108 protein-coding genes (2 of these 108 cut by a window edge) are annotated in these 113344 nt (G+C 72.3%); 31 read left to right on the top strand and 77 right to left on the bottom strand.

Features of this window, described 5'->3' with window-relative positions:
• The 4 genes from QRT05_RS05790 to QRT05_RS05775 all read right to left on the bottom strand — a co-directional run.
• Positions 1–1182, bottom strand: partial view of an ABC transporter permease gene (locus QRT05_RS05790; RefSeq protein WP_289445992.1) — the 5' portion only. It extends 111 nt beyond the left edge of the window; 1182 of the gene's 1293 nt are visible here — the first part of the coding sequence; the start codon lies at positions 1180–1182; its stop codon lies beyond the left edge, outside the window.
• Complete coding sequence (locus QRT05_RS05785) at positions 1179–2465, bottom strand: ABC transporter permease (protein ID WP_407650298.1); 1287 nt, start codon at positions 2463–2465, stop codon at positions 1179–1181. Before QRT05_RS05785 ends, QRT05_RS05790 begins: the two co-directional genes overlap by 4 nt.
• On the bottom strand, positions 2462–4171 hold the full coding sequence (locus tag QRT05_RS05780; protein ID WP_289445991.1) for an ABC transporter ATP-binding protein: 1710 nt from the start codon (positions 4169–4171) through the stop codon (positions 2462–2464). Before QRT05_RS05780 ends, QRT05_RS05785 begins: the two co-directional genes overlap by 4 nt.
• Before the next feature lie 141 nt (positions 4172–4312).
• Complete coding sequence (locus QRT05_RS05775) at positions 4313–5446, bottom strand: BMP family lipoprotein (protein WP_289445990.1); 1134 nt, start codon at positions 5444–5446, stop codon at positions 4313–4315.
• 393 nt (positions 5447–5839) lie between these two features.
• Here QRT05_RS05775 and QRT05_RS05770 point away from each other — a divergent pair, with 393 nt between their 5' ends.
• A complete protein-coding gene (locus QRT05_RS05770; RefSeq protein ID WP_289445989.1) occupies positions 5840–6394 on the top strand; it encodes a hypothetical protein in 555 nt (184 codons plus the stop codon).
• A gap of 54 nt (positions 6395–6448) precedes the next feature.
• A complete protein-coding gene (locus QRT05_RS05765) occupies positions 6449–6904 on the top strand; it encodes a hypothetical protein (protein ID WP_289445988.1) in 456 nt (151 codons plus the stop codon).
• A 19-nt stretch (positions 6905–6923) separates the two neighbouring features.
• Here QRT05_RS05765 and QRT05_RS05760 read toward each other — a convergent pair whose 3' ends face one another.
• Positions 6924–8201: an amidohydrolase gene (locus QRT05_RS05760; protein ID WP_407650297.1), complete on the bottom strand. Its 1278-nt coding sequence runs from the start codon at positions 8199–8201 to the stop codon at positions 6924–6926.
• 88 nt (positions 8202–8289) lie between these two features.
• Positions 8290–9408: a mannose-1-phosphate guanylyltransferase gene (locus QRT05_RS05755; RefSeq protein ID WP_289445987.1), complete on the bottom strand. Its 1119-nt coding sequence runs from the start codon at positions 9406–9408 to the stop codon at positions 8290–8292.
• Positions 9409–9672: 264 nt separating this feature from the next.
• Between QRT05_RS05755 and sdhC the strand changes: the two genes are divergently transcribed.
• The 6 genes from sdhC to QRT05_RS05725 all read left to right on the top strand — a co-directional run bounded on the left by sdhC (position 9673) and on the right by QRT05_RS05725 (position 14598).
• Positions 9673–10077 carry a succinate dehydrogenase, cytochrome b556 subunit gene (sdhC, locus tag QRT05_RS05750; protein ID WP_289445986.1) on the top strand — a complete coding sequence of 135 codons (405 nt, stop codon included), beginning with the start codon at positions 9673–9675 and terminating at the stop codon, positions 10075–10077.
• The gene (locus QRT05_RS05745; protein ID WP_289445985.1) at positions 10077–10535 is read left to right on the top strand and encodes a succinate dehydrogenase hydrophobic membrane anchor subunit; all 459 of its coding nucleotides are present in this window, start codon (positions 10077–10079) and stop codon (positions 10533–10535) included. The genes sdhC and QRT05_RS05745 overlap by 1 nt, the downstream gene beginning before the upstream one ends.
• A gap of 15 nt (positions 10536–10550) precedes the next feature.
• On the top strand, positions 10551–12398 hold the full coding sequence (gene sdhA / locus QRT05_RS05740) for a succinate dehydrogenase flavoprotein subunit (RefSeq protein ID WP_289445984.1): 1848 nt from the start codon (positions 10551–10553) through the stop codon (positions 12396–12398).
• The gene (locus QRT05_RS05735) at positions 12398–13159 is read left to right on the top strand and encodes a succinate dehydrogenase iron-sulfur subunit (RefSeq protein WP_289445983.1); all 762 of its coding nucleotides are present in this window, start codon (positions 12398–12400) and stop codon (positions 13157–13159) included. The genes sdhA and QRT05_RS05735 overlap by 1 nt, the downstream gene beginning before the upstream one ends.
• Positions 13160–13303: 144 nt before the next feature.
• Complete coding sequence (locus tag QRT05_RS05730) at positions 13304–13831, top strand: DinB family protein (protein WP_289445982.1); 528 nt, start codon at positions 13304–13306, stop codon at positions 13829–13831.
• Positions 13828–14598 (top strand): phosphotransferase, encoded by a 771-nt coding sequence (locus tag QRT05_RS05725; RefSeq protein WP_289445981.1) that lies wholly within the window; start codon positions 13828–13830, stop codon positions 14596–14598. Before QRT05_RS05730 ends, QRT05_RS05725 begins: the two co-directional genes overlap by 4 nt.
• Before the next feature lie 37 nt (positions 14599–14635).
• Here QRT05_RS05725 and QRT05_RS05720 read toward each other — a convergent pair whose 3' ends face one another.
• Genes QRT05_RS05720 through sigE form a run of 7 tightly spaced genes read right to left on the bottom strand, consistent with a single transcriptional unit; the run spans position 14636 to position 20891 of the window.
• Positions 14636–15652 (bottom strand): YihY/virulence factor BrkB family protein, encoded by a 1017-nt coding sequence (locus tag QRT05_RS05720; protein ID WP_289445980.1) that lies wholly within the window; start codon positions 15650–15652, stop codon positions 14636–14638.
• Between the two features lie 9 nt (positions 15653–15661).
• Positions 15662–16234 (bottom strand): 2'-5' RNA ligase family protein, encoded by a 573-nt coding sequence (locus tag QRT05_RS05715; protein WP_289445979.1) that lies wholly within the window; start codon positions 16232–16234, stop codon positions 15662–15664.
• Positions 16231–17271 (bottom strand): tryptophan--tRNA ligase, encoded by a 1041-nt coding sequence (trpS, locus tag QRT05_RS05710; protein ID WP_289445978.1) that lies wholly within the window; start codon positions 17269–17271, stop codon positions 16231–16233. Before trpS ends, QRT05_RS05715 begins: the two co-directional genes overlap by 4 nt.
• A 53-nt stretch (positions 17272–17324) precedes the next feature.
• Positions 17325–17666, bottom strand: a complete 342-nt coding sequence (locus QRT05_RS05705; RefSeq protein WP_326522633.1) for a Sec-independent protein translocase family protein — start codon at positions 17664–17666, stop codon at positions 17325–17327.
• 35 nt (positions 17667–17701) lie between these two features.
• Positions 17702–19297, bottom strand: a complete 1596-nt coding sequence (locus QRT05_RS05700) for a S1C family serine protease (RefSeq protein ID WP_289445977.1) — start codon at positions 19295–19297, stop codon at positions 17702–17704.
• Complete coding sequence (locus QRT05_RS05695) at positions 19294–20277, bottom strand: zf-HC2 domain-containing protein (protein ID WP_289445976.1); 984 nt, start codon at positions 20275–20277, stop codon at positions 19294–19296. The genes QRT05_RS05700 and QRT05_RS05695 overlap by 4 nt, the downstream gene beginning before the upstream one ends.
• Complete coding sequence (gene sigE / locus QRT05_RS05690; protein ID WP_289445975.1) at positions 20274–20891, bottom strand: RNA polymerase sigma factor SigE; 618 nt, start codon at positions 20889–20891, stop codon at positions 20274–20276. Before sigE ends, QRT05_RS05695 begins: the two co-directional genes overlap by 4 nt.
• 178 nt (positions 20892–21069) lie before the next feature.
• Here sigE and QRT05_RS05685 point away from each other — a divergent pair, with 178 nt between their 5' ends.
• Positions 21070–21702 carry an O-methyltransferase gene (locus QRT05_RS05685; RefSeq protein ID WP_289446121.1) on the top strand — a complete coding sequence of 211 codons (633 nt, stop codon included), beginning with the start codon at positions 21070–21072 and terminating at the stop codon, positions 21700–21702.
• A 45-nt stretch (positions 21703–21747) separates the two neighbouring features.
• Here QRT05_RS05685 and QRT05_RS05680 read toward each other — a convergent pair whose 3' ends face one another.
• From QRT05_RS05680 to dapE, 6 genes are all read right to left on the bottom strand, one after another.
• The gene (locus QRT05_RS05680; RefSeq protein ID WP_289445974.1) at positions 21748–23382 is read right to left on the bottom strand and encodes a leucyl aminopeptidase family protein; all 1635 of its coding nucleotides are present in this window, start codon (positions 23380–23382) and stop codon (positions 21748–21750) included.
• Positions 23383–23390: 8 nt separating this feature from the next.
• Positions 23391–23558: a DUF3117 domain-containing protein gene (locus tag QRT05_RS05675; protein WP_013772033.1), complete on the bottom strand. Its 168-nt coding sequence runs from the start codon at positions 23556–23558 to the stop codon at positions 23391–23393.
• Between the two features lie 144 nt (positions 23559–23702).
• A complete protein-coding gene (locus QRT05_RS05670; RefSeq protein ID WP_289445973.1) occupies positions 23703–24974 on the bottom strand; it encodes a hypothetical protein in 1272 nt (423 codons plus the stop codon).
• On the bottom strand, positions 24971–25885 hold the full coding sequence (gene folP / locus QRT05_RS05665) for a dihydropteroate synthase (RefSeq protein WP_289445972.1): 915 nt from the start codon (positions 25883–25885) through the stop codon (positions 24971–24973). The genes QRT05_RS05670 and folP overlap by 4 nt, the downstream gene beginning before the upstream one ends.
• A complete protein-coding gene (locus QRT05_RS05660) occupies positions 25882–26703 on the bottom strand; it encodes an LOG family protein (protein ID WP_289445971.1) in 822 nt (273 codons plus the stop codon). The genes folP and QRT05_RS05660 overlap by 4 nt, the downstream gene beginning before the upstream one ends.
• A 37-nt stretch (positions 26704–26740) precedes the next feature.
• Positions 26741–27814 carry a succinyl-diaminopimelate desuccinylase gene (dapE, locus tag QRT05_RS05655; RefSeq protein ID WP_289445970.1) on the bottom strand — a complete coding sequence of 358 codons (1074 nt, stop codon included), beginning with the start codon at positions 27812–27814 and terminating at the stop codon, positions 26741–26743.
• Positions 27815–28495: 681 nt separating this feature from the next.
• Here dapE and dapD point away from each other — a divergent pair.
• Both dapD and QRT05_RS05645 read left to right on the top strand, forming a co-directional pair.
• The gene (dapD, locus tag QRT05_RS05650) at positions 28496–29446 is read left to right on the top strand and encodes a 2,3,4,5-tetrahydropyridine-2,6-dicarboxylate N-succinyltransferase (protein WP_289445969.1); all 951 of its coding nucleotides are present in this window, start codon (positions 28496–28498) and stop codon (positions 29444–29446) included.
• Between the two features lie 2 nt (positions 29447–29448).
• The gene (locus tag QRT05_RS05645; RefSeq protein WP_289445968.1) at positions 29449–30351 is read left to right on the top strand and encodes a hypothetical protein; all 903 of its coding nucleotides are present in this window, start codon (positions 29449–29451) and stop codon (positions 30349–30351) included.
• 3 nt (positions 30352–30354) lie between these two features.
• On the opposite strand, the gene QRT05_RS05640 is transcribed toward QRT05_RS05645, so the two are convergent.
• The 3 genes from QRT05_RS05640 to fdxA form a co-directional block, all read right to left on the bottom strand.
• The gene (locus QRT05_RS05640; protein WP_289445967.1) at positions 30355–31662 is read right to left on the bottom strand and encodes a citrate synthase; all 1308 of its coding nucleotides are present in this window, start codon (positions 31660–31662) and stop codon (positions 30355–30357) included.
• Positions 31663–31851: 189 nt separating this feature from the next.
• Positions 31852–32991, bottom strand: coding sequence for a succinyldiaminopimelate transaminase (gene dapC / locus QRT05_RS05635; protein ID WP_289445966.1), 1140 nt, complete (start codon positions 32989–32991; stop codon positions 31852–31854).
• A gap of 10 nt (positions 32992–33001) precedes the next feature.
• Positions 33002–33328, bottom strand: coding sequence for a ferredoxin (gene fdxA, locus QRT05_RS05630; protein ID WP_289445965.1), 327 nt, complete (start codon positions 33326–33328; stop codon positions 33002–33004).
• An 83-nt stretch (positions 33329–33411) separates the two neighbouring features.
• Between fdxA and QRT05_RS05625 the strand changes: the two genes are divergently transcribed.
• Positions 33412–33651: a putative acetyltransferase gene (locus QRT05_RS05625; RefSeq protein ID WP_456064481.1), complete on the top strand. Its 240-nt coding sequence runs from the start codon at positions 33412–33414 to the stop codon at positions 33649–33651.
• 9 nt (positions 33652–33660) lie between these two features.
• Here the strand turns inward: QRT05_RS05625 and QRT05_RS05620 are convergent, their stop codons facing one another.
• From QRT05_RS05620 to QRT05_RS05595, 6 genes are all read right to left on the bottom strand, one after another.
• The gene (locus tag QRT05_RS05620; protein WP_289445963.1) at positions 33661–36492 is read right to left on the bottom strand and encodes a VanW family protein; all 2832 of its coding nucleotides are present in this window, start codon (positions 36490–36492) and stop codon (positions 33661–33663) included.
• A gap of 97 nt (positions 36493–36589) precedes the next feature.
• Positions 36590–37087 carry a flavin reductase family protein gene (locus QRT05_RS05615; protein ID WP_289445962.1) on the bottom strand — a complete coding sequence of 166 codons (498 nt, stop codon included), beginning with the start codon at positions 37085–37087 and terminating at the stop codon, positions 36590–36592.
• Complete coding sequence (locus QRT05_RS05610) at positions 37084–37491, bottom strand: hypothetical protein (protein ID WP_289445961.1); 408 nt, start codon at positions 37489–37491, stop codon at positions 37084–37086. The genes QRT05_RS05615 and QRT05_RS05610 overlap by 4 nt, the downstream gene beginning before the upstream one ends.
• A 31-nt stretch (positions 37492–37522) precedes the next feature.
• The gene (locus QRT05_RS05605) at positions 37523–38440 is read right to left on the bottom strand and encodes a PIG-L family deacetylase (protein WP_289445960.1); all 918 of its coding nucleotides are present in this window, start codon (positions 38438–38440) and stop codon (positions 37523–37525) included.
• An 11-nt stretch (positions 38441–38451) separates the two neighbouring features.
• Positions 38452–40389, bottom strand: coding sequence for a translational GTPase TypA (gene typA, locus QRT05_RS05600; protein WP_289445959.1), 1938 nt, complete (start codon positions 40387–40389; stop codon positions 38452–38454).
• A 146-nt stretch (positions 40390–40535) separates the two neighbouring features.
• Positions 40536–42338, bottom strand: coding sequence for an ABC transporter ATP-binding protein (locus tag QRT05_RS05595; protein ID WP_289445958.1), 1803 nt, complete (start codon positions 42336–42338; stop codon positions 40536–40538).
• A 26-nt stretch (positions 42339–42364) separates the two neighbouring features.
• Between QRT05_RS05595 and QRT05_RS05590 the strand changes: the two genes are divergently transcribed.
• Positions 42365–42985 carry a PH domain-containing protein gene (locus QRT05_RS05590; protein WP_289445957.1) on the top strand — a complete coding sequence of 207 codons (621 nt, stop codon included), beginning with the start codon at positions 42365–42367 and terminating at the stop codon, positions 42983–42985.
• A 14-nt stretch (positions 42986–42999) separates the two neighbouring features.
• On the opposite strand, the gene QRT05_RS05585 is transcribed toward QRT05_RS05590, so the two are convergent.
• The 3 genes from QRT05_RS05585 to QRT05_RS05575 all read right to left on the bottom strand — a co-directional run bounded on the left by QRT05_RS05585 (position 43000) and on the right by QRT05_RS05575 (position 47658).
• Positions 43000–44127: an ABC transporter permease gene (locus tag QRT05_RS05585; protein WP_289445956.1), complete on the bottom strand. Its 1128-nt coding sequence runs from the start codon at positions 44125–44127 to the stop codon at positions 43000–43002.
• Positions 44124–45665 carry an ABC transporter permease gene (locus tag QRT05_RS05580; protein ID WP_289445955.1) on the bottom strand — a complete coding sequence of 514 codons (1542 nt, stop codon included), beginning with the start codon at positions 45663–45665 and terminating at the stop codon, positions 44124–44126. Before QRT05_RS05580 ends, QRT05_RS05585 begins: the two co-directional genes overlap by 4 nt.
• 196 nt (positions 45666–45861) lie before the next feature.
• A complete protein-coding gene (locus tag QRT05_RS05575; protein ID WP_289445954.1) occupies positions 45862–47658 on the bottom strand; it encodes an ABC transporter family substrate-binding protein in 1797 nt (598 codons plus the stop codon).
• A 339-nt stretch (positions 47659–47997) separates the two neighbouring features.
• Here QRT05_RS05575 and QRT05_RS05570 point away from each other — a divergent pair, with 339 nt between their 5' ends.
• Positions 47998–48471 (top strand): nitroreductase/quinone reductase family protein, encoded by a 474-nt coding sequence (locus QRT05_RS05570; protein ID WP_289445953.1) that lies wholly within the window; start codon positions 47998–48000, stop codon positions 48469–48471.
• Here the strand turns inward: QRT05_RS05570 and QRT05_RS05565 are convergent.
• Positions 48468–48962 carry a CGNR zinc finger domain-containing protein gene (locus tag QRT05_RS05565; RefSeq protein WP_289445952.1) on the bottom strand — a complete coding sequence of 165 codons (495 nt, stop codon included), beginning with the start codon at positions 48960–48962 and terminating at the stop codon, positions 48468–48470. The two genes, QRT05_RS05570 and QRT05_RS05565, sit on opposite strands and share 4 nt — an antisense overlap.
• A gap of 58 nt (positions 48963–49020) precedes the next feature.
• Between QRT05_RS05565 and QRT05_RS05560 the strand changes: the two genes are divergently transcribed.
• Both QRT05_RS05560 and QRT05_RS05555 read left to right on the top strand, forming a co-directional pair.
• On the top strand, positions 49021–49686 hold the full coding sequence (locus QRT05_RS05560; RefSeq protein WP_289445951.1) for a hemerythrin domain-containing protein: 666 nt from the start codon (positions 49021–49023) through the stop codon (positions 49684–49686).
• Positions 49687–49773: 87 nt separating this feature from the next.
• Positions 49774–50034: a DUF1272 domain-containing protein gene (locus QRT05_RS05555; protein ID WP_289445950.1), complete on the top strand. Its 261-nt coding sequence runs from the start codon at positions 49774–49776 to the stop codon at positions 50032–50034.
• A 21-nt stretch (positions 50035–50055) separates the two neighbouring features.
• Here the strand turns inward: QRT05_RS05555 and QRT05_RS05550 are convergent, their stop codons facing one another.
• Positions 50056–50778, bottom strand: coding sequence for a class I SAM-dependent methyltransferase (locus tag QRT05_RS05550; protein ID WP_289445949.1), 723 nt, complete (start codon positions 50776–50778; stop codon positions 50056–50058).
• A gap of 265 nt (positions 50779–51043) precedes the next feature.
• On the opposite strand from QRT05_RS05550, the gene QRT05_RS05545 reads away from it, so the two are divergent.
• On the top strand, positions 51044–53698 hold the full coding sequence (locus QRT05_RS05545; RefSeq protein ID WP_289445948.1) for a LuxR C-terminal-related transcriptional regulator: 2655 nt from the start codon (positions 51044–51046) through the stop codon (positions 53696–53698).
• Here QRT05_RS05545 and QRT05_RS05540 read toward each other — a convergent pair.
• From QRT05_RS05540 to QRT05_RS05520, 5 genes are all read right to left on the bottom strand, one after another.
• Complete coding sequence (locus QRT05_RS05540; RefSeq protein WP_289445947.1) at positions 53671–54252, bottom strand: hypothetical protein; 582 nt, start codon at positions 54250–54252, stop codon at positions 53671–53673. The two genes, QRT05_RS05545 and QRT05_RS05540, sit on opposite strands and share 28 nt — an antisense overlap.
• 106 nt (positions 54253–54358) lie before the next feature.
• Complete coding sequence (locus QRT05_RS05535) at positions 54359–54859, bottom strand: hypothetical protein (RefSeq protein WP_289445946.1); 501 nt, start codon at positions 54857–54859, stop codon at positions 54359–54361.
• The gene (locus tag QRT05_RS05530) at positions 54852–55340 is read right to left on the bottom strand and encodes a DUF1269 domain-containing protein (protein ID WP_289445945.1); all 489 of its coding nucleotides are present in this window, start codon (positions 55338–55340) and stop codon (positions 54852–54854) included. Before QRT05_RS05530 ends, QRT05_RS05535 begins: the two co-directional genes overlap by 8 nt.
• Positions 55341–55344: 4 nt before the next feature.
• The gene (locus tag QRT05_RS05525) at positions 55345–56109 is read right to left on the bottom strand and encodes a hypothetical protein (protein WP_289445944.1); all 765 of its coding nucleotides are present in this window, start codon (positions 56107–56109) and stop codon (positions 55345–55347) included.
• Positions 56106–58844, bottom strand: a complete 2739-nt coding sequence (locus QRT05_RS05520; RefSeq protein WP_289445943.1) for a cation-translocating P-type ATPase — start codon at positions 58842–58844, stop codon at positions 56106–56108. The genes QRT05_RS05525 and QRT05_RS05520 overlap by 4 nt, the downstream gene beginning before the upstream one ends.
• A 163-nt stretch (positions 58845–59007) precedes the next feature.
• On the opposite strand from QRT05_RS05520, the gene QRT05_RS05515 reads away from it, so the two are divergent.
• Positions 59008–59457 carry a DUF6325 family protein gene (locus QRT05_RS05515; protein WP_289445942.1) on the top strand — a complete coding sequence of 150 codons (450 nt, stop codon included), beginning with the start codon at positions 59008–59010 and terminating at the stop codon, positions 59455–59457.
• Between the two features lie 17 nt (positions 59458–59474).
• A complete protein-coding gene (locus QRT05_RS05510; RefSeq protein WP_289445941.1) occupies positions 59475–59822 on the top strand; it encodes an SHOCT domain-containing protein in 348 nt (115 codons plus the stop codon).
• 66 nt (positions 59823–59888) lie between these two features.
• Here QRT05_RS05510 and QRT05_RS05505 read toward each other — a convergent pair whose 3' ends face one another.
• From QRT05_RS05505 to QRT05_RS05465, 9 genes are all read right to left on the bottom strand, one after another.
• Positions 59889–60284 carry an SHOCT domain-containing protein gene (locus QRT05_RS05505; protein ID WP_289445940.1) on the bottom strand — a complete coding sequence of 132 codons (396 nt, stop codon included), beginning with the start codon at positions 60282–60284 and terminating at the stop codon, positions 59889–59891.
• Between the two features lie 11 nt (positions 60285–60295).
• On the bottom strand, positions 60296–60706 hold the full coding sequence (locus tag QRT05_RS05500; RefSeq protein WP_289445939.1) for a DUF7144 family membrane protein: 411 nt from the start codon (positions 60704–60706) through the stop codon (positions 60296–60298).
• A 106-nt stretch (positions 60707–60812) separates the two neighbouring features.
• Positions 60813–62627, bottom strand: coding sequence for a phospholipase D-like domain-containing protein (locus QRT05_RS05495; RefSeq protein WP_289445938.1), 1815 nt, complete (start codon positions 62625–62627; stop codon positions 60813–60815).
• A 95-nt stretch (positions 62628–62722) separates the two neighbouring features.
• Positions 62723–64231, bottom strand: a complete 1509-nt coding sequence (locus QRT05_RS05490) for an MFS transporter (protein ID WP_289445937.1) — start codon at positions 64229–64231, stop codon at positions 62723–62725.
• Entirely contained in the window at positions 64228–65583 is a 1356-nt protein-coding gene (locus QRT05_RS05485; RefSeq protein WP_289445936.1) for a M20/M25/M40 family metallo-hydrolase, read from the bottom strand. The genes QRT05_RS05490 and QRT05_RS05485 overlap by 4 nt, the downstream gene beginning before the upstream one ends.
• 40 nt (positions 65584–65623) lie before the next feature.
• Positions 65624–67108 carry an anaerobic C4-dicarboxylate transporter family protein gene (locus QRT05_RS05480; protein WP_289445935.1) on the bottom strand — a complete coding sequence of 495 codons (1485 nt, stop codon included), beginning with the start codon at positions 67106–67108 and terminating at the stop codon, positions 65624–65626.
• 210 nt (positions 67109–67318) lie between these two features.
• Positions 67319–68272 (bottom strand): sugar phosphate isomerase/epimerase family protein, encoded by a 954-nt coding sequence (locus tag QRT05_RS05475; protein WP_289445934.1) that lies wholly within the window; start codon positions 68270–68272, stop codon positions 67319–67321.
• Positions 68273–68401: 129 nt separating this feature from the next.
• Complete coding sequence (locus QRT05_RS05470; protein WP_289445933.1) at positions 68402–70300, bottom strand: choice-of-anchor Q domain-containing protein; 1899 nt, start codon at positions 70298–70300, stop codon at positions 68402–68404.
• Positions 70301–70437: 137 nt separating this feature from the next.
• Positions 70438–71373, bottom strand: a complete 936-nt coding sequence (locus tag QRT05_RS05465; RefSeq protein ID WP_289445932.1) for a helix-turn-helix transcriptional regulator — start codon at positions 71371–71373, stop codon at positions 70438–70440.
• Positions 71374–71454: 81 nt separating this feature from the next.
• Here QRT05_RS05465 and QRT05_RS05460 point away from each other — a divergent pair, with 81 nt between their 5' ends.
• Entirely contained in the window at positions 71455–72477 is a 1023-nt protein-coding gene (locus tag QRT05_RS05460) for an alpha/beta fold hydrolase (RefSeq protein WP_289445931.1), read from the top strand.
• Here QRT05_RS05460 and QRT05_RS05455 read toward each other — a convergent pair.
• Positions 72421–73020 (bottom strand): hypothetical protein, encoded by a 600-nt coding sequence (locus tag QRT05_RS05455; protein WP_289445930.1) that lies wholly within the window; start codon positions 73018–73020, stop codon positions 72421–72423. The two genes, QRT05_RS05460 and QRT05_RS05455, sit on opposite strands and share 57 nt — an antisense overlap.
• Positions 73021–73349: 329 nt before the next feature.
• Here QRT05_RS05455 and QRT05_RS05450 point away from each other — a divergent pair, with 329 nt between their 5' ends.
• Both QRT05_RS05450 and QRT05_RS05445 read left to right on the top strand, forming a co-directional pair.
• Entirely contained in the window at positions 73350–73991 is a 642-nt protein-coding gene (locus QRT05_RS05450) for a DUF5343 domain-containing protein (RefSeq protein WP_289445929.1), read from the top strand.
• Positions 73991–74578, top strand: coding sequence for a Swt1 family HEPN domain-containing protein (locus QRT05_RS05445; protein ID WP_289445928.1), 588 nt, complete (start codon positions 73991–73993; stop codon positions 74576–74578). The genes QRT05_RS05450 and QRT05_RS05445 overlap by 1 nt, the downstream gene beginning before the upstream one ends.
• A 128-nt stretch (positions 74579–74706) precedes the next feature.
• Here QRT05_RS05445 and ychF read toward each other — a convergent pair whose 3' ends face one another.
• The 3 genes from ychF to QRT05_RS05430 are packed head-to-tail and all read right to left on the bottom strand — an operon-like array spanning position 74707 to position 78126.
• A complete protein-coding gene (ychF, locus tag QRT05_RS05440; protein ID WP_289445927.1) occupies positions 74707–75786 on the bottom strand; it encodes a redox-regulated ATPase YchF in 1080 nt (359 codons plus the stop codon).
• A gap of 28 nt (positions 75787–75814) precedes the next feature.
• Positions 75815–77374: a hypothetical protein gene (locus QRT05_RS05435; RefSeq protein ID WP_289445926.1), complete on the bottom strand. Its 1560-nt coding sequence runs from the start codon at positions 77372–77374 to the stop codon at positions 75815–75817.
• Positions 77350–78126 carry an ABC transporter ATP-binding protein gene (locus tag QRT05_RS05430; RefSeq protein ID WP_289445925.1) on the bottom strand — a complete coding sequence of 259 codons (777 nt, stop codon included), beginning with the start codon at positions 78124–78126 and terminating at the stop codon, positions 77350–77352. Before QRT05_RS05430 ends, QRT05_RS05435 begins: the two co-directional genes overlap by 25 nt.
• A gap of 77 nt (positions 78127–78203) precedes the next feature.
• Between QRT05_RS05430 and rmuC the strand changes: the two genes are divergently transcribed.
• Positions 78204–79598, top strand: a complete 1395-nt coding sequence (gene rmuC, locus QRT05_RS05425) for a DNA recombination protein RmuC (RefSeq protein ID WP_289445924.1) — start codon at positions 78204–78206, stop codon at positions 79596–79598.
• 41 nt (positions 79599–79639) lie between these two features.
• On the opposite strand, the gene QRT05_RS05420 is transcribed toward rmuC, so the two are convergent.
• A complete protein-coding gene (locus tag QRT05_RS05420) occupies positions 79640–80710 on the bottom strand; it encodes a 4-hydroxy-3-methylbut-2-enyl diphosphate reductase (RefSeq protein ID WP_289445923.1) in 1071 nt (356 codons plus the stop codon).
• A 135-nt stretch (positions 80711–80845) separates the two neighbouring features.
• On the opposite strand from QRT05_RS05420, the gene xseA reads away from it, so the two are divergent.
• Together xseA and QRT05_RS05410 are read left to right on the top strand one after the other, a co-directional pair.
• Positions 80846–82120, top strand: a complete 1275-nt coding sequence (xseA, locus tag QRT05_RS05415) for an exodeoxyribonuclease VII large subunit (RefSeq protein ID WP_289445922.1) — start codon at positions 80846–80848, stop codon at positions 82118–82120.
• Between the two features lie 91 nt (positions 82121–82211).
• On the top strand, positions 82212–82463 hold the full coding sequence (locus QRT05_RS05410) for an exodeoxyribonuclease VII small subunit (RefSeq protein WP_289445921.1): 252 nt from the start codon (positions 82212–82214) through the stop codon (positions 82461–82463).
• Positions 82464–82518: 55 nt separating this feature from the next.
• Here the strand turns inward: QRT05_RS05410 and QRT05_RS05405 are convergent, their stop codons facing one another.
• The 4 genes from QRT05_RS05405 to QRT05_RS05390 are packed head-to-tail and all read right to left on the bottom strand — an operon-like array spanning position 82519 to position 86900.
• Positions 82519–83778, bottom strand: a complete 1260-nt coding sequence (locus tag QRT05_RS05405) for an ABC transporter ATP-binding protein (RefSeq protein ID WP_289445920.1) — start codon at positions 83776–83778, stop codon at positions 82519–82521.
• Positions 83779–83797: 19 nt separating this feature from the next.
• A complete protein-coding gene (locus QRT05_RS05400; protein ID WP_407650312.1) occupies positions 83798–84631 on the bottom strand; it encodes a carbohydrate ABC transporter permease in 834 nt (277 codons plus the stop codon).
• 8 nt (positions 84632–84639) lie between these two features.
• On the bottom strand, positions 84640–85608 hold the full coding sequence (locus tag QRT05_RS05395) for a carbohydrate ABC transporter permease (RefSeq protein ID WP_289445918.1): 969 nt from the start codon (positions 85606–85608) through the stop codon (positions 84640–84642).
• Complete coding sequence (locus QRT05_RS05390) at positions 85605–86900, bottom strand: extracellular solute-binding protein (RefSeq protein ID WP_289445917.1); 1296 nt, start codon at positions 86898–86900, stop codon at positions 85605–85607. Before QRT05_RS05390 ends, QRT05_RS05395 begins: the two co-directional genes overlap by 4 nt.
• A 137-nt stretch (positions 86901–87037) precedes the next feature.
• Between QRT05_RS05390 and QRT05_RS05385 the strand changes: the two genes are divergently transcribed.
• Positions 87038–87664, top strand: a complete 627-nt coding sequence (locus QRT05_RS05385; RefSeq protein WP_289445916.1) for a carbonic anhydrase — start codon at positions 87038–87040, stop codon at positions 87662–87664.
• A 40-nt stretch (positions 87665–87704) separates the two neighbouring features.
• On the opposite strand, the gene QRT05_RS05380 is transcribed toward QRT05_RS05385, so the two are convergent.
• Positions 87705–88028, bottom strand: a complete 324-nt coding sequence (locus tag QRT05_RS05380; RefSeq protein ID WP_289445915.1) for a DUF2087 domain-containing protein — start codon at positions 88026–88028, stop codon at positions 87705–87707.
• Positions 88029–88154: 126 nt separating this feature from the next.
• Between QRT05_RS05380 and QRT05_RS05375 the strand changes: the two genes are divergently transcribed.
• On the top strand, positions 88155–89573 hold the full coding sequence (locus QRT05_RS05375; protein WP_289445914.1) for a class II fumarate hydratase: 1419 nt from the start codon (positions 88155–88157) through the stop codon (positions 89571–89573).
• Between the two features lie 114 nt (positions 89574–89687).
• Here QRT05_RS05375 and QRT05_RS05370 read toward each other — a convergent pair whose 3' ends face one another.
• The 5 genes from QRT05_RS05370 to QRT05_RS05350 form a co-directional block, all read right to left on the bottom strand.
• Positions 89688–91295, bottom strand: coding sequence for a DHA2 family efflux MFS transporter permease subunit (locus QRT05_RS05370; RefSeq protein WP_289445913.1), 1608 nt, complete (start codon positions 91293–91295; stop codon positions 89688–89690).
• Positions 91292–91936, bottom strand: a complete 645-nt coding sequence (locus tag QRT05_RS05365; protein WP_289445912.1) for a PadR family transcriptional regulator — start codon at positions 91934–91936, stop codon at positions 91292–91294. Before QRT05_RS05365 ends, QRT05_RS05370 begins: the two co-directional genes overlap by 4 nt.
• 167 nt (positions 91937–92103) lie before the next feature.
• A complete protein-coding gene (locus QRT05_RS05360; protein WP_289445911.1) occupies positions 92104–92379 on the bottom strand; it encodes a TM2 domain-containing protein in 276 nt (91 codons plus the stop codon).
• Between the two features lie 96 nt (positions 92380–92475).
• Positions 92476–93849 (bottom strand): PhoH family protein, encoded by a 1374-nt coding sequence (locus QRT05_RS05355; RefSeq protein WP_289445910.1) that lies wholly within the window; start codon positions 93847–93849, stop codon positions 92476–92478.
• 287 nt (positions 93850–94136) lie between these two features.
• A complete protein-coding gene (locus QRT05_RS05350; protein WP_289445909.1) occupies positions 94137–94898 on the bottom strand; it encodes an isoprenyl transferase in 762 nt (253 codons plus the stop codon).
• A gap of 138 nt (positions 94899–95036) precedes the next feature.
• On the opposite strand from QRT05_RS05350, the gene trhA reads away from it, so the two are divergent.
• The gene (gene trhA, locus QRT05_RS05345) at positions 95037–95741 is read left to right on the top strand and encodes a PAQR family membrane homeostasis protein TrhA (RefSeq protein WP_289445908.1); all 705 of its coding nucleotides are present in this window, start codon (positions 95037–95039) and stop codon (positions 95739–95741) included.
• A 19-nt stretch (positions 95742–95760) separates the two neighbouring features.
• Here the strand turns inward: trhA and QRT05_RS05340 are convergent, their stop codons facing one another.
• From QRT05_RS05340 to mca, 3 genes are read right to left on the bottom strand one after another with little or no spacing between them, the layout of a single operon-like run.
• Positions 95761–96585, bottom strand: coding sequence for a carbon-nitrogen hydrolase family protein (locus tag QRT05_RS05340; protein ID WP_289445907.1), 825 nt, complete (start codon positions 96583–96585; stop codon positions 95761–95763).
• A complete protein-coding gene (locus tag QRT05_RS05335; RefSeq protein WP_289445906.1) occupies positions 96582–96866 on the bottom strand; it encodes a hypothetical protein in 285 nt (94 codons plus the stop codon). Before QRT05_RS05335 ends, QRT05_RS05340 begins: the two co-directional genes overlap by 4 nt.
• Positions 96866–97720 (bottom strand): mycothiol conjugate amidase Mca, encoded by an 855-nt coding sequence (gene mca, locus QRT05_RS05330; protein WP_407650311.1) that lies wholly within the window; start codon positions 97718–97720, stop codon positions 96866–96868. Before mca ends, QRT05_RS05335 begins: the two co-directional genes overlap by 1 nt.
• A 147-nt stretch (positions 97721–97867) precedes the next feature.
• Between mca and QRT05_RS05325 the strand changes: the two genes are divergently transcribed.
• Positions 97868–98266 carry a DUF4307 domain-containing protein gene (locus QRT05_RS05325; protein WP_289445904.1) on the top strand — a complete coding sequence of 133 codons (399 nt, stop codon included), beginning with the start codon at positions 97868–97870 and terminating at the stop codon, positions 98264–98266.
• A 253-nt stretch (positions 98267–98519) separates the two neighbouring features.
• The gene (gene greA, locus QRT05_RS05320; protein ID WP_289445903.1) at positions 98520–99008 is read left to right on the top strand and encodes a transcription elongation factor GreA; all 489 of its coding nucleotides are present in this window, start codon (positions 98520–98522) and stop codon (positions 99006–99008) included.
• A gap of 73 nt (positions 99009–99081) precedes the next feature.
• Here the strand turns inward: greA and ilvA are convergent, their stop codons facing one another.
• Genes ilvA through QRT05_RS05305 form a run of 3 tightly spaced genes read right to left on the bottom strand, consistent with a single transcriptional unit; the run spans position 99082 to position 102766 of the window.
• Positions 99082–100284, bottom strand: coding sequence for a threonine ammonia-lyase (gene ilvA, locus QRT05_RS05315; RefSeq protein WP_289445902.1), 1203 nt, complete (start codon positions 100282–100284; stop codon positions 99082–99084).
• Positions 100281–101555 (bottom strand): AI-2E family transporter, encoded by a 1275-nt coding sequence (locus QRT05_RS05310; protein ID WP_289445901.1) that lies wholly within the window; start codon positions 101553–101555, stop codon positions 100281–100283. The genes ilvA and QRT05_RS05310 overlap by 4 nt, the downstream gene beginning before the upstream one ends.
• Positions 101552–102766: a cystathionine gamma-synthase gene (locus QRT05_RS05305; protein WP_289445900.1), complete on the bottom strand. Its 1215-nt coding sequence runs from the start codon at positions 102764–102766 to the stop codon at positions 101552–101554. Before QRT05_RS05305 ends, QRT05_RS05310 begins: the two co-directional genes overlap by 4 nt.
• 103 nt (positions 102767–102869) lie before the next feature.
• Here QRT05_RS05305 and msrA point away from each other — a divergent pair, with 103 nt between their 5' ends.
• On the top strand, positions 102870–103538 hold the full coding sequence (msrA, locus tag QRT05_RS05300; protein WP_289445899.1) for a peptide-methionine (S)-S-oxide reductase MsrA: 669 nt from the start codon (positions 102870–102872) through the stop codon (positions 103536–103538).
• Between the two features lie 20 nt (positions 103539–103558).
• Here msrA and QRT05_RS05295 read toward each other — a convergent pair whose 3' ends face one another.
• From QRT05_RS05295 to QRT05_RS05255, 9 genes are all read right to left on the bottom strand, one after another.
• The gene (locus QRT05_RS05295; RefSeq protein WP_289445898.1) at positions 103559–104488 is read right to left on the bottom strand and encodes a transglutaminase-like domain-containing protein; all 930 of its coding nucleotides are present in this window, start codon (positions 104486–104488) and stop codon (positions 103559–103561) included.
• 325 nt (positions 104489–104813) lie between these two features.
• Positions 104814–105098, bottom strand: coding sequence for a SelT/SelW/SelH family protein (locus QRT05_RS05290; RefSeq protein ID WP_289445897.1), 285 nt, complete (start codon positions 105096–105098; stop codon positions 104814–104816).
• A gap of 110 nt (positions 105099–105208) precedes the next feature.
• On the bottom strand, positions 105209–106192 hold the full coding sequence (locus tag QRT05_RS05285; RefSeq protein ID WP_289445896.1) for an HAD family hydrolase: 984 nt from the start codon (positions 106190–106192) through the stop codon (positions 105209–105211).
• A complete protein-coding gene (locus tag QRT05_RS05280; protein WP_289445895.1) occupies positions 106189–108705 on the bottom strand; it encodes a phosphoribosyltransferase in 2517 nt (838 codons plus the stop codon). Before QRT05_RS05280 ends, QRT05_RS05285 begins: the two co-directional genes overlap by 4 nt.
• The gene (locus QRT05_RS05275) at positions 108702–109853 is read right to left on the bottom strand and encodes an HpcH/HpaI aldolase/citrate lyase family protein (RefSeq protein WP_289445894.1); all 1152 of its coding nucleotides are present in this window, start codon (positions 109851–109853) and stop codon (positions 108702–108704) included. The genes QRT05_RS05280 and QRT05_RS05275 overlap by 4 nt, the downstream gene beginning before the upstream one ends.
• A 104-nt stretch (positions 109854–109957) precedes the next feature.
• On the bottom strand, positions 109958–111067 hold the full coding sequence (locus QRT05_RS05270) for a hypothetical protein (protein ID WP_289445893.1): 1110 nt from the start codon (positions 111065–111067) through the stop codon (positions 109958–109960).
• A complete protein-coding gene (locus QRT05_RS05265) occupies positions 111064–111630 on the bottom strand; it encodes a TerD family protein (RefSeq protein ID WP_289445892.1) in 567 nt (188 codons plus the stop codon). Before QRT05_RS05265 ends, QRT05_RS05270 begins: the two co-directional genes overlap by 4 nt.
• A gap of 47 nt (positions 111631–111677) precedes the next feature.
• Positions 111678–112172, bottom strand: coding sequence for a hypothetical protein (locus tag QRT05_RS05260; RefSeq protein WP_289445891.1), 495 nt, complete (start codon positions 112170–112172; stop codon positions 111678–111680).
• A gap of 25 nt (positions 112173–112197) precedes the next feature.
• Positions 112198–113344, bottom strand: partial view of a toxic anion resistance protein gene (locus QRT05_RS05255; RefSeq protein WP_289445890.1) — the 3' portion only. 80 nt of this gene lie beyond the right edge of the window; only the last 1147 of its 1227 coding nucleotides appear in the window; the start codon falls outside the window, past its right edge; its stop codon occupies positions 112198–112200.

Genomic DNA, 113344 nt, shown 5'->3' with positions numbered 1-113344 from the left:
GATCGGCGTGCCGATGATGCCCAGCACCACCTGCAGGTTGTCGGAGAACCCGAACAGCAGCGCCGCCGCCAGGGCGCCCACGGGGTTCCAGCGGCCCAGGATCATGGCGGCCAGGGCGATGAAGCCCTTGCCACCCGTCATCTCCTTGCCGAAGGCGAGCCCGGCGGCGACGGTGAAGAACGCGCCACCGAGGCCGGCCACGGCACCACCGAGCAGCGTGGCGCGCACGCGCGTGCGGTTCACCTTGATGCCCACCGTGTCGGCGGCCTTGGGGTGCTCCCCCACCGCCCGCAGGCGCAGCCCCCACCGGCTGCGGAAGACGAAGATCTGCAGCAGCGCGACGACGACGTACATGATGTAGACGAGGACCGTCTGGCGGAACAGCACGGGCCCGACGATGGGGATCTGGCTGAGCACCGGGATGTCGATGCTCGGCAGCTTGGGCGGCGAGTTGAACGTCGACGCGTCCGTCTTCAGCACGGTGGAGAACAGATAGCTCGTCACGCCGATCACGAGCACGTTGAGCACCACGCCGACGATGATCTGGTTGACGACGTACCTGATCGAGAACAGCACGAGCAGCGCGCCCACGAGCATCCCCGCGACGGGTGCCGCGATGAGCCCCACGTACGCCGAGCTGGTGATGGACGCGACGACCGCCGCGAGGAACGCCCCCGCCAGCAGCTGGCCCTCGATCGCGACGTTGATGATGCCGGAGCGCTCGCACAGCAGGCCCGCGAGCGATCCGAACACGAGCGGGATCGCGAGGAACAGCGAGCCCTGCAGCAGACCCGTGAGCGGCAGCGGCGAGTCCTTGCCCGCGTCGGCCCACGTGAGGAACGCCAGCACCACGACGATGCCGAAGACGATCGGCAGCCAGGCCCCGACCTTGCGGCGGTTGCGCGTCGCCTGCCAGGAGATGACGGCCAGCACCAGCGCGACGACGGACAGCACGATGGCGGTCGCCTTGGCCGGGACGGTGATGGGGTCGATCTGGAAGTAGTCCTTGCCGGTGGACAGGACGAACGTCGAGTCCTTGCCGGAGTCGGGCAGCAGGCCGAACAGCACCAGGCTGATCAAGCCGACGACGCCGTAGCCGATCGGCGCCTTCCAGCTGATCGGGGCGAGCGGCTTGGCCTTGTCGGGGGCGGTCGCCGCGGGCGTCACCGTCGTGGCGGTCATGCTGCCACCTCCTTCGTCGACGAGCGGGGCGTTCGCGGCCGGCGTGCGCCGGGAGCGGGCAGGCGGAACACGGCACGCACCAGGGGCGGCGCCGCGATGAACAGGACGACGAGCGACTGCACGACCAGCACGATGTCGATCGGCGTGCCGGTGCGCGCCTGCATCGCGAAGCCGCCGGCGCGCAGCGCGCCGAACAGGATGCCGGCCATGAACGTGCCCAGCGGCTTGGAGCGCCCGAGCAGGGCCACCGTGATGGCGTCGAACCCGAAGCTGGCGGCCACGTCGGCCGTCAGCACCTTGTCGGTGCCCAGCACCTGCGCCGAGCCGGCCAGGCCGGCGAGCGCACCGGCCGTGACCATGACCCAGATGTACGCCGAGTTCACCGAGATGCCGGCCGTCCGCGCCGCGTGCGGGTTGGAGCCCACGGCGCGCCACTTGAAGCCGATGGTCGAGCGGCCCATGAGCCACCACACGAAGACGGCGGCCAGGATCGCGACGATGAAGCCCGCGTGCAGCCGGAACTGGTCGCCCAGCAGCAGCGGGTACTGCGCGGACTCCGGGATGGGCGGCGAGATGGGGTTGGAGCTCCCCGGGTTCTGGAACGGCGTGGTGGTCAGCAGGTAGGCGATCAGGTAGACCGCGATGCTGTTGAGCATGATCGTGACGATCACCTCGTGAGCACCCGTGCGCGCCTTGAGCACGCCGGCGATCCCGGCCCACATGCCGCCGCCGATCGCTGCGCCGATCACGGCCAGCAGCAGGTGCAGCGGGAAGGGCAGGTCGAACGTGAAGCCGATGTACCCCGCAAACACCGCACCGAGGATGATCTGGCCCTGGGCGCCGATGTTGAACAGGCCGGCGCGGAAGCCGATGCCCAGGCCGAGGCCGGCCAGGATGAGCGGCGTGGAGACCGTCAGTGTCTCCGTGAGCGGCTTGATCGCCTTGGCGAAGGTGGCGGCCGTCGGGTCGAACACCGCTCCCTGGAACAGCGCGACGTAGGCGCTGGACACCGCGTCCCACGCCGCGCTGAAGAAGTCGGCCGGCCGGGCGAAGAAGTAGACCGCGGCGTCCTGGACCTCCTGGTCGGCGGCCGCGATGAGCACGCCGCTGATGACCAGCGCGAGCACGATCGCGAGCGTGGTGACCACCCAGCTGCTCGACATGATCTCGCGCAGGATGCCCTGGCCGCGGTTCTCGTCGGGGCCGGTGGCGAGCGGCGCGGTGCCGGTGTCGGCGGGCGGCGGGACCGCCGCGTCGGGCAGGGGGGGCGTGGTGGGGCTCACCGGCCGGCCTCCTCGTCGGGCTGGGTGGTGGGCGTCGGGGTGGGTGCGGCCGGGGCAGGGGCCGCGGCGCTCGCCGGGGCGTCCGGTGCCGTCGCGCTCGCCGGGGCGTCCGGTGCCGTCGCGCTCGCCGGGGCGTCCGGTGCCGTGGCCTCGAGGTCCAGCTCCCCGAGCACCGTGTGGTGCTCGGCGGCCTGGGCCTGCGCGTCCTCGAGCGGGACCCCGGCCATCATCAGGCCGAGAACGTCGCGGTCGGTGTCGCCGGGCACGATCCCGACGATCCGGCCGCGGTACATCACCAGGATGCGGTCGGCCAGCGCCAGGACCTCGTCGAGCTCGGTCGAGACGATGATCACCGGGGTGCCGTTGTCCCGCTCGCGCACGATCCGCGAGTGCACGAACTCGATGGACCCCACGTCGAGGCCGCGCGTGGGCTGCGACGCGATGAGCAGCCGCAGCGGCCGGCTCATCTCGCGCGCGAGCACCACCTTCTGCTGGTTGCCGCCCGAGAGCGTGCCGGCCGGCGCGTGCACAGACGGCGTCCGGACGTCGAACTCGACCGTGCGCTGCTCGGCGTTGGCCAGCACCTTGGCGGGGTTGAGGGAGACGCCGCGCGCGAAGGGCGCCTGGTCGTGCAGGTCGAGCACCAGGTTCTCGGCCACGGAGAACTCCGCCACGATGCCGTCGACCGTGCGGTCCTCGGGCACGAAGCCCACGCCGGCCCGGAGCACCTGCGAGACGGACCGGCCGATCAGCTCGGTGCCGTCCAGCCGGAACGAGCCCGCGACCGGCGACTCGAGCCCGAGCATGACCTCGGTGAGCTCGGTCTGCCCGTTGCCCTGCACACCGGCGATCGCCAGGATCTCGCCGCGCGAGACGTCGAAGCTCACGGCGTCCAGCTGGCGCACGCCGGCGGCATCGATGACGCTCAGCTCGCGCACCTGGACGGTCGCCTCGCCGGGCTGCGCGACCGCCTTGGTCACGCCCAGCTCCACGGAGCGGCCGACCATGAGCGACGCGAGCTCCGTCTCGGACTCGGTGGGCTCGGCGGTGCCGACCACCTTGCCGCGCCGGATGACCGTGATGCGGTCCGCGACGGCGCGGACCTCACGCAGCTTGTGCGTGATGAAGACGATGGACGTGCCCGACTCCTTGAGCTGGCGCATGATCGCGATCAGCTCGTCGGTCTCCTGCGGCGTGAGCACGGCGGTCGGCTCGTCCAGGATGAGCACCTTCGCGCTGCGCGACAGGGCCTTGATGATCTCGACACGCTGCTGCGCGCCCACCGGGAGGTCCTCGACGAGGGCGTCGGGGTTGACGTCGAACCCGAACCGGTCCGAGATCTCCTTGACCCGGCGGCGGGCCTCCGCCACGTCGATCAGGCCGCCGCCCTTGGTGGGCTCGTGCCCCAGCGCGACGTTCTCCGCGACCGTGAACACGGGCACGAGCATGAAGTGCTGGTGCACCATGCCGATCCCCGCGGCCATCGCGTCGCCCGGGCCGACGAACGTCCGAGCGGTGTCGTCGACGCGGATCTCGCCCTCGTCCGGGTCGTACAGCCCGTACAGCACGTTCATGAGCGTGCTCTTGCCGGCGCCGTTCTCGCCCAGCAGCGCATGGATCTCACCGGGCTCGACCACCAGGTCGATGTGGTCGTTGGCCACCAGCGTGCCGAACCGCTTGGTGATGCCGCGCAGCTCCAGCTTCACGAGGTCACGCCCCTTCGCGTCGATGTCTGCACCCTATCGGCGCGGGGGTCCCGCGGCGGTGCGACGTGGTGTGCCGGCGCGACGTGCTGCGCCGGGCATGACGGTGGCCCGGGCCGTCGGGCCCGGGCCACCCCCATCAGGTCAGTTCTGGCTTGGCGACTCGACCTTCAGCTCACCGCTGATGATCTGCTGCTTGAGCTCCTCGACCTTGGTCTTCACCTCGGCCGGGACCTTGGAGTCGAGGTCGTGGAACGGCGCGATGTCGATGCCCTTGTTCTCGAGCGTGCCGACGTACGGCTCGGACGAGAAGCTGCCCTTCGAGGCCTGGTCGACCGTGTCGAACACGGACTGGCCGATCTCCTTGATGACCGAGGTGAGGACGATCGACTTGTAGTCCGGCGCGGTGTTGTACCAGTCGGCGTCGACGCCGACGATCATCACGTCGCCCGCGTCCTTCGCGGCCGCGGCGGCACCCAGGCCGACGGGGCCGGCAACGGGCATGATCACGTCAGCGCCCTGGTCGATGAAGCCCTTGGCGATGTTCTGGCCCTTGGACTGGTCCTCGAAGTCGCCCGTGAACGAGCCCTTCTGCTGGTCCTTGTTCCAGCCGAGCACCTTCACGGTCTTGGAGAAGTCCTTGTTGTACTGCGCCACGCCGTCGGCGAAACCGTCCATGAAGATCGAGACGGACGGGATCTGGATGCCGCCGAACGTCGCCACCGTGCCCGTGGCGCTGGTGCCCGCCGCGACGTAGCCGGCGAGGAAGGCAGCCTCCTGCGTGTTGAAGAGCAGCGGCTTGCCGTTCTCCAGCGTGACGGGGACCGGGGGGTCGTTCTTCGTGGCGCCCGGGTCCGAGAAGGACGAGTCGACCAGACCGAAGTCGACGTCCGGGTTGGCGACCGCAGCAGCCTGGATCGGGTCCTCCAGGAGGAACCCGACGCCGATGATGAGGTTGCACTTGTCGGCGAGCAGCTGCTCGATGTTCGGCGTGAAGTCCGTCGCAGCGGTCGACTCGACCTTGTTGACGGTGACCCCGAGCTCCGAGCCGGCACGGTCCAGGCCCTCGGCGCCGGACTGGTTGAACGACTTGTCCTCGAAGCCGCCCGAGTCCGAGACCATGCAGGCCTTGTAGTCGACGGCGCCGGCCGAGGCGCTGGTGCTGGGCTCTGCGCTCGAGCTGGGCGTGGTCGCCTCGTCCTCGGGGGCGCTGCCACATGCGGCGAGCGCGAGGGCGACGGCCCCGCTGAGCGCGGCCACACGGATGATCTTGTTCACGCGGAACTCCTGGGTCTCGTGAGCAGGCCGGCGTCGTGAGGTCCACGCGGCGTCGCGGTGGGCGGTGGCCGGTCGCGAGCGCGCGGACGACCCGTCCGGCGTTGATATCCCGGACTCTAACCAGCGCCACGTGACGTGCTTGTTACCGGGGGGTAGCGGCCGTTGTTCGTTACAGATTTGGTATCGACGGCCAGAGTGCGGACGCAGCCGTCCCGTCATGCGGGACCACCCACCTCGATCGCGGCAGGCGACGGCGGCGACGGGTTCGACCGCCCGCCTCCCCTCGCACGGGTGCGGCTAGGCCGGTCGGGTGACGTCAGGGCAAACCGGACCAACCGGCACAGGCCGCGTGATTGACTCCACAGGCCCATCACTTGACAAAGGGGAATCAACATGGCAATTGCAACACGCGCACGCGCCGGCCTCGCCGCCGCTGCCGTCCTCGCCGGCCTCGCCGTTCCGGTCGCGCTGGCGGCTCCCGCCTCCGCATCGTCCTGTGCAGCGATCTCGTACAGCGTCAGCGCGTGCTCGACGGTCACGGCCGTCAACGCGACGAGCTTCAAGGTCGCCTACCGCGACTCCGCCATGAACGGGCTCTCGTCCACCGCCACACTGGAGTGCAAGGCGGAGAGCACGACCTCGTCGACCTACTCGGTGAGCGCCACGGTCGAGGCCAAGGTCAAGGCAGCGATCTTCGCCGAGTTCACCGCCTCCGTGACGGGCGGCGTCTCCCAGAGCATGACGTCGACGTACGGCTCCACCGTGAAGATCGACGTGCCGGCCAACTCGACGCGCTACTGCACGTACGGGATCTACGTGCCGAAGATCACCGGCTACACCTCCTACGACGCGTACAGCGCCGGCAAGTACACGCACGTCAAGACGGTCAACTGGACCTCCACCGCACCGCAGCGGTTGGGCTGGAAGCTCACGAGCACGCCGATCTGATCTCCCATGCCCGTCCTGCCAGCACACAGGCGACGCGCCTGGGTCGCCGCCGCGATGGCGTCAGTCATCGCGGCGGCGGCCGCCGCGTGCAGCCACGGCCCAGCGACCGAGGCCGCGCCCCGCCCGACCACGCGCAGCTCCCACAGCGCCGCTCCGTCCGAGCAGCCCGTCCCCATCGCCCCGTTCGCAGAGTCGGTGGGTGGCCGGACACGGCTCGTCCTGGACGAGCACGAGAAGCTCGCGGCCTCCCTGGGCGGTGACGACTCCTCCGTCGTGCTGCCGAGCGGCGGCTTCACGCTCTACGGCCTGTGCCAGGGGCCCACGCCCGTCACTCTCACGTTCGTGGACGAGACCGATCCGTTCTGGATCGTCCCGTGCGACGGACTGCCGTCCCGTCTGCGGGGGTCCGGGGCGGTGGAGCGTCGTGCCGCGGTGTCCGGCCAGGCGGACGCCGAGTGGGAGGTGCTCGTCGCCGTGCCGGACATCGCCCCCTCCTCCTCGGAGGACTGACAGCGCCCTCGACCGGGCGTCAGGGCTGTGCGTGCGCGGGCCCGCCGGCAAGCACGGCGGTCCGGGCCAGCAGCAGCGCCCCGGCCTCGATCGCGCGCTCGTCCACCCGGAGGTCGCCCTGGTGGATGTCGTACGTGACCCCGCCGGGCGTGCGGGTGCCCAGCCTGGCCATCGCCCCGGGCACCTTGGTCAGGTACCAGGCGAAGTCCTCGCCGCCCAGCGACTGCTCGGTGAGCAGCACCGACTCGGCGCCCAGGACGTCGCGCGCGGCCGCCTCGAGGATCCCGGTCGAGCGCTCGTCGTTCTCCACGGGCGGCACGCCGCGGTGGTGGACGATCTCCGCCTCGACGCCCAGCGGTCCCACCACCTGCTCCACCGCGGAGTGGAACACCTCGGACGCCTTCTGCCACGCCCGCACGTCCAGGCAGCGCAGCGTCCCCTTCACCGTGCCGGTGGACGGGATGGCGTTGTGGGCCGTCCCCGCGGCGACGGCGCCCCAGGTGAGGTTGACGCCCGAGCGCGGGTCGAGCCTGCGGCCGAGGATCGCGGGCACCTGCGTGATGACCTGACCGAGGGCGAACACCACGTCCCCCGTGAGGTGCGGGCGGGACGTGTGCCCGCCCGCGCCGGTCAGCGTGACCTGCACCTCGTCGCTCGCGGACGTGATGGGCCCGATGCGCGTGCCCACCTGCCCGACGTCCACCTTGGGGTCGCAGTGCACCCCGAAGATCCGCGCCACGCCGTCGAGGCCTCCCTGGGCGATCACGTCCAGCGAGCCGCCCGGCTGCACCTCCTCGGCCGGCTGGAAGATCAGGCGCACGCCGGTCGCGAGCCCACCGGCCTCGGCGAGCTCGGCGAGCGCGAGCCCGGCGCCGAGCACCACGGCGGTGTGCACGTCGTGCCCGCACGCGTGCGCGATGCCGCGATGGGTCGACGACCACGGCAGCCCGCACGTGTCGTTCACCGGCAGCGCGTCGATGTCGGCCCGCAGGCCGATCCGTCGGCCGCTCACGGGACCGATGTCGCACAGCACGCCCGAGCCGGGCAGCAGCCGGGGGCTCAGGCCCGCCTGCCGCAGCCGGTCGGCGACGACGCGCGAGGTCCGCTCCTCGGTGCGGGCCAGCTCCGGGTGGGCGTGGATGTCACGCCGGATCGCGACGAGCTCGTCGCGCAGCGACGCGAGCGTGGCGGTCAGCCGAGCCGTGCCGGGCGTCGCGGGCGCGGGACGCAGGTCGGCGAGCGCGGGCGTGCTCGGCGCGGGCTCGACGGGGTCGGAGGGCGTGGGCTCAGCAGACACGCCTTCGAGGTTATCCCTCCGCGCCTCGCCGTCGAGCGGCGTCCCAGCACGGGGACCGCCCCGGGCGCGCGGGGCGGCGCGACGAGCGTCAGAGCAGGTCGTCGCGGCCGCCGGCCCGCCAGGCGTCGACCGCGGACTTCACGTCCTGCGCGCACGAGCGGGTGGTCACCAGCACGGCGTCCGGGGTGTCGACGACGACGGCCTCGGGGAGCCCGATCACCGTGACCGATCGCCCGCCCGCCGGCGCCACGAACGACCCGCTCGCCGCCAGGCGCACCACGTCGTCGGCGTCGCCGAGGGTCACGCCGTCCGGCCCGGCGGGCACCAGCCGGGCGAGGGAGGCGAAGTCGCCCACGTCGTCCCACGCGAACTCCCCGGGCACCACCGCGACGCCGCCCGCCGCGGCGACGGGCTCCGCGATCGCGTGGTCGATGGCGATCTTGGTAAGTCCCGGCCAGAGCCGACCGAGCACCTCGCCGCGAGCGGCGGTGTCCCACGCGGCGGCGATCTCGCGCAGGCCGGACGCGAGAGCGGGCAGCTGGGCGGCGAGGTGGTCGAGCAGCACGCCCACGCGCACGATGAACATGCCGGCGTTCCAGCGGTACTCCCCCGTCGCGAGGTAGGCCGCGGCCGTCTCCTCGTCGGGCTTCTCCGTGAAGCCCTGGACGTGCTGCGCGCTCGGTGCGTCGTCGACGCCGAGCGGCGCGCCCGCCCGGATGTAGCCGAACGCGGTGGACGGGCCCGACGCAGTGATGCCGATCGTGGCCACGAACCCCGCACGCGCGGCGGCCACGCCCTCGCGGACCGCCCCCTCGAACGCCTCGGTCCCGCTGATCACGTGGTCGGCCGCGAACGAGCCGAGCACGACGTCGTCGCCGTGCCGCTGCTGCAGCACCGCGGCGGCCAGCCCGACGGCCGCCATGGAGTCTCGGGGGGACGGCTCGGCGAGCAGCCGTCCGGCCTCGCCGTCGAGCCCGGGCACCTGCGCGGCGACGGCGGCTGCGTGGCGCTCGCCCGTCACCACCAGCACCCCGTCCGCACCCGTGAGCGGGACCAGCCGGTCGACGGTCGCCTGCAGCAGGGTGCGACCCGAGCCGGTGAGGTCCAGCAGGAACTTCGGCCGGGCCGCGCGGGACAGCGGCCACAGACGGGTGCCCGCACCGCCTGCGGGGACGACGGCATGGAACCCAGGGATCGGCGTGGACATGCGGGCCAGGCTAGCGATCCGCGCGCGCCGGGTGCTGCGACCCGCACCGGACGCCGCTATGTGCGACCCGGCGCGGGCGGTGCCTCGACCTCGGTATCGGCAACCCCGTCTCGCCGTGTGGACTTCCTCACAGCGGAGGACCAAAGGCCCATGCGGAGGCGGCGCGTCAACCAGGTGTCTATACAGTGAGAGCGACAGACACGAGCTCCGACGAGGCCGTCGGCGACCGTGGCTCTACCTCTCACTCGCCAGGAGGCCCCCCAAGTGCCCGCAGCGCCCCCCGCGCCGCCGCGCAAAGCGCCGGCCGGAACCCTCTACCGAGGACGTGAAGGCATGTGGTCGTGGGTCGCGCACCGCGTGACCGGTGTCGCGATCTTCTTCTTCCTCCTCGTGCACGTCCTCGACACGTCGCTGGTGCGCGTCTCCCCCGAGTCCTACAACGACGTGATCGGCACGTACAAGAACCCGATCATGGGCCTCGGCGAGGCCGGCCTCGTGGCCGCCATCGTGTTCCACGCCTTCAACGGCATCCGGATCATCCTGGTCGACTTCTGGGCCAAGGGGCCCCGCTACCAGCGCACGATGCTCTGGATCGTGGTCGGCCTGTTCGTCCTGACCATGGCCGGCTTCCTGCCGCGCCACCTCATGCACGTGTTCGGGGGCGAGTGATGACCGCGATCGCCGACCCGAAGGCGCCGCGCCCGCCGCGCGCCAGGCCCAGCCGGCTGACCACGCGCGGCAACACCGAGCTGTACGGCTGGGTGTTCATGCGCGCCTCGGGCGTCGTGCTGCTGGTGCTGATCTTCGGCCACCTGTTCGTCAACCTCTGGGCGGGCGACGGGGTCAAGGCCATCGACTTCGGCTTCGTCGCCGGCAAGTGGGCCGACCCGATCTGGCAGGTCTGGGACCTGCTGATGCTCTGGCTCGCCATGATCCACGGCACCAACGGCGTGCGGACGATCATCAACGACTACGCGGAGCGCGACGGCACGCGGCTGGTCCTCAAGAGCCTGCTCTACCTCGCCTTCCTGGTGACCGTCGTGCTGGGCACGCTCGTGATCTTCACGTTCAACCCGTGCCCCGACGCCGCGCCCGACCTCCTGCCGTCGTTCTGCACGGCCAGGTAACGACTAAGGACAACGATGCAGATCCATCAGTACGACGTCGTCATCGTCGGCGCGGGCGGTGCGGGCATGCGCGCGGCGCTCGAGTCGTCGACCCGCGTCCGCACGGCCGTCATCTCCAAGCTGTACCCCACCCGGTCCCACACCGGCGCGGCGCAGGGTGGCATGTGCGCCGCCCTGGCCAACGTCGAGGAGGACAACTGGGAGTGGCACACGTTCGACACTGTCAAGGGCGGTGACTACCTGGTGGACCAGGACGCCGCCGAGGTGATGGCCAAGGAGGCCATCGACGCGGTGCTCGACCTGGAGAAGATGGGGCTGCCGTTCAACCGCACGCCCGAGGGCCGGATCGACCAGCGCCGCTTCGGCGGGCACACGCGCAACCACGGCGAGGCCGCCGTGCGCCGGTCCTGCTACGCGGCGGACCGCACGGGTCACATGATCCTGCAGACCCTGTACCAGCAGTGCGTGAAGAACGAGGTCGAGTTCTTCAACGAGTTCTACGTCCTCGACCTGCTGGTCGACCACGACCTCGCCGCGGGCCACGTGCCCGAGGGCGAGGAGGTCACCGTGAGTGGCGTCGTCGCGTACGAGCTGGCGACGGGCGAGATCCACGTGTTCCGGGCCAAGTCCGTGGTCCTGGCCACGGGCGGCGCGGGCAAGATCTTCAAGACGACCTCCAACGCGCACACCCTCACGGGCGACGGCATGGCGCTCGCCTACCGCCGCGGCATCCCGCTCGAGGACATGGAGTTCTTCCAGTTCCACCCGACCGGTCTCGCGGGCCTGGGCATCCTGCTCTCGGAGGCCGCTCGCGGCGAGGGCGCGATCCTGCGCAACTCCGAGGGCGAGCGCTTCATGGAGCGCTACGCACCGACGATCAAGGACCTGGCCCCGCGCGACATCGTCGCCCGGTCGATGGCCAACGAGGTGCGCGAGGGCCGCGGCGCGGGGCCCAACAAGGACTACGTCTTGCTGGACCTCACGCACCTCGAGCCAGCGCACATCGACGCCAAGCTGCCCGACATCACGGAGTTCGCGCGTACCTACCTGGGCGTCGAGCCGTACACCGAGCCGGTGCCCGTGTACCCGACGGCGCACTACGCGATGGGCGGCGTGCCCACCAACATCGAGGCGCAGGTGCTGCGCAACGAGACCGACGTGATCCGCGGCCTGTTCGCCGCGGGCGAGGTCGCGTGCGTGAGCGTGCACGGCTCCAACCGCCTGGGCACCAACTCGCTCCTCGACATCAACGTGTTCGGCAAGCGGGCGGGCATCTCCGCGGCGGCCTACGCCGTCGACGCCGAGTTCGTCGAGCTCCCGGAGGACCCCGCCGCGACCGTGACGGCGGGCCTGGAGCTGATCCGCACCCGCCCCGACGGCGAGCGCGTGGCGGACATCCGCAAGGCCCTGCAGGAGTCGATGGACCTCAACGCGCAGGTGTTCCGCACCAAGGAGTCGCTCACGCAGGCGCTCGAGGACATCAAGGCGCTGCGCAAGCGGTACCTGTCCGTGTCCGTGCAGGACAAGAGCCGGACGTTCAACACCGACCTCCTCGAGGCCGTTGAGCTGGGCTTCCTCATCGACATCGCCGAGACCGTCGTCGTCGGCGCGCTCAACCGCGAGGAGTCGCGCGGCGGGCACTTCCGCGAGGACTTCCCCAAGCGCGACGACGAGGGCTTCATGAAGCACACGATGGCCTACCGCCGTCCCCTGCCGACCGACGGGCACCGCCAGTGGGGCGGCGGCGACGGCGACACCGAGGGCCGCTTCGCCTACTCCGAGGTCTTCGACGACTACCAGCTGGTGCTGGGGTCGAAGCCCGTCACCATGACCCGCTACCAGCCGATGGAGCGTAAGTACTGATGACCGCCGTTCTCGACGCCCCCGCAGAGGTCGGCGCCATCCCGTCGTTCACCGTGACGCTGCGCGTGATGCGCTACCTGCCGGGCGATGACGGCCTCACGCCCGTCGCCCACTGGGACGAGTTCCAGGTGCTGTGCCACGGCACCGACCGCGTGCTCGACGCGCTGCACAAGGTCAAGTGGGAGCAGGACGGCTCGCTCACGTTCCGCCGCTCGTGCGCGCACGGCGTGTGCGGCTCGGACGCGATGCGCATCAACGGCCGCAACCGCCTGGCGTGCAAGACGCTGCTCAAGGACCTCGACCCGTCCAAGCCGATCACGGTCGAGCCCATCAAGGGCCTCCCCGTGATCAAGGACCTCGTGGTCGACATGGAGCCGTTCTTCGCCAGCTACCGCGAGATCATGCCGTTCCTCATCACCACGGGGAACGAGCCGACCAAGGAGCGCCTGCAGTCGGCCGAGCAGCGCGAGCGGTTCGACGACACCACCAAGTGCATCCTGTGCGCGGCGTGCACGTCGTCGTGCCCGGTCTTCTGGACCGACGGCCAGTACTTCGGGCCCGCCGCGATCGTCAACGCGCATCGGTTCATCTTCGACAGCCGCGACGAGGGAGGCGCCCAGCGCCTCGAGATCCTCAACGACAAGGAGGGCGTGTGGCGCTGCCGCACGACCTTCAACTGCACCGAGGCCTGCCCCCGCGGCATCGAGGTCACCAAGGCGATCCAGGAGGTCAAGCGCGCGATGATCACCCGCGCGTTCTGAGTCTCCGCACGACGAGGGCCCCGTTCCGGCGGGGCCTTCGTCATACCCGGGCTCGTCGTTCCCGTTCTTGGTCGCATCCGGGCTCGTGGTGCCGGGTCCTGGTCGCACCCGGGCTCTGTCGGACCGAGGCTCTAGGGTCGCTGCATGGATCGCGCGGTGCTGCCCCTGATCTTCGCCGGGTACGACGACGCCTGGAACCGCCTCGACGCGCGGCTCACCGGGCTCACGGACGACGAGTACCTGTGGGAGCCCGTCGACGGCGCGTGGTCGGTGCGACCCGTCGGGGACGGCTGGGAGGCGGAGCGGGAGATCCCGGACCCGGAGCCCGCTCCGGTCACGACCATCGCGTGGCGGCTGTGGCACCTGGCCAGCGACTGCCTCGCCGACTACCTGCACGCCTCGCCCGTGCCCCGGCCGGTCGCCGTACTCGGACGAGCCTGGCACGGTACGTCCGCCCCGGCCGTCGCGGACCTGCGGCTCGCGGCCGCCGCCTTCCGGGACACCATGGAGGGCCTCGGCGAGGACGGCATCTGGGAGCCGATGGGACCGCGGTGGGGACCGTTCGCCGAGTCGCCGTGGGCGGCGCTCGTGGTGCACGCGACGGACGAGCTCGCGCACCACGGTGCGGAGATCGCGCTCCTCCGCGACCTCTACCGATGGCGTGCCCGATGAACCGCGACGCCGAGCTCGCGCCTGCGGAGGTCCCCCTGCCGGGCGGCAACGTCGGCGGCGCGGTGCTCGTCGGCGACACGGTCCGCCGTCCCACCGGGCCCTGGACGCCGGCCGTGCACGAGCTCCTGGACTACCTGGACGCCCAGGGCCTGCCCCACATTCCCCGCGTGCTGGGGATCGACGAGCAGGGGCGCGAGATCCTCACGTACCTGCCCGGCGAGGTGGTGCCCATCGGTGAGCGCGCGCTGACCGACGCCCAGCTCGCTTCAGCCGCCCGGTGGCTGCGCCAGTACCACCGCGCGGTCGCGGGGTTCCCGCGCGGTGAGCGACGCTGGCGGTTCGTCCGATCGGCGCTCGCGCCGGGGCAGATCGTCTGCCACCACGACAGCGCGATGTACAACATGGCATTCGACGGCGACGACCTGGCCGGCGTCTTCGACTGGGACGTGGCCGGGCCGGGCGTGCCGCTCGACGACCTGGCGATGCTCGCGTGGAACTCGCCCCTGCTCGACCTCGGAACGGACCCCGCGGCGGCCGCGCACGGCCTCGTCCTCATCGCCGACGCGTACGGCGGTCCGGCACCCGCGACCATCCTCGACCACGTCTTCGTCCGCATGACCGACGCGTGCGACCGGATCGAGGGCGGCCAGCGTGCGGGCGACCCGGGCATGCTGCGGCTGGGCGAGAGGGACGAGCCGGCCAGCACCCGGCAACGGCTCGCGACGCTGCTCGGCAACCGGGACGGCGTCGCCGCGCTGCTCCGCTAGGCCCAGCCCCTCACGTCGCCCGACGGTCGGCGCCGCCTCAGGCCGGCTCGGGCTCCTCAGGGCCCTCGGCCTCCTCGGACTCCTCGGCCTGCGGCGGGTCGGCGACCCAGGCGGCCGCGAGCAGCACGATGCGCGCGATGAGGTTGACCCAGACCAGCAGCGTCACGATCACAGTCGCCGACGCGAACAACGGGTTCTTGTTCACGCTGCCGGCCACCACGGAGGTGCCCAAGAACCGCACGACGCCGATCCCCGTGGCCGCGATCACCGCACCGAGCAGCAGGTCCCGCCGCGGCGGGTCCTCCCCCGCCAGCAACGTCACGAGCAGCAGGAACATCGCGGCGTCGACGGCGAACGCCACGACGACGCCCACCACCCGCAGCGTCACGCCGCCCGCGTCGTCCCAGCCGAGGGCGCCGAGCACCCACTGGGCCGCGGCGCCGACCGTGGTGGTGAGGATCGCCGAGAGCAGCACGGCGAACGCGATCCCGGCGAGCCCGCCGAGCTGGCGCAGCTTGCCCTCCAGCATGTTGACCTTGCTCTGCTCGGCGAACATCGCGCGCACGCCGGTGCGCAGCGCCGCGGTGGCGGACAGCGCCGAGAGCACGAGCACCACGACCGCGACGATCCCCGCGACCGTCAGTCCGCCGCTGAGCTGGAAGGTCGTCTCCGGGTCGAAGCCCTTGCCGGTGCCCTCGGTGTCGATCAGGCCGGGCAGGTTGTCGTTGAGCGAGTCGAGCACCTTCTGGCGGAGCTCGTCGTTGCCGCCCAGCACCGCCATGAAGACCGTGTAGCCGATGGTGAGCCCGGCGAAGACGGAGAAGAGCGCGGCGTAGGCGATGCCGCCGGTCATCACGCCGCCGCCCGCCTCCATGAAGCGTGCGTTCGCCCGGCCGGGCCGGCTCTCCTGCCACCACGCGAGGAGTGCCTTCACGCGGGCGACGACACCGCCGATCCCCGTCGCCCGGTCGGCGGGCGCCTCCTGCGCGGGGGCCGTGGAGTCGTCGGGAGGCGCGGCGAGGTGCGCCCGGCCGGCGCCCACGGGTTCACTCATGCGCCGACCCTAGGCGCGGCGTTGCGCCTCGGCATCCGCACCGCTGCCGGTCAGCGCGTGGCTGCGGACCACGCGCCACACGCCGTCGGCGCCGTGCTCGTAGCAGTCCAGCGACTGCACCACGAACGTGGCGTCGAAGGAGGTCAGCTCGTCGATCGCTTCGTCGAGGGCGGCATCCTCCAGCTCGTGCGCCACAGTCACGTGCGGGTGGTAGTGGAACCGCAGCTCCTGCGCGAGCGGACCGCTGCGCGCCGCGCGCTCCAGCTGCTCGCACGCCGAGATGCCGTCGGCCACCTGGACGAACGCCACCTGGGACACGGGCCGGAACGTCCCCGTGCCGCGCAGGCGCACCTGGAACGGCGCGTGGCTCGCGGCCACCTCGGTGAGGTGCGCGGCCACGAGCGGCACGTCCTCGGGCGACACCGCCGTGGGGCCGATGATCGTGATGTGCGGCGGGATGAACGCCGCCATCGGGTCGCCGAAGCGGCCCCGGGCCGCCTGCAGCACCGACCCGTGCGGTTCCGGGACCGTGATGGCGATCCCGAGGAGCAGCTGGTCGCCGGATCGCTCCGGCAGCCTCATGCGCCGACCCGCACGCGTGGGCGCCGGGCGAGAAGGCCGGAGCGCTCGTACAGCCGGTCCAGGGTCACGGCGGCGATGTCCCGCGCCCTGTCGGCACCGTCGGCCAGGATCCCGTCGAGGGCGGCCGGGTCGTCGAGGTAGGCGTGGACCCGCTCCTGGTACGGCGTGACCCAGTCCACGACCACCTCGGCGAGCTCGACCTTGAGGTCGCCGTACCCGCGACCCTCGTAGGCGGTCTCGAGCTCCGCGACGGACCGGCCCGTGAGGGCGGAGTAGATGGTGAGCAGGTTCGAGATCCCGGGCTTGTTCACGGGGTCGAACCGGATCTCACGCTCGGTGTCGGTCACCGCGGAGCGGATGCGCTTGGCGATCACCTTGGGGTTGTCCAGCAGCTCGATCAGCCCGTTGGGCGACGCCGCCGACTTGCTCATCTTGGCCGTCGGGTCCTGCAGGTCGTAGATCTTGGCCGTCGCCTTCACGATGTGCGGTTCGGGCACCACGACGGTGCCGGCACCGAAGCGCGCGTTGAGCCGCTGCGCGAGGTCGCGCGTGAGCTCGAGGTGCTGGCGCTGGTCCTCACCCACGGGAACCAGGTGCGTGTCGTAGAGCAGGATGTCCGCGGCCATCAGCACGGGGTAGGTGAACAGGCCGACCGTGGTGCCCTCGGCCCCCTGCTTGCCGGACTTGTCCTTGAACTGCGTCATGCGGCCGGCCTCGCCGAACCCCGTGTGGCACGAGAGCAACCAGGCCAGCTCGGCGTGCTCGGGCACCTGTGACTGCACGAACAGCAGGCTGCGCTCCGGGTCGACGCCCGCCGCGAGGTACTGGGCAGCGGTGCGGCGCGTGCGCTCGCGCAGCACGGCCGGGTCCGGCCCGACGGTCAGGGCGTGCAGGTCCACCACGCAGTAGATGGCCTGGTTGCCCTCCTGCAGCGCGACCCACTGGGTCAGTGCGCCCAGGTAGTTCCCGAGCTGAAGGGAGTCCGACGTGGGCTGCATCCCGGAGAAGATGCGCGACGAGGAGGGGCTCACAGCCATTCGACCATTCTGTCAGTACGCGGGTGGGTGTTCAGCACCATTCCGACGCGCGGTCAGGTGGCCTCGTCGTCGAACGGCGCCGCTCCAGCGACGGTGGCCAGCGGCGTGGCCTTCGCCGCGGCGGGCACCTGCCGCACGTCCGGCTCGAGCAGCGCGTCGCGCACGATCCGGCGCGGGTCGTACCGCCGCGGGTCCAGCGTCGTCCAGTCGACGTCGAGGGCGTCGTCGCCCATCTCGGTGTCGATCCGGCCCTTGGCGTCCTTCATCCACACACGAGCCTTGCGCACCAGCGCGCCCAGCTGCTCGGCGTAGCCGGGCAGCCGCTGGGGGCCGATGACGATGGCCGCGACGACGAGGAGGACCAGCAGCTCCCCGCCGTTGATGTCGAACAACACCGGCTCAGGCTACCTCTCGCGCCTGCCCGGCACGGTCAGTCCCCCGCCTCGTCGAGCGTGACCCGGACGGTCCGCTCGGAGTCGCCGGTGCGCACCGACAGCTCGACGACGTCGCCCGGCGTGTGCGCCCGGATCGCCACGATGAGCTCGTTCGGGTCGGTGACCGGGCGACCGTCGATCGTCAGGACCACGTCACCCGGCCGGATGCCGGCCCGGTCGGCGGGCCCGTCGGGCGTGACCGGGCTGGTGCCGCCCTGCGGCTCCGTGGCGACCTTGACGCCCTCGCCCACGTAGCTGCGGTCGAGCGAGACGCCGATGATCGGGTAGGTGGCGCGGCCGGACTCGATGAGCTGCTCCGCCGTGCGGCGCGCCTGGTTCGACGGGATGGCGAAGCCCAGGCCGATGCTGCCGCCCACGCCCCCGACGCCGCCGGGCGGCTGGGCGATGGCCGAGTTGATGCCGATGACCTCGCCCGCCGCGTCGACCAGCGGCCCTCCCGAGTTGCCCGGGTTGATCGCCGCATCGGTCTGGATCGCGTTGATGAACGCGATGTCCGCCGCGTCGCCCGCCGACACCGGACGGTTGAGGGCGCTCACGATGCCCGTCGTGACGGTCCCCGCGAGACCCAGCGGAGCGCCGACGGCCACCACGGGGTCACCCACCGCGACGTCGCCCGAGTCCCCCAGGACGAGCGGCGTGAGCCCCTTCTCGTCGACCTTGATCACGGCGAGGTCGTAGTCGGGCGTGCGGCCCACGATCCGCGCGTCGCGCTCCCGGCCGTCGGGGAACGTCACGGTGAGCGTCCCGCCCGCGCCCGCGGCGCCCGCCACGACGTGGTTGTTGGTCAGCAGGTACCCGTCCTCGCGCAGCACGAAGCCCGTGCCCGTCGCGGCGCCGCCGTCGCCCGAGGTCGCCTCGATCGAGACGACGCTGGGCAGCACGCTCTGGGCGATGCCCGCCACGGAGTCGGGCGCGCGCTGCGGCCCGGTCGCCGGCGAGCCCGCGGCGTGCGTCGGAAGGTCGGCGGACGTGAGATGGTCGTCGTGCGACAGGTTGGCTCCCACGAGCCCACCGACCAGCCCCGCGAGCATGGCGAGCACCAGGAGCGGGACCACCCAGGCGACGGACAGGGTCCGGCGCTTGCGGATGCGGACCACCGCAGGCTGCCCAGCGTGCACGGGGGCGCCCGGCGGCCAGCCCTGCGGCTGCTCGGGTGCCTGGGCGGCGCCGAACGGTGTGCCGTCGTAGCCGGGAACCGACGGCGCCGCGGCGACGGGCTCCTGGTGGGCCGACGCCGACGCCTGCTGCGCCTCGAGCGACCACGGCGCGTGCTCGACGGGCGGCAGAGGTGCGGTGTCGTCGGGCGCGCTCGCGCCTGACGGGGCGACCGGTGCGGACGCGGCCGCGGCGTGCCCGGGCGCTGCGGGCTGGGACGGTGCCGACGCGGGCGCTGCGGGTTCCGGCGTTGCCGGTACGGGCCCTGCGGGCTCCCCCGCCCCGGGCGCGCTCGACGCCGGGTCTGCGGGCGCGGGCCCGGGCCCGGGCGGGATCGGCCGGGTGCCACCAGGCGACGCGAACCAGGGCGGCGTCGGCTCCGGGGAAGGGCCGGGCCGCTCGTCGGGCGTCGTCATGACTGGTCGAACACTCCTGTCACCGTGGTCCACCCGCGCTGGATCCGTGCGGGGACGCCGTCGTCGAACCGGCCGCCCGGAAAGCCTGCCACGAGATCGGCGGCCGCGTCGGACTCGTGCGCCGCGACCACCTGCACCACGGTGGCGCCCGACTGCCACACCACGTGCCACGGCTCGCGGGACAGGAGGGCCACCTCGCGTCCGCCGAGGGTCAGCTGCTCGGCGCCGTCCAGACGCTCCGAGTCGAGCCGGCCGGCCTGCTCGGTCACCACGACGGGCCCGTCGGGACCCGCGACGTCGATCTCGACCCCGCCGTCCGCGGCGGGCCGCACGTCGGTCACGACCCAACCCGCGGGCAGGTCGGCCGGGAAGGGCCAGCCGTGCTCGGCGAGCCACTCGTCGGACTCGTCGCCGTCCTCGAGGTCCCGAGCCACTGCGGCGCGCACGCCGCTCCCGGACGCCCCGGTGGTCGCCTGGCCCAGCAGCTCCAGGTCGGCGCTCAGCGCCCCCTCGGGCGCCATCGTCGGACGCTCCCCGAGCACGAACAGCATCGCGGCGACCGCGCCCACCCCCGCCAGCGAGCCCACCACCAGGCGGGTCGAGACCCTGCGCAGCGGGACCTCTCCGCAGAGGGCACCGCCCGTGCGCGCGGCCCAGACGCGACGGGCCGGCCCGCGGTGCAGGCCGTACGAGGCGACGTCGTGGGCCGTGCGGCGCGAGGGCGGCGCGAACGGGTCGGCCGCACGCGGCGGACCTGCCGGTGGCTCCGACGGTGCGAGCGACAGCAGCCGCGCGGCGAGGTCGGGCGCGGGGTCGACGGGGTCGGCCGCCGAGGAGAGTGCCGCACGTGCGGCGCGCGCGGCGGCGAGCTCGGCGGCGCACTCGGCGCACGCCGCTACGTGCGCCATGGCGCGCTCGGCCGCAGCGGGCGCGAGCTGGCCGTCGGCGAGCGCGCTGAGCCGCGAACCGAGGTGGCTCACGCCCGGACCTCGCCGGGGGCGTCGGCCAGCAGCTCCGCAGCGTCGGCGAGAGCCGTCCCCCGCGCAGCGCCATGGATAGCCGCAGGCGCGCGGTGCTCCAACGAGACCCGCAGCCGCGCGCGGGCGCGGTGGATGCGCGAGCGGACCGTGCCGAGCTTGATGCCGAGGGTGACGGCGATCTCCTCGTACGACAGCCCCTCGATGTCGCACAGGACGACGGCCGCGCGGTACTCCGGCGGCAGGTCGTCGAGCGCGCGCTGGATGTCGTAGTCGAGGTTGTCGTGCTCGAAGGCCCGCTCGGGAGCGGCCAGCTGGTCGGCCGTGGGGTAGCGGTCCGCCTCCTCGCCCATCGCGTCCATGCGGATGCGCTGGCGGCGGCGCGCCTGGTCGAGGAACAGGTTGGTCGTGATGCGGTGCATCCAGCCCTCGAACGTGCCCGGCTGGAAGGTGTGCAGCGACCGGAAGACGCGGACGAACGTCTCCTGCGTGAGGTCCTCGGCGTCGTGCCGGTTGCCCGTGAGCCGGTAGGCGAGCCGGTAGACGCGGGCAGAGTGATCGCGCACGATCTGCTCCCACGACGGCGGCTGCCAGCCGGGCTGGGGGGTGGACGGCACAGGACTCCTCGGGTGGTACGGGGCACCAGCATCCCAGGCGGGAGCGGATGCGTCGCATCGGGTGCAACGCGGCACGCGCGCGGAAAGTTCCGCGTCCGCTACCGGGCTCCACGCCGGGACTACGCTGGGCCCGCCTGCGACCGCGGGTTCATGTCCCTCATCGGCACGGGAGGCCGCCATCTCCACCGACAAGGCCAGCAGCTGGGTCTACTGCGAGGAGTTCGTCCCTGAGGACGAGGTCCTGCTCGGCGCGCGCGAGCGCGCGGGCCAGCTGGGCTGCACCCCCGTCCCCCCGGGCACGGGGGCCGCGCTGGCGGTGCTCGCCGCTGCGGCGGGGGCCAGGGCCGTCGTCGAGATCGGGACCGGCGCCGGCGTCTCGTCGGTCTACCTGCTCCGCGGCATGCCGGAGGACGGCGTCCTGACCACCATCGACCTCGAGGTCGAGCACCAGCGCGCGGCCAAGGAGGCGTTTGCCGACGCGGGCGTGCGCGCCGCCCGTACGCGGACCATCTCGGGCCGGGCGCTCGACGTGCTGCCGCGCCTGACCGACGGCGCCTACGACCTGGTGCTCGTCGACGCCGACAAGGAGAACGCGTCGGCCTACGTGGAGCAGGCCGTCCGGCTGCTGCGCCCGGGCGGCGTGCTGGCCGTGGCGGGTGCGCTCTGGCACGACCGGGTGGCCGACCCCGCGCGGCGCGACGAGACCACGACGGCGATCCGGGAGCTGGGGCGCACGGTCCGCACCGACGACCGTCTGCTGCCCGCGCTGCTGCCGACGGGCGACGGGCTGCTGGTCGCCGTCAGACGCTGAGCCGACTCACCGGCGAGTGGGACGGGCCCGCCCAGCGACCCGGCGTCAGTGCAGGTCGGCGAGGTACCGCAGGAGCAGGCGCGCACCGAACCCGGTGGGCCCCTCGTTGACCTCGTGCTTGGCGGAGGACGAGCGGGCCGGACCGGCGATGTCGAGGTGCGCCCACGCGCGGTCGCCCACGAAGTGCCGGAGGAACAGCGCCGCGGTGATGGACCCGCCGCCGATGTGCCGGTCGCTCGGCACGTGCCGCAGGTCGGCGACGTCGGAGTGCACCGCGTCCTCGTACTCCTCCACCAGCGGCATGCGCCAGGCGAGCTCGCCCGAGGCGTCGCCCGCCGAGGCGAGGGCCGCCACCAGGCGCTCGTCGGTGCCGTACAGGGCGGCATGCTGCCTGCCCAGGCCCAGCGTGGCGGCGCCGGTCAGGGTGGCGACGTCGATCAGCACGTCCGGGTCCAGCTCCGCGTCGGCCCAGGCGAGGGCGTCGGCGAGCACGATGCGGCCCTCGGCGTCGGTGTTGGCGATCTCGACGGTCGTCCCGCCGTACACGCGCAGCACGTCGCCGGGTCGGTACGAGGCGGCCCCGACGTGGTTCTCGGCCAGCGGCAGCACCGCGGTCACCCGGTGCAGGACGCCCGCCTCGGCGGCTCCGAGCACCGCCGCGAGCGCAACCGCCGCACCCGTCATGTCGGACTTCATGGGCACCATCGCCTCGCGCGGCTTGATGCTCAGGCCGCCCGTGTCGTAGGTGATGCCCTTGCCGACGAGCGCGACGTGCTTGCCGGCGGTCGCACCGGCCGGGGTGTAGGTGACGGCGACGAGCCTGGGCGGGGACGTGGACGCGGAGCCGACCGCGAGGATGCCACCGAAACCCTGGGCGGCCAGCTCGCGAGGCCCCAGCACCCGTGCCTCGAGACCGCCGCGCGAGGCCAGGCGCTTGGCCTGGTCCGCGAACCAGGCGGGGGTCTTGGTGCTCGAGGGCGTGATGGCCAGGTCGCGCACGAGCCACGTGGCGCGGGCGGCGGTGCGGGCGGCGTCGACCGCGGCGCTGACGCGCGTGCCGTCGCGGCCCAGCAGGACCAGCTCGGCGGGCTGCTCGGGCTTGGCGGCGGCAGCGGTGGGTGGCGCGTACGCCGCGAGCAGGTAGCCCTCGACGAACGCGCGGGCCGCCTCGGCGACCTGCGACGCCGACCAGCCGGGCTGGACGCCGGCGGTGGTCAGCACGCGCCCGAGCCCGGCGCTGGCGCGAGCCAGGGCCGCCCCGGCTCGACGCAGGTCCGTGCCGGAGTGCGCACCGAGCCCGATCAGGATGATCCGGAGCGGCAGACCGGTCCACGGGAGCGCGACGGCAGAGCCGACCGCCCTGGGCAGCTGCAGCACGTAGGACTCGCCTGCCGCGCCGGTCAGCTGGGTGCGGTCGGCGATCTCCGCCAGGTCGATCCCGTAGAGGGCCGCCGCGGCGGCAGCACCCTCGCCGGGTTGCGCGCCGACGTCCCCCTCGACGCCGGTCAGCAGGGGGATGGCGACGGCGTCGATGCTGCCGTCGGCCAGCGTCGTGCCGTCCGCGAGGGCGCCGTCACCGAGCTGGCCGCCGACGAGGGTGACCTCCGGAGGTGTCCTGCCGATGCTCCAGCGGGCGACGCTCGTCCGCCCGGATCCGGTCCCGCCGTCCGTGCGTGCCATCCGACTCGTCAGGAGACGACGGAGGTGAGCGCCTCACCCAGCTCGGCGGCCTCGGTCGCGTTGAGCTCGACCACCAGACGTCCACCGCCCTCGAGCGGGACGCGCATCACGATGCCACGGCCCTCCTTGGTCACCTCGAGCGGTCCGTCACCGGTCCTCGGCTTCATCGCGGCCATGCGGGGCCTCTCCTTCGCCTCGTGCTTCCCGACCGGGCCGTCCTGGCCGCGTTCTCACGCGCGCCACCTGCGGCCCAGCTGCCGGTTGTCCGTCGACCATCCTAGTTCACGAGGCGGACACACGACTTCCGCACGGGTCACCGGTCACGGCGGCCACCCGGTCGGCCCAGCCAGCCGCCACATGTCCCACACCCACACCGCCTGCAGGTACAGCATCGCCAGGAGCACGAGCGCGAGCCACAGCCGCCGCGCCCTTGCCGGTCGCGTCACCACGCCCGCGGTGACCGCCCCGAGCGGGAACGCGAGCAGCAGGAAGCGCGCGAGGCTGCTGCTCGGCTCGACGGCACCGGCGATGTAGAGCAGGTAGGCGGCGGGCCACGCGTGCAGCTCGGGGCCCAGCCGCCACGCCGCCGGCACCACGAGCACGGCGACCACGAGCGCGAACGAGGCCAGCAGCACCCAGGGCGCCAGGTTGCCGAACCAGAAGCGGCTGACGTACCCCCACGAGCTGAAGGGCGTCACGTCGGCCACGCCGCGCCAGGTGGCCTGAGTCTGGAGGTAGGCGTCGGGCTCGCCCGTCACCCAGCCGCAGATGAGCGGCCACGCGACCCCGGAGACGGCGGCCGCCACGGTCAGCCCCCCGAGGGCGCCGACGTCACGCCGGGTCAGGGTGTCGCTCCCGGCCCTGCTGCGCCGCCACCGCACCAGCGCGTGCACGACGATCACCACGGCCATCGGCAGGGCCACGGCGCGCGTGAAACCGAGCGCGACGACGACCGCCGCCGTCTCGAGGTAGCGCCGCTGCACCAGCATGAGCAGCGCGAGCGCGACCAGCAGCAGCGCGAGCGACTCGGTGTAGCCGATCTGCAGCACCACCGCGGTGGGGAACGCGCTGACCAGGGCCACCGTCGCGAGGGGCAGGCCGGGCCGGGCCGCGACCGCCCGCGGAGCGCCGACCGTGATCAGCCGGTGGATCACCACCATCGCGACGCCGCCGAGCACCACGGCCAGCAGCGGTGCGACCTGGTGGAACGGCGCACCCGTGAGCGACATCAGGGCGCGGACGACCATCGGGAACAGCGGGTAGAAGGCCCAGGCGTTCTGCACGACCTGGCCGTCGTCGCCGCGGGGCAGCTGGGCCGGGTAGCCATCCTCCGCCACCTGGCGGTACCAGTCCGCGTCCCAGAAGCGTCCGGTGAACTCGAGGTACGAGGGCTTCGCCTCAGCCCAGTAGCTCGCCTCCTGGTGCTGTGCGGTGAGCACCAGGACCACGGCGCTGAGCACGCGTGCCGCGGCGTAGACCGAGAGCGCCCGGACCCACCAGGGCCACGCGCGCGGGTGCCACGCGGGCAGCGCGCGCACCTGGCCCTCGCGGGCGTGCTGCTCGGGCTCCGTCGTCGTCGGCTGCTCGCTCACACGAGCCCTCGCACCGCGCGGGCGGGGGCGCGCTCGCCGCGGATCGAGGCCACCATGTCGAGCGTGCGACGGGTGGAGCGGACGTCGTGCACCCGGAACACGCGCGCGCCGAGCCACGCGGCCACCGACGTCGCGGCGAGCGTCCCCTCGAGGCGGTCGTCGGCCGCCAGGTCGAGCGTCTCGCCCACGAAGTCCTTGCGCGACAGCGCCATGAGCACCGGGTGCCCGAGTGCGACCAGGGCCTGCGTGCGACGCACGAGGTGGAGCGAGTGCCACGTGTTCTTGCCGAAGTCGTGGGTGGGGTCGACGAGGACGCTCGCGGGGTCGATGCCGAGCGACACGGCCCGGGCGGCACCGGCCGAGACCGTCGAGACGACGTCCTCCACCACGCCGTCGAGCGGGTCGACCGCGTCGGTGGGATACTGCACCCGGAACGGGTCGGTGCGCGGGCGCACCCCACCGGTGTGCGAGCAGACGACGCCCATGCCGAGCTCGGCGGCCACCTCGACCAGCTCCGGGTCGTGGCCGGCCCACGTGTCGTTGACGAGGTCGGCTCCCGCCTCGCCGGCCGCCCGCGCCACCGGAGACCGCCAGGTGTCGACGCTCACGAGCAGGTCGGGGTGCCGGGCCCGCACGCGCGCCACCAACGGCACCACGCGCGCGATCTCCTCCTCGACGCTCACCACGGGCCCGCGCCCTGCGCGCACGCCACCGAGGTCGACGATGTCGGCGCCCTCGCCGGCGGCGCGCGCGACGGCCTCGTCGGCCGCGGCGTCGTCGCCGTACCGCGCCGGCGCGTAGAACGAGTCGGGCGTGCGGTTGACGACGGCCATGACCACGAGGCGGCCGGCGTCGAAGGTGCGGTCACGCAGCCGCAGGGGGGCGCCGGGCGCTGGGACGCCCGGGATCACGACGAGGCGTCCTGCGCCGCCTGCTGCGCGGCCGCCGTGTCTGCCACCGCCTCCGCCTCGGCGGCGCGCAGCTCGGCCCCGCGAGCGAGGACGATCTCGACGGCCTCGTCGGCCGAGTCGACGAGCTGGATGAGGTCGTGGTCGGCCGGCCCGATCAGGCCGCGCTCCATGACGGGCCCGCTGACCCAGTCCAGGAGGCCTTGCCAGTAGTCGCGCCCGATGAGCACGATGGGGAACTCCATGACCTTGTGCGTCTGGACGAGGGTGAGCGCCTCGAAGAGCTCGTCGAAGGTGCCGAAACCACCGGGCAGGACGACGAAGCCCTGCGAGTACTTGACGAACATCGTCTTGCGGGCGAAGAAGTACCGGAAGTTGACGCCGAGGTCGACGTAGTCGTTCATGCCCTGCTCGAAGGGAAGCTCGATGCCGAGGCCGACGGAGACCCCGCCCCCCTCCTTGGCCCCCTTGTTGGCCGCCTCCATGATGCCCGGGCCGCCGCCGGTGATGACCGCGTAGCCGGCGCGGACGAGCCCGGCCCCGACCGCCACGCCGTGCGCGTAGTCAGGGTGGTCGGGCTTGGTCCGGGCGGAGCCGAACACGCTGACCGCGGGGCCCACGTCCGCCAGGGCACCGAAGCCCTCCACGAACTCGCTCTGGATGCGCATGACCCGCCACGGGTCGCCGCTCAGCCACGTCGTGTCACCGGCGCCGCTGAGCAGACGCTGGTCCGAGGTGGTGGCCGGTATCTGCCCGCCGCGCAGCAGCACCGGACCCTTGCGATAGCCGTGCCCGGGGGCCGGCTGACCGTCGTCGCTCATGCCACCGACTCTAGGGCCGTCGCAGGGTTCAGGGCGCTCAGGCCGTGAGCCACGCCAGCTGTGCCCGGAACGCCATGTGGATCTGGTCCACCGGACACCGCTCGTCCACCTTGTGGGCCAGCAGCGGGTCGCCGGGACCGAAGTTGACCGCGGGGATGCCGAGCGCGGAGAACCGGGCGACGTCCGTCCAGCCGAACTTCGGTGCGGGCGCGCCGCCCGTGATGCCCAACACCGCCGCGGCGAACTCCTGCGCGGCGGGCGCGTCGAGGCCGGGGCGTGCGCCGGGGGCGGAGTCCGTGACGACCACGTCGTACCCGTCGAAGAGCGCGCGCACGTGGTCGGCCGCCTGCTCGGGGCTCGAGGACGGCGCGAACCGGTAGTTCACCGTCACGACGCAGGCGTCGGGGATGACGTTCGCCGCCGTGCCGCCCGAGACGAGCACCGCGTTGAGGCTCTCCCGGTAGTCGAGCCCGTCGACGTGCACGGTGCGCGGCTCGTAGGCCTCCAGGCGCCGCAGCACCTCCCCCGCGGAGTGGATCGCGTTGACGCCCATCCACGCGCGCGCCGAGTGCGCCGCCACGCCGGTGAGCCGGACCTCGGCGCGCAGCGTGCCGTTGCAGCCGCCCTCGAGCCCGCCCGCGGTCGGCTCGCCCAGCACCGCGAAGTCGCACGCCAGCCACTCGGGGTGGGTCCGGACCAGGCGCCCCAGGCCGTTGAGGTCGGCCGCGACCTCCTCGTGGTCGTAGAACACCCACGTCACGTCCCGCGTCGGGGCGTCGAGCACCGCCGCGAGCGCCAGCTGCACCGCGACGCCGGCCTTCATGTCCACCGCGCCGCGGCCCCACAGCTCGCCGTCGACCAGCCTCGTCGGGAGGTTGCCCGCGATCGGGACGGTGTCGATGTGGCCCGCGATGACCACCCGTGACGGCAGGCCGAGCGACGTGCGCGCGACCACGGCGTCGCCGTCGCGCAGCACCTCCAGATGGGGGTACGCGCGCAGCGCCTGCTCGATGGCATCGGCGATCGCGCGCTCGTCGCCGCTCACCGAAGGGAGGTCGCACAGCGCGCGCGTGAGCTCCACGAGGTCGCCGGTGAGGTCCAGTCGAGTCACACGGGCGACCCTAGCGCCCACCCCCCTCCTGCCCGGCCGCGGGGCCAGCCGGTCCGCGTGCGCCGAGCCTCATGTTGCGGCCGCATCGACCCGTCGGACCGCCCGCAACTTGAGGCTCGCGGCCACCTCCGGCCGGCCGGCTGCCGAACCGGTGGTTATCCACGCGTCCGGCTGCCGAACCGGTGGTCGTCCGCGCTTCCGGCCGCTGAACCGGTCGTTTTCCGCGCTTGCAGCCGTTGAACCGTGGACAACCACCGGCTCGACCCCGTGGCGGGGGTGGTCGACGTGGCGAGGCCGGTCGGCACCGTCGCCCGATCGTCCGCGTACCGGCCGATCAGCGCACACCAGCTGGTCCTCTGGCGTCAACCCCAAGGTGTGGCCGCATCGACCCGTCAGGTCGCCCCCAACTTGAGGCTCGCGGCCACCTCCTGGCCGGCCGGCTGCCGAACCGGTGGTTGTCCACGCGTCCGGCCCCCGAACCGGTGGTTGTCCACGCTTCCGGCTGGTGAACCGTGGACAACCACCGGTTCGACCGGCCATCGGGCCGGCGGCCGACGGGCGGGCCGCTGGCGGTCGTTGCGGATCAGGGGGGCCCGGCCGCGGGAGCGGCGGGCGGCGACGGGTATCCGGTACCCGGCCGAGGATCGTGGTGAGGGCGGGCCGTCGCCTAGGGTTGCGCCCATGACCTCACGTCCCGCCTGGGGGTTCGGCCTGTCCACGGTCACCCTCGACGGCGTCACCCTGGATACCTGGTACCCCGCTCCCGCGCTCGGCACCCCGGACGACGACGCCGTCGTCCCCGCCGAGCTCGCGGCCGCCGAGCGGACCGACGACGCGCGCAGGGTCCGCGTGGTCGTCGTTCGCACCGTCGTGGACCTCGACGCCGCCCCGGCGGACACCGCGGACGCCTATCTGCGGCTGCACCTGCTCTCGCACCGCCTGGTCCAACCGCACGGGCAGAATCTCGACGGCCTGTTCGCCGTCCTGCCCAACGTCGTGTGGACCGACCGCGGTCCGTGCGCGGTCGAGGGCTTCGAGGCCACCCGCCTGCGCCTGCGCACGGCGCACGGCGTCGCCCCCACCGTGCTGGGCGTCGACAAGTTCCCCCGCATGGTCGACTACGTGCTGCCCACGGGGGTGCGGATCGCCGACGCCGACCGCGTGCGCCTCGGCGCGCACCTCGCACCGGGCACCACCGTGATGCACGAGGGGTTCGTCAACTACAACGCCGGCACGCTCGGCACGTCGATGGTCGAGGGCCGCATCTCGGCGGGCGTCGTGGTCGGCGACGGCTCGGACATCGGTGGCGGCGCCTCGATCATGGGCACCCTCTCGGGCGGTGGCCGCCTGGTCGTCTCGGTGGGGCGTCGCTCGCTCCTGGGCGCCAACGCCGGCCTGGGCATCCCGCTCGGAGACGACTGCGTGGTCGAGGCCGGGCTCTACGTGACGGCGGGCACCAAGGTGACGCTGGTCGGGTTCGCGGGCGACGACGACGGCAGGGTCGCGAAGGCGCGCGAGCTCGCGGGAGCCGACGGCGTGCTGTTCCGGCGCAACTCGCTCACCGGAGGCGTCGAGGCCGTGGCCCGCACCGGCGTCGGCGTCGAGCTCAACAGCGCCCTGCACGCCAACTGAGCGTGGCTCGACGGCCGCGACGTCGCCGACGCAGCGCCGTCGGCGCGCTGATCGCGGTGCTCGTAGTCCTGGTGCTGCTCACGGGTGCCGTTCTGGGCGTCGTGGCCGTGCTCGACAGCCAGAGCCCGCCCCGGCCACAGGCGGAGGTCTGCTTCGCGGGCAAGGACTCCGAGCAGGTGGCGCTGTCGACCACGCAGGCGCAGAACGCCGCGCTGGTCGCGGCGGTCACCCTCCGCCGCGGCCTGCCCGCGCGCGCCGCGACCATCGGGCTGGCCACCGCGCTGCAGGAGTCGCGGCTGGTCAACATCGACTACGGCGACAGAGACTCGATCGGGCTCTTCCAGCAGCGCCCCTCGCAGGGATGGGGCACCGTGGACCAGATCATGAACCCGGTGTACGCGACGGGGAAGTTCCTCGACCACCTGGTCAAGGTCGACGGGTTCGCGACGATGCCCGTCACGCAGGCCGCCCAGGCGGTCCAGCGCTCGGGCTTCCCCGACGCCTACGCCCAGCACGAGCCCCGCGCCCGCGCGTTCGCCTCGGCGCTCACGGGATTCTCGCCGGCCTCCCTGCGCTGCGACCTGAACGCGGCGGAGCCGGGATCGGGCGACGCGAAGGCGGTGCGGGAGCGGCTCCGGCGGGACTTCGGCAGGCTGCCGGCCCGGACGGGCGTCGACGACGAGGGGGCGACCACCGTCACGGTCGACGCGCGCGCGTTGGGCGACGACCGGCGGCGGCTCGGCTGGGCCGTCGGCCAGTGGGCCGTCGCGACGGCCGCGTCGCTGGGCACGGTCGCGGTCGAGGTCGCCGACCAGCGGTGGGACCGCGCGTCCGGCGAGTGGTCACCATCCTCGGACGAGCTGAGGGACGGCTTGGTCCGCCTCACGCTCGTCGAGGGCGCGTGAGCCTTAGCGCAGGTCGAGGCCCACGTAATCGCGCTCGACCGCTCCGGTGTAGATCTGCCGGGGACGGCCGATCTTGGTCTGCGGGTCGAGCATCATCTCGCGCCACTGGGCGATCCAGCCGGGCATGCGGCCCAGCGCGAACAGCGGCGTGAACATCGACGGGTCGAAGCCCATGGCCTTGTAGATGAGGCCCGTGTAGAAGTCGACGTTCGGGTAGAGCTTGCGCGACACGAAGTAGTCGTCGGACAGCGCGATCTCCTCGAGGCCCATCGCCAGGTCGAGCAGCTCGTCGTCCTTGCCCAGCGCCGCGAGCACCGCGTGGGCGCTCTTCTTCACGATCGCCGCGCGCGGGTCGTAGTTCTTGTAGACCCGGTGGCCGAAGCCCATGAGCCGGACGCCGTCCTCCTTGTTCTTGACGCGCGTCATGAACTCAGTGGCGTCGCCGCCGTTGGCCTTGATCTCGCTGAGCATCTTCAGCACGGCCTCGTTGGCGCCGCCGTGCAGCGGCCCCGAGAGCGCGTTGATGCCGGCCGCGACCGACGCGTACAGGTTCGCGTGCGACGAGCCGACGATGCGCACCGTCGACGTCGAGCAGTTCTGCTCGTGGTCGGCGTGCAGGATCAGCAGCTGGTCGAGCGCGTCGACCACCACGGGGTCCGGCTCGTACTGCTGGTAGGGCACGGCGAACGTCATGCGCAGGAAGTCCTCGACGTAGCCGCGGCTGTAGTCGGGGTACAGCAGCGGCTCGCCCTTGGAGGTGCGGTGGACGTACGACGTGATCGTCCGCGTCTTGGCAAGGATCAGCACCGTGGCGAGCTCGACGGTCTCCTCGTCGAACGGGTCCAGCGACTCGGGGTAGAACGTGGACAGCGCGTTGATGGCCGACGACATGATGGCCATCGGGTGCCCTCCGCGCGGGAAGGTACCCATGAACGTGCGGAAGTCCTCGTGCACCAGGGTGTGCCGGTTCACGCGCTCCTCGAACGCGGACAGCTCGGCCGGGGTGGGCAGCTCGCCCTTGATGAGCAGGTAGGCCACCTCGAGGAACGTCGCCTTGCCGGCGAGCTGCTCGATCGGGTAGCCGCGGTAGCGCAGGATGCCCGCGTCGCCGTCGATGTAGGTGATCTGCGACTCGCACGACGCGGTGTTCATGAAGCCCGGGTCCACCGTGACCATGCCCGTGTCGCGCAGCAGGGTCGAGACGACGACGCCGTCGTTGCCCTCCGTCGCCGGCACGACGGGCAGGTCGCGCGAGGTCCCGTCGACCACGAGCTCGACCTTCTTGCCGACGGTCGTCTCGGTTCCAGCCATGCGTTGCCTCCCAGGTGCCCGGGCGGGGTGGGGTGCGCCTCGCCGGGTTTCGAATCGCTGCGCCACGACCGATCGGGCCGCACGTGCCGGCTGCGCTCTGGGCGTCGTCGGCAGAGGCCTGACGCTACCTGCGCCTACGCCCGGTTGCCCAATCTCGCACGGGCCCATCCCGACGTGATCCGTGTCACATCAGGCGCCGGAGAGCCGTGCGGCGGCCTCGTCGATCCGCTCGTCCGTCGCCGTGAGCGCGATGCGCACGTGCGTGCGGTCGCCGTAGAACGCCCCCGGGGCCGTGAGGATGCCGAGCGTGGCGAGGTCGCCCACCGTCGCCCACGAGTCCTGGTCGCCGTACGCCGGTCGCGTCCACAGGTACAGCCCGGCCGCCGAGGCGTCGACCGTGTACCCCGCACCCTCGAGCGCGGCGCGCAGCACCGTCCGCCGGCGCCGGTACCGCTCGCGCTGCTCGGCGACGTGCGCGTCGTCCTCGAGCGCGACCGCCATCGCCGCCTGCACGGGCGCCGGGACGATCATGCCCGCGTGCTTGCGCACCTCGAGCAGCCGCGCCACGAGTGCGGGATCACCCGCGACGAACGCCGCGCGGTAGCCCGCGAGGTTCGACTGCTTGGACAGCGAGTAGACGCTGAGCAGCCCCGTGTGGTCGCCTCCGGTCACCCGAGGGTCGAGGATGCTCGGCACGCCGGTGGACGCCCACGGCTCGGCCCAGGCCAGCTCCGCGTAGCACTCGTCCGACGCGACGACGACCGGGACGCCGTCGCGCGCCTGCGCGGCGCGCGCGGCCTCGACGACCTCGCGCAGCTGCTCGGTCGACAGGACCGACCCGTCGGGGTTGCCGGGCGAGTTGAGCCACACCAGCCGCACCCCGCCCTGCGCGAGCCTGCCGGCGGGGTCGTCGGTCGACTCAGGCGTCGCGCCCGCGAGCCGCGCGCCGACGTCGTAGGTGGGATACGCGGCGCGCGGGTGCAGGACCACGTCGCCGTGCCCCAGGCCCAGCAGCGCCGGGAGGAACGCGACCAGCTCCTTGGAGCCGACCGTCGGAAGCACCGCGCTCGCGTCGAGACCGCGCACTCCTCGCCGCCTGGCGAACCAGCGCACCACCGCCTCTCGCAGCTCCGGCGTGCCGTGGGTGGTCGGGTAGCCGTGCGCGTCCGAGGCGGCCGCGAGGGCGTCGCGCAGCAACGGCGGCGTGGGGTCGACGGGCGTGCCGACCGACAGGTCGACGATGCCGCCGGCGTGCTCGCGCGCGCGCTGCGCGTACGGCGCCAGGGTGTCCCACGGGAAGTCCGGCAGCGCGCCGGTCAGCAGACCCACGGGCCGCGCGTCAGTCTTCGTGCACGCGCAGCGGCAGGGTCGCGATGATGGGGTGGTCCTTGTCGATCTCGCCCATCTTCGCGGCGCCACCCGGGGAGCCCAGGTCGTCGAAGAACTCGACGTTCGCCTTGTAGTACTGGCTCCACTGCTCGGGGACGTCGTCCTCGTAGTAGATGGCCTCGACCGGGCACACCGGCTCGCAGGCGCCGCAGTCGACGCACTCGTCCGGGTGGATGTACAGCGACCGCTTGCCCTCGTAGATGCAGTCCACGGGACATTCCTCGATGCACGCCTTGTCCTTGACGTCCACACAAGGTTCGGCGATCACATACGTCACAGTCGATCCTCCACTAGCCGGGGTGTCCCTAGTATTCCGCACATGAACGCCCGCGCCATGCGCTGTCCACGCCTGGGCCTCGCGTGACTCCCGCCACGTGGCGCGACCTCCCCGTGGGGGGCCGAGTGGTGGTGCGCCGTGTCCGGGACGACGATCCTGCACCTGGCGAGCCGCCGCTCACCGACGTGCTGGGTGAGCTGCTGGCGGTCGACGCGTCCGGGGTGGTGGTCCGCACCCGACAGGACGACGTGCGGGTGCCCGCGGCCGACATCGTGCTGGCGAAGCAGGTGCCGCCCGCTCCGCCCCGCCGCGACCGGCCCTGACGGCGGCCGCTACTTCCCGTCGTCCTTCGAGCTGGGCGGCTCACCGCACACCACCTTGTTCTGCGGCTTGTACCGCCACGAGTTCGACTCGGTGTGCTTGAGCACGTCGTCGAGGTACGTCTTGCGGGTGACGGTCACCGAGAAGCCGGGGTTGCCCGCGAGCGAGGGCTCGCAGGTCGGCGACTGAGAGTAGACGGTCGTCGGCGCGACGACGCCCGAGCGAGGGCTCGTCGTCGTCTTGACGGTCCAGTACTTGGTGCCCCAGATCCGCACGTACGTGCGGCCGTCCGCGACCCAGCCCTGCACGAGCGCGCCGTACGGCGTGTTGTTCTTCCACTTCATGTCGATGACACCCGTGAAGATCGTGGACTCCCGACCCTCCGGGTACCGGGAGAACCACTCGCTGTGGGGCGTGTGCGTGACGTCCTCCATGCCCGCGAAGAAGGCCGCGTTGTACGTGGTCGTCGACACCTGCGACAGGCCGCCGCCGATGGCGTCCACGTGCTCGCCGCTCACGATCGCGCCCGCGTCGATGAAGCCGTGCTTGGCGTCCACCGGCCCGAGTGCGTCCGTGAGGCTGAACGTCTCGCCGGGCCGGATGAGCGTGCCCGTGATGTGCGCCAGGCCGGTCGCGATGTTCTGCGTGCGTCGCGGCTCGAACGGCATGGGCGTGGAGAACTCCGAGACGATCTCCTTGATGCCGAGCTTCTTCAGCTCGTCCGTCGACTCCTTGGGATCCGTCTCCACGAGCGCTACGTCGGCGTTGCGCTGCTCGGCGACCGCGGCCGCCCCCACGGCCTTCGCCAGGGCGTCGGGGTCGATCGTCGTGCCGGGCTTGCCCGGCACGAGCACCGGCTTGTCGTTCTTGAACTTGAACGACGCGTCGGCTGCCTTGGTGAGCAGCTTCGGGAGCTGGTCGAGCACCTCGCGGCTCAGCTTCTTGCCGTCGGCCTGGAGCACCAGGTCGCCGTCCACCGGCACCATCGACGCGGCGGCGGCGACGTCCTCGGGCGTCAGCACGGCGAGCTGGTCGCCGATCGTGACCGAGACGGGGCCCGAGACGGCCTGGCTCGCGACGGCGAGTGCGGCGTCGGTCTCCTCCTGCGTGATGTCGGGCTCGACGGCCTCGGTGGGCAGGTCCAGCGGGCGGGCGCCGGTGAGCCACCCGTCCTCGATCGCCTGCTGCGCGCCCTCGGCGTCGAGCTGCCAGCCGTCCTTGGCGTCGGTGGCCTCCGCGGAACCGTCCACGAACACGATCGAGCCGTCGACGGGCGCCTTCGACAGATCGCCCTCAAGACCCTCGACCGCCTGGCCGAGAGCCTTCTCGTCGACCGCCGTGACGGGCTCGGCCTCGCCGACGCCCACCGCGTGCTGCCACAGGCGCATCGGGTCGAGCAGGTCGACCCCCGTCAGCTCGTCGACCGTCGCCTTCGCGTCGAAGGACAGACCGGCCTCCTGCGGGTCGACGCTGGACGTGACGTCGTTGGCGACGACGTCGATGGGCGCCGTGGTCGCGTCGTGCAGCTCGTCGTCCAGCCGGGCGACGGCGTCGTCCGCGGACAGCCCCCCGATGTCCACGCCCGCCACCGTGGCTCCGCGCGGCACGTCGTCGCCCAGGGCGTACGACGCAGCGGCGTACCCGCCCACCAGCAGCAGGACGATGCCGGCGACGATCGCGAGCCGCTTCGGCCACCGGCGCGTGCGGGTCTCCGGCTCGAAGACGTCCAGCGGCGACTCCTTGCGCGCCGACGGCGTCACGGGGCCCGCCGTGACGCGCATCGGACCGGGCGCGTCGGGGCCCGCGGCGGGTGCGGGGCCCGCGGCGGGTGCGGCGCTCGCGGCGGGCGCGGGGCTCGCGATCGGGTCGGGCGCGGGTGCGGATGCCGACGCGGCAGCTGCTGCCGCCCCGCCCACGGCGGCTGCCCGTGCCGCGGCACCGGCCGTGGTGCCGTCCGCGGACGGGGTCGCAGCGGGCGCCGTCGAGGGCGTGGTTGTCGAGTCGGTGGCCATCGAGTCGGTAATCGTCGAGCCGGTCGTCGAGTCCGCGGACGAGGCGGGCGGCTGCGGCGTGGCTGCCGCTGCCGGCGGGCGCGTCGAGGTCCGGACGGGAACCGAGGCGGCGACGACCGGAGCCAAGAGCTCCGTCTCGGCGTCGGGCTGCTGCGCTGCCGTCGTCTGGGGCGCGCGCTCGGCCGGCACGGGATCGGAGGCCGGGGCCAGGACGGCGGTCGCGGCGGTGGCGGCCACGGGCTCGACGGGCTCGTCGGAGACAGGCTTGTCCGCCTCGACCTTGTCGGTAGCGGACTCGTCCACCTCAGTCTCGTCGGCAACAGGCTCGTCCGCGTCAACGGGTGTGCCGACCACAGCCTCCGCCCCATCGGCGGGCCCCTCGGCCGGCGACTCATCCGCGTCGGACGGGTCGGAGGCCGACGGGTCCTCGGCCGGCCCGTCGGGGGCGTGCTCGGCCGCAGCCGGTTCGTGCGCGGCGGGCTCGCCCGAGTCGGCCTCCGACTCGGCGACGACCGCGGCGGCCTCGTCGACCACGGCCTCGTCGTCCGCGGCCTCGTCGGACTCGCCATCGTCGGGGCCCACCCCTGCGGGCGCAACCGACTCCGCCTCGGTGGCCCCGTCGACGTCTGCCTCAGGGGACGCGACCGCATCAGACGCGCCAGGCGCTCGCCCGTCGTCGGCCGGCCGCACCGTGGAGACACCGAGCACGCCGCCGCCGCCCCACACCGGCCAGATGTCGTCGGCCGAGGAGTCGTCGTCGACCTCGGGCACGTCCGGCGTGGCGGTGTCGTCCGTCGGCTCGACGCCGTCGCGGTCGGTTCCGTCGCTCATCTACTCCCCCACGATTGCCTGCGCCACCTGCGCCCGCGCGATTCTACGTGGCGCGCCTGAGCGACCCCGCCGGTCGCGGGGCGTGGCGCGGAGGGGCTCAGCCGCGCACCGGGTGAACCCGCCCCCGCAGGTGGACGAGCCCGCCGGCATCGGCGGGACCCTGCCGGGCGGCCAGCACCGCGCCGACGACGATGTCGTGGTCGCCCGCGGCATGGATCGCCTCGGTGCGGCAGTCGAACCAGGCGGAGGCGCCGTCCAGCCAGGCGCCGCCCGACACCGGGGCCGCGTGGTGCGGCACACGGTCGAGCTGGCCGAAGGCCGGGCGGCCCGGGGACGACAACCAGTCCGCCGTCGGCCCCTGCTGGTCGGACAGGATGCTCACGGCCCACGTGTTCACGTCGTCGAGCGCGTCCCGCACCCGCGCATCGGCGTGCACGCAGAACAGCAGCAGCGGCGGGTCCAGCGACACCGAGGCGACCGCGGAGGCGGTCATGGCGTGCTGCGTCCCCCGCCACGTCAGCGCCACCACGGCGACACCGGCGGGCAGCCGGCCCACGGCCGAGCGAAAGACGTCGGGATCGACGAGCCCGGTCACGCGGCGCCCGCGTCGTGGTCCACGCCCTCCCGCGGCGCCTCGGCGAACCAGCGGCGCGGCACCACGGCCGCGACCACCAGCAGGACGATCGAGCCGTACGCCCACAGGTACCCGAGCCAGGGGGCGCGCACGCCGTCGCCCGACGGGACCAGGACGTCGCCGCCCGGGCCGGTCTGGGACAGCACCTGCACCGACACCAGCACGCCCAGCGCCAGCCCGACGAGCGCGAGCAGGCCGCCCCACGCGCGCGCCATGATCCCGGTGCTGAGCACCAGCACCAGGGCGAGCACGGCTCCCCACGGCGGCACGCTGCGATGCATCACGGTGCCGAACGCGCCGACCCCCAGGCCGAGCGCGAGGGCGGCCACGGACTTGGCGACGATCGCGGGAGACAGGTGCTGCACGCGCGTCAGGCTACCCGCCGCGCCCGTGCGCTCAGGCGCGGGTGCGCACGCCCGCGGGCCAGTCGACGAGCGAGCCGGCGACGACGCGGTATCCCTCGCTCGGCAGCACGGGCGCCAGCACCGCGTTGCTCAGCGCGTACTGCGCGACGGCCGCCTCGGCGCCGAGCCGGGAGACGGCCTGGATCTGGGTGGCGTGCGCCCGCATCGCCCCGAGCACGCGGTCCAGCACGGGCGTCACGTCGACGGTCACGTCCACGTCGTCGTCGGGCACGGCGACCGACGCCAGCGGCCCGTCCGGGTCGGGCAGGGCGAGGCCGTCCACCGCCTCGAGCGCGCGCATGCCGCGGCGGAGCGCTGACTCCCCGGCAGCGGCCCAGAGCACCACCGGCTCCAGGCCGGACAGCCCGATCGCCCGCATCGTGACGTCGTGCACGCGCACGTGGTCGGGGTGCCCGTACCCGCCGGCCGGCTCGTACGTCACGACCACCGCGGGGCGGCGGTCGGCCAGCACCCGGGCGAGCCGCCCGGCCGCCTCGTCGACCGGGACGCCGACGAACGCACGGGGCGGCACCGAGGACGCGGAGCCCGCGACCCCCGACGACACCCAGGCCATCCCGGAGTCCTCGTAGGTCGCATCCCCGTCGCCGTCCAGGAAGACGTGGTCGTCGACGCCCAGCGCGACCAGCGCGGCCGCGAGCTCGCCGCGGCGGTGCGCGGCCAGCGCGGGCCCTTCACCCTCGAGGTGCGCGAGCTCCGCCCCGATCACCTCGCCGCGCTCCCCACGGGTCGCCGTCACGACCGTGACGGGCAGGCCGGCCGCCGCCCAGGTGGCCAGCAGCGCACCGGTCGCGAGCGTCTCGTCGTCGGGGTGGGCGTGCACCGCGAGCAGCCCGGGAACGACGGAGCCGACGGCCCCCGCGGGGGTCGTCGGCTCCGTCGGCACGGGCATGGCGCGGAAGGTCAGGACTTCTTGTTGCGCGCCGTGATGCGGGCGCGCTCGGTCTGGTCGAGCACCACCTTGCGGATGCGCACGATCTCCGGGGTCACCTCGACGCACTCGTCCTCGCGTGCGAACTCCAGCGACTCCTCGAGCGTCAGCTTGCGCGGAGGGGTGAGGTTCTCGAACGTGTCGCTGCTGGCAGCGCGCATGTTCGTGAGCTTCTTCTCCTTGGTGATGTTGACGTCCATGTCCTCGTTGCGCGCGTTCTCGCCAACGATCTGGCCCTCGTAGACCTCCTGCGTGGGGTCGACGAAGAACGAGCCGCGCTCCTGCAGGTTGATCATGGCGAACGGCGTGACCACACCGGCGCGGTCGGCGACGAGCGAGCCGTTGATCCGCGTCTCGATCGCGCCGGCCCACGGCTCGTAGCCCTCGGCGATCGAGGACGCGATGCCGGTGCCGCGCGTGTCCGTGAGGAACCGCGTGCGGAAGCCGATGAGGCCACGGGCGGGGACCAGGAACTCCATGCGGACCCAGCCGGTGCCGTGGTTGGACATGGTCTCCATGCGGCCCTTGCGCTGCGCGAGCAGCTGCGTCACCGCGCCCAGGTACTCCTCCGGGACGTCGATCGTCATGCGCTCGACGGGCTCGTGGATCTTGCCGTCGACCTTGCGCGTGACCACCTGCGGCTTGCCGACGGTGAGCTCGAAGCCCTCGCGGCGCATCTGCTCGACGAGGATCGCCAGCGCCAGCTCGCCGCGGCCCTGCACCTCCCACGCGTCGGGGCGCTCGGTGGGCAGGACGCGGAGCGAGACGTTGCCGATGAGCTCCTTGTCGAGGCGGTCCTTGACCTGGCGCGCGGTGACCTTGTGGCCCTTGCCGCCCTTGCCCGCCAGCGGCGAGGTGTTGATGCCGATGGTCATCGAGATGGCCGGGTCGTCGACCGTGATGAGCGGCAGCGGACGCGGGTCCTCGGGGTCGGTGAGCGTCTCACCGATCGTGATGTTCTCGATGCCGGCAACGGCCACGATGTCGCCGGGGCCCGCCGACTCGGTCGGGATGCGCTCGAGGCCCTTGGTCTCCAGCAGCTCCGTGATCTTGACGTTCTGCATCGTGCCGTCGGCGCGCGCCCACGCGACCTGCTGGCCCTTGCGGATGTTGCCGTTGAAGATGCGCAGCAGCGCGAGACGACCGAGGAAGGGCGAGGCGTCGAGGTTCGTGACGTGCGCCTGCAGCGGGTGGCCCTCGGTGTACGTGGGGGCCGGGATCTTCTCGAGGATCGTCTTGAACAGCGGCTCGAGCGTCTCGGAGTCCGGCAGGCCGCCGTTCTCGGGCAGGTTGACCGACGCGCGGCCGGCCTTCGCGGCCGCGTAGACCACGGGGACGTCGAGGATCGCGTCCAGGTCCAGGTCGGGGACGTCGTCGTGCAGGTCGGACGCGAGGCCCAGCAGCAGGTCGGTCGCCTCGTGCACGACCTCCTCGATGCGGGCGTCGGGGCGGTCGACCTTGTTGACCACGAGGATCACCGGGAGCTTGGCGATGAGCGCCTTGCGCAGCACGAAGCGCGTCTGGGGCAGGGGGCCCTCGGACGCGTCGACGAGCAGCACGACGCCGTCGACCATCGACAGCCCACGCTCGACCTCGCCACCGAAGTCGGCGTGGCCCGGGGTGTCGATGACGTTGATCGTGATGCCGTCGGGCTGGCCGATCTCCGCCGCCGCGGGGCCCGAGTAGTGCACCGCGGTGTTCTTGGCGAGGATCGTGATGCCCTTCTCGCGCTCGAGGTCACCGGAGTCCATCGCGCGGTCGTCGACGTGGGCGTGAGCGCCGAACACGCCCGACTGCCACAGCATCGCGTCGACCAAGGTCGTCTTGCCGTGGTCGACGTGCGCGACGATGGCGACGTTGCGCACGTCGGCGCGAACGCTGGTCGGCGCGGAGATCGCGTCGGTAGGCATGGCGGAACTCATCTCAGCAGAAGGTTTGGGGAGCGCCGCGTCGTGGGGCGCCGATCCATCCTACCGGTCGGCAGCACGTCGCGGACGTCGGCCGGATGAGCGATTGCTCACGCCGGCCGACGCCTGACGACGAGGTGCGGGTCGGATCAGCTCCGGTCCGCGAGCAGCATGCGCAGCTCACGACGCTCGCGCTGCTTGTCCGGGTCCGGGAGCGGGACGGCCGCGATGAGGCGCTGCGTGTACGGGTCCTGCGGGTTGCGCAGGATCGCGTCGCGCGTGCCCTCCTCGACGATCCGGCCGCGGCGCATCACGACGATGCGGTCGGCCAGGACGTCGACGACGGCGAGGTCGTGCGTGACGAACAGGCACGCGAACTTCAGCTGCGCCTGCAGCTCCTGCAGCAGCTCGAGCACGTGGGCCTGGACTGAGACGTCCAGCGCGGACGTCGGCTCGTCGGCGACCAGCAGCTCGGGCGAGAGGGACAGCGCACGGGCGATGCCGACACGCTGCTTCTGCCCGCCGGACAGCTCGTGCGGGTACCGGTTGCGGTAGGCCCGAGGCAGCTCGACCTGGTCGAGCAGCTCCTCGATGCGCTTCTGCAGCGCGCTCCCCTTGGCCACGCCGGCCAGCAGCATCGGCTCGCCGATGCTCTCGCCGATCGGCAGACGCGGGTTGAGCGACGACGACGGGTCCTGGAAGACCATGCCGACCCGGCGACGCAGCGTCGCGAGCACCTTGCGGTCGCGCTTGCTGATGTCCACGCCGCCGACGGTCAGCGTGCCCTCGACCACGGGCAGGAGGCCGACCGCCGCACGACCGATGGTGGTCTTGCCCGAGCCCGACTCACCGACGAGGCCGACGACCTCGCCGGGCCGGATCACCAGGTTGGCGCCCTCCACGGCGCGGAAGGCCGGCATCCGACCCTGCTTCGGGTACTCGATCGCCACGTCCGTGAGCTTGAGGATCGGCTCGGCGAGCTCGTGCTCCGCGGCGCGCGACCGGCGCCGGGCGTCGTCGAGGGCACGCGCGTTGGCCGCCTCGCGCCGCTCGAGCTCGGCAGCGTCCACGACCGTGAGCGCGTCCTCGGCGTGCGCCGCGGACGCGAGCGCGGCCGTGAGGTCGATCTCGTCGCCCGAGTCGTTGGAGCCCAGGTGCGGCACGGCCGCGAGCAGCTCCTGCGTGTACGGGTGCTGCGGGTTGGCGAAGATGTCGCGCGCGTCGCCCGTCTCGACGATGAGGCCCCGGCGCATGACGGCGATGCGGTCCGAGAGGTCCGCCACGACGCCCATGTCGTGCGTGATGAGGATGACCGCCGAGTTCAGGTGGTCGCGCAGGTTGCGCATGAGGTCGAGGATCTCGGCCTGCACGGTCACGTCGAGGGCTGTGGTGGGCTCGTCGGCGATGAGCAGCAGCGGGTCGAGCGCGAGCGACTGCGCGATCATGGCGCGCTGGCGCTGGCCGCCCGAGAGCTGGTGCGGATAGGACTTGAACGCCTTCTCCGGGTCGGGCAGCTCGACGAGCGTCAGCAGCTCGATCGCGCGCTCGCGCGCCTCGGCCGGGGACATCTGGCTGTGCAGCCGCAGCGTCTCCACGATCTGGTTCCCGATCGTGTACACCGGGTTCAGGGCCGTCATCGGCTCCTGGAAGATCATCGCGATGTCGTTGCCGCGGATCTCGCGCATCTTGGCGGGCGCCAGGCCGCGCAGCTCCTGGCCGCCCAGCTTGATGCTGCCGCGGATGCGGGCGTTCTTGGGCAGCAGGTCGAGAATCGCCATGGAGCTGACCGACTTGCCGGAGCCCGACTCACCGACGATCGCGAGCACCTCGCCGGCTGCCACCGAGTAGGTGAGCCCGATGGCCGCGGGAACCCAGACCTTGTCGACCGCGAAGTCGACCGACAGGTCGGTGACCTCGAGGACGGGGGCGTCGTCGGGCAGGGTGGGGGTCATCGTGTGGCTCCTGAGATCATGCGGGGGTGAGCATCGCGAGCGACGGCTGGACCTTCCGGCCGCGAAGCAGGTTCCTGTCGACTGCAATGGCCTGGGCGTTGATCGCCGGCCTGGTGGCGTCCCGCTGGGTGCAGGGCGGACCCGAGGCGGCCGCGCGCACGCTGCCGGCCGCCGTCGGCCTGGCACTGGCGGCGTGGGCCGTGTTCTTCCACCCGCGCGTGGACGTCACGGACGAGGGTGTGCGCCTGGTCAACCCGCTGCGCACCATCGCCGTGCCGTGGGCCGCACTGGTCCATGTCGAGACGCAGTACGCGCTGACGCTCGTCACGCCCGTCGGCCGCTTCCGCGCGTGGGCCGCTCCCGGCCCGGGCCGCCACCAGGTGGTGAACAGTGCCAACGGTGACCTCACGGGCCTGCCACGCACGTCGTTCGACACCCGCGGCGCGGTGCCCATCGGCGACCTGCCCAGCGCGCCCTCCGGTCAGGTGGCCGCGCAGATCCGGCGCCGCTGGGAGGACCTCGTCGAGAACGAGGTGCTCGAGCTCGGGGTCGCGGAGCAGACGCACGTGGAGCGCACCTGGAACGTCCCGCTGCTGGTGCTGCTCGCCATCACGGCCGTGTTCACGCTGGTCGTGATCGTGATCTGACGCCGGGCGCCAGCTCACCGGTGGGTCTCCTCGTTGCCCTCGCCGCCGTCAGCCGGCTGGTCCAGGTTCTGGTAGAGGCCGCTGGTGAGCGCCGACGACGGTCCCGAGGGAGCGTTGTTGACGAGCGCGGGCACGCCCTGGGCGTCGGGACGGTCCGGGGACTCCTTGACCCGCCGCACGTTGAGCTTCTTCTGCCGCGGGTCGAACGCGTCGCGCAGACCGTCACCGATGAAGTTGATGGTGAGGCAGATGACCACGATGAACAGACCCGGCCACCAGAACAGCCACGGGCGCGTGGAGAAAGCCGCCTGGTTGTCGCTGATGAGCTTGCCCAGCGACGTGTCGGGCGCCTGGATGCCGAGACCCACGTAGCTGAGGGCCGTCTCGGTCAGGATCGCCGCCGACATGAGCAGCGTCGTGTTGACCGTGATGACACCGACCGCGTTGGGCAGGATGTGCTTGAAGATGATCCGGCTGTTGGACGCACCCGCGAGGCGCGCCGCGTCGACGAACTCCCGCTCGCGCAGCGACAGGAAGTCACCGCGGACCAGCCGGGCCATTCCCGTCCAGGAGACCAGGCCGAGGAAGATGGCCAGCAGCACCGGCCCCTTCGCGGCCTGGGCCACGACCGCCGCGGCGATGAGCGCCGGGATGATGATGACCATGTCGGTGAACCGCATGAGGATCGCCTCGGTCTTGCCGCGGAAGAACCCCGCGGACGCGCCGATCAGCACGCCGACGAGCGCCGCGATGGCGCCCACGACGATCATGACGAACAGCGAGATCTGAGCCCCGCGCAGGGTCATGGCGAACATGTCACGGCCCACGCGGTCCTGCCCGAACGGGTGCTCCCCCAGCGAGAACGGGAAGAGCTGGAGCGTCGGGTGCCCGCCGTTCATCAGCGCCGGCGTCTCGGTGTAGCCGTACTTCCACCACCCCGGGATGGGGCCGAGCCCGATCGCGGAGATCGAGAGCACGAGCACGGCGGCCAGCACGAAGATGCTGACGACGGCGCCCGTGTGGCCGAAGAACCGCTTGCGGACGATCTGGCCCTGGCTCAGCCCGCGGGTCTCCTCGGGCTTCTCCGGGAGGACCGGCTTGCCGCCGGGGACGTCTGCGGTGTTTTCGAGGATCGTGGTCATGCCTTCACCCTTACGCGGGGGTCGAGCGCCGAGTACGCGAGGTCGGCGATCAGGTTGAACACCACCGCGGTGATGCCGGTGACGAGGAAGACGCCCATCACGGGGTTCGGCGAGTGGTCGCGGACACCGTTCAGGAACAGCACGCCCATGCCCTTGAAGGAGAACACGGACTCGGTGATGACGGCGCCGCCGATGAGCGCGCCGATGTCGATCGCGACGATGGTCGCGAGCGGGATCAGCGCGTTGCGGAACGCGTGCCGGGTCACCACGACGCGCTCAGACAGGCCCTTGGCGCGGCCGGTGCGGACGTAGTCCTGGCCCATCACCTCGAGCATCGAGGCCCGCGAGTACCGGGTGTACGACGCGAGCGAGATGAGGATCAGCGCGATCGTCGGGAGCACCAGGTGCGTGTACTTGTCGATGCCCGTGAGCCAGAAGTCGCCGTTGAGCCCGGGAGTCTCGGCGCCGATCGTCGCGATCGGGCGCTGGCGGATGTGCGGGTCGCTCGCGTAGCGGCTCCAGTTCTTCATGAACTGGTCGAGCAGCACCAGGCCCGAGACGCCGAAGCTGGTGAGCATCGCGGCGCGGCTCGACTGCTGGTGGTCGTACCCGCCCATGAAGCGCCCGACGAGCCAGCCGGCGACGATCGCGAGGATGCCGAGGCCGATGACCAGCCACAGCGTCGCGCGGTCCCACAGCGGCTGCAGCGCGTAGTACGCGACGCCGCCGAGCCCGACCATGATCAGCGAGGAGTACAGCGCGCGACGGTTCCGCAGGCCCGCGAACAGCACGGTGGACCCGAACGCGATCGCGACGCCCGTCACCAGGATCACGACGATGCCGAGCGACGGCTCGGAGAACCACCGGGTCACCGACAGGAAGTACAGGACGCCGGCGGTCACGGCGAACGCCGAGACGAAGGTGATCCCGCGCCGCTTCCACGACCCCGACAGCAGCACGGCCCAGAGCAGCCCCATGACGAGGGAGATCAGCAGGATCGTGGAGTTCTTGATGTACGGGTCGTACAGGAAGGTGTTGAACTTGATGGCCCCGAACTCCTTGAGGAGCACGGCGACCCAGAAGATCGGCAGCGAGAAGAAAAGGAAGGTCACGAACGTGACGCCGTAGTCGAGCGTGCTGTACTGCCGCAGCGCCGTCACGATGCCGATCGAGATGCCGATCGTGATCGCCAGGACGGCGGCGGTGGTGACCAGCTGCAGCGTGGTGGGGATCGCGGTGCTGAGCGCCACGGTCACCGGCTGGTTCTGCAGGGTCACGCCGAGGTCGCACTGGCCGACGAACGGCACGACGCACTTGACGGCGCCGCCGAGCCAGATGAAGTACCGCAGAGCCGGGGGCACGTCGAGGTGCAGCGCCTCGGTGCGCTGCGCGATGCGCGCTTCCTTGCTCGGCGAGTTGCTCGACTTGATCTCGGCGAGGGGGTCGCCCGAGTAGGCGACGAGCATGTAGACGATGAACGACGCGCCGAGCAGGATGAGCAGCGACGCGAGTACTCGCCGTGTGATGTAGGTGAGCATCGGTTCTTCGGTGTGTGTGGGGGGCACCACGGCCGGCGGCCGGGTGGCAATCGAGTGAGTCTACGACAGGGCTCGCAGCGGGGACGCACCCCGGCTGCCTGCCCCGGACCGACAGGTGCCGGGCCTCCGCTCGGGAGGCCCGGCACCGTCGGGCTAGGTGGCCGCGATCATGCGGCGCACCGGTGACAGCGCCTCATCAGGAGGCGTCGTCGACCGTCCACTCCCACGTGTTCCACCAGACACCGTTCTGGTTGGGGTTGTACGTGTCGATGCCCTTGACGCGGTCGGCGACGGCGTCGACGCCCACGCTCTGGAAGAACGGCAGCGTCGTGAACGTCGCGCCGATCTTCTGCTCGATCTGGACCTGCAGGTCCTCCTGAGCGGCGGGGTCGATCGTCTGGATGAGCTCGCTCATCTGCGCGTCGGCAGCCTTGTCGGACATCTTGTTGAAGTTCGACGACTGGCCCGTGCCGTAGATCTGCGGGACGCCGGAGACGCCGACACCCGAGTTGATCCAGCCGAAGATCGACGCGTCGTACGAGCCGTCGCCGAGGCGCGAGCCCCAGTCCACGTCGCCCTCGTCGACGATCTTGAAGCCGGCCTCCTTCGCCGACTTCGCGATCAGGGTGTACGCGTCGACGCGGTTCGGGTTGTTGATGTTGTACAGCAGCTTCACGGTCGGGGTCTTGCCGCCCAAGAGCTCCTTGGCACCCGCGATGTCGGGCTCCACGAAGTCCTTGAAGCCGTTGGTCTCGATCGTCTTGGCGTAGCCGGGCTGAGCAGGCACGAAGAGCACCGAGTTCAGGACCGTGGCCTTGGGGTCGAGCGGCGTGATGATCGCGTCGAGGATGGCCTGGCGCGGGATCGTCTTGAGGAACGCCTCACGGACGTTCTTGTCCTTGAAGACGCCCGTGCTGTTCAGGTCGATGTGGTCGAACGCGAGCTGCAGGCCCTGGTGGACCTGGACGCCCGGGACGCCCTCGAGGGCGGCGAGGGTGTCGGCGTTGGCCTGCGGCGAGACGACGTCGACCTCACCGTTCTTGAGCGCGGTGATGGCGGCCGACGGGTCGGCGATCGTGCGCATGACGATGGAGTCGAGCTTCGGCGTCTGGTCGCCGTCGTACGTCTTGTTCGGGACCAGGGTGACCGACTGGCCCTCCTGGACGTCCGAGACGATGTACGGGCCGCTGGAGAGGTAGAGCTCCGGGTCCGACGGCAGCGTCTTGGAGTCGAAGCCCGTGTTGTAGAAGTCGGCGACCTTCTTCAGGGCGTCGTTCTTGGCGGGCTTGTCCGGGTTGCCGCGAGGCGTGTTCTTCAGCAGGTCGGTCAGCGCGGCGGCGTCGGCGAGGCCGGCGTTCTTCGCGACGACGTGGGCCGGCCGGTCGAGGTCGAGCGCGACCTCCCAGTCGGAGAACGGCTTCGAGTACTTCAGCGTGATGCTGCGGCCGTCGTCACCGATCTCCGGGAAGTCCGTCAGGCCCAGGCCCAGCGTCGAGCCGGCGTACGAGAAGTACGAGGCGCCGGAGACGACCTCACCCGAGTCGTCGGTCTTCGCGTCGTCGTAGTAGCCCGAGAACACGGCCCACGCGAGCACCAGGTCGTTGGCGTCGATGGGCTCGCCATCGCTCCACTTCTTGCCCTCGTTGATCGTGTACTTGACGGTCAGCGGGTCGTCGCTCAGCTTCTCGGTCTTGGCGAACGAGTCGTCGTGCTGAACCTTCAGCTGGTCGTCGATGTAGTACAGGTGCGAGTTGGTCGCGAGGGAGATCTTGGAGTTGATGTCCGTGTTGCCGTTGGCGGTCGAGGGGTTGAACGAGAAGAACTCGTTCGTCTCCGACACCGTCACCGTGCCACCGGTCGTCGAGGCCGCACCGCTCGACGACGCCGAGGGCGAGGCCGAAGCGTTGTCCGAGGGCTCGTTGGAGCACGCGGTGAGCACCAGGGCGCCGGCCGCAATGACTGCGACGCCCGCGCTGAGTCGCCTGATCTTCAATGTTCCTCCTGAGAAGGGGTGGACGGTCGAGCACCCTCCCGGGGGCCCCGGGGTGACGCACGACATACTCGTCCGCCGTGAGTTGGCGTAACGCTAGTCAACACCGATCCGACAAATCGGACAGGCGATGACACCGCAGCCGGATCGTTACCTGATTGATACTGGGCAGTAGTTCCCGCATGCTGAGACGTCGTCAGGCGGAAACGTGCTCGTAACACGCCGCGCATCGGCGACCGGCGCTCCGGATCGGGCAATTCTGGTGCCGCTGCCCAGCGACATGTGCTAGGCGACGGTACGCCGTGACGCCCGTCACACTTCGCTGGCCTGCACAATCGTCGTATGGACTTCGCCTCCACCACCCGCCGGCTGGGCCGCACGCGATGGTTCGCACGCCTCGGCCGAGCCGTCTCAGGATTCGACCGCCGGCTGCAGAAGCGGACGGGCGGCCGGTGGAGCGTGCTGGGCCGGCCCACCCTCCCGCAGCTGATCCTCACCACCACGGGTCGCCGCTCCGGGCAGCCTCGCGAGGCCGTCCTGCTCTACGCCGCCGTCGGCGCCGACTGGGTGGTGATCGGGTCCAACTGGGGCCAGGAGCACCATCCGGCCTGGTCGCTCAACCTCCTGGAGCACCCGGCCGCCACCGTGACGCTCGCGGGCGTCGCCACGCCGGTGACCGCGCACCTGGCCGACACCGACGAGCGCGCGCGGCTCATGCCCATCCTGCTCGAGGTCTGGCCGGGCTACGACGACTACGCCGCGCGCTCCGGACGGGACCTGCGGGTCTTCGTCCTGCGCCCGGTCGAGCGCACCTAGGACCGGCGCGAGCGTTCGCGGTACGCCCGGGCCTTCATCACGCCGCCGCACTCCCCCATCGAGCACCATCGACCCGACCGGTTGCGCGACGCGTCGAAGTAGATCCACTGGCAGTCCGGGTTGGCGCAGGCCTTCAGCCGCGCCCACGCGCCCGAGCGCTGCGCCTCGTAGACCTCGGCGAGGATGCCGCCCACCAGGTCGTCGCCCGCCTCGAGGCGTGCACCTGCAGCCTCGAACTCGACGGCGAGGGGGTGTTGCTGCGCCACCCGCCGCAGCTCGGCGAGGTCGCCGCCGAGCAGGTAGGAGCGCAGCGCGTCGCGGACGAGCCGCAGCTCGTCGGGCGCGTCCGCGGCGAGGCGCTCCACCTTGTGGAACCGGTCGTCCGTGTTGAGCAGCGCGCGCACGCGCTCGATCTCGTCGGGCGCGACGCCCGGTTCGGTGCCCGTGCTCACCCAGGCGAGCAGGGGGTCGGGGTTCTTGACGGCTGGCACGCCACCCAGGATAGTCGTCACCATCGTTCTTATTTGACTGGTGACGAAGGAGAAGCGGATGACCGCCCTGGACGAGCAGCTCGGCTGCGACACGTCGGACATGCTCACGATCCACGCCCTGTTCCGGCGGGCGTACACGGACGCCCCGGTGCTCGTGCGCGGCGTCGCGGGGGGCGACGTCGCAAGGGCACGGGCCGTCGCTGCTCACGTGCGCGAGGTCTCCCAGGCTCTGCACCACCACCACCAGGGCGAGGACACGCTGCTGTGGGAGCGGCTCGAGCAGCGCGCTCCGGCGTGCGCGCTGCACGTCGGGCTCATGCGGGCGCAGCACGCGGCCACCGCGGCACAGCTCGGGGCGCTGCTGGAGGCTCTCCCCCGGTGGGAGTCGGCGGCGGACGTGGCGGAGCGCGAGTCGGTGGCCGGGGCGCTCGACGCCATCCGGGACACGCTGCTCGAGCACCTGGGTCAGGAGGAGACGGCGATCCTGCCGACCGCGGCCACCGTCATGACCCAGCGGGAGTGGGGGGCGCTGCACGAGCACGGCATGGCGGCCGTCCCGCGCGATCGCCTCCTGCTGCAGCTCGGCTGGATCCTCGAGGTGGTCCCTGCCGACGAGCGAGCGGGGTGGCTCCGTGCCAACCTGCCCGCGCCGGCCCGGCTGGCGTGGCACCTCGTGGGCCGGCGGCGGTTCGCGGAGCACCGCGCGCACGTGTACGGCGTGTAGCGCCGGCCCGCCCTGGCCCCGTGCGGCAGAGGAACGGCAGGATCTCGTCGCCACCGGGCAGGAACTCGCGCGCCGCCCGCACGGTCGATGCCGAATCATGTGACCGTGCTGGAGCTGCGACCCAACTGCGAGTGCTGCGACAAGGATCTGCCGCCGACGGCGCCCGACGCCATGATCTGCACCTTCGAGTGCACCTTCTGCCGGCGGTGCGTCGAGACGACCCTGCGCGGGATCTGTCCCAACTGCGGCGGTGACTTCGCCCCTCGCCCGATCCGACCCTCCGGGGCCCTCGCCCGGCACCCTGCCTCCACGGTCCGCGTCCTCGCGCCCGACTGCGCCGGCCGGTAGCGAGGCCGCGGCGCCGGCCGCTCAGACCCGTCGCGCCACGAACACGTGCTCGGCGCCCGGCCGGTCCGGGGCGTCGCGCACGGAGTCGACCGCGAAGCCCGCTTCCCGGAGGTCGGCGTCGACCTCCGCACGCTCGCGGAAGCGCAGGGTCGAGTCGGAGGTCACGACGTCCCCCGTCGGGAGCACGTTGGTCCACCGGAACGTCACGAGCGGCGGCGCCACGTCCAGGAGATCGCACCAGGTCTCGACGACCCCCACGCCGAGCACCTCCTTGCGCTCGAGCGTGTGCTCACGCGTCCAGCGCTCCCAGGCCCGCCGCGCCGGCACTCGGGTCTCGAGCACGAGGTGACCTCCCGGGCGCAGTGCGGCACGGACCGCCTGCAGCGTCGCGCGCCACTCCTCGTCCGTGACGAACACCTGGGCCACGTTGGCGGTCATGATCGCCGCGTCCACCTGGAGCGGCGGGAGCGCGGTGGCGTCGCCGAGCAGCCACCGCACCGCAGCGGCGCCCGGCTTCGCGCGCGCGACGTCCAGGGAGGCGCCCGCGGGGTCGACCCCGATCACGTCGAGGCCGCGGGCGGCGAGCAGGCACGCGAAGGTCCCGGTGCCGCAGCCGACGTCGAGAACGCTCCCCGCACCGAGCTCGTCGATCAGGGCCAGGTACGCGTCCAGGTCGTCGCGCGGGCCCTCGAACGTGTCGTACAGGACCGCCAGACGAGGGTCGTCGAAGATCGCGTCAACCACCGGCCGGTCCCGCCGCCGTCCCGCGTCCCGACGACGAGGTCGCCGCTCCGCCACCGCCCGCGTCTGCTCGCACGCGGACGAGCATGCTCACCCCGGCGCCGACCGGTCGAGCACATTTCCGGCCGGGGCCGGGTGAGTTCACCGGGAAACCGTCGAACGTGCGCCCGAGATTCCTGGTCAGGGGACTTCGTCCGTGCCAGGGTGTCAGTGGCCGGAATGTCGGGATTGGGGGAGGTCGGGTCCGCTGTCCATCGACGTCACCCGCGTGCGACGCTCGCGCGACGAGCCGGATCGGCGCGCCCCCGCAGCACGCCCGGCGCGCTCGACCGTCGTCCAGGCCAAGCTGCGGCCCGCGGCGAACCCGGCCTACCTGCTGCACCGGCCTCGCCTGCACGCGCTGCTCGACGCGTCGACGGTCGCGCCCCTGACGGTGGTCGTCGCACCCGCGGGCTCCGGCAAGACGTCCCTGCTGCGCAGCTGGGCCACCGAGACCTCCACACCCCTCGCCTGGCTCTCGCTCGACGAAGAGGACTGCGACCCCGCCCAGCTGTGGCGCGGCGTGGCAGCGGCGCTCGACGGCATCGCCCCAGGAGTGGCCGCGGCGGTCGCCGACCCGCTCCAGCGACCGGGCGGCCTCCTCGAAGCGGTCGGTGTGCTGCTGGACGACCTCGAGGCGCGGGACTACGACGCGAGGGCGCTCGTCATCGACGACCTCCACCTCGTGGGCGAGGCCGAGGGGATCGCGGCGTCCCTGGCCGTGTTCGTCCAGCACCTGCCGGCCTGGCTGCACGTGGTCATCGCGAGCCGGCGGACGCCAATGCTGCCGCTCAACCGGCTGCGCGCGCGCGGCCAGCTCGGCGAGGTGCACTTCCCCGAGCTGCGGTTCTCGTTCGATGAGGCCGCCGCCATGCTCGCTCGTCTGACCCCCAGCCTCGAGCCGGACGTCGTCGTCGAGGTCGCCGCACGCGCCGGAGGCTGGGCCGCGAGCATCCAGCTGGCGGCCATCGAGGCCCGGTCCGCCCAGGCGCAGGGCCGCGGCTACCTGCCCAGCCGCGACGGCGGGCGGACCCACCTCGAGGACTACGTGTGGCACGAGATGCTCGAGCGCGAGCGCGAGGACGTCGTCGACGTGCTGCTGGCGACCGCCGTGGTCAAGCGCATCGACGTCGGCCTGGCGCAGGTGCTCTCGGGCCGGGAGGACGCCGCCGAGCTGCTGGCCCTGGCGGAGGAGCGCGGACTGTTCGTCTCCCGCACGGAGCCCGCCGGGTTCGAGATGCACGCCCTGGTGCGCGAGGTGCTGCTGGGGGTGCTCACGGAGCGCAGCCCGGAGCGGCTGGCTCAGCTGCACGGCTGGGCAGCGGGATGGCACGAGGCGCACGGGCAGACGGTGCCCGCGCTCGAGCACTACCTGCGCGCCGACCGACCGCGCGACGCGCTGCGGCTCCTGGCCGCGCAGTCCTCGACGCTCTACGACAGCGGTCACGAGAGCACCATCGTGCGGATCCTGCGCTCGCTGCCCGACGCGGTCGTCGCCGGCGACGTCACCGCGATGATGGAGTACGCGATGTGCCACCTGCTGGTGGACCGTCGACGGTTCGTCAGCCTGGTCGGCGGCCTGCAGCGGATCGACCCCGAGGACCTGGCTGACCCCACCGTGCGCGCCCGGCTCGAGGTGCTCGAGTCCTTCGCGGCGACGCTGCGCGGCGACTGGGCCACGGGGTCGGCGCACTCGCGCGCGGCGCTGCACCGCCTGGGAGACACCTGGTGGCTCGACCCGCTGGGCCAGTTCGCGTGGAGCCAGGTCGCCCGCGACATCGCGCTCGCGGAACGGTGGGACGACTCGGGCAAGGAGTCCCGCGCAGTCGGCCGCGCCCTCGGCGTGGTCCCCGAGCGACGCCTCGCGCTCGAAGGCGGGCTCGCCCTCGCCCAGGCCCTGGCCGGACGTCCGGTCGACGCGCTGCGCGTGGTCGCGGGCGTGCGGCACGCCTCCGAGCACACCCACATGAACATCCTGCGCACCGAGTCGCTCACCGCGGCCGCGGTCGCTCACCGGGAGCTGGGCGACACGTCCATCGCTCTGCCGCTCCTGCTCGAGGTGTCCGAGGGCCGGGTGGAGCCGGGACCGCACTGCCAGCTGCTCGCCCTGCTCGAGCTCATGCATACCCGGCTCGGCGAGGGGAGCCTCGAAGCGGCGGAACGCGCGTTCGGCCGTGCGGCGGAGCTCGTGGACACCGAGATGCCCGGGCCGGGCGCGCGTGGCTGGCTCGGCCGCGCCGGCGTGACGCTCAGCCTGGTGGCCGGCGACCTGGACGGTGCGCGGGGCTGGGCGACCCAGGTGGTCGACCCGTTCTGGACGGGCGCCGTGGCCGCGCGCATCCACCTCGCGGCCGGTGAGCCAGGGCTGGCCGGGGACGCCGTGAAGGGGGCCGAGCCGCGCTGCCCGCGGCACGAGGTGATCGCCGCACTGCTTCGGTTCCGGTCCAGCGACACGGCGGAGCACGCCGAGCAGCACCTGCTCGAGGCGGTCGAGGTCGCTGCGGCGCACGGGCTCGTCCAGACGGTGGCCGACGAGGGGCCGGCCGTCATCGAGGGCATCGAGCACCTGGCGTGGCGCGCGCCGGTGGCCTGGCTCGACCGGCTGCGCCGGATCGGCCCCACCAGCGCGCCCGCGAGCGCACCGCTGGGCACCGTCGGGGAGCTCACCGAGCGCGAGCTCGAGGTGCTGCGCATCCTGCCCAGCCGGCTGACGCTGCGCGAGATCGCCGACGAGCTGTTCATCTCGATCAACACCCTGAAGTTCCATCTCAAGGTGATCTACCGGAAGCTGGACTGCTCCTCCCGGGCCGAGGCCGCCGAGGTCGCGCGCTCGCTGACGAGCCTGCGCCGCGCGAGTCAGGTGCCCAGCACCCGCCGCCGCTGAACGTCGTAGCGGTCGAGCGAGAGCAGCCCCCGCTCGACCAGGTGCGCGAGCTCGCGCACCTGCGCGACCTGGTCGGTCAGCGGCGCCGCCCCCGGGCCGCGCACGATGAGGTCGGTCGTGCCGGCCTGGGTCAGGGACGCGAGCGCGCGGTCCGGGGCGATCCGCTCCCCCGCGGTGAGCCGCGCTCCGCCCACCCGTGCGGCGTCCGACAAGACCCCGGCCCAGCGGTCCTCGACGAGCAGGAGCAGAGCCATCTCGTCGGGGCCCAGGCTCACCGAGGCGAGCTCGACGTCGTGGCCGCTCAGCAGCACGCCGCCCTCCGACGCCTCTTCGAGCGCCGCCACCAGTCCCGGGTCGGTCGGCGCGTGGGAGGTCACCAGGGTGGTGCCGCCGTCCCGCACCAGCACCACGGCGTCCAGCAGCCTGATCGAGCCGACCCGCACCAGCTCCACCACGGCCGCGACGACGGGGGCGAGGCCGTCGGCGTCGCGCGCCGTGACCAGGACGTACTCGAGCAGGTCCAGGTCCGGCCCCCCGGCCGGCACGTTCGCCACGCTCCTCACCTCCTCCCCGATGCGTCCCGCCGGTGTGGCGCGAGCGTGGCAGCCCGGCGGGTGGCCGCGCACCACCCTGCGCCGAGTGGGCGGACCCCTCCTCGCCTCAGTGCAGACCGACCTTGAGCAGCACCACGAGAAGTCCCACGCCGGCCCCGGCCAGGGCGCTGAAGATGCTCCCCTTGAGGTCGAGGCCGCCACGCTTGCCGGCCAGGTAGCTGTACGTGGTGAGCAGGGCGATCGTCGCCCAGAGGGCGATCCACGCCGCCGTGCGCAGCTCGGCACCCCCGAGGTGGGCCAGTAGCAGCACGCCGAGCGGCACGATGGAGGCGCCCGCGATGGGCAGCGTCTCCATCAGGGCATGCTGCAACGCCCTCATCGGGTGGTGCCGATGCGTGAGCGCGCTGCCCAGCGTCACGGCGTGCAGGTGCGCGATCCAGTAGACCGCCACCGTCCCGCCGATGATCAAGCAGAGTCGGCCGATGGTCTCGGCGTGGTCGGCGCCGACCGCGATCGCCGCCGCGCACACCACCGTGCCCGTGATGGCACCCTCCCCACCGCGCACCAGCCCCAGCGGGTCGCGGGCGGTCGAGAGCCACTCACTCACCGCCGAACGTCTCCAGCAGGGTCGACCGCTCGGCGGGCGTGAGGTTGGTGGAGATGAGCCGGCTGTCGCGCCCGCGGAACCTCTCGCCGAGCCTGTCGAGGTCGGCGTCCTCGGTGACGAGGAACAGTGCCGAGGTACCCGGCGTGACCTCGGTCCGGATGCGCTCGAGGTCGCTCTTCGTGATCCCGGTTCCCTCGGTGGCCTTGGCGAGGGCGCCGAGTCCGGCGCCCAGCGCCGCGCCGACCACGGGGATCGCGAACAGGGCGCCGCCGAGCACGCCCCACAGCGCGCCCCACGCGGCACCGCGCTTCGGGCTGTCGTGGTTGTGGTCCAGCGAGGGCTTGTCGGCGTCGGCGGGCCAGGTGACCACGGCGTGGTCGACGATCGTCAGGAGGCCGTCCCGGACCGCATCCTTGAGAACACGCTCGGCGTGCTCGGCCCCGTCGGCGTCGTCGAACTTCCACACGGTGAACGTCGTCATGCGACTACTCCTTCTCGATGGATGCCGCGAGCGCGGCCAGGGTGGTGCGGGTCTTCGCCTCCTGCGGGGCGCCCAGGTCGACGCCGTGCAGGGCCAGGAACGCCTTGGTCTCGGCCGCCGCCTGGAACGCCTCCTTCGGCGTGCACTTGGTGGACAGCTCCAGCAGCCGCGTGCCGTCCGGCAGGAACCACAGCTCGGCCACCATGCGGCGCGGGTAGTCCCGGTGCACGAACTTCGTCTTGAGCAGCGTGACCGGTCCGAGCACCACGAGGTCGTCGAGCGAGACTCCCTCGGGGAGCCGGTCCAGCAGCAGCGACGACTGGCGGTCGGACAGGACGCCCCCGAGGCCGCGCTCGCCGCTCAGCACGGCGCGCGCCTTCTTGTCCGGCACGTCCTCGGTGAGCGAGCAGGAGCACACGTACCCCGCGGGCGAGGCGTCGACCTCGACCTTGAACCCGGCCTGGCCGCGCAGCCCCGCGGGCAGGTCCCCGGGCAGCATGGGGCGGAGCTTGACCGTGATGTCGGCGGTCTTGCGCTGCGAGCTGCGTACGCGCACCACCAGGCCCGCCGCGGACAGGCGCAGGTCGGGCGTGTCCACGAAGGCCACCTGGCGGATCTCCGCGTCCAGCGGGCTGATGCCCAGCTGCTCCACGACGGCGGCGCGGTTCGTGTCCGCCACGGTGAGCTTGAGCTCGACGGCGTCGACGTCCGGCAGCAGGCCGAGCAGGCCGGCCAGCCGGTCCCCGTCGTACATCAGCAGAGAGCTCATGCGGTCACCGGGTCACGCCGCCGGATGACGAGCTTGACCAGCTCGTCGACCACCAGCAGCGCCGCCGCGAGCCCCACCGCGATGCTCCACTGCGTGAAGCCCAGGCCCGTGGTGCCGAAGATCCGCTGGAGGAAGTCCAGCGCGGTGATCGCGATGATGGCCAGCGCGGCCAGCCCGTAGCGGCGCAGCTGCATCGGCCCCGGGATGGCGTCGCGGTCGAAGATCGTGTTCCGCTGGTCGCGGCTCAGGAGAGCGCCGAAGAGGTGGGCGACGGACAGCGTGGTCAGGAGCATGGTCGAGGCGAGGACCGCGTCGCCCTGGTGGTCGCCGATCTGGTAGGCCACGAGCGCGACGATCGTCATCACGGCGCCCTGGATGCACAGCCGCACCCAGTTGTTGCGCGAGAGCACCGGAGCCGTCACGGGGCGGGGCGCGCGGGCCATCAGGCCGCGGGCGGGCTCGTCGAAGCCGAGCGCGATGGCCAGCGGGATGTCGATGACCATGTTGATCCACAGGATCTGCAGCGGGTTCAGCGGAGAGCCGGCGGCGATGCTGAAGATGCCGGCGCCGATGAAGATGGCGATGTAGGCGACGAGCGTCGACATCTGGAACCGCAGGTACTTCAGCAGGTTGTCGTACAGCCCGCGCCCGTAGGCGACCGCGCCGACGATCGTCGCGAAGTTGTCGTCGGTGAGGATCATGACGGCGGCCTCCTTGGAGACCTCCGTCCCGGTGATGCCCATCGCCACGCCGATGTCGGCGGTCTTCAGGGCGGGGGCGTCGTTCACGCCGTCGCCCGTCATCGCGACGATGTCGCCCTTCTCCTTGAGGATCCGCACCAGGCGCACCTTGTCCTCGGGCGCGACGCGCGCGATGACGCCGATGTCGTCGATCTCGGCCGACAGCTGCGCGTCGCTCATCGCGGCGAACTGCGCCCCCGTGACCGCGCGGCCCTCGATGCCCAGCTCGCCCGCGATCGCCGCGGCCGTGGTCGCGTGGTCACCGGTGATCATGCGGACCCGGATGCCGGCATCGTGGCACTCGGCGATCGCGTCCCGCGCCTCGGGTCGGGGCGGGTCCACGATGCCCACCATCGCGAGCAGCGTCAGCTCCTCGATCTGCCCGATCAGGCCGGCCCCCTCCGCGAGCGTGCCCGGCTCGAAGTCGCGCTGGGCGACCACCATGACGCGCTCGCCCGCGTTCGCGATCGCGTCGTTGACCTCCAGCGCCAGGTGGCGGTTGGTCTCCGTGATCGGCGTGAGCACACCGTCCGGAGTGCGGATCGTGGTTGACCGGGCGATCAGCACGTCCGGTGCGCCCTTGACGTAGCAGCGCACCACGGGACGCCCGTCGTCGGCCGTCATCTCGTGGAACGTCGCCATGAACTTGTACTCGGAGTCGAACGGCACCTCGGCCACGCGGGGCAGCGCCGCACGCGTCTCCGCGATGTTGAGCCCGCCCTTCGCCCCGAGGACGATGAGCGCGCCCTCGGTCGGGTCGCCGATGAGCGTCTCGCCGTCGAGCACGGCGTCCGCGCACAGGACCATGGGGAGCAGGTACGGGTCGAGGTCGTGCCGCTGACCCCCGACGTGGCTGATCTCGCCGACCGTGCTGTAGCCCTCGCCCGAGACCGTGTAGCGGTGCTGGCCGGGGATCACGAGCTCGCGGGCCGTCATCTTGTTCAGGGTCAGCGTGCCGGTCTTGTCCGAGCAGATCGCCGACGTCGACCCGAGCGTCTCGACGGCCGGCAGGCGCTTGACGATGGCGTGCCGGCGTGCGATCTCCCGCGTGCCCATCGACAGCAGCGCCGTGACGACGGCAGGCAGGCCCGTCGGGATCGCGGCGACCGCGAGCGCGACGCCCGTGACGAACAGGGTGTCGAACGACTGGCCCTGCGCGAGGCCGAGCAGGATGACGATCACCAGCGCGACGGCGGCGATCGACGCGATGATCTTGGAGAGCGAGTCCAGCTGGCGCTGCAGGGGCGTCTTGCTCGCCTCGGTGTTGGCGAGCATGTCGGCGATGTGACCGATCTCCGTCGCCATGCCCGTGGCGGTGACGATCATCTCGCCGCGGCCGCGGGTCACGGACGTGTTCATGTACGCCATGCAGATGCGGTCGCCGAGCGGGATCTCGCGCCCGAGCACCGGCTCCGAGGTCTTCGGCACCGGCAGGCTCTCGCCCGTGAGCGCGGCCTCCTCGATCTCGAGCGTCGCGGCGAGGATGATGCGGGCGTCCGCGGGCACCCGGTTCCCGGCCTCGACGAGCACGACGTCGCCCGGGACGAGCTGGGAGGCGTCGATCTCGACCACCTGGTCGTCGCGACGCACGCGCGCGATGGTCCGCATCATCTGCGACAGCGCCTTGACGCTCTCCTCCGCCTTGGCCTCCTGCCGCAGGCCGGTGATCGCGTTGAAGACGGTGAGGCCGACGAGGACGACCGTGGTGCCGGTCTCGCCGGTGACCACCTGGTTCACCACCGCGGCCGCCAGCAGCACCAGCTGCATGAAGTCCTCGTACTGGCGCAGCCACGCCCGCCAGGCCGGCTCCTTGGCGCCGCCGCTGAGCTCGTTGGCGCCGTACGTGGTGAGCCGGGCCCGCGCCTCCCGCGCGGACAGCCCCTGGGTGGGGTCGACGCCCAGGTCGGCCGCGACCTCCGCGGCGGTGATCGACACCGGGTCGGCGTCGTGCCGCGCCGGGGCCACCCGTGCTGTCGCGCTGCTGTCGTTGCTCATCTGTCCTCCCGGTGGACGCGCGTACGCCCTGGAGGTGATCGTGCGCAGGCCGCGGGTGGTCACGCCTCACCCCCGCCGGGGTGGGGTCCAACCACCCACCCGCGTGTGAGCGTGGCGTCGTGACAACTGGACCTCGACACCAGAACCGCTCCAGGAGGACCCGATGACCCAGCTCGACGTAGGACCGATCGACTATCTCGCCGTCGAGATCCCTGGAGCCAAGCTCCAGGGCGGCGGCCTCAACGCGCTGCTCGACCTGACGGACCGCGGGATCATCCGCATCCTCGACCTCGTGGTCGCGACGGCCGACGAGGACGGCACGATCACGATCCTGACGATCGCCGACCTCGACGGCGACGGCGACCTCGACCTCGCGGCCTTCGAGGGGGTCCGCTCCGGCCTGCTCGGCGACGACGACATCGCCCAGGGCGCGGCCCTCGTGGGGCCCGGGGACGCTGTCGCTCTGCTGATCTACGAGAACACGTGGGCTGGCCCGTTCGTCAGCGCCATGCGCGAGGTCGGCGCGGAGGTCATCGCCAGCGGCCGCATCCCGGCCGACGACGTCATCGAAGCCCTGGACATCCTCGACGCGCGTGACGTGTCGGAAGCCTGAGAGGAAGGGAACCTGACATGGGTCTCATCGGAGGAATGGCTCGGACGGCCGTCGTCGCCGGCACGGCGACCGCAGTGTCCAACCGCGTCTCGCGGCGGCAGGCCGGACGCTGGCAGGCCGAGCAGCAGCAGCAGGTCGAGCACGACTACTACCAGCAGCAGCAGGCGCAGCCCACCTACGCCGCGGCGCCGACCTACGCCGCCCCGCCGCCCCCGCCGCCCGTCGCCCCCGCGCCGGCTCCCGCCGGCTCGTCCGGGTCCGACGCCCTGATCGAGCAGCTGCAGCGGCTCGGCGCGCTGCGTGACCAGGGCATCCTCACGCAGGCGGAGTTCGACGCGCAGAAGGCCAAGCTCCTGGCCGGCTGACGACCGGCGCCGCGCATCACGACGGCCCCCTCCCACCGGGAGGGGGCCGTCGTCGTGCTGGGCGGGTCAGGCGAGCAGCTTGCCCTTCGCCTGCGCGAACTCCTCGGCGGTCAGCACGCCGCTGGCGTGCAGCTCGGCGAGCCGACCGATCTCCTCGGCCGGGCTGGGCGGCGCCGCGACGCCCTCGACGTAGGCGCGCAGCTGCTCCTGCTGGAGCTTGGCGCTCCGCGCGGCGCGCTCGGTCATCGAACGGCCGCGCGCGACGAGGTAGACGAACACCCCGAGGTACGGCAGCACGATCACCAGGATCGTCCAAAGCGCCTTGCCCCAGCCGCCCATGTCCTCGCTGCGGATGATGTCCGCGAAGACCGTGATGAGCAGCCAGATCCAGATGACGAACAGGAAGAACCACAGCATGCTCAGGAACACGTCGCCCAGGCTGGGCTCCCACACGGTGACCACGGCGTGCCTCCTCAGTCGCGCAGCTGCACGCTCAGTGCCCAGATGACGAACACGTTGAACGCGATGATCAGGACCGCCCACAGCGGGTAGTGCGGCAGGAACGCGAAGCTGGTCACGATCGCGAGCCCCGCCACCACGATGCCGACCACCTGCGCCCAGGCGGCGTGGACCAGGATGCCGAGGGCAGCCACCACCCCGGCGAGGCCGAGCACGAGGTGCACCCACCCCCAGGTAGTCAGGTCGATCTCGACGAGGTACTTGCTCGTCGTCGCGTAGATGTCGTCCTTCGCGATCGCCGAGATGCCCTGGAAGATGTTCATGATCGACGACATCAGCAGCAGGATGCCGGCGAGGATCGCGCCCGACTCGGCGGCCGTCGAGCGACCGGTGGGAGCGGGGACGTACCGCGGGTGTTCAGCCACGTGCGTGCCTCTCGTGAGTCCGATGTGCCGATGCTCGGGCTCCGACGGGTGGCGGCGCACCACCTGCGGCGGGGTGGGTCCGAAGGTCAGGACGTGGCCGTTCGGCCTACCTGCAGGCGTGGGTCCTCGACGCGATGGCCTGCCAGCCGCGCTCGTAGCTGTCGCCGACGCTCGCGATGCGCGCTTTCCACAGCCCCGTGGCCTTGGCGCTCGACAGCGTGAACGTGCTGTCGTCGTTGCGCCGCAGGCCCGACGGCGTCCAGTTCTGCGAGCCGTCGGTGACGATCGTCTGGCCTCCTCGGCCGTCGACCACGACGTTCTGGTAGACCGCGAACTTGCCGTGCATCAGGGTCGCGCACCGCAGACCCACGCCCGTGCTGCGGATCGACTGGGTCACTGCGGGTGTGGCGTAGTAGATGCCGCCGTCGCTCAGCACGACGTCGACGTCGCATCCCTGCGCCACGAGCCTCCTCAGCTCGTCGTTCACCCGCGCCACGCGTGACGCGGTGGCCTGGTACATCGCGATCCGGATGCGCGAGCCGGGCGCACAGCTCACCGAGCGCATCGCGGCGAGTGACTCGTCGCCCGTCGCCTGGGGGAAGAAGTGCAGCGTGGCTCCTCGACCGCGGTCGGTCTCGACCGTCGCCTTGACGCGCGAGGGGTCGCAGGACGTGCGGGCGCACGTCCGCAGGAGATCGAACGTCGCGAGGTGCGCCGCATACATGGCGTCGTCGTCGTGGAAGATGGCGGCCGTCTGCCAGTACTGGTGCAGTTGGCGGGTCGACCAGTTCGCCGAGCCGAGGACCACCACGGGGTCCACCCCGCTCTTCCAGCGGGTGTCGCTGACGGTGAAGACCTTGTTGTGCATCTGCGCCGCCGTCGAGGTGCGCGTCACGCAGGCGTCGGTGCACACCACGACGTCGGCGAACTGCCGCAGCTGCGCGATCGTGGCGTTCGTGATCCCGCTGCCACTGCGCTCGAGGACGAACCGCACGCGCACGTCGCGCTCCCGGGCGACCGAGCGGAGCGCCCGCAGGATCCGAGCCGGCTCGGCCTCGCCGGGCGTCAGGATGTACACCGCGACGCTGATGGTCGAGTGCGACGCCGCCGCGCACGCGGCGCCCACCAGCAGCGAGGAGATCTCGCGTCCGCTGCCGGTGTTCGGGGTGTTGAACCGCGCCGCCATGCCACCGGCGGGCGCCTTGCCCGGCACGCACGTGTAGTGCGTGGCGGTGACCGCGCGCGAGACCGCGTCGTCCGGGGTGCCGGCCTTGCGCCCAACCACCCGGAGCACGGTGGTGGCGCTCGTCGCCTTCGTCGCGAGCCTGTAGGTGCCGCGCGCCCCGGTGCGCCCCGAGGTGACGAGGCCCCACGAGCTGCCGTGCAGCGCCTCGAGCCGGACGACGACGCCGCTGCGCGCCGGCGAGAGCGATCCGGTGACGACGACGGCGTCGCCCTTGACGAACGGTCCGCCGGCGAGGCGCGCGGAGATGCTGGCACTGGCGCGAGGGCGCAGCGTGAACGCGCGCGACGTGGACGCCTTGACGCGAGCCGTCGACGCGGTCCGCACGCGCAGGGTCGTCCTCGCCGTGCTGGCCGACGCGTCGTACGCAGCGGTGAACCTCCCGCGGGAGGTGGTGGTCGTCCGCATCACGGTCTTCCACGCATGCCCGACCGCCCGCTGCAGCGTGACCGCCGTCCCCGCGGGCGCGCCCACCACGCGGCCGCCCACGACGACGCGCTCACCCGGCCCGTAGACCGTCGGTCTGGTCGCGACGATGACCGTCCCGGACGCTCCCGTGCTGGCCGCCGCGGGCCCCACGCCCGCGAAAGCCAGGACGAGTGCGAGCAGGGCGACGGCGCCGCCGACGACGACGTGGCGCACGCCGGGCGCGCGAGTGCCGCGCGTTCGGCTGCCCATGTCCGCCTCCAGGCGTTTCGAGAATGTTGTCGCCCAAGGCAACACCTTCTCTTTCGGCCGTCTGGGGGTTCGTCTCGAGCCACCGATCGGGTGGACTAGGTCACATTCGCCCCCGCCTCGTCGGGTCGGACGGCGTGCGGGGTCGCCGACGTTGGCAGCGTGTGGGACGCCGAGGCGGCCGCGGCGACCGCGTCGCCGAGGGAGGTCCCGGCGGGCTGACGGTGCCGGCCCATCATCACGGCCATGAGCACGCCCACGACACTGAAGGCGGCCATCACCCACGCGGTCACGCCCACGCCGCCGGAGAGCGCGGCCGCCGTCTCCTGGCCGTCCGCGACGCGATTGGTCGTGACGGTGCTGTAGATCGTTGCCGCGAGCGCGGTGGCGACCGCCGCCCCCACGTACCGCGCCATGTTCGACACGCCCGACGCCTCGCCCACCTGGTTGGCCGGCACGGACGCCGTGGCCGCAGCAGAGGACGGACCGTTGGACATGCCCATGCCGACCGCCACGGCGATCAGCGGCACGAAGAACGCCATGTACTGCCAGGAGGCGTCGGCGAACCCGATCCAGGCGAAGCCCACGGCGGTGAGGAGGAATCCGAGGCCGACCACCTGACGTCCGCCGAGCTTGGCGGCCAGCCGCGGCACCAGCGGTGCCGACAGCACCAGGCCGACGGTGGCGGGCAGGGTGGCGAGGCCAGCCTCGAGCGGCGTGAAGCCGAGCGCGGCCGGGTTCTGGAAGTAGAGGCTGAGCACGTACATCAGCGCGTTGATGGTCCCGGCGCCGATGAGGATCGCGATGGTGGAGCCCACCAGCACGCGGTTGCGCAGCAGCGTGAGGTCGAGCAACGGGATCGCGACCCGGCGCTCGGCGGCGTAGAAGCCGATCCCCGCCGCCACGGCGAGCAGCACGCAGCCGATCGTCGCCGCGGAGAACCAGCCCCAGTCGCTGCCCTTGCTCAGCGCGAGGATGAACGGACCCAGCGTGAGTGCGACCAGCACGGTACCGACGTAGTCCACCGAGCGCGGACGGTTCGGGTCCCTGGACTCGGAGACGCTGGTGAACGTGAGCACCATGCACCCCGCGGCGATGACGGCGTCGATCCAGAACAGCCCCTGCCAGCCCGTGGTCCCCACCAGCACGCCACCGACCAGCGGTCCGGCGGCGGCGCCCACCGCCGCCGCAGCGCCCCACAGCGTCACGGCCCTGACCTGGTCCTTGCCCTCGAACGCGACCGTCAGCAGGCTCATGCCGCACGCCAGGATGGTCGCCCCGGCGGCACCCTGGATCATGCGTCCGGCGATCACCATCTCGCCCGAGCCGGCGACCGCGATGAGCACGCACGACAGGACGAACAGCAGCAGGCCGCACTGGAAGATGCGTCGGCGCCCGAACACGTCGCCGAGAGAGCCGGAGGTGATGATCACGGCCGCTCCGACGAGGGAGTAGCCCGTGACCGCCCACTGCAGGGTGTTCACGGACATGCCCGTGTCCTCGCTGATGGCGGGGAGCAGGATGGCGACAGCCGACGTGTTCGCGTTGACCACGAGCGTCGAGATGCAGGTGGCCAGCAGGACGCCGGCCTGACGCCCGCTGCTCATCGGCTGGCCGCCCGCTCCGCCAGGTGCACCAGCAGCCGCGCCTGGGCGACCACCATCTTCTCGATCTCGGCGGGGTCCACGCTCTCGTCGGAGGAGTGGATGCGAGCCCTCGCCAGGTCCTCCGGACCCCACAGGATGAACTCCGCGCCGGGGCTCGCCTCCTGCAGCGTGCGGAGCAGCGGGATGGAGCCGCCCGATCCCGCCTCGCCGACGGGCTTGCCGTAGGCCTCCTCGAGCGCGGCGCGGGCCGCCTCGTAGCCTGGTCCGTCGGTCGCGCACCGGAACGGCGGCGCCTCCTTGGTGCGCTGCACCTCCACCTGGGCACCGTGCGGCGCGTGGGACTCCAGGTGGGCGACGAGCGCGTCGAGCTCGCGAACGGGGTCGGAGCCCGGGACGATCCGCATCGAGATCTTGGCCCGCGCCTGGGGCACGAGCACGTTCGACGAGCCCGCGATGCTCGTCATGTCGACCCCGATGGCCGAGATCGACGGCCGCGCCCACAGCTGCGTGCCGATGGTGCCCGAACCGGCCAGCCGCACGCCGTCGAGCAGGTCGGCGCTCGCCTCGAAGTCCTCCGCGCTCAGGTCCGCGCCGGCCCACTCGCCGCCCGACACGCCCTCGACCGCGACGTCGCCGGCCTCGTCCTGCAGCGTCGACAGCAGCCGGGCCAGCGCCATCATCGCGTCGGGAGCCGGCCCGCCGAAGACGCCCGAGTGCAGCGGGTGCTCCAGGGTGCGCACCGTGACGATGCACGCGACGTCACCGCGCAGCGCCGTGGTGAGCGCCGGCTCGCCCACCTCGAGGTTGCCCATGTCGCACACGATGAACACGTCGCACCGGAACAGCTCAGGGTGCGCCTCGACGAACTCCTCGAGGTTGCTCTCCGTCTCCTCCATGCCCTCGAGGATCAGCTTGACGGTGCACGGCGGCTTGCCGTCGAAGATCCTCATGGTGCCCAGGTGCGCGGCCAGGCCGCCCTTGTCGTCGGCCGCCCCGCGCCCGTAGATCCTGCCGTCCTCCTTGCGGGTGGCCGTCCACGGATCCGACGTCCACCCCTGCTCCGGCGGCGCCGGCTGCACGTCGTAGTGCGCGTACAGCATGACGACGGGCGACCCGGGCGGGCCCTGCACCTCCGCGTAGATCGGCGGGTACCCGTGCGGGACGTCCATGAGCCGCGCGTTGGTGAACCCGACCGCCTGGAACGCCTCGAGCGTGGTGCGCGCCATCTCGTGCACCGGCTCAGCGGGATATCCCGGGAACGCGACCGACGGGATGGCGACCAGCGTGGCCAGCTGGTCGAGCAGCTCCGGCATCATCGCCGCGGCCTTGGCCTCGATCTCGGACAGCTCCATGGCGGACTCCCTGGTTCTCGCGGGTCTGGTCTCGTGCCGCTCAGGCGACGAACGAGCCGATCACGGCTCCGACGGCCACCGTGACGACGGCCATGATCAGCATGGGCACGAAGAAGCTGTGGTCCAGCAGCCTGGTCCCGAGCTTGGTGGTGCCGCTGTGGTCGAAGTTCGCGGCGGCGATCTGGGTGCCGTTGGCGGGCAGCGTGTAGACGCCGCTGAGCGCACCGGCCCACATGCCCGTGACGACCCCGGGCGCCAGGCCGGCGGCCAGGCCGATGGGCACGATGGTGCGGGTCGCCGTGGACTGGCTGGTGGTCAGCGCGGCGACCAGGAAGACCGCGAGCGCGAACAGGAACTTCCAGTCGGTGACCCAGGCGCCGATCGTGTCGATGATCTGCTCCTCGTGCGCGGCGATGAACGTCGCGGTCAGCCACGCGATCCCGAAGAGGGCGATCGCCGAGATCATGCCGGCCTTGAACACCGACTGCTCCGGGACCTCGCCGACGTTCGGGCGCCCGATGAACATGATCGCGACCGCCGCCGTGAACATCACCAGCACGATGGTGGTCGTCATGTCGATCGGCTCGGCGCCCGTGCCGTCGAGGTCGAACGAGGGCCGCAGGTCGGGGAACAGGCCCAGGAGCACGATGGTGATGACGCCGGCGAAGAACACGAGCGCCGAGTTGCGCCCGGCCTTGGTGTACGTGAGCGCGGCCGACGCGGGTGCGGTGTCGAGACCGACCGGCGCAGCCGAGCCCGTGAGCGGGGGCGTGGCTCCCGTGGTCGTGGTCGTCGCCGTGCTCGTCGTGCCGGCCGTCCCCGCCGTTGCAGCCGGTGCGACGAGCGCCTCGGCCTCGGCGGCGCCCGGCGCCGCGAGCTCGCCGGCCGCGATGCGCGCCTGGACCTCCGGGTCGTCGTCCAGGTCCTTCCACATCCGGTTGACGATGAGGGACGTCACGATGATGCCGATAACGCACGCCGGGAGGGTGATCGACAGGATCTGGGTCAGGCCCAGGTTGTACGGCGCGACCTCGGTGAGCGTCAGCATGGCCGCCATCGCGGCGGAGACCGGCGAGGCCGCGAGCGCCATGCCCGACTGGACCACCGTGACGGTCAGCGGTCGCGACGGCCGGATGTGGTTGCGGTAGGACACGTCGTAGATGACGGGCAGCAGCGGGTAGATGATGTTGCCCGTCCCGGCACCGATCGAGAACACGAAGGCCGTCAGCGGGGCGATGAGCGTGATCTGCTGGGGCCGCTTCTCGATCACCCGCGCGGCCATCGCGACCATCCAGTCGATGCCGCCCGCGGCCTGCATCAGCGCGGCCGCGGTGACGACCGCGAGGATGATGGCGAGCGCGGCCGCCGGAGGCTCACCGGGCGGCTCCTGGAACACGAACACCAGGACCGCCGTGCCCAGGCCGCCCCACAGGCCGACCCCGACGCCGCCCGCTCGCGTGCCCATGACGATGCACCCCAGCACCACCAGGGCCTCGGCGAGGAACTTCCAGTCGTCCGTGCTCATGACGTCTCCCCACACCTCGCGTCGGCGGTCGATCGGAGGTGGCGGGCCGGCTGCAGCACGGCAGGGGTGCTCGGCGCCGAGCGATGGCCCCACCTCATGTCGCGGAACGTACCGAGGCGCAGGGTTGGGCGGCACCACCCGCGAGCGGGTGGTGCCTGGCGGACGACGTCGGTCAGGCGGGCGCGGCCCTGCCGCGCCCGGGACGGTGCCTCAGAACCTCACGTGCCGGAGGTAGTCGAACCCGGCCTGAGCCGCTTCGAAGGGGTCGAACGTCGGGTCGCCGAACCGGGGGTCGTGCTCGACGACGTAGTACCTGATGCGACCGCCCGCGGCGTCGAAGATGGCAGGGAAGTCGATGATCCCGCGGCCCACGATCTCGATCGGCCCCGGGAACGGACCGGCGCCCATGTCCTTGACGTGGAACAGCTGGATCCGCTTGCCGTACCGCTCGATCACGTCGATCGGGTTGTCGAGGCCACCGCCGTTGGTCGCCCAGTAGAGATCGAGCTGGAACACGACGTTCTTCGGGCTGGTGTGCGCCATCAGGATGTCGTAGACCGTCCGGCCGCCGAACGCGGTCTCGAACTCGACGTCGTGGTTGTGCACCATCAGCCGCTGCCCGTGCTTGCGGGCCAGGGCGCCCACGTCGTCGAGGTAGTCCGCGTACGCGACCCACTGCGCCTCGGTCGTGTACAGCGGCGGGAAGATGGGAGTGGCACCCGAGCCGAAGTACGTGATGCCGAGCGTGCGGTTGTCCTTGAGGATCTGCGTGATGTCGGCGGGGTTCTCCGGCGTGCCGACGTCGACGTGCCGTGCCGAGGCCTTGAGCCCGTACTCCCGCAGGAGCGCACGGTACTGCCTGGCCGTCATCCCGCTCAGCGTGAAGGGCTCGACGTTGCGGTATCCCATCGCGCTGAGCCTGCGGAACACCTCCTCGGTCCTGGCGACCGTCGCGGCATCGGTGCCGAACCCGATGTACTCCGCGAAGGTCCACAGCTGGATCGAGATCTTGCTCGTCGGCACGCCTCGGCCGTGCCCGTCGGGCTTGCCCGCCGAGGCCGACGACGCGGCGGCGATGCCACCCACCGCCAGCAGCAGGACCGCGATCGTCGCCGCCACCAGCAGGCGCAGCGTGCGTGCAGGGGATCGAAACACCGTCGTCATCGTTGACTCCCGGATGTGCTCGTCCGCGCGTTCGGGGGCGCTCTGCTGTGCCCGCGTGACGCTCGACCTTTCCAGCACAGTAGCCCCGGGGCGCACCCAGGGGAACGGGCGGGAGCGATGCGGGGCGGCTCAGCACACCCGCGGTTTGCCCCCGTCGTGGTCCACGCACAGGTCGACGCCCGGACCGCCGTCGAGGTCGTCCACCCCGGCGCCACCGAGCAGCAGGTCCTTACCGGCACCGCCGTCCAGCTCGTCGTTCCCGGGCCCGCCGATCAGCACGTCGCCGCCGTCGCCGCCGATCAGGTGCTCCGCGCCGCGCCCGCCGATGAGGATGTCGGCGCCGCCCAGGCCGCAGAGCACGTCGTCTCCCGGCCCGCCGATCAGCACGTCCTTGCCCGGCGTCCCGGTCTTGGTGCACACCTCGGAGACGGGCTCCACGATCTCGACCGACCCGGCCTCGCAGTCGGTCCCCGCCGGACGGGACACGCCCCGCTGGTCCACCGCCACGACCGTGCACGAGGCCGCGGGCACCGCGCCGGCGGCAGGACTGGTGCCAAGCGGGAGCCTCGTCAAGGTCGGGCCGCCGTTGGCCGCCAAGGGCCCCAGCTGCGGGTCGCCGACGTTCGTCTGGTCGCCGGGACCGGCGACGAACGCGCACGAGGCGTCACCGCCGACGTTGAACCCGGCGGAGATCGTCGTGCCGGCGATCGCACAGTCGGTGCCGCCACCTGCCGGGGACGCCACGATCGACCCGAAGCTGTCCAGGTCCTCCCCCGTGCCGATGTTCGCCCCGGACGGTGCACTGTTGTCCACCACGGTCGCGTGCTGCAGGAACACGTCGCCCGTGCTGGTGAACAGCCCGCCGCCTGCGACCGGGGCGGAGTTGCCCGAGAACGTGGAATTGGTGACGCGCACCTCCCCGGTGATCGCGTGGATGCCGCCGCCGCGCCCGTCGGCACCGGCCGCCGCGTTGCCGCTGAAGGTCGAGCCGGCGATCACGATCTGCGCGGGAGGCGCGTCGTCCGTCAGCTCGACGATCGAGACGACCAGCCCGCCACCCGGTCCGTTGCGCGTGTTGCCGGACACGGTCGAATCGGTGATCGTCGCGGTGCGCGCGTCGGTGGGCTGGTCCTGGTCGACGCCCCAGGCGATGCCACCGCCGAGCGTCGTGCCCGAGGGCACGTTGCCCGTGACGGTGGATTCAGTCACCACCAGGTCGCCGCACGCGGAGCAGGCGATCCCCGGCCCGCCGTTGCCGCTCGCGGTGGAGCGGACGAACGCGAGCTCGCCGTCGCCCTGCCCCGTGGTCGAGATGCCGCCCTGGCCGTTGTCGCTGATCGTCGAGTCCGCGACGCTGAGGGCGCCGTCGATCGCGCCGATCCCTCGGCCGGTGTTCTGCGTGATGGTCGACCCATTCACGGAGATGCCCCCGAGTGACACCCGGACCCCGGTGCCCGTGTTGGGGCCGACGACCGAGTCGACGAGCCCGATGCTCGAGCCGCTGGTGATCTCGCCGCTGTTCAGCACGGGACCGGTCGCGGCATCGTTGCCCGACACCGTCACGCCGGTCAGGACGACGTCGCCGTTGAAGCGCAGCGCCGCGCCGCTGCTGCTGTCGCCGCCGGTGAGCGTGACCTCGTCGATGGCCACCTGGGGTGCGCCCTCGAGCTGGTCGAGCACCCGCTCGTCCGGGCAGGTCTGGTCGATCGTCGACCCGTTGCCGTGCAGCGTCAGTGCCGTCGTCCCCGTGTAGTCGAGGTCGCCCCCGGCATTCGCGTCCTCGTCACCACCGCACACTGCGAGGACGTAGGTGCCCGACGCGGCCAGGTCGATGACCGTGTCCCCCGCCGCCGCGTTGGCCGCGTCGACGGCCTCGCGCAGCGAGACGAGGCCGTCGGCCCCGTCGACGACGTCGCTCGTGGTGGTCACGGTCACCGTGGCCGCCGTGGCCGGGGTCGCGGTGATCGCGACCGGGACCGACGCTGCGAGGAGGGCAAGAAGACTGACGACTGCGACGCGCTTGGTCATGGCGGAGTCCCCCCGAGCGGGTCGGGCCGGCGGATTCGTCGGAGCTCACCCGATCACGACTCGTCCCGAGCAGCATCCACCCGGGGCGGTCGCCTTGGCCATCCCCCTCACGACCCCGATCGGCGCGCGGGGTCCCCTCACGGTCCGCCGTATCGCTCAGCCAACACCTGGCCGATCGAGGCGAGGTGGTCCCGGACCCCCTGGGGGCCGGTGACCTCGACCCAGTCGACGAGCCCGGCGAGCTCGCCGGCGAGCATGCGCTCGTCGCGGCCGCGGATCACCACCTCGATGCGGCCGTCGGTCGTGGAGCCCCCCACCTCCAGCCGGCCGCCGAACGCGATCCGGAGCACGTCGATCCCGTCGGGTGCGCACACCGCCTGGATCGCGAGAGGCGTGCGAGCGCGGTCCACCTCGTCGGCGATCTCGCGCCAGCTGTCCGCGAGATCGAAGTGGTCGGGCCGGCGCACGGGATCGTCGGTCGGGCGGGCGGACGACACGCGATCGATCCGGAAGGTCCGTCGGCCCGCCTCCGTGTCGCAGACGAGGTACCACGACGGCCCCTTGGAGACGATGCCCAGCGGATGCACCGTCCGCTGGGTCTCGGTGCCCGCGCGGTCCACGTAGCCGAGCCGGACCTGGACGCCTCGGATCACCGCGTCCTGGAGCTCGTCGAGGTGGCGGGGCAGGACGTGCTCGGCCCGGCTGGATCCCCAGCGCCGGACGTCCACGACCGACGACGACGACGCGGCCTCGGCGTCGTCCCGGAAGGTCTCCGGGAGGGCACGCACCAGCTTGCGCAGCGCCGCCTTCACGGCAGGCGTCGCCGCCGAGGCCGGTCCGGCAACCAGGAACAGCGCACGCGCCTCGCTCGCGGTCAGTCCCGACAGGTCCGTGCGCGCCCCACCCACCAGTCGCCAGCCGCCTCCGCGACCCTGCATCGAGTACACGGGCACCCCAGCCACGGCCAGGGCGTCGAGGTCACGGCGTGCGGTGCGCTCGGAGACCTCCAGCTCCCGGGCGACCTCCGCCGCGGTCACCTGCTCTCGCTGCTGCAGGAAGAGCAGGGTGGCCATCAGACGGTCAGCGCGCACCCGACGACATTGGCACATCTAACCGGTCATGAGATGACCGGTTACGCCCCGCAGCATGGGGACATGACCTCACAGACGAGCACCTCGACCCACGACCGCTTCCCGAGCCCCACCATCGTCCACGTCAACGGGGTCCAGCTCGAAGTCTTCGAGGCGGGCCGGCACAACGCAGGGCGACCCGTGGTGCTCTGCCACGGCTGGCCGGAGCACGCGTTCTCCTGGCGCCACCAGGTGCCGGCCCTGGTGGCCGCTGGCTACCACGTCCTCGTCCCCAACCAGCGTGGCTATGGGAACTCGTCACGCCCGGACGAGGTGACGGCGTACGACATCGCGAGCCTGTCGGCCGATCTCGTGGGGCTCGTCGACCACTACGGGTACGACGACGCGATCTTCGTGGGCCACGACTGGGGCGCCTTCGTCGTGTGGGGGCTGGCCCTGCTGCACCCGGACCGCGTCAACAAGGTCGTCGCGCTGAGCCTGCCCTACCAGGAGCGCGGGGAGACGCCGTGGATCGAGTCCATGGAGGCCGTGCTCGGCGAGGACTTCTACTTCGTCCACTTCAACCGACGTCCCGGTGTCGCCGACGCCGTGCTCGACGGCAACGTGCTCCCGTTCCTGCGCAACCTGTTCCGCACCAACGTCCCGCCGGCGCCGCCTGAGCCGGGCATGGCGATGATCAACCTGGCCCGAGCCGCAGCACCCCAGGGCGATCCGCTGATGAGTGACGACGAGCTCGCTGTCTTCGCGTCCGCCTTCGAGCGCTCGGGGTTCACCGGGAGCATCAACTGGTACCGCAACCTCGACCGGAACTGGCACCTGCTCGCGGACGTGGACCCCGTCATCACGCAGCCGGCGCTGATGATCTACGGCGCGCGGGACACGATCATGCGCGCGGAGCGGCTGTCCGAGTTCGTGGCCGACGTCGAGGTGGTCACCCTCGACAGCGGTCACTGGATCCAGCAGGAGCGGCCCGACGAGACCAACCGCGCGATCCTGGAGTGGCTCGCGCGTCAGGAGGCGGCTCCCCGGTCACGGTCGGCCGAGCCGACGCCGACGGGGACCTCCGACACGATCACACCCGGCTGAGATCCGGTGCGGCGGTTCCAGCTCCGGCCGGGAGAGTGGCCGTTGGCGACGCCACCTCATGGAGTCCTCCGGGCGGCGGTCGACGACGAATGGCCAGGGAAGGGCGGCTGTTCCTCGGCGCCCGTCACGCGGGCGCCAGCCCCGCCGCCGACGTCCCGCGCGTTCCTCGTGGCGTGATGACGATCGGTGCCGGATCGTCGAGCCCGGCACGCAGTTCGACGTGCGACCACGAAACGGCAGCGCGCGCGAAGACCGGTCGAGCACCGTCCACATCTCCTCGCGGTCCGTACCGGCGAAGTAGAGGTCGTACTGGTGATCGCCGACATCGTTCCCGTCGATCCACCCAGCGTCAGCGGTCTGGAGCGCCTCGTCGGCCTCCAGCTCGGTGGCAAGCAGACTGTTCATGGTCTCCATGTCGAACGTCGCCTCGGTGTCGCCGAACGTCACGACCACCCAGTCGTCAGGTTCGCCGCTTGCGGCACCGCCTGGCCAGCGCGTCGCACAGGCAGCCAATCCGCCGACCACCGCTACGAGCGCCGCCATGCCGAAGGCGAGCCTGACCGGACTGAGACCCGCACCTGCCGCTCGTGGAGGTCGCGGACGCGTAAACAGTGCGCCGCGCGCCACCGCCCCTAGACGTTGAATCGGAACTCCACCACGTTCCGTTCTCGAGCAACACCTCGATGACGTTGGGACCAGGTCGCCCGGGTCACGCCAGGGACTGAGGGGCGAGCAACTGCCGCGCACCGACGCGCGGACACAGCGCGGCTGAAGGTCGTGCCCACAGATGTATTGAAAGCCGCCCGCTTGACAATGCCTTCTGCAAGCATGTGCCCATCCAAGGCACGCAAGCACGAGAAGGAGGCTCGACCGTGGCCGACGACGCGAGCAGCAAGGTCCCCTACCTCCAGGCCTACGGCAACCTCAAGAAGGCCCTGGACAAGATCACGAAGGCGACCGTGCCACCGAAGTTCACCCAGGACTTTCTCTCCACGACGCTCGACCTGTCAGGCGGCGGCGCGCGCCCGGTTGTCCCGTACCTGAAACGAGCGGGATTCCTGACCTCGGACGGCACACCGACCGACCTGTACAAGCAGTTTCGGAACGCGTCGATGCGCGGCGCGGCCGCCGCGCGAGGAATGCGGACCGCCTATTCCGATCTATACGCAGCCAACGAGTACGTCCACGATGCCAACGACAAGGACCTCAAGGGCCTTATCGTCCAGGTCACCGGACTAAGCGAAGACTCCAAGCTCATCCCCTCCATGATCGGCACGTTCAAGACGCTAAAGGAGTACGCGGACTTCGACGCGAACGGCGACCTCGGCCCCGGCCAGCAGGGCAACGACGACGACGAAGACTTCGGAGGCGGCAGCCAGGGCGGGGGCGGCGGGTCAGGCGATCACGGCAGCAACATCCGCCTCGGCTACACGATCAACCTGAATCTCCCCGCCACCACAGACATCGCGGTCTTCAACGCAATCTTTAGGAGCCTCAAGGAGCACCTGCTCTGATGGCGAGGGATGACGGGCTGAAGATCTTCCTCATGACTGCGCAACTCATGGAGGAAGACCTAGACACGGTTGAGCAGGATCTGGCGCTCGACCTCGGACGGGCGCGGAACGCGTCCACCGGTGAGGCCGGCGACTACTACCCCCAGATCGAGCACGCGTTCCGCGCCGAGGCGAAGGAGATGGCGCCGCACTACGAGGTCTTCTACTCGCTCGAACGAACGATCCGGGCACTCGTCGCCGACTCGCTCGAGGCAGCGGACGGCGCGGGGTGGTGGAATGACCCGAGCCGCGTTTCACCGAGGATCAAGGACGACTGCGAAGCGCGGCTGAAGAAGGAAGAAGACACCGGTGTCACCCTCAGGTCGGAGGATCCCCTCGACTTCTCCACGTTCGGTGAGTTGGGTCAGATCATCACGAGCAACTGGGACGTGTTCGGCGCACTCTTCAAGAGCGAGAAGGCGGTCACTCGGATCATGGCCAACCTCAACACGCTTCGCGGCCCAATCGCTCACTGCACGCTCCTGGCCGAGGACGAAGTCGTGCGGCTGCGTCTGTCCGTGCGGGATTGGTTCCGTCAGATGGAGTAGGCGGTCCTGTGCAAGCCCGCGATGCCGCGCTTCTCGACCTCGCCGCGCACCGTCAGTGTCGCTTTCGACGCGGTGTCACGCGCACAGCTGATGCCCAGTCAGGGACGCCTACCTGCGAACACGCCGATTCACACGTTGAATCGGAACTCCACCACGTCGCCGTCCGCCATCACGTAGTCCTTGCCCTCGATCCGCGCCTTGCCGGCGGCGCGCGCGGCGGCCACGGATCCGGCGGCGACCAGGTCGTCGAACGAGATGACCTCGGCCTTGATGAAGCCCTTCTGGAAGTCGGTGTGGATGACGCCGGCGGCCTGCGGGGCGGTCCAGCCCTGGTGGATGGTCCAGGCGCGGGCCTCCTTCGGGCCGGCCGTCAGGTAGGACTGCAGGCCGAGGGTGTGGTACCCCGCGCGGGCCAGCTGGTCGAGGCCCGCCTCGTCCTGGCCGTTGTCCGCGAGCATCTCGCGGGCCTCGTCGGGCTCGAGCTCGACGAGCTCGGACTCGAACTTCGCGTCGAGGAAGATCGCGTCGGCGGGGGCCACCAGCGCGCGCAGCTCGTCCTGCAGGGCGGTGTCGGCGAGGCCGGCGTCGTCGGTGTTGAACACGTAGATGAACGGCTTGCTCGTCATCAGCTGGAGCTGCGCCAGGTACTCGGGGTCGATCTTGCCGCCACCCGAGAACAGGGTCTGGCCCGACTCGAGGACCGCGAGCGCCTCCTGCGCGGCGGCCAGCAGACCGGCGTCGGCCTTCTTCGCGCGCACCTCCTTCTCGAGGCGCGGCACCGCCTTCTCCAGGGTCTGCAGGTCGGCGAGGATCAGCTCGGTGGCGATGATCTCGATGTCGTCCTTCGGGTTCACCGCGCCCGAGACGTGGACGACGTCCGGGTCGGCGAACACGCGCGTGACCTGGCAGATCGCGTCCGCCTCGCGGATGTTGGCCAGGAACTTGTTGCCCAGGCCCTCGCCCTCGCTCGCGCCCTTGACGATGCCGGCGATGTCGACAAAGGAGACGGTGGCGGGCAGGATCCGCTCGGAGCTGAACAGGTCGGCGAGCACCTGCAGACGAGGGTCCGGCAGGGGCACGACACCCACGTTGGGCTCGATCGTCGCGAACGGGTAGTTCGCGGCGAGCACCTGGGCGCGGGTCAGTGCGTTGAAGAGGGTGGACTTGCCGACGTTGGGCAGGCCGACGATGCCGATGGTGAGTGCCACGGGCGTGCAGTCTACGTGGCGGTCCTCGTCAGGTGAACGCGAGGATGCGCTGCAGCAGCACCGGGCCGTTGCGCTCCAGGGCCCGGCCGCCGTACCGGACACCGAGCAGCAGGAACGTGATCCCGAGCGCCACGCCGACCAGCAACGTCGCCAGGCCGAGCGCGACCGAGCCGGTGTGGACGGCCACGACCGCCAGAATGACCTCCGGCGCGCTGGCCAGCAGCAGCGCGAACCAGCCGCCGAGCTGCGAGGTCAGGGCTGCGGTCGACGCACCCTGCCGGGTCTGGAACGGGCTCTCGCCGGGCTGCTGGACGGGATAGACCACGTACGCCGAGACCACGCTGGCGATCCCGAGCGCGGTGAGCAGCAGTCCCAGGCTCGCCCCCAACACCGGCACGACGGCCGCGGCGCGGTGGGTCAGCAGCGGGAAGCCCACCGAGAACAGCACGACGGTGGGCAGGCCGATGGCGCCGGCGGCCAGCACCCGGCCCCATCGGTCCGCGGTGCCCCGGATCGGTGCGATGACATGGGTCCAGAAGGCCGATCCGTCGTAGGCGACGTCGGCGGAGATGCCCCAGCCCAGCAGGAAGGCCGCGACCGGGCCCGCCAGGATGAGCGCGCCGCCGTCCCGGTCGAGCACCCACAGCACGACGGGGGCCACGGGGACGATCGCCGCCGCCAGCGCGTAGCGCGGGTCCCGCGCCCAGTAGGTGAGGCAGCGTGCCGTCACCGCGCCGACCGGCGTGGGCGGCAGCCGGTCGAACCAGCCCAGCCCGCGCCGCTTGCCCGACGCCTCGCTGTGCGCCGGGTGGACGAGCCCGTACGCGAGCGCGCGCTCCCAGACGACCGCGACGACGGCGAGCGAGCCGAGCGCCACGAGCGCGTGGCCGCCGGCGAGCCCCCAGTCGCCCGCGGCGACGTCGCCCGGGATCGCCCACGGCGCGCCGAACGGCGTCCACGCGACGAGGTGCGAGAAGGGCCCGAGGTCGTCGGCGTCGACGCTGACGCCCGAGGTGAAGCGGCCGACGAGCGGGCCGAGCAGGAGCAGCGGGAGGACCGCCAGCGCGGCCATCGCCTCGCGCACGCGGCGGCGGCCGACGATTGGGAGCGCGGCCGTCGTGGTCGCCCGCGAGCCGACGACGGCGAGGGCGAGCCCGACGACGGCAGCGACGAGGCCGGCGAGCAGGGCAGGCGCGTCGCGCCACCACACCGTGCCGATCGAGAACGAGGCGATCGCGGTCATGGCGCCGGGGACGCCGATCACGCCCGCGAGGGCGAGGCCCGTGAGCAGTGAGCGGCGCGACACGGTGAACGTGGCGAACCGCGCAGGGTCGAGCGTCGAGTCGACGCCGAACGAGATGAGCGGGACCACCCACCACGCGAGCACCATCACCGCGCCGACGAGCACCGGCACCGACCTGCGCAGGTCCTCGTCGCCGACGCTCAGCGCGATCATCCCGATCACCAGCATGGCCAGCACCGACAACCCGTACACAGCGCCGACCACCAGGCCGACGAGCTGCCACGCGCTGCGCCGCAGCCCGTTGGCCACGAGCTGGAGCTTCAGTCGGAGGATGTGCGCAACCACGCGAGCCCCTCCCCCGTCACCCGGCCACCGACCAGCTCCACGAAGCGCTCCTCGAGACTGGCGTCGCCGCGCACCTCGTCGACCGTGCCCGCCGCGAGCACGTGACCGCCGGCGATCACCGCCACGTGGTCGCACATGCGCTGCACCAGGTCCATCACGTGGGAGGAGACGATGACCGTCCCGCCCGACGCGACGTACGACGTGAGGATGTCGCGGATGTTGGCCGCCGACACGGGGTCGACGGCCTCGAACGGCTCGTCGAGGACCAGCAGCTTCGGGGCGTGCACCAGGGCGCACGCGAGCGCGACCTTCTTCGTCATGCCGGCCGAGTAGTCGACCACGAGCGTCTGGGCGTCACCCTCGAGAGCCATGGCCCGCAGCAGGTCCGCCGTGCGCGCGGCGACCGTGTCGCGGTCCAGGCCGTGCAGAAGCCCCGCGTAGGTGATGAGCTGGGCGCCGGTGAGCCGGTCGAACAGCCGGACGCCGTCGGGGAGCACACCGAGCAGCCGCTTGACCTGCGTGGGGTTGGCCCACAGGTCCTGGCCGTGGACCCGCACCGTGCCGAAGTCGGGCACCAGCAGCCCGGTGGCCATCGACAGCGTCGTGGTCTTGCCTGCGCCGTTGGGGCCGACGAGGCCGTAGAAGGAGCCCGCGGGGACCACGAGGTCGATCCCGGCGACCGCGATCTTGGCGCCGAAGCGGCGCCACAGTCCGTCGAGCTGCAGCGCGGGGGCCGGGTGGGTGTCGGTCACCGACCCACGATAGGCGGGCGGACTCACGCGGGCATCGGCCGATCAGGCGTGTCGGCGGTGGGTGGGACGCTGCGGCCATGGACGGATTCCCGATGGGTCTCGCGCTCGGGCTGCTGCTCGGTGCGCTGGTCGCAGGCGTGCTGGCGTGGTCGGCGGCGAGCCGGCGGGCGGACGCACAGGTGGGCCGCGCGCAGGTCGAGGCCGCGCGTGCCGAGGCCCTGCTGACGGCCGCGCGCGAGCGCCAGCTCGAGGCCGGTGCGGACGCCGAGCGGATGTCCGACCAGTTCCGGGCGTTGGCTGCCGAGGCGCTCGCCACCAGCTCCGACCAGTTCCTCGCGCTCGCCTCGCAGCGCTTCGCCGCAGACCACCAGACGCAGGTGGGCGAGCTCGCGCAGCGCGAGCAGGCGGTGCGCGCCATGGTGGAGCCGCTGGCGCGCACGCTGGACCAGGTGCGCGCCGAGCTGTCCACCGCGGAGCGCGCCCGCATCGACGGGCAGAGCGCGCTCGGCGAGCAGGTGCGGGCCATGCGGACGGCCTCCGACCAGCTCCGCGTCGAGACCGCGCAGCTGGTCACCGCGCTGCGCTCGTCGCAGGTGCGCGGCAGGTGGGGGGAGCTGCAGCTGCGGCGCGTCGTCGAGGCGGCCGGCATGCTCGCGCACGTCGACTTCACCGAGCAGAGCCAGGTCCGCACGGACGACGGCCTGCTCCGGCCCGACATGGTGGTGCGGCTGGCCGGCGGCAAGCAGGTGGTCGTCGACGCGAAGGTCGCGTTCGTGGGCTTCCTCGAGGCGAGCACGACGAGCGACGAGGCGGTCCGCGTCGAACGGCTGGCCGCGCACGCGCGGCACATGCGCAAGCACATCGACGACCTGGCCGCCAAGAAGTACTGGAACCAGTTCGAGCCCGCCCCGGAGTTCGTGGTGATGTTTGTCCCCGCCGAGTCGTTCCTGCACGCGGCGGTCGAGCAGGACCCGACGATCCTCGAGTACGCGTTCGACCGGGACGTCGTGATCGCCACGCCCGTGACGCTGCTGGCGCTGCTGCGCACTGTCGCGTACGCGTGGCGGCAGGACGCGCTCGCGGCCAACGCTCAGGCGGTGCTCACGCTGGGCAAGGAGCTGCACGGGCGGCTCGCGACCATGGGCGGGCACCTGGCACGGCTCGGGCGGGCCATCGACGGCGCGGCCGAGGCCTACAACAAGACGGTGTCGTCGCTGGAGACGCGCGTGCTGGTCAGCGCCCGCCGGTTCGCCGAGCTCGGCGTGGTGGACGGCGACCTGCCCGCACCGCCGCCGTCGGACCCGCGGCTGGCGGCACTGGGCGCGCCCGAGCTCGTCGCGTCCGAGCAGGACCAGATCGTGGAGCTGGACGGGCGCGCGACGCGCGACGCGCGGGCGTGGGCGCGCGAGCAGGCGTGGGCCGAGGGGGCGCACCAGAACGACGAGGTCAGGCGCAGCGCGGAACCCGGATGAGTCCGCGCGGCAGCGCGGGTCAGCTGCGGGTCAGCTGCGGGTCAGATCGGGTCGAGACCGAGGGCCCGGCGGCCGTCGTTCGACGGACGCGTCTCGCGGGACAGGCGCGGCACCGGGTTTCCGGCCGCCTTCAGGTCGGCGCGCAGCTCGCGCGGCAGCGAGAACATGAGGTCCTCGGTCGCGGTGCGCACCTCCTCGACCGTCCCGAAGCCCAGCCGGTCGAGAGCCTCGAGGACGTCGCGCACCAGGATCTCCGGGACCGACGCGCCGGAGGTGACCCCGACGGTGGTCGCGCCGTCGAACCACCGCGCGTCGAGCTCCGCCGCGGTGTCGATCCGGTAGGACGAGCGGGCCCCGGCCTCGAGGGCGACCTCGACCAGGCGCACCGAGTTCGACGAGTTCGCCGAGCCGACCGTGATCACGACGTCGCACGAGGGTGCGATCTTCTTCACGGCCACCTGGCGGTTCTGGGTGGCGTAGCAGATGTCGTCCGACGGCGGGTCCTGCAGGTTGGGGAACCGCTCGCGCAGGCGGCGGACCGTCTCCATGGTCTCGTCGACCGAGAGCGTGGTCTGCGAGATCCAGACCAGGCGGTCCGGGTCGCGCACCACGACGTCGTCGACGGCGGCCGGCGAGTTCACCACCTGGATGCGGTCGGGCGCCTCGCCCTGAGTCCCCTCGACCTCCTCGTGCCCGTCGTGCCCGATGAGCAGGATGTCGTAGTCCTCGGCGGCGAACCGCACGGCCTCCTTGTGCACCTTGGTCACCAGGGGGCAGGTCGCGTCGATCGTCTGCAGCGACCGGGCCGCGGCGGACGCGTGCACGGCGGGGGACACACCGTGCGCGGAGAACACCACGCGGGCACCCTCGGGAACCTCGTCGGTGTCGTTGACGAACACCGCGCCGCGCGCGGCCAGGGTCTCCACGACGAACTTGTTGTGGACAATCTCCTTGCGCACGTAGACCGGCGCGCCGTAGTGCTCGAGCGCCTTCTCGACCGCGACGACCGCGCGGTCGACTCCTGCGCAGTAACCGCGCGGGGCGGCGAGCAGCACGCGCTTGGTGGTGGTGCCGGGCGCGGCGTCGTGGACGGCGGTCGAGGCTAGGGTCACGTCGCGAGTGTAGTTCGGCAGCCGCGACCATCCCTCGGTGAGGTGGCGGTCCTGCACCCGCCCGGCGCGGATCCTGCGCGTCGTGCACACAGGCACGCGGCCCGCCTGTCGGTGCGATGGTGCAGGCTTGAGCGCGTGAGCATCGAGAGGGTCGAGCAGCCGGGGCCAGCCGAGGGCGCCGCCGCCGTCCTGCCGCTGCCCCTGCGCGCGGGCGACACCACGCCCGAGCGTCCGTGGCCCGTCCGCCATCTCGCGCCCAAGATCTCGGACTACATCGCCAAGATGCCGCCCGTGTGGGTGGAGGGGCAGGTGCTCAACTTCAAGAAGTGGAACACCCTGTACTTCCTCACGCTGCGGGACACGGATCTCGACATGTCGCTGTCGGTCACCGCCCCCGCGGCGGCGATCGCGAAGATCGCGCAGCAGGTCAACGACGGCTCACACATCGTGGTGCACGCCCGGCCGCGCTTCCACGCCAAGAAGGGCGACCTGACGTTCGCCGCCGACGACGTCCGGCTGGTGGGTCTGGGCGAGCTCCTGGCGCGCATCGAGCACCTCAAGGGGGTGCTGGGGGCGGAGGGGCTGTTCGACGAGCGCCGCAAGAAGCCGCTGCCGTTCCTCCCGCGCGTCGTCGGGCTCGTCGTGGCTCAGCAGGGCGACGCCGAGCACGACGTGGTCTCCAACGCGCGCGGCCGCTGGGCCGCCGCCCAGTTCGAGATCCGCCGCGTCACCGTGCAAGGACCGCGCGCGGTCCCGGAGGTCAGCGCGGCCATCGCCGAGCTCGACGCCGACCCGCGCGTCGAGGTCATCGTGGTCGCGCGCGGAGGCGGGTCGTTCGAGGACCTCCTGCCGTTCAGCAACGAGTCGCTGGTGCGAGCGGCGGCCGCGTGCCGCACACCGCTGGTCAGCGCGATCGGCCACCACCTCGACTCTCCGCTGCTCGACCTGGTCGCCGACCTGCGCGCGTCGACCCCCACCGACGCCGCGAAGCGGATCGTGCCGGACGTCGGCGAGGAGCGCGCCCGGCTCATCCAGGCGCGGCAACGCTCGCGCGCCGCGATCACCGCCCGCCTCGAGCGCGAGCGTCACGCCCTGGAGCACTGGCGCAGCCGACCGGTGCTCGCCGCTCCCACCACGCTCGTCGACCAGCTGGAGCACCGGCTGCACGCGTCGCGCGACGCCGCTCGCCGTGCGCTGGACGGCGCGCTGCGCCACGGGCATGCGCAGATCGTGGGGCTCGCGGCCCAGGTGCGTGCGCTCTCGCCGGCCGCCACGCTCGACCGCGGGTACGCGGTGGTGCAACGGGCCGACGGCCACGTGGTCCGGGACCCGGCGGATGTCGACGGCGGGGACCGTCTGCGCATCCGGGTCGCGGCCGGCGAGCTCGCGGCCGACGTCGTGGAGGCCTGACCCCGCCCGGTTCCGGCGCGACGGCGGCGCAGGAGCGGGCCGACAGACGTGAGGGGCGTCGGCTGTGGGCGCGGGCTGGTTGGATGGGCGGATGCCGAAGCAGCCGACGCCCGCCGCCGACCCCAACGCCGACGTGGCGGAGCTCAGCTACGAGCAGGCGCGTGACGAGCTCGTGCAGGTGGTGGCCCGGCTGGAGGCGGGGTCGGAGAGTCTCGAGGGCTCGCTGGCGCTCTGGGAGCGCGGCGAGGCACTCGCTGCCCGGTGCCAGCAGTGGCTGGACGGCGCCCGCGAACGTCTCGCCGCCGTGCGCGAGCCCGCGGCACCCTCGTCGGGCGACGAGTGACGGCGACTGGACCCGGCCGGGTCGGGCGACCGACCGGTCCGGCAGACCGCCGCGATCAGCTCGCCCGGGCCTTCTCCCGCGCCTGAGCCCGCTCGAGCGAGGCCTTGCGGTCCTTCTCGTTCTGCTGGTCGATCTCCGTGACCGCGGCCTCGTCGTACGTCAGGTTCTCGCCGCTCTCCGGGTCGAACAGCATCATCTTGGCCGGGTCGAACCACAGGGTCGCGTCGTCGCCGTCGCGCACGCGGCTCTCGGAGTCCAGGGCGACGACCAGCTGGGTGCGCATGCCCTCCCCGTCGAGGTCCCGGTCGAGCTCCTCGAGCTTGCCGGCCACGTCGGGGTTGGTGTCGAACGGCACGTAGGCGTACAGGTCGGATCCGAGCCACTCGGTGACGTCCACCGACGCGTCGAACGTGACGCCCTCCGCCGAGCGGCGGTCGTCCGTGAGCGACGCGTCCTCGAAGTGCTCCGGGCGCAGCCCCACGATGAGCAGCTTGCGGTCACCGATCCGCTGCGTGAGCGCGTCGTCGAGCGGCACGTCCACGAACGGCAGGCGCAGCACGCCGTCGGTGACCTCCCCGGGCAGGAAGTTCATGGGCGGTGAGCCGATGAAGCCCGCCACGAACAGGTTGACCGGGTGCTCGTAGAGCCCGCGCGGCGAGGCGACCTGCTGGAGCTCGCCCTTGCGCAGCACGGCCACCCGGTCGCCCAGGGTCATCGCCTCGGTCTGGTCGTGCGTGACGTAGACGGTGGTGGTGCCGAGCCGGCGCTGCATGCGCGCGATCTCGGTGCGCATCTGGCCGCGCAGCTTCGCGTCCAGGTTGGACAGAGGCTCGTCGAACAGGAAGGCCTGCGCCTCGCGCACGATCGCGCGCCCCATCGCGACGCGCTGGCGCTGGCCACCCGAGAGGTTGGCGGGCTTGCGCTGGAGGTGGTCCTGGAGCTCGAGGGTCTTGGCGGCGAACTCCACCTTCTCCTTGATCTGCGCCTCGGTGAACTGGCCCTTCTGCAACCGCAGGGGGAAGGCGATGTTCTCGAACACAGTCAGGTGCGGGTAGAGGGCGTAGTTCTGGAACACCATGGCGAGGTGCCGGTCGCGCGGCGCGCGGTCGTTCACGCGCTCTCCCCCGATCGACAGGTCTCCGTCGGTGATGTCCTCGAGGCCGACGATCATGCGCAGCAGCGTCGACTTCCCGCAGCCTGACGGCCCGACGAGGATGACGAACTCGCCGTCGGCGATGTCGAGGCTCACGCCCTTCACGGCGAGGTAGCCGTCGCCGTACTCCTTGACGATGTCCTTGAGGGTGATGGCGGCCATCGGTTCACTCCTTCTGGGCTCAGCCCTTGACGGCGCCCTGGGTCAGGCCGGACACGATCTGGCGTTGGAACAGCATCACGAGGATGACGACGGGGATGGTGACCACCACCGCGGCGGCGGAGATGGCACCGGTGGGCTCCTCGAACTGCGAGGCGCCCGTGAAGAACGCGAGGGCTGCCGGCACGGGCCGCGCCGCAGACGTCGAGGTCAGCGAGATCCCGTAGACGAAGTCGTTCCACGCGATGAAGAACGCGATCAGGGCAGTGGTGAACACGCCCGGCGCCGCGAGGGGGACGATCACCTTGCGGAACGCCTGCCACGACGTGGCGCCGTCCACCTGCGCGGCCTGCTCGAGCTCCCAGGGGATCTGCCGGAAGAACGCGGCCAGCGTCCAGATCGAGATCGGCAGCGTGAGCGACAGGTACGGGATGATCAGGCCGAGCCAGGTGTCGTAGAGGCCGATGTTGCGCCACAGGTTGAACAGCGGCGTCACGAGCGAGACCACGGGGAAGATCGAGACGCCCAGCGCGGCCGTGAGGATCAGCCGCTTGCCGCGGAAGTCGAGCCGCGCGATGGCGTAGGCCGCGAGCGTCGCGAGCACCACGGCGATGAACGTGGCGATCAGCGAGATGCCGATCGAGTTGCGCAGCGACGGCAGGAACAGGTCCTTGGCCGAGCCGGTGAGGATCTCCTCGTAGTTCGTCGTCGTCCACGTCTTCGGCAGGAAGGTGCCGAGGTTCAGCTGGCTCGGCAGCTTGAACGACGTCGCGACGATCGACGCCACCGGGAACAGGGCGTAGATCAGCACGAGCACCGTGATGACGGCCCAACCCACCTTGAGCCGCGTCGACATGGTCCGCATCAGCTCTCCCCCCTCGCGCCGGCCAGATCGACCTTGAAGAGCTTGATCGCGATGAAGCAGATGAGGATGACGCAGAGGAACAGGATCACGGAGATGGCCGACCCGAGGCCGATCTCGAGCCGTCCGATCGACGTCCGGTACGCCAGCAGCGAGAGCACCGTGGTGTCGTTGGCGCCGTTGGTCATGATGAACACGTTGTCGAAGATGCGGAACGCGTCGAGGGCGCGGAACAGGACCGCGACCATGATGGCCGCCTTCATGTTCGGCAGCACCACCCGCGTCAGCCGCTGCCACCAGGTGGCGCCGTCCACCTCGGCGGCCTCCTCGAGCTCGCTGGGCACCTGCGCGAGGCCGGCCAGCAGCAGCAGCGAGATGAACGGCGTCGTCTTCCAGATCTCCGAGGCGATGATGACGAACAGGCTGGTGCCCTGCTGGGCGAACCAGTTCAGATCGGTGCTGATGCCGGGCACCCAGCCGAACCAGTGGTTGACGAAGCCCGAGTTGATGTCGAACGCGTAGAACCACGCGAAGGCCGAGACGACGGTGATGATGCCGTACGGGACCAGGATCGCCGTGCGCAGCAGCCCCCGGAGCTGGGTGATCGCCCGGTGCATGACGAGGGCGAGAGCGAAGCCCAGCACCAGCTCGACGATCACCGAGACCACCATGATCACCACGGTGACGAGCAGCGCCTGCAGGAACACCGGGTCGGTGATGACCTCGATGTAGTTGCGCAGCCCGATGAACGCCTTGTCGTCCGGCGCGGTGAGCCGGTAGCTGAAGAGCGAGTCGTAGCACGCCTGCAAGATCGGGTAGACCGTCACCAGCAGCATCACGACGAACGCGGGGCCCGCGAGCATCCAGCCGAGCCGCGCCTCCGCCTTGGCGCGGTCGCTGCGCACCGGCTTCTTCTTGCGCGGCTTCACCGCCTCCTCGACGGTCCGGGGCGTAGCAACCTCCGCGGTCATAGCAGCTGCTCCCCTCGCAGGACGGCCGTGATGAAGTCGGTCGACTTCTTCGGTGTCGTCGCCGGGTCGACGGAAGCCGGCGGGTGCCACGTCTCCTGCAGGCCGAGCGACACCTCGTTGTAGTACGGGGTCTGCGGCCGCGGCGCGGCGTTCTCGAGCGACTCCCGGATGACGTCAGCCATCGGGAACGCCTTCTTGACCTCGGCGTCCTCGTAGGACTTCGTGTTCGACGGCGGGTTGCCGTTGGTGGCGAAGTAGTAGGCCTGGTTCTCCGGCGTGACGATGCACTCCGTCGCCTTGAACGCCTCGTCGACGTGGCTGCTGAACGCGCCCACGCCCAGGTTGATGCCGCCGTAGGGGGGACGAGACTTCTCGCCCTCCTTCATGCCCGGGTAGAGCGCCCAGCCGATGTCGTCGACGAGCGACTGGTCGAGCGTCCCGTCCTTCACGGCCGCGTTGGTGGCCGACCAGACGAACGGCCAGTTGACCATGAACGAGCCCTTGTCCCCCTGGAACAAGGTGAGCGAGGCGTTCTCGTCCGCGGTCGGCAGCCCGGGGCCGCCCAGTCCCTGCTTCCCGATGGAGCTCATGACCTCCGCGGCGGCCTTGCCCGCGTCCGTCTCGAGGCCCAGCTTCAGCTCGTCGGCGGGCGCCTCGGGGTTGGTCAGCACGTGTCCGCCGGCCGACTCGACGAGGGCGTTGATCCAGACGGTGAGCGACTCGGCCTTGGTGCCCTGCACCGCCAGCAGCTTGTCCTGCTCCTTGGCCACGTCGATGAGCTGCTTCCAGGTGACCGGCTCCTTGGCGGGATCGAGCCCCGCCTTCTCCGCCACCGACTTGCGGTACCAGAGCAGCTGGGTGTTCGCCCAGAACGGCACGGCGACGAGCTTGTCCTTCCACGTCGCGCCGGCGAGCGCGCCCTGGACGACGTCCTTGCTGACCTTGGTGGCGACGTCCTCGGGGATCGGCGCGAGGAAGCCGGGTTCGGCCAGCTCGGGGATGAACGGCGGGTCGAGGCTCATGATGTCGATCGACGAGTCCTTGGCGGCCAGCCGTCGGGCGAGCTGCTCGCGCTGCGCGCTCGCGTCGCGCGGGAGCACCGACGTGGTGATGCGGTACGCCCCGTCGGCGGCCTCGGTGCAGCGCTTCGCGATCTCGGCCTGGCCACCGTCGTCGGGGTTGATGTACCAGGTGAGGGTCGGCGGGCCGCCTTCGTCGCTGCTGCATGCAGCGAGCGGGAGCACGAGGCCGGCCAGGGCGGCCAGGGCCACAGCCCGGGTGCGTCGTCGCACGTGTCCCTCCAGTGGGCTCGAGGAGTCGCTGCCTGGAATTAGGACTACACCGGCGGGTGAAGTGGTGCCACCCGAACGGGCGAGGCGTCGATGGACACCGGCCTGCCACATGCGGCATTCCCTGCCAGGATGGCGCCGTGCCACGTGAGCTGACTCCTGCCGAAGCCTGGGCCGCCCTCCGCGAGGGCAACGAACGATTCGTGCGCGGGGAGATGGAGCACCCCTCGCAGAGCATCGAGAGACGCGCGGAGCTGTCCGCCGAGCAGCACCCGTTCGCCGTCCTGTTCGGGTGCTCCGACTCCCGCGTCGCCGCCGAGATCATCTTCGACCAGGGCCTGGGCGACCTGTTCGTCGTCCGGACCGCCGGCCACGTGCTCGACACGACCGTGATCGGCTCGATCGAGTACGGCGTGTCCGTGCTGGGTGCGCCGCTCGTGGTGGTCCTCGGCCACGACTCGTGCGGCGCCGTCGCGGCGGCCACCGCCGCGCTCACCGACGGCGACATCCCGCCCGGCTTCGTGCGCGCCGTGGTGGACCGCGTCATCCCGAGCATCGTCAGCCTCGTCGGCAACGGCCAGGACATCTCCAGCGTCGAGGCGTCCGCGCTGGGTCACGAGCACGTCCGCCACACGGTCCAGATGCTGCAGGGCTACTCGGTCTCGCTGGCCGAGGCGGTCGCCGAGGGGCGGTGCGCGATCGTCGGCCTCGAGTACACGCTGTCCGACGGCAAGGTCCAGGTGGCGGAGGTCGTCGGCTCGATCTGAGCCGTCCCGGGCGCGGGACCCGCGCCGCGGCTGGGTCACCCTAGGGGAACCACGGCTCGGCCGGCCGCTCGCGGGCGCCCGGCTCGTCGTCGTGCGGCGTCACCCGCTCGCGCCAGTACACCGAGCCGTCGCCGCGCCGCCCCAGCAGGCCGGCCTCGACGAGGTCGCGCCGCACGCGCACCGGGTCGTCGGCCACCTCCGCGACGCGTGCGGTGACCTCGCGCTCGTCCGCCCACTCCCCCGGAGCCAGCACCCGGGCGGCGATGTGGTCGAGCACGGCATCGCGGTCGGCGACGCGACGCGGCGTGCGCTCGAGCCGCCCGCGCGCGAGGAACCGCTCGGCCCTGCAGCGCTCGTCGTCCACGGCCTCATCGTGCCGCGATCGTGCCGCGGCGGCAGCCGGGATGCGACGTGCACGGGTCCGCGGCGGCAGCCGGGATGCGACGTGCACGGGTCCGTGGCGCCCCGGGCGGTGCGGCAGGATGGGGGCATGACTTCTGCAGCCACCGACGACGGGGTCGAGTACCGGATCGAGCACGACACCATGGGCGAGGTCCGGGTCCCCGCCTCCGCCCTGTACCGCGCGCAGACGCAGCGCGCGGTCGAGAACTTCCCCATCTCGGGCACCCGCCTCGAGCGCGGGCACATCGAGGCGCTCGCCCGCATCAAGAAGGCGGCGGCGCGGGCCAACGCCGAGCTCGGCGTCCTCGACGCCGCGATCGCCGACGCGATCGTCGCCGCGGCCGACGAGGTCGCCTCCGGCGCGCACGACGAGCACTTCCCGGTCGACATCTACCAGACCGGCTCGGGCACCTCCTCGAACATGAACACCAACGAGGTCCTGGCGACGCTCGCGACGCGCGGGCTCGGCAGCCCGGTGCACCCCAACGACCACGTGAACGCCTCGCAGTCGTCGAACGACGTGTTCCCCACGTCGGTGCACGTCGCGGCGACCGCCGGCGTGGTGCGCGACCTGATCCCCGCGCTCACGCACCTGGCCGACGCGCTGCAGGCCAAGGCCGACGCCTGGTCGACGGTGGTCAAGTCGGGCCGCACCCACCTCATGGACGCGACCCCCGTCACCCTCGGGCAGGAGTTCGGCGGGTACGCGGCGGCGGTGCGCTACGGCATCGAGCGGCTGCAGTCGGCCCTGCCCCGCGCGGCCGAGGTGCCGCTGGGAGGCACGGCCGTCGGCACGGGCATCAACACCCCGGCCGGCTTCCCCCAGCGCGTGATCGAGCTGCTCCGCGAGGACACGGGCCTGCCCCTGACCGAGGCGCGCGACCACTTCGAGGCGCAGTCCTCCCGCGACGGGCTGGTCGAGCTGTCCGGGGCGCTGCGCACCATCGCGGTGAGCCTGACCAAGATCTGCAACGACCTGCGATGGATGGGGTCCGGCCCCAACACGGGCCTCGGCGAGCTGTCGATCCCCGACCTGCAGCCCGGGTCGTCGATCATGCCGGGCAAGGTCAACCCCGTGATCCCCGAGGCCGTGCTCATGGTCGCGGCGCGCGTGGTGGGCAACGACGCGACCGTGGCCTGGGCCGGCGCGTCCGGCTCGTTCGAGCTCAACGTGCAGATCCCCGTGATCGCCGCGGGCGTGCTGGAGTCGATCCGCCTGCTGGCCAACGCCTCGCGCCTGCTCGCCGACAAGACCGTCGACGGCCTGGTGGCCAACGAGGAGCGGGCGCGCGCCTTCGCCGAGTCCTCGCCGTCGATCGTCACGCCGCTCAACCGCGTCATCGGCTACGAGGCTGCCGCCAAGATCGCCAAGCACGCCGTGAAGGCGGGCATCACCGTGCGGCAGGCGGTCATCGACCTCGGGTACGTGGAGCGCGGCGAGGTCACCACCGACCAGCTCGACGCCGCCCTGGACGTGCTGAGCATGACCCGGCCGCCCCAGGGCTGAGCCGCACCGTCGAGAGACGCCCCGGGCCCGGGACCCCGCTCACGCGGGGCTCCGGGCCCGTGGCATGCGGCGCCGGTGAGCGCAGTCAGCGCGCCTGAGCCGGAGGCGCCGACGTCAGTGCGCTACCGCGGCAGCAGCGACCTCACCCTTCGGCGGTGCGCCGTGCGGCTGGGGACGGGTCGCCCTCATGGCCAGGCTCGCGGCGAGCCCGAGCGCGAGCGTCGCCACCGTGAGCCACAGCGTCTGGCTGACGGCCGTGGCGAAGCCCGAGTGCACCGCGTCCAGCAGCACGGGGTTGGTGATGGAGCCGCCACCGGTGCTGAGGGAGCCGACGTCGGCCTGGGCGAGCCCGTCGAGGAGCTTCTGGCGCTCCCCCGCCGGGATCTGTGCCGCAGCGTCCTTCACGGCATCCGGGATCGCGACCGACAGGCGCGAGGTCAGGAGCGCCACGACCGCAGCCGAGCCGATGACGCCGCCGATCTGGCGGTTGGTGTTGAACGCGCCCGCGCCGGCTCCGGCGGTGCGGTGGTCGAGCCCGGCGGTCGCCGTGCTGGCCAGCGGGGAGAACAGGAAGCCGGTGCCGATGCCGAAGAACGTCATGGGCAGCACCAGGGTCCACACGGGCGCGTCCGGCCCGATCGCGAACGAGAGCCACGCCACGACCACCACGAGGATGGCGAACCCGGTCGCCACGATCCACTTGGCGGGGAACCGGTCGGACAGCCGGCCTGCGAACGGCGCGACGATGCCGGACAGCAGCGAGCCCGGCAGGCCGACGAGCGCCGCGTGCAGGGCCGACAGGCCCAGGACCGACTGCAGGAAGATGGTGAACGGGAAGAACAGCCCGGTCATCGCGAACGTGACCGCCCAGCCGGCGACGTTGGCGAGCGAGAAGTTGCGCACGTGGAACAGGCGCAGCGGCATCAGCGCGTCCTCGCCGAGGTGGCGCTGCCACAGGACGAAGCCGACGAGCACCGCCACTCCCGCGCCGACGATCATCCAGATGGTGATCGGGCCGGTGACCGTGCCCCAGTCGTACTTCTCGCCCTCCTGCAGGCCGAAGACCAGCAGGAACATGCCCACGATCGACAGCAGCATGCCGACGACGTCGAACGACCGCGCGGCCGTCGGCAGGGTCGGGAGCTTGGTGAACGAGAGCCACAGGGCGACGATGCCGATCGGGATGTTGACGAAGAAGATCCACTCCCAGCCCCAGGACTCCACGAGCGCCCCGCCGAGCACCGGGCCGGCGATCGTGGCGACGCCCGCGGTGGCGCCCCAGACGCCCATGGCGGCACCGCGCTTCGCGGCCGGGAACACGCGCGTGATCATCGACATCGTCTGCGGGGTCATGAGCGCGGCGCCGATGCCCTGCAGGGCGCGTGCGCCGATCAGGACGCCGATGTTGGGCGCAAGGCCGCACGCGAGCGAGGTGAGCGTGAAGACCACGAGCCCCGCGATGAACATCGGCCGCGGTCCGAACCGGTCACCCAGGCGCCCGGTCACGAGCAGGAGCACGGCGAACGTGAGCAGGTAGGCGCTGTTCACCCAGCCCACGGCGACCAGGTCGGCATCCAGCTCGGTGGACAGCGTCGGGATCGCGATGTTCACGATCGTGGTGTCGACCATGATCATGAAGAAGCCGAGGCAGAGGGGCGGGATGATGCTCCACGGGCTGCGGCCGTGGAGATCGACGAGCGGTGAGCGCTGGTCGGTGGTCATGGGACGTCCTTCGTGTCTGTGGGGCTGGAGAGGAAGCCCGCCGCGCGTGCGCGGGCCTTGTAGTCGGAGGGGAACGGGGCGCTCCAGTCGAGCGCGTCGGGGTCGAGCTCGGCGATCGTCGAGTCGAGCCAGGCGACCTCGGCGACGAGCAGCGCGATGTCGCGCTCGACGTCGAGGGCGTAGCGGCGGGGCAGCCCGTGGCTGAGCGCCTCGGTGTGGCGGGCCTGCAGCGCCGCGCGACGAGCGTCCTCGCGCTCCCTCCTGCGGCGCAGCTCCTGGACGACGGTGGCCGCCGGGAGCTCGTGCGCCTCGGCCAGCCCCACGGCGAACAGCGGGTAGGCGGGGTGGTCGTCGCCGAGCAGGCTGCGCAGCCGCACCGCGAACGCCTCCCGGCCCGCGCCGGTCAGCCGGTACGTCGTCCGTTCGGGCCGGCGTCCCTCCCGCTCCGTGCCGACCACCTCGACGAGACCGTCACGCTCCAGACGCTCGACGCCGTGGTAGACCGCGCCGGGGTTGACCCGGACCAGGCGGTTGTCGCCCCGCTCCACGAGCGCCTGGTAGGCCTGGTACGGGTGCATGGGCTGCTCGTGCAGGAGGCCGAGGACGAGCACCGCCACCGCTGAGAGGTCCCCCGCCGCCATGGGCACATCCTTCCCCCGCCCACCGACACGACGTCCCGGGGCTATTCCGACTGGAATATTGCACCGGGAGGAGCTCGATGGTCAAGGCGTGACGAGGTGACGGTCGACACGACGAAGGGGCGCCCACCGCGAACGGTGTGCGCCCCTTTCCGGTCCTCGGGGAGGACTCAGGTCCACTGCTTGAGGTAGCGGCCTTCCTTGTCCTTGAAGCTGCCGACGATCAGCACCACGAAGTCGATGAGCGTCCAGAGGCCGAGGCCGCCCAGCGTGAGGATCATCAGGACGCCGGTGCCGATCTTGCCGACGTAGAAGCGGTGGACGCCAATGACGCCCAGGAAGAAGCAGAGCAGGACGGCGGGCAGCAGCAGGCGGGGACTGACCTCGCCGGCGGACCAGGGCTGCGCCTCGGGAGCGGACTGCGGGACCGGGTCGGGGTAGCTCATGGCAGGTCCTCCAGACGGGTGCGCGGGGCCGGCGGCTCCGATGACGCGCGCCGAGACTAGCGGGTGGCCCCGGCGCGCGTCAGCCGATTCGTCGGATCAGGCCTCGATGCCCTCGAAGAGCTCAGTGACCAGCGCGGCCACCGGCGACCGCTCCGAGCGCGTGAGCGTGACGTGCCCGAACAGCGGGTGCCCCTTGAGCGCCTCGATCACGGCGGCGATGCCGTCGTGCCGCCCGACGCGCAGGTTGTCCCGCTGCGCCACGTCGTGCGTCAGGACCACGCGCGAGGACTGGCCGATGCGGGACAGCACGGTGAGCAGCACGTTCCGCTCGAGCGACTGCGCCTCGTCCACGATCACGTACGCGTCGTGCAACGACCGGCCGCGGATGTGCGTGAGCGGGAGCACCTCGAGGATGTCGCGGTCGAGCACCTCCTCGACCACCTCCTTGCTCACCAGCGCGCCCAGCGTGTCGAACACGGCCTGGGCCCACGGGTTCATCTTCTCGGCCTCGCTGCCGGGCAGGTACCCCAGGTCCTGGCCGCCCACCGCGTAGAGCGGCCGGAAGACCATGACCTTGCGGTGCTGGCGACGCTCGAGCACGGCCTCCAGCCCCGCGCACAGCGCGAGTGCGGACTTGCCCGTGCCCGCACGCCCGCCGAGCGACACGATGCCGATCTCCTCGTCGAGCAGCATGTCGATCGCGATGCGCTGCTCCGCGGACCGCCCGTGCACGCCGAAGACGTCCTGGTCGCCGCGCACCAGCTGCACGTGCTTGTCGGCCGTGACGCGCCCGAGCGCGGAGCCACGCGGGCTGTGCAGCACCAGGCCGGTGTGGCACGGCAGGTCCTGCGGGCTCGTCGTGCCGAAGCTCGCGCTCGCGGCGCCCACGACGTCCGCGAGCGCCACCGACTCGTTCTCCCACAGCTCCGCCATCTGCTGCTCGGACAGGTCGAGCGCGTCCATGCCGGTCCAGCCCGAGTCGACGGCCAGCTCCGCGCGGTACTCCTCGGCCCGCAGCCCGAGCGCCGACGCCTTGACACGCATCGGCAGGTCCTTGGAGACGACGGTGACGTCGAGCCCCTCCGCGGCGAGGTTGGCGGCGACCGCCAGGATGCGCGTGTCGTTGTCGCCGAGCCGGAAGCCCGCCGGGAGCACGCTCAGGTCGCTGTGGTTGAGCTCGACGCGCAGCGAGCCGCCCTCCTCGGTGAGCGGGATCGGTGCGTCGAGACGCCCGTGCTTGAGCCGCAGGTCGTCCAGCATGCGCAGGGCCGAGCGGGCGAAGTAGCCGAGCTCCGCGTGGTGCCGCTTGGCCTCGAGCTCCGTGATCACCACCACCGGCAGGACCACGTCGTGCTCCGCGAACCGCCCGATGGCCTTCGGGTCGGACAGCAGGACCGATGTATCGAGCACGTGCGTCCGGCGACCCTCGCCGACGGCGACCTCGACGTGCTGCGTTGCGCTGCTGACCACGGCCTGCTCCCTCCGGCGCTACGTGCGCCGCAGAAGGCGCCTGGCGCCGGCGGCCCGCCTCAGCGGGTCCACGTGCCGGCGATCGGCGACGGGGTGGGGGCGACCAGGCCCACTCGAGGAGGGCCGGGGTCGACCCTCCTCCCGGAGCAGCTGCTCCATGGGCAAGGCCTCCCGGGAACGACGGGGTGTCGTCCTCTCCCCGGAAACTAACCCCGCCGACCCCCGTGTCCAGCGCGACACGCGAACGCGACACACGCTGTTCACCTGGCCGGCGCGCGCCCGAGCGGTCAGCGGCCGAGACGCCGCTCGCGAGCCGCGTAGGAGCGCATCGCACGCAGGAAGTCGACCCGGCGGAAGTCGGGCCAGTACGCCTCGCAGAAGTAGTACTCCGAGTGGGCGCTCTGCCACAGCAGGAACCCGCCCAGCCGCTGCTCCCCCGACGTGCGGATCACCAGGTCGGGGTCCGGCTGCCCTTTGGTGTACAGGTGCTCGGCGATGTGCTCGACGTCGAACGACTCGGCGAGCTCGTCGAGGCTCTCGCCCGCCGCGGCGCCGGCGCGCAGGTACGCGCGGACGGCATCCGCGATCTCTCGTCGACCTCCGTAGCCCACCGCGACGTTCACGTGCACGCCGCGCACCCCCGCGGTCGCCTCCTGGGCGGCCACGAGCGCCTTGGCCGTGCGGTCGGGGAGCATGTCGAGCGCGCCGACGGCCTGCAGGCGCCACCGCCCGGTGGACGCGAGCTCCCCCACGACGTCCTCGATGATCTCCAGGAGCGGCTCGAGCTCGTCCGAGGCCCGCTCGAGGTTGTCGGTCGACAGCATCCACAGCGTCACGACCTCGACGCCGATGTCGTCGCTCCACTCGAGCAGGTCGCTGATCCGGTCGGCGCCCGCGCGGTGCCCGTGCGCCGTGGACTCGCCGAGGCTGCGCGCCCACCGGCGGTTGCCATCGACGATCACGCCGATGTGCCGGGGCAGACGGTCGGCCGGAAGCGAGGCGGCCAGACGCCGCTCGTAGAGTCGGTACACGGGGTGCGGCAGCCGCACGCGACCTCCTGGGACCTACCGGCGGACGGGACGCGCTCACGTTACTAGCGTGGGGGCCGACATGGTTCGACACCCGTACCTACGGTGCCGTAACCTACGGGATCGTAGGTTGCCCTCCCGACGAATCGAGACCGGCCGATGAGCACGACCGCAGCACCCGACGGGTCCGCCGCCGAGCAGGCGGGCCCCGTCGAGAAGGTGGTCGACGCGGTCAAGCCGCACCTGCGCGGCTGGATCCACGCGGGCGTCGCGCCGCTCGTGCTCGTCGCCTCGATCGTGCTGGTGGTCCGGTCGCCGACCCCCGCCGCGAAGTGGTCCACCGCGGTCTTCGGGCTCTCGGCCGTGATGCTCTTCGGCACGTCGGCGATCTACCACCGCGGCCGCTGGTCGCCGCGCGTCTCCGCCATCCTGCGGCGGCTCGACCACACCAACATCTTCCTCATCATCGCGGGCACCTACACGCCGCTCGCCGTGCTGCTGCTCCCGGCCGCCACCGCCCGGACCCTGCTGATCATCGTGTGGTCCGGTGCACTCGTCGGGCTGCTCGCGCGGGTGTTCTGGCTCGGCGCCCCCCGCTGGGTGTACGTGCCCGTGTACGTCGCGCTCGGCTGGGTCGCCGTGGCGTTCCTGCCGCAGTTCTACCGCGCCGGGGGCGCGGCGATCATGTGGCTCGTGATCGCCGGCGGCCTCGCGTACACGCTCGGTGCCGTGGTGTACGGGCTCAAGCGCCCCAACCCGAGCCCGCGCTGGTTCGGGTTCCACGAGATCTTCCACGCGCTCACGGTGGTCGGGTTCACGTGCCACTACGTCGCCGTCTCGACGGCCGCGTACGCCGCTTCCTGAGAGGCGCGCGGCAAGCGCCTCAGCGCGGCGTGACCGTGAAGCGCCGGTTCGCCAGCGAGGGGTTGGTCGCCCGGACCTCCGCGAGCCGGGTCGCGTCGATGTCGACCGTGCGCACCGCGGGCACGTCGTCGAGCTCGAGGCCCACCACGCCGTCCGGGCCCACGACGAGCGACCGCCCGACGACGCCCCGGCCCGCCATCCCGACGGCCACCACGGCGCACGTGTTCTCGATCGCGCGCGCGACGGCCAGCGTGCGCCAGTGCATCGCCTTGAGCTCGCCGTCGGCCCACGCCGCGGGCACCACGAGCACCTCCGCCCCCGCGTCCACGAGCCTGCGCGCCGACTCCGGGAACCGCAGGTCGTAGCACGTCATGACGCCGAACCGCAGACCGGCGACGTCGAGCACGAGCGGCGGCGCGTCCACGGGTCCGGCCTCGAGCCGGTCGGACTCCCGGTGCCCGAAGGCGTCGTACAGGTGCACCTTGCGGTAGACGCCGACGAGCGCCCCGCCGCCGTCCACCGCGACGACGGCGTTCACCGCGCGGTCCTCCGAGCCGGGCAGCGTCACGCCGGCGATCACCGCGACGCCGGTCTCGCGCGCCTTGTCCTGCAGCAGGGAGACGAACGGCCCGTCGAGCGGCTCAGCGTGCCGCGGGCCGACACCGTGCGGCTCGAAGGCCGAGGCGTACTCCGGCAGCACGACGAGGTCGGAGCGCACGTGCGCCGCGGTACGCAGGACGTCGCCGACGACCTGCCGGTTGGCGGGACGGTCGGCGGACCCGAGCACCTGGCCCACCGTCACCCGGACGGAGGGCCGCTCGGGCGCCCCCGGACGCTCGTTCATCGGCCCGCGGGCGGCTCGTCGTCGGGGCGGCGGTCCCCGCGGGGGTCGGCCTCCTCCTGCGCGACCGGCGAGGCGTCGGGGTCGTCGTCCAGACCCTGCTGCTTGGCACGCCGGTCGACGACCCGCAGGTGCTTGGTGAGGGACAGGAACAGCAGCACGGCCGCGAGCGCCAGCAGGAACGTGAACACGAACCCGAGGAAGCCGGGCGAGCCGCCCTGCGACGTGGTGACGGCCACGCCCGAGGGGGACGGGTACGGCGACGGGGTGACGGCGAACAGCATCAGACGATCTCCCGGATCCCGGCGAACAGGTCGTCCTCGGGCAGCTCGGTGGGCACCCGCGAGTCCGCGAGCTCGTACTCCTCGGTGGACCACCGTGCCACCTCGACCTCGCGCGGCACCGCGAAGAAGAAGCCGTCCGGGTCGATCTGGGTGGCGTGGGCCCGCAGCGCGTCGTCGCGCTGGTCGAAGTAGTCGGCGACCTCGATGCGCGTGGTGACCTCGCGCTCGGGGACCTCCCTCGCCTGGCGCGAGTCGATCCACTCGCCGAAGGGCGACTCCCGTCCGGCCTCGATGATCGCCTCGTGCACCGCACGCATACGGCTCAGGGAGAAGCCGTGGTTGTAGTACAGCTTCAGCGGCGTCCACGGCTCGCCGCGGTCGCGGTAGCGCTCGGGGTCGCCGGCCGCGTGGTAGGCCTCGGCGGAGACCCGGTGGCACATGATGTGGTCCGGGTGCGGGTAGCCGCCCGACGGGTCGTACGTGGTGATGACGTGCGGGCGGAACTCGCGGACGAGCTCGACGAGCGGCGCGGACGCCTCCTCCAGGGGAAGCAGGCCGAAGCACCCCTCGGGCAGCGGCGGCAGCGGGTCCCCCTCGGGGAGCCCCGAGTCCACGAACCCCAGCCAGTGGTGGCGCACGCCCAGCGCAGCGGCGGCGGCCGCCATCTCCTTCTCGCGGACCGCGCGGATCACCTCGAGGCCGCCCTCGAGCGGCCCGTAGCTGGGGTTGAGCACGTCACCGCGCTCGCCACCCGTGCAGCTGACGACGAGCACGTCGACGCCCTCGGCCGCGTACCGGGCAGTGGTCGCCGCACCCTTGCTGGACTCGTCGTCCGGGTGGGCGTGCACGGCCATGAGACGTAGGCGCTCTCCGCTCACGAATGGCTCCCTCGGTCGTCGGCGCACAGCGTCAGGCGGACGTGTGCGGGGGTCTGTGGGTGGGGCGAGAGACAATGATCGCGCACGCGGAGCTCCCTCGTGCGCCGCTGCCCGGAGGATCTCGTGACCGACACCCCTGTCCGCCCGCCCGCGGGGCGCTACGGACCCGCGCGCCCGCGCCCCCGCGCCTGGCGGTTCGTGGGCTGGGGAGCGCTCGCGGTGGTGGTCGGTGCCGTGATCGTGTGGCTCGGCGGCGCGCAGCTGGAGGATCCCGTGCAGTGGAAGTCGGTCGGCTTCCATGTGACGGACAACTCGTCGACCGAGGTGACGTTCGACGTGACCAAGGACAAGGACGCCACCGCCACGTGCAAGGTCAGGGCGCTGTCGCAGTCGTTCGGCGAGGTGGGCGTCCGCTCGGTGGAGGTGGGTCCCGCGCAGACCGCGACCGTGCGCGTCACGGTGACCGTGCCGACCTCCGAGCTCGCGGTGAGCGGCGAGGCGCAGGACTGCACGCTCACCTGAGCGCGGCCCGCCCCGTACGCCGCTCGGGCGATCCCTGAGCCCGATCCGGGCCGCCTTGGTATCGTGGAGGTTTCGCACGCCGCCGTTGGGTCGCAGCAGCGCCCGGCATCAACGCCTCATGCGACCGACAGGAACGGCGCAGCACCCCGAGCCACCTCGCGGGTGCGGGCACGCCCTGACGGGTCGACCGCACCTGCGGACGTGCGCCCCGACGACCGGCCCCCGGCCGGCCAGACGCAAGAAAGGAGCGATCGTGACCGACACGACAGCAGCAGCCACGTGGCTGACGCAAGAGGCCTACGACCGACTCATCGCCGAGCTCGAGCACCTCAAGGGTGAGGGCCGCGCCGAGATCACCGGCCGCATCGCCGCCGCTCGCGACGAGGGTGACCTCAAGGAGAACGGCGGCTACCACGCGGCGCGTGAGGAGCAGGCCAAGCACGAGGCCCGCATCCGCGAGCTGGAGGCCAAGCTCCGCAACGTGCAGATCGGCACGCCGGCCGACGACGGTGTCGTCGAGCCCGGCATGGAGGTGACCGCAGTCGTCGCGGGGGACCAGATGGTCTTCCTGCTCGGCTCGCGCGAGATCGCCGGGTCCTCGGAGATCGACGTCTTCTCCCCCACCTCCCCGCTGGGCGCGGCCATCAACGGCCGCAGCGTGGGCGACAAGACGTCGTACGAGGCCCCCAACGGCCGCCAGATCCCGGTCGAGATCGTCGCCGCGAAGCCCTTCGCCGGCTGATTCCGCCGCAGCCGACGGCGCCCACCCCCTGGGGGCGGGCGCCGTCGCCGTCTCCGGGGGCGCTGCCGAGCGATCAGTCCGTGAGCCGGTAGCCGCGCTCGCGCAGGTGGTGCATGACCTGCGCGCAGTGCTCGGGCCCTTTGGTCTCCACCTGCACCTCGATCGCGACCTCGTCGACCGCGAGCTCGCCCTGCGTGCGCACGTGCGACACGTGCATCACGTTGGCGCCGATGCTGGCGACGTCGCGCAGCAGGTCGGCCAGCGCGAAGGGCCGGTCGTCGATCCGCACGTGCAACCACAGGAACCGGCCGGCGGACGCCAGCCCGTGGCGCACCACGCGCAGCAGGACCTGCGGGTCGATGTTGCCCCCCGACAGGATGGCGACCACGGGACCGTCGAACTCGCCGGGGGACGCCATGAGCGCCGCCACCGCCGCGGCGCCCGCGGGCTCGACGAGCAGCTTGGCCCGTTCGGCGACGGTCAGCACCGCGCGCGAGAGGTCCTCCTCGGTGACGGTCCGGATCGCGGTGGCGGCCTCGTGCAGCACCGCGAAGGGCGCGGCACCGGGCCGGCCCACGGCGATGCCGTCCGCCATGGTGCGCATGTCGGCGGCCTTCACGGGCGCCCCGACCGTCATCGAGGGCGGGTACGCCGCCGCGCCCGCGGCCTGCACGCCGACGACGCGGACGTGCGGTGCGAGCTCGCGGACGGTGGTGACCACGCCGGCGGCGAGCCCGCCGCCACCGACGGGCACGACGATCGTGGCGACGTCGGGCACCTGTTCGAGGATCTCCAGCGCGATCGTGCCCTGCCCGGCGATCACGTCGTCGTGGTCGAACGGGTGGATGAGCACCGCCCCGGTGCGCTCGGAGTACTCGAGCGCGTGCTCCAGCGCATCGTCGACGCTGTGCCCCACGAGCGACACCCGCGCGCCGTATTCGCGGGTCGCGGCGATCTTGGGCAGGGCGGCCTCGACCGGCATGAAGACGGTGGCCTCGATGCCCAGCAGGCGCGCGGCGAGCGCGACCCCCTGCGCGTGGTTGCCCGCGCTCGCGGCCACCACGCCACGCGCGCGCTCGTCGGCCGAGAGCCTGGACATGCGCACGTACGCGCCGCGGATCTTGAACGAGCCCGCGCGCTGCAGGTTCTCGCACTTGAGCCACACCTGCGTGCCCGAGATCTCCGACAGCGCGCGGCTGCTCTCCACGGGCGTGTGCTCGATGACCCCGTCGAGAAGCTCGGCGGCGGCCCGGACGTCGGCGAGGCTGGCGGTCATCGCCCGTCGCCGGCATCAGCGACGGGCGAGGCGTCCTTGCCGACCGCGGGGCCGGCTCCGAGCTCCTCCTCCGAGGCGATGTCGGCCGCCTTGCTCTCGGCGAACTGGGCGATCGAGCGGTCGAGCATCGGGTGCCCGCGTCCTCGCACGGCGACGTGGTCGTCGTGCCCGAGCTGCGGGAACTTGTCGTGCCCGTGCAGGTAGAGCAGCACGGTGTTGACGACCGCGACGATCGGCACGGCGAACAGCGCACCCAGGATGCCGGCCACCAGCGAGCCCGCCGCCACGGCGAGCAGCACCGCGACGGGGTGCAGCGACACCGCGTGTCCCATGAGGAACGGCTGCAGCACATGGCCCTCGATCTGCTGCACCAGCAGCACGACGCCGAGCATGATCAGCGCGACCCACGGGCCCTGCGCGACGAGCGCGACCAGCACCGCGATCGTGCCCGTCGCCAGCGCGCCGACGATGGGGACGAACGACCCGAGGAACACCAGGATCGCCAGCGGCAGCGCGAGCGGGACCTGGAGGATCGCGGCCCCGATCCCGATGCCGATCGCATCCACCGCGGCGACGAGGATCTGCGTGCGCGTGTAGGCACCGAGCGTGACCAGCCCGCGGCGCGCCGCCTGGTGCACGTGCTCACGCGAGCCGCGCGGGAGCAGCCCCACCAGCCACGCCCAGATGGTGCGGCCGTCCAGCAGGAAGAAGAACGTGCAGAAGATGCAGATCAGGGTGCCTGCCGCCACGTGCCCGAGCGTCACCGCGCCGTGCAGCGCCCCCGTGAGGAAGCCGCTGCCGCCGCCGGAGCCGGCCAGGTCCTGGAGCTTGTCGGCCCACTTCGCGATGTCCTGGTCCGAGAGCTGCAGCGGACCGTCGGCCAGCCACGCGGTGACCTTGTCGACGCCCGCGCTCGCCTCGTCCCACAGGTCGCCGAAGCCGCGCACCATGGAGGCACCGGCCACCGTGAGCAGAGCGACCACCAGCACGATGAGGCCCACGAGCCCGACGGCGCTCGCCACGGCGCGCGACATGCGCAACCGGCGCTGGAAGAACCCCACGACCGGCGACAGCAGCACGGTGACGAGCACCGCGATCGCGATGGGCACGATGACCACCTTGAGCGCGCCGATCACCCAGACCGCCACGGCGACCGCCGCGCAGATGAGCAGCAAGCGCCACGCCCACGCCGCGGTGCGCTGCACCGAGAGCGGCACGGGCGGACCGCTGGGGGCCGAGGCCTTCGTCAGGTCGGGGGCTGGCTCACTCATGCGACGCTCCTCAGCGCTCGGGACAGATCGGCCACGAGGTCGTCGGCGTCCTCGATGCCCACGGACAGCCGGACCAGGTCGTCCGGGACCTCGAGCGCGGTGCCCACCACCGACCCGTGCGTCATGCGGTGCGGGTGCTCGATGAGGGACTCCACCCCGCCCAACGACTCCGCGAGCGTGAACACCCGGGTGGCCGCGCAGACGGCGCGGGCCGAGTCCTCGCTCCCCGTGCGGAACGCCACCATGCCACCGAAGGCCGACATCTGCCGGGCGGCCAGCTCGTGGCCCGGGTGCTCGTCGAGCCCCGGGTACAGGACTTCCGTCACCGCCTCGTGGTGCCGCAGGAGCTCCACCACCGCGGCGGCGTTCGCCACGTGCCGGTCCATCCGGACCGCGAGCGTGCGCAGGCCGCGCAGCGTGAGCCACGCGTCGAACGGCCCGGCCACGGCCCCGGAGGCGTTCTGGTGGAAGCGCACCGCGTCCAGGACGCTCGTGGTGCCCGTGGGGCCGACGAGGCCGACCGGCAGCTGGGCGCCGTCCGCGACCACCAGCGCGCCGCCCACCACGTCCGAGTGCCCGCCGATGTACTTGGTGGTGGAGTGCACCACGACGTCCGCGCCGAGGGCCAGGGGCCGCTGGAGGTATGGCGTCGCGAACGTGTTGTCGACCACGACGAGCGCTCCCGCGGACTGCGCGTGCACGGCGATCGCCGCGATGTCGGCGACGGTCAGGAGCGGGTTGCTGGGCGTCTCGATCCAGACCACCTTGGTGCGCCCGGGCTGGATGGCGTCGAGGACCGCGTCCGCGTTGCCCAGGTTCACCGCCGTGTGCTCGATCCCCCACGGCCCGAACACCTGGGCGACCATCCGGTAGGTGCCGCCGTAGGCGTCGTCGGGCACCACGAGGTGGTCGCCGGGGCGCAGGACCGCGCGCAGCAACGTGTCCTCCGCGGCCAGCCCGGACGCGAAGGCCGCGGCGCCCGCCCCACCCTCGGCGGACGCGAGCGCCTCCTCGAGCGCCGTCCGGGTCGGGTTCGCCGAGCGCGAGTACTCGTACCCGCCGCGCAGGTTGCCGATGCCGTCCTGCTTGTACGTGGACACCTGGTAGATGGGCGGCACCACGGCACCGGTGCTGGGGTCGGCCGCCTGACCTGCGTGGATGGCGCGCGTGGAGAAGCCGGCGTCCGACCAGTCGAGCTCGTCTTGGGTCACCGCCCAAGGTTAGGTCCTGATCGCTCGGAGCACCGGGAACACCGGAAGCACCGGCACGGTTGTGCTGGCCGGGCAGAACCAGCCCACGAAAGGACGCGAGACCATGAACTGGCTCTTCGGATCCGCACTCCGCTCGACGATGGTGGCCCCCGAGCGGGCCCTCGCCGGCCGCGACGACTACGCCTACACCGTTCCCTCGACGCACACCGTGCTCGGCACTCCGCTGGCGGGCCCCTGGCCCGTCGGCACCGCGACGCTCTACGTCGCGATGGGCTGTTTCTGGGGAGCCGAGCGCGCGATGTGGCAGACGCCCGGCGTCGTGACCACGGCCGTCGGCTACCAGGGCGGTTTCACGCCCTTCCCCACGTACGAGGAGGTGTGCACGGGCCTGACCGGGCACACCGAGGTGGTCATGGTCGCCTACGACCCGGCCGTCCTCTCGCACGAGGACCTGCTGCGCGCCTTCTGGGAGGCGCACGACCCCACGCAGGGCTACCGGCAGGGCAACGACGTCGGCACCCAGTACCGCTCGGCCGTCTACACGACGACCGACGAGCAGGCCGAGGCCGCCGCGAAGACGCTGGCCGAGTACCAGCCCCGGCTGACCCGTGCCGGGTTCGGCGAGATCACCACGGAGGTGCGCCCCGCGCAGGAGGCGGGCCGCTTCTACTACGCCGAGGCGTACCACCAGCAGTACCTCGACAAGAACCCGGCCGGGTACTGCGGCCTCGGCGGCACGGGCGTCTCCTGCCCGCGACCGACCGGGGTGTAGCCCTCAGCGCCCGTAGCCCCTCAGCGCCACCGGGTGGTGCGCGTGGACAGGTCCACGTCGCCCACCCGGTCGTGCGGCGTCAACGTGAGGACGGCGACGCGCGGGTTGAGCCGCGGGTCCTGGTCGTAACGCCGGGCCAGCTCGGCCTCGGCCTCCTCGTCGCCCGCGTCCGCCTGCACGAGCAGCACCGCGATCTCGTCGGCGAGCTCGTCGGCGACGTCCTCGTCGAGGACGGCGCCCTCGGGCAGCAGGTCCGGGGGCAGGCCGGCGGCACGCGCCCCGAACTCGTCCCACAGCAGCAGCTCGTCGCCGCGCCGGTGCGCGAGCTCGAGGAACACGTAGCCGCGCACGAACTCGTGGCCGCACAGGTGCGGCAGCGACCGGTCGACGCCGTAGACCGACAGGTCCAGGTTGTCGCCGCGGCCGGCGATCCACACCTCGGCGGCCGTCTCGAACGGCGCGCGGGGTCCCTGCGGCAGGTCCCTGGTGTCGAAGTCGAACCCGTCAGGCCCGAGCTCGGGGTCGAAGCGGACCCAGCGGCTGCCGTCCCAGTACTCCACGACGACGTGGTCGTGGTGGAACCCCGGCTCGAAGTACCCGGCGAAACCGACGCGGCTGCGAGCCGGGATGCCGTGCTCGCGCAGCACGCCGAGGCCGAACAGCGTGTGGTCGCGGCAGCAGCCGGCCACCTCCTCGCCCACCTCGCGCGGGGTGCCCGGGACGAGCGGAGCGCGCTCCTCGGCCGCGTCGAGGATGGCCTCGAGCCAGCGCAGGTCGATGTCGTCGCGCATCCGCTCCGTGACCCTCGCCGCCTGGCCCCGGTAGTGCACGACGATGGAGCACGCCGCCGCGTGGATCGCGTCCGGGGTGGGCTCGATGCCCGCGAGGACGGGCGCGTGCCTGCCCGGGTCCGAGAAGGCGGTGTGGGCGGCGAAGGCGTCGACATCCATGGCGTCATCTTGCCCCGATCCACCCACGAAGGGCAGGCCAGGCGGGCGGGCGACCGACGTACCCCCCGTCCGATCGCCCGCCCGCCACGCCGTCGGACCGGGCACCCCCGAGCCGTGGTCCGACGGCCTCCGAGGTAGCCCACGGGCGCCGTCCGGCGCGCGACCGGCCACCGGGCGTGCGCCCCGTGACCGGATCGTGATCAAACGTACCGATGGCGCGCTGACCTGGCACCGGGCTGTCCACCGCGTGCAGGACCGCGGTCCAGGAAGCAGCCCGGCGGGGCTCCCGGCAGGGCTCCTGTCAGGGGTCCTGTCAGGGCTCCCGTCAGGCGGAGGCGCCCTCGCTGTGACCCAGCGGCTTGTCGGGGGCGACCTTGTCGCGCACGGCCCGCTTCAGGGCCGTGATCTCCGGGAACCCGCCGTGCGTGCTGCGGTCCCACAGCGGCTCGCCGTCGACGTCCACCACGAACACGCCGCCGGTGGCGGGCCGCAGCGCCACCTCGGCGAGCTCACGGTGGAACGTGGTGAGCAGCTCCTGGGCGTACCAGGCCGCGCGGAGCAGCCAACGGCACTGCGTGCAGTACGTGATGGTGACCCTGTTCTCCCCCATGTCCCCCACACTCGCCCAGGCGCGCGCGTGCAGCAAGGACCGCGCCCGAAACGGGCGGCATGCGTGTCGGGCGCTCAGGACGTGTCGGGCACTCAGGACGTGTCGGGCACTCAGGACGAGGACAACACGTCCGCCAGCAGCCGCGCGACGATCTCCTCGCCCGCGAGCACCCCCGATGCGGAGGTGACCGCGACGTGCGGCGCCCGCCACTCCGTCTCGTGCAGCTCGCCGTGCGCGGGCCGCACGCCTCTGTCCGCGGCCTCGAGCAGCTCGCCGTCGAGGAGCGAGTCACCGGCGGCGAGCACATCGCCCGCCTCCGCACGTCGGGCGATCTCGGCCACGGCCGCCGACTTGGTCAGCGTCGCCGGCACGCAGTACACCTTGCGCCCCTGCACCGAGACGGTCCACCCACGCGCCTCGCACCACGCGCTGAGGTCGTCGACGTATCCGGACGGGACCATGCCCCGCTCGACGACGAGGTAGGTGAACATGTCGTCGGCCACGCGCAGCTTGCGCACCCAGGGCTCGTGGGCCACGCGCGCCAGGTGGGCATGGACCTCCGCGAGGGGGGCGGCCTGGGCCAGCTCTTCGGCGACGCGCTGGGCCCACCGCGGGCACGGCTTGCCGTCGACCAGCAGCTGTCCGCCGTTGGTCGTCACCGCGTACGGGTAGGGCCGCCCCGGGATGCGGATGCGCGCGTACTGGCTGCGCGTGCGGGTGGTCGTCGGGACCAGCGTGGCCACCCGGGCGAGCACCGCCAGCAGGTCCTGGGCGGCGCGCGTCTGGAACGACAACGGCTCGCCGTGGAACACCTCGGCCACCACCAGGTCCGGCGCATGCCGGTCCTCGCCGACCAGGCCGAGCGCGGCCGCGGAGTACACGAGAGTCCTGTCAAGGTCGCACGCGACGAGCGGCCGGGCGGTCGCGCGCGCCGCGCCGGGCCGGGCGAAGGACGCGACGCGTCCGACGAGGTGCTCCGGCACACCGGCCGCGAGGGCGGCCGCGGCCACGTGCGCCTCGGCCTCGGCCACGGCCCGGGGGCCCTCACCGCTCGCGGCGGGGACGGGCAGGTCGGGTCTCCCGGGGACGGTCATGCGGTCACCGTACGCACCGCGGTGCCGGCCGCGCCCGTGGCGCCCGCGGTGTAAGCAGGGTGGATGAGGCCCATGCACGAGTACGGCAGATCGGGCACGGCCTCGACGGGGACCCCGCGCTCCGCGGCGAGGTGCCGGATGTGCACCAGGTCCGCGGGCGCCGCGTCGGACGCGACGAGCACCTTCCACGGCACGCGGCGCAGCAGCACACGCGTGGTCTCGCCGACCCCGGGCTTGACCAGGTTGACGTCGCCGATGCCCTGCTCGCGCGAGACCCTCTCGACGGCGGCCCAGCCGCGCCAGTCGGGCGCCTCGTCGGGCGCGGCGGGCGTCGCGTCGACCGCCTCCTGCACCGCGGGGAACCGGTCGGACACCGCGTCGAGGAACCGGTTGGAGACGTCCGCCGACGCCAGCTCCGCGTAGAACTTGGCGCCGTGGAACTGGTCGTCGCGCAGGATCGCCCGGTTCAGGACGGTCCGCGACACCAGGCCGGACACCGTCGAGTTCAGGCACGCCGACGGGATGAGGAAGTCGTCGCGCGTGCCGTACAGGTCGACGCAGTGCCCGGGATCGGCCAGCACCGCGAGCTCGGGCGGGAAGTCGACCCCCGTCGCGGCCCGGTGCTCGACCAGCGCCGCGGCGAGCTCGCGCGCGATGGCCCCCTTGCCGGTCCAGCCGTCGACGAACAGCACGGATTCCGGCGCGTGCCGGGCGGCGACGTGTCGCAGGGCCAGGTGGTCCACACCACGCCCGCGCACGATCGACACCGCGTAGTGCGCCAGGTCGAGCCCGTGCCGTTGCTGCGCCCAGCGGCGCATGAGGATGCCCACGGGCGTGCCCGCGCGGGCCAGCGACACGAGCGTCAGGTCCGTGCCGCGTGCCGCGAGCGCACGCTCGGTGACCACACCGACCGCGAGCGCGACACGCTCGGCGGCATCGGCGAGCGCCGCCTCGAAGAGCGCGGCGTACGCGGCCGACGGCTGGTACTCGACCGGCAGAGACTCGGCGTAGTGCGCGCCGCCCGACTGGATGGCCTCCTCGCGCTCCTCCACGGGCGCCTCGAGCGCGACGTCCGACAGGTCGGTGAGCAGCCAGGCGACCTCGTCGGGTGCGTAGGAGCCGAATGCAGGGCCACGCAGCACGGCGGGCACCGAGCGCGCGCGGGCCACGCGCGCGGCCGCGTCAGGGAGGCTCGCGACGACGACCAGCGGTGCGGCGGTCCCCAGGGCGGCGACGAGCCCGTCCGCGGCCGCCGTGTCCGCGCGCTCGTCGAGCACCACGACCACGGCGTCGAACCCGCCACCCAGCACGTTGTAGGCGTACCGCGGCCCCGGCCCGTCGTCGGGCTCGTCGTGCGCGTCGAAGCGCAGCGCCGTGCGGATGGCGTACCCCTCGTCGTCGACCGGCAGGACCGGGGAGCGCGTCGTGGACGAGAACCGGACCGTGCGGGCACCCGCGAGTGCCGCGGCGAGCCGCTGCGGGACGTCGAGCAGCTCCTCGGTGCCCAGGACCAGCACGCGGCGGGCGTCGCCGAGCGGCCCGGCGAGCGCGGACGCGGCGCGCTCCACGGCCGCCGCGCGCCGGTCGTCGTCCGCGGGGTCCCAGCCGTGCCGCGCCGACTCCGGCAGGCCGGCGGGCCAGGGCAGGGCGACCCGGTGGACCGCCGCGACCGAGGTGGTGGCAGCCGGCGCCGGGGCGTCGCCGAGCTCGGCGACGAGCGCGGCCGCCCGCTCGGCCAGGTCGTCGGGCAGCAGCACGGTGCCCGCTGCCAGCGCGAGCACGTCGATGCGCGTACCCAGCTCCCGGGCGACCTGCGCCATGCGCGCCCGGTCCTCCGTCGAGCGCAGGTCCACCAGCGCGGCGATCACGTACCGCGACCGGGCGTGGCGGGCGTGCAGGGTCGCGATCGTGTTGAGCGCGGTGCGGCCCGTGCTCAGCTCGTCGTCGACCAGCACCAGCATGTCCTCACTCGACAGCAGCTGCGGGTCGGCCGGCAGTAGCAGGTGGCTGGTGGCGTGCGAGTGCTCCTCCTCGAACCCGCCGACGGCCGTGATGCCGGGCACCGAGCGCCGCGTCGAGTGGAGCACGGGCGCGCCGAGCGCCTCGGCGACCTGCTGCCCCAGCGCCGTGGCCGTCTCGGCATACCCGAGCACCACGGCCGGGACCGGCTCGGCCGCCACGACCCCGTCCAGCCCCAGCCCGACCGGGTCGCCGCCTTCGGCCCCTGGATCCGCGAGCGCCGCCCGCAGGGCCGCGGCCCGCGCCTCGGGGTGCGGGCCGCCGGTCAGCTCGGCGCGTACCAGGTCGCCCAGCAGCAGGCCGGCGCCGCGTACCACGCGCGGATCGGTGGGGACGTGCTTGCCGAGCACGCGCGAGACCAGCAGGTGGGCACGCCGCGGGTTGCGCCGCACGGCGAGACCCACGAGGTCGGCGAGGTCGAGCCCGACCGGGGAGGCCGTGGTGCGCAGCCCGACACCGAGCCGCTGCGAGACCCAGCGCGCGGGGTCCGTCACCAGTCGTCCCCTGCGCCCAGCAGGTCGACGAAGCCGACGTCCGGCTCCGCCACACCGAACACCGCGGCCCTCGTCAGCACGCGCTCCGCCCAGGCGCGGTGCGGGCGGGACTCGTTCATCTTGTTCCGGTAGGCCGACGCCGCCGCACCCGCGTCGCGCCCGAGCACGTCGCTCGCGTCGACGTACTCCTCGTGCGTCACCACCGACAGCGCGTGCACCACCGGGACGTGGCTCGGGTGGATCACGGTCTTGCCCGTCAGCCCGTTCGCCGCGTCCAGCACGACCTCGCGGATCAGCCCGTCCAGGTCCTGCGTGATCAGCGAGGCGCGCAGGTCCTCGGCGTCGCTGGCCTGGAACGGCGCCTGCCGCAGGCGCGGCTTGAACAGGCGCTCGTTGCCGCCGTAGTACTCCCACACGGGGCCCGTGACGACGAAGCCCGACCCGTCGGCCCGTCCGAGGATGTTGACGACGTCGGTGAGGACCTCCGCGACGAGCCGCACGTCGTAGATCGACAGGTCTCGCCCGCGTCGGATCCCGTAGACGCCGCTCAGGTCGGTCGCGCCGGTGCGGACCGCGAGGACCGAGGCACGGTGCTTGTCCAGCAGCGCGCGGACCGCGAGCAGCTGGTCACCGCGCGTCTCGCGGTGGATCATCTCGGGCGACTCGATCACCGGCATGGCCCACAGGTGCAGGCCGTGGGTCGCCGCCGTGTCGTCGAGCGCGTCCAGGAACGCGGCCCCCGTGGACTCCGAGAACTTGGGCAGCACGAACCCGCTCAGCACGTGGGCGTGCTCCCCCAGGCCGTCGACGACCTGCGGGATCTGGTCGGGCGTGCGCACACGGACGAACGTGAGCGGACCCCCGCCCGCCTGGGCGAGCTCACGCAGCTGCGCGATGGCGTTGGCCTGCGCGGCGGGCAGCTCGTCGTCCGCGATCGAGTCCTCGAGGCACACGACCGAGCTCGCGACACCCTGCGACGCCCGGCGGGCGAGGTCGTGCGCGAGCCGGGGGCGGGTGGCCGGCATGTAGAGCGTCGCGCCGAGCGCCACCGCGAGGGTCTCCCGCGGCGACTCGCGCGAGAAGGGCTCCGGCGCACGCCAGAACAGCCGGCGACGGGCGTCGTCGGTGAGGTGGTCGAAATGGCGCATCGCGTCCTGCCTCTCGCGGGTCCCCTGAAGGCGCGTACCGGAGCGTAACCCGCGCGTACGACGGATGGACCGGCCGGCTGCGCGCCCTGGGGAGAACGCCCGGATCAGCCCAGCGGGGTCCAGGCGTCGACCCAGGTCAACCCGTCGAACCCGAAGGCGAGCGCCGCCTCGCGCAGCGCGCCGGGAACGAGCTGACGCTCGGCGCGCAGCACCAGCTGGCCGCCGACGTTGAGGATCGACAGCGCCACCAGCGATCCGGCACCTGGTTCGCGCTCCAGCGGGACGTCCACGCGCGCCCCGCCGATGGTCTCGACCCGCAGCGCGCCGCCCCACGCGAGCGACGACGACGTGGGCGAGAACCCCGCGATCACGAGCCGCTGCAGGCGCGAGACCTGCCGCAGGTCGACCAGGAAGCCGCGGTCGACGGCCTGGACCACCGGGCGCCGACTGCCCGCCGGAGCCGTCGTCATGCCGCGGTTGTGGTCCAGCAGCACGGTCTCGCCCGTGGAGAGGTGGCAGAACGCGGCGGGTCGCAGGTCCCCGACACCGCTCCCGACGGCCATCGTGAGGCGCAGCACGCCCACGCCCGACTGCACGCGCGTGAGCGCCACGGTGGGGCGATCCCGGTTGAGCAGGGTCGGCCGGCCGACCACCACCCGCTCGGGCTCGTAGCCGAGCACCGGGTCACCCTGCGCGGCCGAGGGTTGCCTGCGGACGGGGACCAGCGCGCGGGCGCTCGGCGTCGCGGCGGCGCCGGTCGACGGGCCGAGATCCAGTGACGAGGCGGCCGGGGGCGTCGACAGGTCCGACGACGATTCCGCCGGGGCCGGCGTCGAGAGGTCGAGCGAGGACGACGCCGGGGCCGGGGCCTGCGTCGAGAGGTCGAGCGACGACGACGCCGCGGACGACAGATCCAGCGACGACGAGGTCAGGCCCGGCGACGACAGGTCCAGCGACGACGACACCGCCACCGAAGCCTCCGCGGCGTCTGGCGCGGGCGCGGGCACCGGGGCCGACGGCCGCGTCAGGTCGAGCGAGGACGCACCGGCCGACGGCGCGGCGGGCGTGACGCGGCCCGTACCGAGGGGCGGGCGGCCCGGGTGCTGCAGGTTCACCCGCGGTGCCGGCGAGGCGGGCACGCGGCGCAGCGGCCGGTGCCGCAGCCACGGGAGGTCGGTGCGTGCCGGGGCGCGCCGAGGGTCGGGCAGGGTCACAGCCCGACCCCGTGGTCGGCGGCGATCCCCACCACCCCGTTGGGGTAGCCCTGCCCGACGACCTTGAACTTCCACCCGCCCTCGTGCCGGTACAGCTCCCCCAGCACGAGGCCCGTCTCGCCCGTCAGGGCGGGCGCCAGGTTCTCGGAGCGCACCAGCTCGGCGCCGTCGGCCAGGTTGAGCACCCGGATCTGCGCGACCCGCAGCTGGCCCAGTGTGCGCCGGTGGCCCATGCCCTCGTTGAGGTAGGCCACGACCACGATGCGGTGCACGTCGGCCGGCACGCCGTCGAGGTCGACCTCGACCTGCTCGACGTCGCCGCCCGCGGCGGCCGCCAGCTGCGTCACCGACAGGTCGGGCTCGGCGAGCTGGTTGAAGAACACCATGTGCTCGTCGGACAGCACCTTGTGGTCGTCGTCGCACAGGAGCGTCGCGACCACCAGGTTGTCATTGAGCACGGGCTCGGACGACGACAGCGCCACACCGAGCACCACCCCGCGCAGGTGGGGGATCTCGCGGGTCAGGGCGGCGTTCGATCCGCGCTTCATGGGTGCTGCGGGCATTCAGGAGTCCATCGGGTCGTGGTGAGCGGGAGCGGACGGCGTGCGGGTCACAGGTCGAGGTCGGAGCGGTTGAACTTGGTCTGCAGGAACCGGCCCTGGGTCATCAGGGCATCGGCATCCTGCTCGCGCGTGGCCACCAGGGTGGCCTGCACCGACGTCTGGAGCGAGTCGATCTGCATCATCAGCGACTCCGTGGGGCTGTGCCCGCCGGCGCGCGGGACGTCCCTGACCTCGGGGTCGAGCGCGAGGTAGCCCTTCAGGGTCGTCGGCAGGTAGTCGCCCACCACGCCCCGCACGCTGATGACCGCGTACACGTCGAGCGGGCGCACCTGCGCGCTGTCGACCACCTCGGTGAGGGTGTCGGTCAGCGCGCGCGCGTTCGCCAGCGCCGCGGGCGGCAGCGCCCCGGCGCGCGCGTTGACGAACCGCACCAGCTCGTCGACCGCGGCCTGCAGCGCCTCCGGGCTGTCCTCGTCGGGCTCGGGTGCCTGGTCCCGCTCGTCGGGCTCGTCGTCACCGCGCAGGCGCGCCAGCCAGCTCACGTCGCTCCCTCGTCACTGCGCCCAGTCAGGAGGCGTTCCCCTCGCGGGCCCGCGTGCGCTCCAGGTACGGCTGCGCCCGCTCGATCTGCCCCTCCAGCGCCGTGACCGTCTGCGCCATGGAGTCGACCGCCTGCGCGCGGAAGGTGTCGAGCGCATCCATCGTCGCGAAGACGTTGTCGAACGCCGCCTGCAGCTTGGCGACGTCGATCGTCGCCTCGGAGGCCTGCTGGTTGATGGCGGCGCCCTGCTGGCGCAGCTGCACGGACGTCGACTCGATGAGGTTGGACGTCACCGTGTTGAGCGCGGTGATCTGGTCGAGCACCAGCTTCTGGCGCGAGAGCGCCTGGGACACGATGACGGCCGTCCGCAGCGCGGCGATCGTGGTCGTCTGCGCGCGGTCGACGCCCTTGATCAGCTCGAGGTTGTTGCGGCGGACGAGGTCGAGGGCCATGTACCCCTGCACGCTCACGGCCATCTGCGTCATGAAGTCCTGCCGGCGCTGGCGCACCGGGAACAGGGCGTCGGACCGCAGGGCGTCCGCGTCCTCCTGCCGGCCGGCCGCCTCGAGCTGGGCGATCTTCTCCTCGATCTCCGTGTCGAGCGCGGCGGCCAGCGTGTTGTACTCCGCGATCTTGCCCATCGAGGTCCAGAGGTTGGTCTTCTCCGTCTCGATGGCCGCGTTGTCCTTGCGCAGCTCGTCCTGGCCGGAGGCGAGGGCCTTGATGATCGCGTCGATGTGCGACTGCGCGGACTGGTACCGCGCGAAGTACGCGTCGACCTTGTTACCGCCCGGGATCCACTTGAGGACCTTCTTGACGCCCGTGAGGTCGGCGCGGTTGGGGTCGAGGTCGGTCACGGTCGTGCGCAGGTCCACCAGCGTGTTGGCCACCCGCGTCTGCGCGTCACCGTCCTTGCCCTTCGAGCCCTTGGCGATCGACGCGGGCCGGTCGAGCATGCGGCTCGAGACGGAGGCCGAGGCGCGCATCTCCTGCTCGCCCATCGAGGTGATCGAGGCGACCTTCTGGCTGAACTCGGGCGACTTGGTGTCGATGGTCGTCAGCTCCGTGACGAACGCCGTCGCCTTGGCCTTGAGCTCCAGCTCCTTGCCCGGCGCGAGCGGGACCGCGGACTCGGCCTGCTTCTCCTCGACCACCACGACCGGGGCGGGGGGC

The sequence above is a fragment of the Cellulomonas edaphi genome, from assembly GCF_030362815.1.
In the GTDB taxonomy this organism is placed as follows: domain Bacteria; phylum Actinomycetota; class Actinomycetes; order Actinomycetales; family Cellulomonadaceae; genus Cellulomonas; species Cellulomonas edaphi.
The sequence above is the reverse complement of the archived record's forward strand: the minus strand, read 5'-3'. Positions and strand labels throughout refer to the sequence as shown.

Coding starts and splice junctions, on each gene's coding strand:
- QRT05_RS05770 (WP_289445989.1), top strand. CDS start 5,840: ATGGCAATTGCAACACGCGCACGCGCCGGCCTCGCCGCCGCTGCCGTC.
- QRT05_RS05765 (WP_289445988.1), top strand. CDS start 6,449: ATGGCGTCAGTCATCGCGGCGGCGGCCGCCGCGTGCAGCCACGGCCCA.
- QRT05_RS05755 (WP_289445987.1), bottom strand. CDS start 9,408: ATGTCCACGCCGATCCCTGGGTTCCATGCCGTCGTCCCCGCAGGCGGT.
- QRT05_RS05745 (WP_289445985.1), top strand. CDS start 10,077: ATGACCGCGATCGCCGACCCGAAGGCGCCGCGCCCGCCGCGCGCCAGG.
- sdhA (WP_289445984.1), top strand. CDS start 10,551: ATGCAGATCCATCAGTACGACGTCGTCATCGTCGGCGCGGGCGGTGCG.
- QRT05_RS05735 (WP_289445983.1), top strand. CDS start 12,398: ATGACCGCCGTTCTCGACGCCCCCGCAGAGGTCGGCGCCATCCCGTCG.
- QRT05_RS05730 (WP_289445982.1), top strand. CDS start 13,304: ATGGATCGCGCGGTGCTGCCCCTGATCTTCGCCGGGTACGACGACGCC.
- QRT05_RS05725 (WP_289445981.1), top strand. CDS start 13,828: ATGAACCGCGACGCCGAGCTCGCGCCTGCGGAGGTCCCCCTGCCGGGC.
- QRT05_RS05720 (WP_289445980.1), bottom strand. CDS start 15,652: ATGAGTGAACCCGTGGGCGCCGGCCGGGCGCACCTCGCCGCGCCTCCC.
- QRT05_RS05715 (WP_289445979.1), bottom strand. CDS start 16,234: ATGAGGCTGCCGGAGCGATCCGGCGACCAGCTGCTCCTCGGGATCGCC.
- trpS (WP_289445978.1), bottom strand. CDS start 17,271: ATGGCTGTGAGCCCCTCCTCGTCGCGCATCTTCTCCGGGATGCAGCCC.
- QRT05_RS05700 (WP_289445977.1), bottom strand. CDS start 19,297: ATGACGACGCCCGACGAGCGGCCCGGCCCTTCCCCGGAGCCGACGCCG.
- QRT05_RS05680 (WP_289445974.1), bottom strand. CDS start 23,382: ATGGCACGCACGGACGGCGGGACCGGATCCGGGCGGACGAGCGTCGCC.
- QRT05_RS05675 (WP_013772033.1), bottom strand. CDS start 23,558: ATGGCCGCGATGAAGCCGAGGACCGGTGACGGACCGCTCGAGGTGACC.
- QRT05_RS05660 (WP_289445971.1), bottom strand. CDS start 26,703: ATGAGCGACGACGGTCAGCCGGCCCCCGGGCACGGCTATCGCAAGGGT.
- dapD (WP_289445969.1), top strand. CDS start 28,496: ATGACCTCACGTCCCGCCTGGGGGTTCGGCCTGTCCACGGTCACCCTC.
- QRT05_RS05640 (WP_289445967.1), bottom strand. CDS start 31,662: ATGGCTGGAACCGAGACGACCGTCGGCAAGAAGGTCGAGCTCGTGGTC.
- QRT05_RS05620 (WP_289445963.1), bottom strand. CDS start 36,492: ATGAGCGACGGAACCGACCGCGACGGCGTCGAGCCGACGGACGACACC.
- QRT05_RS05605 (WP_289445960.1), bottom strand. CDS start 38,440: ATGCCCGTGCCGACGGAGCCGACGACCCCCGCGGGGGCCGTCGGCTCC.
- typA (WP_289445959.1), bottom strand. CDS start 40,389: ATGCCTACCGACGCGATCTCCGCGCCGACCAGCGTTCGCGCCGACGTG.
- QRT05_RS05595 (WP_289445958.1), bottom strand. CDS start 42,338: ATGACCCCCACCCTGCCCGACGACGCCCCCGTCCTCGAGGTCACCGAC.
- QRT05_RS05585 (WP_289445956.1), bottom strand. CDS start 44,127: ATGACCACGATCCTCGAAAACACCGCAGACGTCCCCGGCGGCAAGCCG.
- QRT05_RS05580 (WP_289445955.1), bottom strand. CDS start 45,665: ATGCTCACCTACATCACACGGCGAGTACTCGCGTCGCTGCTCATCCTG.
- QRT05_RS05570 (WP_289445953.1), top strand. CDS start 47,998: ATGGACTTCGCCTCCACCACCCGCCGGCTGGGCCGCACGCGATGGTTC.
- QRT05_RS05560 (WP_289445951.1), top strand. CDS start 49,021: ATGACCGCCCTGGACGAGCAGCTCGGCTGCGACACGTCGGACATGCTC.
- QRT05_RS05555 (WP_289445950.1), top strand. CDS start 49,774: ATGCCGAATCATGTGACCGTGCTGGAGCTGCGACCCAACTGCGAGTGC.
- QRT05_RS05530 (WP_289445945.1), bottom strand. CDS start 55,340: ATGACGACGTTCACCGTGTGGAAGTTCGACGACGCCGACGGGGCCGAG.
- QRT05_RS05525 (WP_289445944.1), bottom strand. CDS start 56,109: ATGAGCTCTCTGCTGATGTACGACGGGGACCGGCTGGCCGGCCTGCTC.
- QRT05_RS05520 (WP_289445943.1), bottom strand. CDS start 58,844: ATGAGCAACGACAGCAGCGCGACAGCACGGGTGGCCCCGGCGCGGCAC.
- QRT05_RS05515 (WP_289445942.1), top strand. CDS start 59,008: ATGACCCAGCTCGACGTAGGACCGATCGACTATCTCGCCGTCGAGATC.
- QRT05_RS05510 (WP_289445941.1), top strand. CDS start 59,475: ATGGGTCTCATCGGAGGAATGGCTCGGACGGCCGTCGTCGCCGGCACG.
- QRT05_RS05495 (WP_289445938.1), bottom strand. CDS start 62,627: ATGGGCAGCCGAACGCGCGGCACTCGCGCGCCCGGCGTGCGCCACGTC.
- QRT05_RS05490 (WP_289445937.1), bottom strand. CDS start 64,231: ATGAGCAGCGGGCGTCAGGCCGGCGTCCTGCTGGCCACCTGCATCTCG.
- QRT05_RS05485 (WP_289445936.1), bottom strand. CDS start 65,583: ATGGAGCTGTCCGAGATCGAGGCCAAGGCCGCGGCGATGATGCCGGAG.
- QRT05_RS05480 (WP_289445935.1), bottom strand. CDS start 67,108: ATGAGCACGGACGACTGGAAGTTCCTCGCCGAGGCCCTGGTGGTGCTG.
- QRT05_RS05475 (WP_289445934.1), bottom strand. CDS start 68,272: ATGACGACGGTGTTTCGATCCCCTGCACGCACGCTGCGCCTGCTGGTG.
- QRT05_RS05470 (WP_289445933.1), bottom strand. CDS start 70,300: ATGACCAAGCGCGTCGCAGTCGTCAGTCTTCTTGCCCTCCTCGCAGCG.
- QRT05_RS05465 (WP_289445932.1), bottom strand. CDS start 71,373: ATGGCCACCCTGCTCTTCCTGCAGCAGCGAGAGCAGGTGACCGCGGCG.
- QRT05_RS05460 (WP_289445931.1), top strand. CDS start 71,455: ATGACCTCACAGACGAGCACCTCGACCCACGACCGCTTCCCGAGCCCC.
- QRT05_RS05455 (WP_289445930.1), bottom strand. CDS start 73,020: ATGGCGGCGCTCGTAGCGGTGGTCGGCGGATTGGCTGCCTGTGCGACG.
- QRT05_RS05445 (WP_289445928.1), top strand. CDS start 73,991: ATGGCGAGGGATGACGGGCTGAAGATCTTCCTCATGACTGCGCAACTC.
- rmuC (WP_289445924.1), top strand. CDS start 78,204: ATGGACGGATTCCCGATGGGTCTCGCGCTCGGGCTGCTGCTCGGTGCG.
- QRT05_RS05410 (WP_289445921.1), top strand. CDS start 82,212: ATGCCGAAGCAGCCGACGCCCGCCGCCGACCCCAACGCCGACGTGGCG.
- QRT05_RS05405 (WP_289445920.1), bottom strand. CDS start 83,778: ATGGCCGCCATCACCCTCAAGGACATCGTCAAGGAGTACGGCGACGGC.
- QRT05_RS05400 (WP_407650312.1), bottom strand. CDS start 84,631: ATGTCGACGCGGCTCAAGGTGGGTTGGGCCGTCATCACGGTGCTCGTG.
- QRT05_RS05395 (WP_289445918.1), bottom strand. CDS start 85,608: ATGACCGCGGAGGTTGCTACGCCCCGGACCGTCGAGGAGGCGGTGAAG.
- QRT05_RS05375 (WP_289445914.1), top strand. CDS start 88,155: ATGACTTCTGCAGCCACCGACGACGGGGTCGAGTACCGGATCGAGCAC.
- QRT05_RS05370 (WP_289445913.1), bottom strand. CDS start 91,295: ATGACCACCGACCAGCGCTCACCGCTCGTCGATCTCCACGGCCGCAGC.
- QRT05_RS05365 (WP_289445912.1), bottom strand. CDS start 91,936: ATGGCGGCGGGGGACCTCTCAGCGGTGGCGGTGCTCGTCCTCGGCCTC.
- QRT05_RS05360 (WP_289445911.1), bottom strand. CDS start 92,379: ATGAGCTACCCCGACCCGGTCCCGCAGTCCGCTCCCGAGGCGCAGCCC.
- trhA (WP_289445908.1), top strand. CDS start 95,037: ATGAGCACGACCGCAGCACCCGACGGGTCCGCCGCCGAGCAGGCGGGC.
- QRT05_RS05340 (WP_289445907.1), bottom strand. CDS start 96,585: ATGAACGAGCGTCCGGGGGCGCCCGAGCGGCCCTCCGTCCGGGTGACG.
- QRT05_RS05335 (WP_289445906.1), bottom strand. CDS start 96,866: ATGCTGTTCGCCGTCACCCCGTCGCCGTACCCGTCCCCCTCGGGCGTG.
- mca (WP_407650311.1), bottom strand. CDS start 97,720: ATGGCCGTGCACGCCCACCCGGACGACGAGTCCAGCAAGGGTGCGGCG.
- ilvA (WP_289445902.1), bottom strand. CDS start 100,284: ATGACCGCCAGCCTCGCCGACGTCCGGGCCGCCGCCGAGCTTCTCGAC.
- QRT05_RS05310 (WP_289445901.1), bottom strand. CDS start 101,555: ATGAGTGAGCCAGCCCCCGACCTGACGAAGGCCTCGGCCCCCAGCGGT.
- msrA (WP_289445899.1), top strand. CDS start 102,870: ATGAACTGGCTCTTCGGATCCGCACTCCGCTCGACGATGGTGGCCCCC.
- QRT05_RS05295 (WP_289445898.1), bottom strand. CDS start 104,488: ATGGATGTCGACGCCTTCGCCGCCCACACCGCCTTCTCGGACCCGGGC.
- QRT05_RS05290 (WP_289445897.1), bottom strand. CDS start 105,098: ATGGGGGAGAACAGGGTCACCATCACGTACTGCACGCAGTGCCGTTGG.
- QRT05_RS05285 (WP_289445896.1), bottom strand. CDS start 106,192: ATGACCGTCCCCGGGAGACCCGACCTGCCCGTCCCCGCCGCGAGCGGT.
- QRT05_RS05275 (WP_289445894.1), bottom strand. CDS start 109,853: ATGCGCCATTTCGACCACCTCACCGACGACGCCCGTCGCCGGCTGTTC.
- QRT05_RS05265 (WP_289445892.1), bottom strand. CDS start 111,630: ATGCCCGCAGCACCCATGAAGCGCGGATCGAACGCCGCCCTGACCCGC.